Here is a 115,343-nt window from a genome sequence, read left to right on the forward strand (position 1 = left end):
CACCCCTCCGCCGTGTGCCGCGGGACGACTCCTCCGTGACACCCGTGGGGGTATGAGAGGCGTCGTCGCGCCGTGTGCCGCGCGCCGACTGCCCCGGGATGATCGGAAGGTCCCTGAGCCTGTCGAAGGGACCGGAGCACGCGGCGCGCCGGGGACGGTCAGACGTCGGCGCTGCGGTGCAACTTCACCGTGAGCGAGTCGACGAGTACGGCGATGCGGTCATCGGACGCCCACCGCCGCGCGATGCGCGCGAGAACGGCATCCAGCTCGTCCTGCTCCAGGCCGGACATGAGCTGCAGGTGTACCACCAGCTCCGGTCCGCGCAGACGCCCGGTGGGGTCGCCCGGCTCCACCGCGAGGTCGAGCACCGCCAGTTCGCCCGAGATGCTCTGCTGCAGACCCGTGAAGACCGTCGGCGACGTGTGAGCGGACTCCCACGCCTCACCCTGGGCGATCGCCCACACAGCGGGGCGGCGGATGACGAACTCCGTCTCGGATCCGGGATCGACGACGATCAGCTCGGTGTCCTCCGATGCCGCGGCCAGCGCCGTGCGTCGGCCGTCCGCGGGAACGGGGCGTGCCGTGGCATCCCAGGTCTGTAATGCCGTGACGGAGGTGAACACCGGAAGGACCTTGCGCCCGTCGGGGGCTGCAACGGTGACGATCGACAGCTCCTGGGTCTTGTCGACTTCGAGCCCGTGCGCGCCGATACTGTGATCGCCCTTCTCGGCGACGAGCGGGATCAGCAGGCGCGCCTCGCGGTAGGCGTCGACCACCGCTCGCGCGTCGCCCTCCGCTGCCCGGAACGCGAGAAGCGCCGCCAGGAGCGCCGGATCGGCCGACCCGTCGTCGCCCGAATGAGGATTGGGTGAGAAGCTGCGCCCCTCCCACGGGAGACCCGCGGAGTCGGCCCCGGCGCCGTGCGGGCCGTGGCCGTGCGGGCCGTCGTCGGGACCGTCAGTGTCCGGCGACATCCAGAGCCTCAGCGAGCGTGAACTGCCCCGCGTAGAGCGCCTTGCCGACGATCGCACCCTCGACACCCAGGGGCACGAGGTCGCGCAACGCCACGATGTCGTCCAGGCTCGACACACCGCCGGATGCCACGATCGGCTTCGGGGTGCGCTGTGTCATCTCGCGCAACAACTCGATGTTGGGGCCGCGGAGGGTGCCGTCCTTGGTGACGTCGGTGACGACGTAGCGGCTGCAGCCGGCGTCCTCGAGGCGCTCCAGCACGGTCCAGAGGTCGCCGCCGTCGCGCGTCCAGCCGCGAGCGGCCAGCGTGGTGCCGCGGACGTCGAGGCCGACGGCGATGGCCTCGCCGTAGCGGTTGATGACGTCGGCCGCCCACTCGGGGTTCTCCAGCGCAGCGGTACCGAGGTTGATACGGCTCGCGCCGCTCTCGAGCGCGGCCTCGAGCGTGCGGTCGTCGCGGATGCCGCCTGACAGCTCCACCTGCACGCCCTTGACCTGCTTGATGACCTTGCGCATCACGCCGGCGTTGCTGCCTCGGCCGAAGGCGGCGTCGAGGTCGACAAGGTGGATCCACTGCGCGCCCTGGCGGGCGAAGTCGGCAGCCGCGTCGACCGGGTCGCCGTAACTGGTCTCCGTGCCGGCCTCGCCCTGGGTCAAGCGGACGGCTTTGCCGTCGGCCACATCGACCGCCGGAAGCAGCACAAGTTCGGGCGTGGACGCGAAATCGTTCATGGCTCCTCGCACCCTTCGGCGCATCTCGCCGAGCCGGGGCACGAGGTCACACAGTAGTCGCGCGCAGCCCGTCGATCCAATTGGCGAGGAGGCGGATGCCGGCTTCCCCCGACTTCTCGGGGTGGAACTGGGTCGCGGCCAGCGGACCGTTCTCGACCGCCGCGATGAAGGGCGCACCGTACGTGCACCAGGTCACGGACGGCTGCGGGAACGGCGGGACGACGTCCAACTGCCACTCCTGGGCGGCGTAGGAGTGCACGAAGTAGAACCGCTCCCGCTCGATGCCCTCGAACAGGCGGGAACCTTCTCCCGGGGCGACGGTGTTCCAGCCCATGTGCGGCAGCACGGGTGCCCTGAGCTCGGCGACCGTGCCCGGCCACTCCCCCAGCCCAGACGTGTCGGTGCCGCGCTCGATCCCGCGCTCGAACATGACCTGCATGCCGACGCAGATGCCGAGGACCGGTCGCCCCCCGGCCAGGCGGCGGTCGATGATCTCGCCGCCGCGGCTGGCGTTCAACGAGTCCATGACCGCGCGGAACGCGCCGACGCCGGGCACGAGGAGTCCGTCGGCGTCGAGCAGCAGCGACCGGTCAGAGGTCAGACGCGCGTCGGCGCCGGCTTCGACGAGCGCCTTGACAGCGGAGTGGACGTTGCCCGAACCGTAGTCGAGGACCGCGACGACGGGCTTGGCCGTCACAGCGCGCCCTTGGTGCTCGGGATGCCGTCGACGAGGGGGTCGAGCGTCTTTGCCTGACGGAAGGCTCGGGCGAGTGCCTTGTACTCCGCCTCGGCGATGTGGTGCGGGTCGCGGCCACCGAGGACGCGCACGTGCACGGTCAACCCCGCGTGGATCGAGATCGCCTCGAACGAGTGGCGCACCAGCGAGCCCGTGAAGTGGCCGCCGATGAGGTGGTGCTCGAAGCCGGCGGGCTCCCCGGTGTGCACGAGATACGGCCGACCGCTGATGTCGACCACGGCCTGCGCCAGCGCCTCGTCGAGCGGCACGAGGGCATCGCCGTACCGCGCGATGCCGGACTTGTCGCCCAACGCCTGCCGGATGGCCTGGCCGAGCACGATCGAGGTGTCTTCGACGGTGTGGTGCGCATCGATGTGGGTGTCGCCGTTGGCGCGCACGCGCAGGTCGGTCAGCGAGTGCTTCGCGAAGGCGGTCAGCATGTGGTCGAAGAACGGCACCGTGGTCTGGATGTCGCTCGCACCGCGTCCGTCGAGATCGAGCTCGAGCTCGATGTGCGACTCACTCGTCTCGCGCGTGATCGAGGCGGTGCGGGGCGTGGCGGGGCGGGTCATGATCGGGATCCTATCGAGGCGAGGGCGTCGAGGAACGCGGTGGTCTCGTCGGCCGTTCCGGCCGAGACGCGAAGGTGGTGCGGGATCCCCACGTCGCGGATGAGCACGCCGCGGTCGTAGAGCGCCTTCCAGGTCGCGGCCGGGTCGTCGACTCCTCCGAACAGCACGAAGTTCGTCCACGACTCGTGCGCCGTGTACCCCAGTGCCGACACGGTCGCGGAGAGGCGATCGCGCTGGGCGACGATCTCGTCGACCATCCCCAGCATGGTCTCGGCGTGACCCAACGCGGCGGTCGCCGCCGCCTGGGTCAACGCGCTCAAGTGGTAGGGCAGGCGCACCAGGCGGAGGGCGTCGACGAAGGCCGGGTCGGCCGCGAGATAGCCCACGCGCGCGCCGGCGAAGGCGAAGGCCTTGCTCATCGTTCGAGAGACGACCAACCGCGGCCGGCCGGGAAGGAGCGCGACGGCGGACGGCTCGTCACGGGGGGCGAACTCCTCGTACGCCTCGTCGACGATGACGACGCCGTCGGTCGCGTCGTAGACCGCCTCGATGACCTCGCGCCGGAGCGGGGTGCCCGTGGGGTTGTTGGGCGCGCAGAGGAAGACCACGTCGGGACGCTGCTCGCGCACCTGCGCGGCGGCGGACTCCGCTGTCAAGGAGAAATCGTGTTCCCGGTGACCGGCGATCCATCGCGCCCCGGTCGCGCGCGTGAGGATCGGATACATCGAGTAGGTCGGCGCGAAGCCCATCGCGGTGCGACCAGGGCCGCCGAACGCCTGCAGGATGTGCTGCAGCACCTCGTTCGAGCCGTTCGCCGCCCAGATCTGCTCGGCACCGAGGCCGTGGCCCAGATAGTGCGCGAACGCCTCACGCAGTCCCGTGAACTCGCGGTCGGGATAGCGATTGACATCGTGCAGTGCCCGGGCGACGGCATCCAGGATGTCGTCGGCGACCTCCGACGGAACGGGATGCGTGTTCTCGTTCACGTTCAGCGCCACGGGAAGCGGCGCTTGCGGTGCTCCATACGGGGTCATCCCCCGCAGATCGTCGCGAAGAGGCAGGTCGTCGAGGCGTACGGTCACCTCACCCATCGTAGGCGGCGGGCGTCTTGGCGACTCACGCGGCATGGCCGACGCGAAGAGGACGTCAGTTCGCAGGAGCGTACTCGGAGGGGATCGCGATGCGCTGACCGGCCGCCACGGAGCCTCCGGGCAGAGCGTTGAGACGGGAGATCTCGGCGACGACATCACGCGGATCGGCCGTGGGCGCGAGCTCTTCGGCGATCGACCACAGGGTGTCGCCGCTCATCACGGTGACCTCGGAGAAGGAACCGACGGACGCCCCGGCGTCGTTCGAGGCCAGCGCGGAACCTCCACCGACGATCGCGACGCCGAGAGCGATGACGAGCGGCAATGACACCAGGAAGGCGGCGACGCGGCGACCCCGCGGCGTGATGCGCAGGCGGGTGGTGGGGGCGGAGATGGCGATGCTGGTCATGGTGTGCTCCTCAGTGGGGAGAGATTCGCACCCCTCCCTCGGCCGGGAGGGCGAGGCGCGAATCTGTCTTCCGAATGTATCTTCGATACTGCGAGAGTGTCAAGACCGCGTCTGTCGGAGACGAATCGAACGCGACACGCGTGAGCTTCCGTGTGTTTCGCCTCGTCCACCGGATACGGTTTCGACACGGAGACCTCATCACCAACCTCCGACATTCGAATTTCCGCCGCCCTTCCCGCGGCGCGAGGGGAGCACCAGATGACCGACGCGACGACCGCCGGCCGCGAACGACCGCAGACGCGTCGGCGCAAGAGCCTCAGCGACAAGCAGCTCGCCATCCTCGAGGTCATCCAGCGATCGATCGCGCGGCACGGTTATCCGCCGAGCATGCGCGAGATCGGCGACGCGGTCGGCTTGAAGTCGCTGTCGAGCGTCACCCATCAGCTGAATCAGCTCGAGCTCAGCGGCTACCTGCGCCGCGACCCGGGGAAGACCCGCGCCATGGAGGTGCTGATCGACCTCCCCGGCACCGCCGCCGAGAATCCGGCCGACGCCGCGCCCTCGGTGGGCGACGCCGCCCTCGTACCCCTGGTGGGCCGCATCGCCGCGGGCGTGCCCATCACCGCCGACCAGCAGGTGGAGGAGATCTTCCCCCTCCCCCGCCAGCTCGTGGGCAAGGGCGAGCTGTTCATGCTCAAGGTCTCGGGCGACTCGATGATCGATGCGGCGATCTGTGACGGGGACTGGGTGGTCGTGCGCTCGCAGGCGAACGCCGAGAACGGCGAGATCGTGGCCGCCATGCTCGACGGCGAAGCCACCGTGAAGACGTTCCGTCGCCGCGACGGCCACACATGGCTCCTCCCCCGCAATAGTGCGTTCGAGCCCATCCTCGGCGACGAGGCCGTCGTGCTCGGCCGCATCGTGGCGGTGCTGCGCGCGGTCTGACGCCTTCGCTCACGGACGGGGACACGGGAAGTCCCCCTGGCGCGGGAATGCGGTGTGCGGCTGTCCACAGCCCGGAACGGGAGGGACACGCGGCGCAGCTATCATGACCGGACGCGCAAGAGAAGGCGAGAGCCGTGTCCTCCACTCCTTCCCCCGGCGACTCCCCGTCGGCCACCGCCGAGAGCGTCGACCATCATGCCTGGCGTCCGCGTGCGCGTCGAAGCACCCTTGTTCTCGGTGCCGCGCTGGCAGTATCCGTCGCCGTAGCGGGAGCGGGGTTCTTCTGGTTCTCCTCGCAACTGTCGGAATCGCGCTCTCGCATCACCGATCAGCAGGAACAGATCCAGCAGCAGCAGCGGCAGATCGATGAGCAGAAGGGTCTGATCGAGCGCAAAGAGCAGTTCGGCGCCGCCATGGCCGATCTCTACGCGACGATCGATCCGCTGATCGGCCTTCCGTACGCCTCAGTCGTCCCCTGGACCGAGATCGACGCTTTCGCCGGCCGCGCCTGGCAGCATCGATGGACCGCCGGCGCGCTGAGTCGAGACGTCGTCGACGTCGAGGCGTTCACCGCCCTGTTGGCCAACCGAGCGGCGGCGGCGCGTGGTCAAGCCTCGACCAATGCCACGGGAACCCCGTGGGAGGCCACCCTCGACCGCCTCGGTGGAGGATGGGTCAGCATGGCCTTCGACGAGACCGATCGCCCGTGCGGTCTCGACGCCATGGCGTGCGTCTCGGAGGGCGCCCCCTTCATCGTCCACGTCAGCGGAGACACGCGAGACGACCCCCAATTGACGGACTGGATCCGCACCGGCGTCGCCTACCACGAGTACGCGCACGTCCTGCAGTTCACCAACCCCGAAGAGACGGCGTCCGCCCTCACGGCCTTCGCCGGAGACATGGAGACCATGGCGGACTGCTACGCCCTGACATTCCTGGACGGATGGTCGCTGGAGCACGAGGTGCCCATCGACGACCTCTCGTACTGGGAGGTCAGCGTCGGATACGGCTACACCTGCGATGACGCGCAACGCCAGGTCATCCGCGACTGGGTGGGCGGACTCGGCGTGCAGAGGCGGCCCGTCGGGGCGTGACGACGGCGCCCGCTTCGCGTGTCGGAGGGGGTCCGTAGGGTGGGAGCCATGGCAGACACCCTCCCCTACGGCTCCTGGCCCTCGCCGATCACCCCCGAGTCGGTGGCGCAGTCCACCCCGCGCGTCGACGGTGCACGGATGGTCGGCGACGAGGTGTGGTGGGGCGAGTCCGTCCCCGCCGAGGCCGGCCGGGTCGCGGTGAAGCGTCGCCGCGCCGACGGTGTGATCGAGACACTCCTCCCGGCTCCCTCCAACGCCCGCTCGGCGGTCCACGAGTACGGCGGCGGAGCCTGGACCGCATCCGACGAGGGCGATCTCTACTACGTCGAGAAGACCGACCAGCGGGTGTACGCCCTGCGTCCGGGCGGTGCGGTGCGAGCCCTGACCCCGGCCGATGACGCGGCGCGACACGGCGGTCTGCGTTTCGAGCACGGCACGCTCCTGGCGGTCCGCGAGACGCACGGCGCCGGGCGCGTCCCGGCGCGAGCGATCGTGCGCATCGCGACCGACGACTCCCACACCATCGAGGTGCTCGCCGAGGGCAGCGATTTCCTCGCGCAGCCCGCCCTCAGCCCCGACGGAGGGCGCCTCGCGTGGATCGCGTGGAACCATCCCGACATGCCCTGGGACGCCACGACCCTGCGCGTCGCCGACCTCGCTTCCGGAGAGGTGCGCGACCTCGCGGGCGGCGGCGATCGTGCGCCCCTGCAGCCCGTCTGGCTCGCCGACGACGAACTGCTGTACGCCGACGATCCCGATGGCCGCTGGAACCTCTTCCGCCATCCCCTCGACGGTCGCGCACAGCCGGTCGCACCGGCGGACGCCGACACGGGCGGAGGGCTGTGGGTCCTCGGCACCCGCTGGTTCGGCGCGGCGGGCGACGGCCGTATCGTCGCGGTGCGGACGGACGGTGCCGACGAGATCGTCGAGATCGCCCCGTCGGGCGTCCGTCCGCTCGATGTACCCGTGGTGGCCGGCGCCGCCGTCGACGACGCGCGCGGCGACCGGGTGCTGATCTCGGGCGCCGACGCCGCCGGCCGCTCCGGCCTGTGGCTGGTCGACCTCGACTCCGGCGTCGTCGACCTCGTGACGGGGGGTTCCGGCCCGTGGGGTGGCGAATGGATGCCGTCTGCGCGCGCGCTCGAGACCGAGGGGCCGCACGGCCCGGTGCACGCCTTCGCCTACGCGCCCACGCATCCCGACGTCACGGCCCCCGCGGGCGAGCGCCCTCCGTACGTCGTCCTCGTGCACGGGGGCCCGACCTCCCACGTCGGCCCCGCACCGTCAGCGAAAACGGCGTTCTTCACGAGTCGTGGCATCGGCGTGCTCGACGTCAACTACGGGGGCTCCACCGGATACGGGCGCGCCTACCGCGACCGCCTCGCCGGGCAGTGGGGCGTGGTCGACGTCGATGACGTCGCCGCGGCGGCATCGGCCCTCGCCGCGGCGGGACTCGCCGACCCCGAGCGCCTCGCCGTCGCGGGCGGCTCCGCGGGCGGATGGACCGTGCTCGCCGCCGTCACCCGCACCGATGTGTTCTCGGCGGGCATCTCCCGCTACGGAGTCGGCGACGCCCGCGCCCTGGCCGAAGACACCCACGACTTCGAAGCGCGATACCTCGACGGTCTCATCGGACCGCTGCCCGAAGCGGAACAGGTGTACATCGAGCGGTCTCCGCTCAGTCGTCCCGAGCGGTTCCGCGTGCCGCTGCTGATCCTGCAGGGCACCGAAGACCGGGTGGTGCCGCCGTCGCAGGCCGAGGCGATCCGCGACGCCCTGGCTGCGCACGGCGTCCCCCACGCCTACGTGCTGTACGAGGGAGAGGGCCACGGTTTCCGCCGTGCAGAGACGGTCGTCGACTCCCTGGAGCGCGAACTCGGCTTCCTCGGCGCCGTCTTCGGCTTCGAGACCCCCGGTGTGGCGGCGCTGGAACTCGACTGATCTGCGGCCATCCCGCGCAACGGGACTGATGGGGCGACCGCACCCGCCGCCGTCCCCTGCCCAAGGCAGCCGAGAGTTCTGGTCGTCCGCCGAACCGGACGCGAAGAACCCCGCCGAACAAACGTCGGCGGGGTTCTCGCTCGCGTGTCACGCCGCGAAAGGCTCCAACTCCGCCGCGAGACGGGCGCCCACGTGGGCGTGCAGGAACGTTCCGGTCTCTCGGTGCTCCTGCGCCAGGATCAGCCCGCTCTCGTGGATGGCCGACACCAGGTCGCCGCGGTCGTACGGAACGACCGCCTGCACCTCTACCGCCGGAAGGGGCAGGGCCTCTTCGATGGCGGCGCGCAGCTCGTCGATCCCCTCTCCGGTGCGGGAGGAGACGAACTTCGCCTTCGGCGCGAGACCGCGAAGAACGAGCCGGTCATCATCGGTGACCAGGTCGGCCTTGTTGAAGACCACGATCTCCTGACCGAAGTTCGCGTCGACGTCGCCCATCACATCGCGCACCGTCATCAGCTGCGCAGCCGGGTCGGGGTGCGAGGCGTCGACGACGTGCAGGATGACGTCGGCGTCGCCGACCTCCTCGAGGGTCGAGCGGAAAGCCTCGACCAGCTGGTGCGGAAGGTTGCGCACGAAGCCGACCGTATCGGTGAGGGTGTAGACGCGACCGTCACTCGTCTCAGAGCGACGGACCGTGGCATCCAGCGTGGCGAACAGGGCGTTCTCGACGAGCACGCCGGCGCTGGTGAGGCGGTTCAGCAGACTCGACTTGCCGGCGTTGGTGTAGCCGGCGATGGCGACCGAGGGGATCGTGTGGCGCTTGCGCTCGGCACGCTTGGCCTCGCGCGCGGGCGCGAAGTCGCGCAGCTGCTTGCGCAACAGCGCCATCTTCGTGCGGATGCGCCGACGGTCGAGCTCGATCTTCGTCTCACCCGGCCCGCGCGAGCCCATGCCCGCCCCGCCCGCGCCGACCTGTCCACCGGCCTGACGCGACATCGAGTCACCCCATCCGCGCAGACGCGGGAGGAGGTACTCGAGCTGCGCCAGCTCGACCTGCGCCTTGCCCTCGCGACTCTTGGCATGCTGGCTGAAGATGTCGAGGATGACCGTCGTGCGGTCGATCACCTTCACCTTCACGACATCTTCGAGCGCGCGCCGCTGGCTCGGTGCGAGTTCGGTGTCGGCGATCACGGTGTCCGCGCCGACCGCGGCGACGATGTCGCGCAGCTCGGCCGCCTTGCCGCGTCCGACATAGGTCGCGGGATCCGGATGGGGTCGACGCTGCAGCACGCCGTCGAGCACGACCGCGCCGGCCGTCTCGGCCAGGGCCGACAGCTCCCGCAGCGAGTTCTCGGCATCCGCCTGCTCGCCCTGGGGGTGCACGCCCACGAGCACGACGTTCTCGAGGCGCAGCTGGCGGTACTCGACCTCGGTGACGTCTTCGAGCTCGGTGGAGAGTCCGGCGACGCGGCGGAGCGCGGCGCGCTCCTCGCGGTCCCACTGGTCGCCGTCGGCATCGCCGCCGTAGGCGGTGGTGGCATCCTGGAGCGCCTGCGCTGCACCGAAGACCCGGACCCCGCGATGCGCTTCGGCGCGCGAGAGCACGCGGTCCACCGGGTCGACCGGCGACGCGTCGATGCTCGGGGGTGTGGTCTGTTCGGTCATGTGTTCCTTTCGGCCGCGGACCCTGCCGCGGCGGTGATCTCGGTGTTCTGGCACTTTATCCGTCCCGACGCCCGAGGGGCCGGTCGGATATCCTGGCGTGATGGGGAGCGAGCACTACTTCAGCGCGTCGCCGTCGAGTCCCGAGCAGCTCCGTCGCATCCGTGTGACACTCGCCGGTCGTGAGCTCGAGGTGGTCACGGCGGGCGGCGTCTTCAGTCCCGATCACGTGGATGCCGGAACCTCGGTGCTGCTCGCCAACACCCCTCCCCCTCCCGCCGGCGGGCACTTCCTCGACCTGGGGTGCGGGTGGGGTCCGATCTCGCTGTCGCTGGCGCTCGCCTCACCGCACGCGACCATCTGGGCGGTCGACGTCAACGAGCGTGCTCTCGATCTCGTGAGACGCAACGCGCAGACGTATGGCCTCACGAATGTCAACGCCGTGCGCCCCGAGGATGTTCCCGCCGAGATCTCGTTCCGCACCATCCGCTCGAACCCGCCGATCCGCGTGGGCAAGAGCGAGTTGCACGGCATGCTGCAGCAGTGGATCCCCCGCATGTCGGAGCGTTCGGACGGGTGGTTCGTCGTGCAACGCAACCTGGGTTCGGACTCCCTCCAGCGGTGGCTCGCCGCGACCTTCGTCGACGGCTACAGCGTGCAGCGGGCCGCGACCGGCCGCGGGTTCCGCGTGATCCGCGTCCGCCGCCACGGCTCGCCGCCGAGCGAGCCCATCGACATCATCGCCTGACGGTCACCGCGACGCAGGTCTGGAGCAGGGATGCCGAGGTCGCACGTTCGGTACGAGGTCACGCGCTCGGGCGGTCTCCGTCGCCGTGATCTCGAGCCGATTTCGCGACCTCGACCCGAAGCCGGGAGGGCGACACCTCAGGCGAGCGCGACCTCGCCGGTGAACACCAAGGACGCGGGGCCTGACAGGAACACCCGCCCGCCGGACACGCGCACGCCGAGGGTACCGCCCGGGGTGTCGACCACCCAGTGATCGGGGGCAGCCGGACCCGCCCAGTGCCGCACGGCGAGCGCGGCCGCGGCCACGCCGGTGCCGCAGCTCAGCGTCTCGCCGACGCCGCGCTCGAACACCCGGAGGCGGATCGCACCGACACCGTCGCGCACGAGCGGATCGGCCGGGACGACGAACTCCACGTTCGCGCCGTGCCGAGGAGCGGGGTCGAGCACCGGCTGATACGCGAGATCGAGACCGTCGAGTTCAGCGTCGGACGACAGGGCGACGACCACGTGCGGGTTGCCCACGTCGATGCCGACGCCCGGGCGTGCCACCGACAGCCCCTTCGCGCGGACGAGGGTCTCATCGGCATCCACCGCGAAGACCCCGAGGTCGACCTCGAAACCGCGGTCGCTGCGGGTGAGCGTCTTGACACCGGCGCGGGTGCCGATGCGCAAGCCCTCGTCGATCGACGCGAGGCCGGTGTCGGTGAGATACCGCGCGAAGACGCGGGTGCCGTTGCCGCACATCTCGGCCTCGGAGCCGTCGGCGTTGCGGTAGTCCATGAACCACTCGGCACCGGATGCCGCGGCATCCGCGCCCTNACGCGGAGCAGTCCGTCGGCACCGATTCCGAAGTGACGGTCGCACAGGGCCGCGATCTGCGCGTCGGAGAGGTCGAGCTCTCCGTCGGGATCGGCCACCACCACGAAGTCGTTGCCGGTGCCGTGGCCCTTGGTGAACGGGAGAGTCGCCATGCGTCCAGTCTAGGGAGCGGCTCGCCGTGGTCGCTCGGTCGACGCGAGCGGGAGCAGTACCGACGACGAGGCGTGTCCCGGAGCGGCTCCTCTCCGAGCGACCGCCCCGCCCTGTCCCGACGGACGGGGCGACGGCGGTCGGCTCGCGGGGAGCGCGAAAGGACGGACCCGGTCCGTCAGGCGCCGTCCCGTCCCCCGGCGGCGAGACGAGCCGCATCCACGCGGCGTGCGTCGACCCATGCGGCTCCGACGTAGCGCCGGAACCACGACACCTGGCGGCGCGCGTACCGCCGGGTGAGCGACTGCGTCTGGGCGATGGCCTCCTCACGCGTCAGCCCGCCGTGGAGGTGCGCGAGAGCCTGCGCGTAGCCGATCGCCCGCCCGGCGGTCACCCCCCGCTCGAGGCCGTCCGCGCGCAACGCCTGAACCTCGTCGACGAGCCCCCGCTCCCACATGCGCTCGACACGGGCGTCGAGCATCGGCACGAGCTCGTCCCGGTCGATCGCGGTGGCGACGATGCGCGTGCGCGGATGCCAGAACTCCGGCGCGTCCGGAAGCGCCCCGCCGTGCGTCTCACCGCCCTGCGCCAGGACCTCCAGGGCCCGCACTACACGGCGTCCGTTGCGCGGGTCGATGCGCCCGGCCGCGACCGGGTCGGCGTCGCGCAGTCGCGCGTACAGAGCGCCCGCCCCCTCGGTCTCCAGCTCCGCCTCCAACCGGGCGCGCAGGGCTTCGTCGCGCGGGGGGAAGCGGAAGTCCCACAGCACGCTCGAGACGTACAGTCCCGACCCCCCGACGAGGATGGCGTCCGCGCCGCGGGCATGGATGTCGCCGACGGCCGTGCGGGCGGCATCCTGATACCAGGCGACCGCGGCCTCATCGGTCACGGCGAGGGCGTCGAAGAGGTGATGAGGGATGCCGCGGCGCTCGGCGACCGCGATCTTGGCGGTGCCGATGTCCATGCCACGGTAGAGCTGCATCGCGTCGGCGTTGACGATCTCGGCGGGGCGCCCGCGGGCAGCCAGTGCGTCGGCGAGGTCGAGCGAGAGGCCGGTCTTGCCGGTCCCCGTCGCGCCGACGACCGCCCAGAGGACCGGCGCGGTCACACGCCGGCGCGGAGGGTGGGAAGACCGAGCGATACCGCGCGCGGCGCGCCGCTCTCGCCGACCGGCACGGGCACGCCGCACGACTCGGCCTGCGCGCGATCCCAGGCGTCTCCCGCGCGCGTGCGACGGATCCGCAGGGGCGCGCCGTCGGGTGAGTCGGCGAGCAAGTGGAAGGGCGCGGCATGCGTGACCGTCGCCGAGACCACGTCGCCGGGTCGCGGCACGGGGGTCCCCGCGGGCACCTCGACGTGCACGAGCCGGTTGTCTTCGGCACGGCCGGTGAGGCGGTGCGTCTCGGCGTCCTTCTTGCCCTCGCCCGCCGAGATGAGCACCTCGAGGGTGCGACCGAGCTGCGTGCGGTTCTCTTCGGCGGAGATCCGGTCCTGGAGGGCGGTGAGTCGCTCGTAGCGTTCCTGCACGACGGCCTTCGGTACCTGGTCGGCCATCGTGGCCGCCGGGGTGCCCTCGCGGATCGAATACTGGAAGGTGAAGGCGCTCGAGAAGCGGGAGGCCTCCACCACGCGCAGGGTCTCTTGGAAGTCCTCCTCGGTCTCGCCGGGGAAGCCGACGATGATGTCGGTCGTGATCGCCGCGTTCGGGATGCGCTCGCGCACACGGTCCAGGATGCCGAGGAACTTCTCACCGCGGTACGACCGGCGCATCGCCTTGAGGATGCGGTCGGAGCCGGACTGCAGCGGCATGTGGAGCTGCGGCATGACGGCCGGGGTCTCCGCCATCGCGGCGATGACGTCGTCGGTGAAGGCCGCGGGGTGGGGGCTCGTGAACCGGATGCGCTCGAGGCCCTCGATCTCCCCCGCGGCGCGCAGCAGCTTGCCGAAGGCGAGGCGGTCGCCGAACTCCACGCCGTAGGAGTTCACGTTCTGTCCGAGCAACGTGACCTCGATCGCGCCGTCGTCGACGAGCAGACGGATCTCGCTCAGGATGTCGCCCGGGCGACGATCCTTCTCTTTGCCGCGCAGGCTCGGCACGATGCAGAACGTGCAGGTGTTGTTGCACCCCACGGAGATCGACACCCAGCCGCTGTGGATCGAATCCCGCTTCGTGGGAAGGGTGGACGGGAAGATCTCCAGCGACTCGAGGATCTCGAGCTCGGCCTCGCCGTTGTGCCGGGCGCGCTCGAGCATGCCGGGAAGCGACCCCATGTTGTGCGTGCCGAAGACCACGTCGACCCACGGCGCCTTCTTCTGGACGGCCTCTTTGTCCATCTGGGCCAAGCAGCCGCCGACGGCGATCTGCATCCCCTCGTGCGCGTCTTTGCGCGACTTGAGGTGGCCGAGGGTGCCGTACAGCTTGCCCGCCGCGTTGTCGCGGACGGCGCACGTGTTGATGACGACGACGTCGGCCTCGACGCCCGCATCGGCCCGCACGTACCCGGCGCTCTCCAGCGAACCGGAGAGACGCTCGGAATCGTGGACGTTCATCTGGCATCCGAAGGTGCGGACTTCGTAGGTACGTGGACCCTGCGCGCCCTGCGCGGCGGAGGACGGTGCGATCAGCGTCGGGGAGGAAACGGGGGTGGTCATGATGCGTGCAAGTCTAAGCGGCCCACTCCGGGGCCGCACGGGTCGTCGGGCCCCCGCCCGGGCGTCCCCGTGGCGCGATCCGAGCAGAAGCCTGCGTGCACCGGACGTCCCCTGCGCGACCGCGGCGATAGCGTGGACAGACGGGTGCCAGGGGGAAGCATGGACAGCGACCGGAGGACGCTGCGCTCGGTGGAAGCGATCGGCGCGGATCGGGATGCAGGGGCGTGGGCGGCGCGCGTCCTGGACGGACATTCACTGGTCGTGGCGGGTCCGCGCGGGAGCGGCCGGAGCCACCTGTTGCGCGGGATCACCGCGGAGATCGAGCGCCTCGGCGGTCGGGCCGTCGTCCTCCATACCGCATCGGCTCTCTCGCAGCAGCCGTTCGGTGCTGTCCACGCCGCCGCCGAGCCCGCGCTCGCGATGCTGCGGACGCCCTCGGAAGACGGCGCGGGCATGGACGGCGTGCTCATCGTCGACGACATCGAACTCCTGGATGCCGAGTCGGCGCGGGCGATCGCCCGGTCCGTGGCATCCCGGAGACTCACCGCCGTCCTCGCTCAACGAACCCCCCGTCCGCGGGATGTCGGAACGGACGACGCCGCGGACGGCGCGCGTCGCGGCCTGCGGGATCTCTGGGTCGAGGGGTTGGCGCGACGCGTCGATCTCACCGAGCTGGCTGACGAGGACGCGTTCCGGCTCATCGACGTCTTCCCCGACGCGGGACTCCTCGACAGCCCCACACGCGCGGCGCTCGTGTGGCGCGCCGACCGCTCGAGGGCGCTCCTGCGACGCCTCGTCCTGCACGCCATCGCGGACGCACGGGCTGGTCGCGATCCGCTGGAGTCGTTCCGCACGATCGCCCCGCACAGCCGACTCGCCGTCGCACTCGAACGCCACATGTCCGAGATGCCCGTCGACGATCTCGAGAGCCTCGCCGTCATCAGTCGTCTCGCTCATCTCGAGACCGCCGTGGCGACCCGATTCTTCGACGTCGACAGCCTCCACGCGCTGACGGCGCGTGGCCTCGTGCACGCAGACCGCTCGCCGCAGCGCCGCCTCACCGCGAACGACCTCATCGCCCAGGAGGCGAGGCGTCGGCTGGGCGCTTCCCACGTCGAAGCCCTCGTCGACGCCGTGGGCCGACGGATGCTGGCCGAGTGCGACGAGTGGTGGAGCCCCGCCGTCGCCGTGACGGTCGCCCGACGCTGGCACCGTCTCGGGCCGGAGCGCTCGGGCGAGGCCGCCCACCCGCCGGCGGTCCGGGCACGCATCGCCCTGGACGCGGCGCGCGAGGCGAACGATCGCGGCGACGCGGCACACGCCGCCGCCTACGCGGCGCGGGGGCTGAGATCGGCGGACGTCCCCGCGCTCCGCGTCGAAGCGGAACTCGCCGCCCGCGCTCGCGTCACGGTCGACGGCGAGGCGGACGACGGCGGCAACGTCGACACGCGCCGCCGGATGGCGCGAGGCAGGGCCAAAGACGACGGGTACGAGCGGCGCGGAGAGACATCCCCCGACCGGACTCTCGCGGACTCCCGCGTCGACGATCTGCTCACCCATGCGTCACGCGAGGGCGCGCGGCTGGAGTGGACCGCAGCGGCCGAGGCCGCGGGACGCGCTGTCGCGGAGGTGTCCGCGTCACCGGCGGCACGCCTGCGCGCTCTCGTGGCAGCGGGCACCGCCGAGACCATCTCCGGCTGCTGGCGGCGGGCGCGTGTCTACTATCGCGCCGCGGAGCGCATGCTCGATGCGCGACACATCACCGATGGGCTCCTCGCCCGCGACCGGCTTGCGGCGCTCATATCGATGCTGGCGGGTCACCAGATCGCCGGAGCCGACGGCGCCGCCGTGCACGCCCGCCTCGAACGCGAACTGGCGCGAACCGCACGCGAGGGCGACGGGGCGGAACTGCCCCTGGCAGGGGCGGCGGCGGCGATCGCTTTCGCCGGAGCGGGGCGGGCCGCGGAGTCGCGCCGCGAGCTGGCATCGGCGATGTCGCGCACGCCATCGACCGTCCCCGATGTCGATACGACGTTGATCGAGCTGAGCGTCGCCGAGGAGCTCGCGTTGGCAGGCGGGTTCGACGACGCCCGCGCGATCCTCGCGCGTCTGGACGACCGCGGCATCCCTCTGCTGCGCCGCAGCAGCCTCTACGTGCAGACGACGATCCTCGCGGCCGAAGGACGCCACGATGCCGCCCGTGTCGCGGCCCGCGGCGCTGCCGAGCTGACGCGGGGACGCTCCGCGGCAGCCCTGCGCATTCGCGACCTGTTCCGATTGACCGCCCTGGGGGCCGCGAGCGAAGACGAGGTCGACGAGCTCGTGCAACTCGCCGCGACGACCGACCTGCCCCTGGCGGCCGAAGCGGTCCGGCGCGCGTCGGCACGATCGACGGCCGAGGAGGAACTCCCCGTCGACGAGCTCCGGCTGCACGCGCTGTGGTCGACGCGTGAGGTGAGCCGGCAGCATTCCGACGCGGTGATCGACTTCCCCCGCCCGCCGGAGCTCGGCATGGCGACGGGCGAACTGACGGCTCGCGAACACGAGATCGCGTTGATGGCCGACGAGGGGCTCACGAACCGCGAGATCGCGACACGGCTGTTCCTGTCGGTGCGAACGGTGGAGTCGCACATCTACCAGGCGCGGGCGAAGGTGGGTGCCGCGTCTCGCAGGGAGCTGGGACGGATGGTGGCCGCTCAGGCGGACCGGGCGCGGACGACGACGCGGTCGACGGCCGCGGCAGACGAGCGGGACCCGACGATGATCCATGGACCGCGCGTCGGTTCGCCCCCGAGCGGGAGGGCGACGGCCGCGGCAGACGGGCGGGACCCGACGACCTCCCGGTCGACGGCCGCGGCAGACGGGTAGGACCCGACGCCGGGCCATGAACCGTCCGTCGTGTCGCCCACGAATGGGCGGGCGACGGCGCTCCCCCGCCGACCGGAGGCGATGTCGCACCTCACTCGTCGGGAGTGAAGCGCACCCCGGAGGCGGGACGGGCGAACGACCGAGAACGGCCGATGCCCGCTTCCGCCAGGGCGGAGCGAGCCGCCGTCAGAGCGACCGACGAGGGATAACCCCGGCGACCCAGTTGTCCTGCCAGGCGGCGGAGCGCCGCCTCGTACTCCGCGCCCTCGACCGCGCGCACCTTCGATCGGGCGAACTCGAGTGCACGTTCGGCATCGTCATCGGGCAGCGCAGCGAGCGCCGCCTCCGCGACGTCTCGCGGGATGCCGCGTTTGCGCAGTGTCTCGGCCACCGCTCGGCGACCCTCGCCCCGCTTCTCGACCGCCGACATCGCCAGCTGCTCGGCGAACGTGGCATCGTCGAGGTACCCGAGATCGACGAAGCGGTCGACGATCTGGTCGGCGAGCACGTCATCGGCGCCTTCCGTGCCACGCACCACGGCGCGAGCTTCGGAGAGCGACAACGACCTCGACCGCAGCTTCCGCAGGAGCACTGCCTCGGCGTGCTGCCGTATCTCATCCGCCGATGCGACGTCGTCGGAGCCGCCGTCGTCGTGCGGCGCAGAGGGATCTGCGCCGCCGACGCGCGGGCTGGACACGTCGTCAACAGCGTCGAGGTCTCGAAGCGGCCGAAGGCGGGGGCGCCTCGCGGCAGGCCCACCCAAGGCATCGGCGGCGGCACCTCCCGGACCATCACCGGGGTCGCGCGCGAGCGACGGATGCGTGGAGGACGAGCGGCCACGGGAGCCGAACAGGGGAATGACCGGTGCGATGGCATCGACCCCGCCAGAACGCGGCAGGCCGTGAAGGACTCCCGCGCTCTGCCCGGACCCGCCCGACACCCCGTCGGACCCGTGGTCGTCACGCACCCCGTCGGACCCGTGGAGGTCACGCACTCCGGTCGACCCGTGGAGGTCACGCACCCCGTCGGACCCGTGGTCGTCGCCCGCCNGAGCGGGCGACGACCCGAACCGTTACCGTCGTCCGTCATCACGCCGGGCGACGTGCGGCCAGCTCGTCATCAGCGGGACCGGCCTCGACCGCCGCGACAGGAACCACGCCGATGCCCAGCTTGGTTTTGATCTTCGTCTCGATCTCGACCGCGATGTCGGGGTTCTTGATGAGGAAGTTGCGGGCGTTCTCTTTGCCCTGGCCGAGCTGCTCGCCGTCGTAGGTGTACCACGCACCGGACTTCTTGACGATGCCGTGCTCGACACCGAAGTCGATCAGGCTGCCCTCTCGGGAAATGCCGACTCCGTAGATGATGTCGAACTCGGCCTGCTTGAACGGCGGGGCCATCTTGTTCTTGACGACCTTGACGCGGGTGCGGTTACCCACTGCCTCGGTACCGTCTTTGAGGGTCTCGATACGGCGGATGTCGAGACGCACCGACGCGTAGAACTTGAGCGCTTTTCCGCCGGCGGTGGTCTCGGGCGAGCCGAAGAACACACCGATCTTCTCGCGAAGCTGGTTGATGAAGATCGCCGTCGTCTTGGTGTTGCTCAGGCCACCGGTGAGCTTGCGGAGGGCCTGCGACATGAGGCGGGCCTGCAGACCGACGTGCGAGTCGCCCATCTCGCCCTTGATCTCGGCCTCGGGGACGAGCGCCGCGACGGAGTCGATGACGACGAGGTCGATCGCGCCCGAGCGGATCAGCATGTCGGCGATCTCGAGGGCCTGCTCGCCGGTGTCGGGCTGCGACACGAGGAGGGCGTCGATGTCGACGCCGAGCTTCTTGGCGTACTCGGGGTCGAGCGCGTGCTCGGCATCGATGAACGCCGCGATGCCGCCGTTGCGCTGCGCATTGGCGATGGCGTGCAGCGTCAGAGTCGTCTTACCCGACGACTCCGGTCCGTAGATCTCGATGATGCGACCGCGCGGCAGCCCGCCGATCCCCAGCGCGGCGTCGAGGGCGATGGATCCCGTGGGGATGGTCTCGATCGGGGCGCGCTCGTCGCTGCCCAGTCGCATGACCGAGCCTTTTCCGAACTGACGGTCGATCTGGGCGAGGGCCGACTCGAGGGCCTTCTCGCGCTCTGCGGGTGAGGGCATGACATCTTCTTTCTGCTCGCGTTCCGGTCGCCTATAGGCTGTCGGGCCCCCCACCGACGGTGGGACAATCCGACAAGGCGTTCAGGTGTCGTTCGACGTTCTTCACGTTAGGGAGGGGCTCCGACATTGGTGTCGGAGCGTTGCCCGGATCGGGGAGGAACGCGTCGCTTCGCCTGCTGTGAAGGAGCCTACGCGCGTATCGAACGTAGTTTCGAGGACACGCCGGGAACTAATGTACGAATGTCCTCGATACGGCCGCTCTCCCGACTCCGACGGACGCCCGCCCGTGGCGAAGCCCGTGCGGCCGAGGCCCAGGTCGGGTGCGGGAGGCTCTGTCGAGCGCCTACGGGTCCGTCAGGAACGACGCGGTTCCAGCCGGCCGACACCGTAACGGCGCTCGTCGGGCACGTCGGTCTCTTCACACAGCGCCAGCCAGACCTCGCGCGGATCCACGCCCGCGGCCAAGGCATCGACGCTGGTTCGACCTCCGACCGCGGAGAGGACCAGATCGGTCAGCAGCGAACCTCCGCGCGCGCCGAACTCGTCGGCGATGGCGCGATCGAACTCGCTACGGCGCATCTTCGGAACGGATCAGCGCAGCGACAGCTCGGGCTCGACCGACGCCACGAGCTCGTCGGGGACCACGTCGGGGAAGGTCTGAAGACCCTCGAGCACCGACAGACGATCGCCGACCTGGCGCATGATGGTCGAGATGGGGACGTCGAGGGCCTCGGCCACGGAGGCGAGGATCTCGCTGGAAGCCTCTTTCTGACCACGCTCGACCTCGCTGAGGTAGCCGAGAGCCACACTCGCGCGGCTGGCGACCTGGCGGAGGGTGCGCCCCTTCTGCTGGCGGAGGTCACGCAGGACTTCGCCGATCTCTTGACGAACCAGGATCATTTGGGGGCCCTCCTCACTGCTGATTCCGTCGTCGCCCGGGTGGACGACTGTGAAACACCGTCTGTGGTCACCCTAATGCCGCGCGCTGTGCACCGGATGGGAATCGCTGGACGAAACCACGATGTGCGATCATTTGTTCCCGCGGTCCGCCGTGATGCGATGTCGGCGGCTGTTCGCCGCGATGCCGAGGCGTCACAGTGCGGCCAACGCACGTCGGATCGCGAGATGGGCGGTCTCGCGACGGATGCGTTCCCTGTCCCCCGCGATGACCAACGAGTCGACGCGGGTACCCAGCGGTGTCGATACGGCGATGTGCACAGTTCCGACGGGCTGACCGTCTTGCTCGTCGGGGCCCGCGACCCCGGTCGTGGCGATTCCGACGTCGGCGGCGACCCCGTCCCGGCCGAGCACGTCGCGCACGCCGCGCGCCATCTGTCGGGCGACACGGGGATGCACCGCACCGTGGGCGTCGAGGAGTGCCTGATCCACGCCCAGCACCCCGTGCTTCAGGTCGGTCGCGTAGGCGACGATTCCCCCGCGCACCGCGCGCGATGCGCCGGGGACGTCGACGAGAGACGAGATGACGAGGCCGCCGGTGAGGGACTCGGCAACGGCGATCGTCCACCCGAGCTCCCTCAGACGGTCGAGCAGCAGCCCGGCGCTTTCTCGGGGCGTTCGCACGACGGTTTCGTCGAAGTCCTCGGGGATCTCGTCGATCACCGGCGCCGGCGCTTCCGCGAGGCACGCACCTCGGTCACGAGGTAATCGATGCCCGACGCGATCGTCAGGACCACCGCGATCGTCATCGTCACCACGCTCGCCCACCACACGGCGCTCTGCCACGCTGCCGCATCCGACAGGCTGGCCAGCGGAAGGAGCGCGATGGACAGGGCGATGGATTGGAAGACCGTCTTGAGCTTGCCCATCCACGCGGCAGCCAGAACGTGATCGCTGACGACGATGAAGCGGTAGACGGTGATGCCGATCTCGCGCACGAGCACGACGATCGTGACCCACCAGGGGAGCTCGCCGAGAAGCGAGAGGCCGACGAAGGCGACCCCCGTGAGGACCTTGTCGGCGATGGGGTCGAGGAGCTTGCCGAGGTCGCTGACGATGTCGTACCGGCGCGCGATGTAGCCGTCGACGCCATCGGTGGCGATGGCCACGATGAACAGGACCGCCGCCGCCCACCGCAACCCGCCATCGGCGCCCGCGTCGGCCAGGAGCATCCAGAGGAAGATCGGGGCGCACAGGATGCGCGCGATCGTGATCGCGTTGGGCAGTTGCGGGTGCACGGCCATCAGTCGCGTCCCGTCAGCTGCCACGCGTCTTCCGAACCCTCGTCGTCGTCGTCGTCGCCGACCACCGGGAGACCGTCGAACTGCGCCTCGATGGGGTCGTCACCGTAGCGGTCGTCGGACGCCGGGGTCGCCGGCGCGGACGGGGTGTCGTCGCCGCGCAGGCGAGCCATCACCGCCGGTAGCTGTTCGTTGGTGACGAGCACGTCTCGTGCCTTCGACCCTTCCGACGGACCGACGATCTCGCGAGATTCGAGGAGGTCCATCAGACGTCCGGCCTTTGCGAAGCCGACGCGGAGTTTGCGCTGCAGCATCGAGGTCGACCCGAACTGGGTCGACACGACGAGCTCGGCGGCGGCGAGCAGCAGCTCGAGGTCGTCTCCGATGTCGGCGTCGATCTCCTTCTTCTCGGCCGCGGCCTGCACATCTGAGCGGTACTCCGGCCGCGCCTGCTGCGTGACGTGGGCGACGACCTTCTCGATCTCCTGCTCGCTCACCCACGCACCCTGCACGCGCAGCGCTTTGGAAGCGCCCATCGGAAGGAACAGCCCGTCACCCTGACCGATCAGACGGTCGGCGCCCGGCTGGTCGAGGATGACGCGGGAGTCGGTGACGCTGGTCACCGCGAACGCGAGACGAGAAGGGACGTTGGCCTTGATGAGGCCCGTCACGACGTCGACCGACGGGCGCTGCGTCGCCAGGACCAGGTGGATGCCACTGGCTCGGGCGAGCTGCGTGATGCGCACGATCGAGTCCTCGACGTCGCGGGGGGCGACCATCATGAGGTCGGCGAGCTCGTCGACGACCACGAGGAGGTAGGGGTAGGGCTTGAGGACGCGCTCACTGCCCACCGGCAGCTTCAGCTCACCGGCGACGACGGCCCGATTGAAGTCGTCGATGTGGCGGAAGCCGAACGACGCGAGGTCGTCGTAGCGCATGTCCATCTCTTTCACGACCCACTGCAGCGCCTCGGCCGCCTTCTTCGGGTTGGTGATGATGGGCGTGATGAGGTGCGGGACACCGGCGTACGAGGTCAACTCGACGCGCTTGGGGTCGATGAGCACCATGCGCACGTCGGACGGCTTCGCCCGCATGAGCAGGCTCGTGATCATCGAGTTCACGAAACTCGACTTGCCGGAGCCGGTGGAACCGGCGACCAGCAGGTGAGGCATCTTCGCGAGGTTGGCCACGACGAACCCGCCGCCGACGTCTTTGCCGACCCCGATGGTCATGGGGTGGGTCGAGGCGGTGGCGGCGTCCGATCGGAGAATGTCACCGAGCGTGACGATCTCGCGGTCGGCGTTGGGGATCTCGACACCGATGGCGCTCTTGCCCGGGATAGGGGCGAGGATGCGCACCTCGTTCGAGGCGACGGCGTAGGCGATGTTGTTGGTCAGCGCGGTGATGCGCTCGACCTTGACGCCGTGACCCACCTCGATCTCGTACTGCGTGACCGTCGGACCACGCGAGAACCCCGTGACGCGGGCGTCGACCTTGAACTGCTGCATCACGCTCTCGATGGCCGCGACGACCGCGTCGTTGGCGGCCGATCGCGCCTTCGGCGGCGTGCCGCTGGCCAGGGCGGTCACCGCCGGCAGGCGGTAGTTGGCCGCCGGCGGTGCACCGGCGTTGTCACCGCCGAGTCCGGATATGCCGGGCAGATCGTCGTCGTCGACGCTGTCGTCGACGGGCGAGTCGTCGTGGAGGCCGCGACCGGACGCCGCCGCCTGGAGCACGCGCGGGTCGAAGACCTCGGTGACCGCGTCGGGAGCCGGGGGCCGGGGCGGCGGCGTCACGGACGGTGTCGACACGCGTGATGTCGCGGGCTCGGGGGCGACGACGGCCGACTCGAAGCCCCCCTGCGGTGTCCCCGGCGACAGCAGCGTCGTGAGGTCGTCGGACCCGAGGGCGCCGTCGGTGTCTTCTTCGCGTCCCGAGCGGTTGCGCCGCCACCACGGCAGCGACTTCTCGGCGGGCGAGTCGTCGTCATCGTCGACGGGGAGCGCCTTGGTGGCCGGATCGGGACGCTCGGTGCGTTCGACGCCGAACATCCACGCGTAGAGCTCGCCCAGACGACGACCGATGCGGTTGGGCGGCGTCTTGGTGAGGATGAGCACGCTCAGCACCGCGAGCACGGACAGCGCGACGTAGGCGCCGACGTCGGTGAGCACCAGCGCGAGGGGCTCGCCGACGATCCAGCCGGCGATGCCGCCGGCCGTGCTCAGTGCGGGCAGGCCGCCTTCGTTGGGGACGGGACGCGCGCCCGCGACGTGCAGGAAGCCGGCGAGCGTCACGACGAACAAGCCGAAGCCGATCCCCACCCGCCCGTTGTCGTGGACGGACGCCGGGTGGCGGAAGAGCCACCCCGCGAGAAGGAGCAGCAGCACCGGCAGCACGAACGCGACGCGGCCCACGAGGGCGCCGAAGCTGTAGGCGCTGATGAGCGCAGCCGCATCCGTCCCGATAAAGAACCACTCCACGACGGCGCCGATCACGGCCAGCACGACGAGGAAGAAGGGGAACCCGTCACGACGCTGATCGCGCTCGAGGGTCTCGGGGCCGAACGCGCGGAACATGCCGCCCACGCCGTGGGCGACCGCCATCCAGGCGCGCACGGCTACAGCGGGCTTCTCGGGCTCATCGACATAGCGTTTGGGCGCGGGAGCAGGAGCCTTCGACCGCGTCGACCCCTTCGCGGGGGCGCGGCCGCCGGACGGGGACGAGGTACGAGCCATTCCTCCACGGTAGGCGGCACCTCCGACATTCGCCCGCACCGACGCGGGGTTCAGCGCAGCCGCTTGACCATGGCGTCGCGTCCGATCCCGCGGCGGACGACCGCGAAACCCTCCGACCGGTACAGCGAGACCGCGTAGTTGTCGCGCTCGACGCTCAGGCTGATGCGCGCGTAGCCTTCGCCGCGGGCATGGTCGGTGAGCCGCCGCAGCAGGGCGCGGCCGAGTCCGTGGGCCCTCCAGACCGGCCGAACGCCGATGATCAGTTCGGGGACGCCGGTGCCCACCCATCCGAAGCCGGGCTCGTCACGGGGCAGCATGCGGTACCACGCGGCACCCACCGGCTCGCCGCCGGGAGACTCGGCGACGAAACCGGCGTCGCCGGGACGGAGCCAGCCGGCGATGTACCTGCTGTACTCCGGACTGCTGATGATCTCGTGGCGCGGACGCGCGGCACCGGCACGCCAGTTGGCGGCCTCGACGGCCATGTCGGCCAAGAACACGCCGTCGGACCGGAGAGCCGCGCGAATCGGGAGAGCGGGCATGCCCGCATGATATCGACATGCGCCGCTCCGGACGGAACGGCGGGATCCGCGAGCCCGTCGCGCCCTCGGAGAGCCCTGGTCCGCGCGGCGCGACCACGGACACGTCTCGGCCGAGGAAACGACGAAGCGCCGCGGGCGAACCCGCGGCGCTCCGTGACGATCAGGCCTCGATGACCAAGGGGACGATCATCGGCCGACGACGCAACGACTGGTTGACCCAGCGACCGATGGTGCGGCGCACGACCTGCTGAAGCGCGTGATTGTCGCGGACACCCGACTTCGCCGCCTCCGCGAGGGCCGCGGCGATCTTCGGCTTGACGCTGTCGAAGACCTTGTCGTCCTCGGCGAACCCGCGCGCGTGGATCTCCGGCCCCGAGATGATCTTCCCGGTCGCCGAGTCGACGACGACGATCACCGAGATGAAGCCCTCCTCGCCGAGGATGCGGCGATCCTTGAGGTCGGCATCCGTGATCTCTCCCACCGACGAGCCGTCGACGTAGACGAACCCGATGTCGACCTGGCCGACGACCCGGGCGACGCCGTCGCGTAGGTCCACCACGGTGCCGTTCTCGCCGAGGATCGTGTTCTCTTCCGGGATCCCCGTCTCGCGCGCCAGCTTCGCGTTCGCCATGAGGTGGCGGTACTCGCCGTGCACGGGCAGGACGTTCTTGGGCTTGAGGATGTTGTAGCAGTACAGCAGCTCGCCCGCGGCGGCATGCCCCGACACGTGCACCTTGGCGTTGCCCTTGTGCACGACGGTCGCGCCGAGTTTGGTCAGCCCGTCGATCACGCGGTAGATCGCGTTCTCGTTCCCGGGGATCTGGCTGGATGCCAGGATGATCGTGTCGCCCTCGCCCGGTTCGATCGCGTGGTCGAGGTTGGCCATGCGGCTGAGAACCGCCATCGGCTCGCCCTGCGAACCGGTCGACATGTAGACGATCTTGTCGTCGGGAAGGTCGCGGGCCTTCTTGTAGTCGATCAGCACGCCGTCGGGGACGTTCAGATAGCCGAGGTCGGCGGCGATACCCATGTTGCGCACCATGCTGCGACCGAGCAGCGCCACGCGGCGCCCGTTCGCGTGGGCGGCGTCGAGCACCTGCTGTACGCGATGCACGTGGCTGGAGAAGCTCGCCACGACGACGCGACGCGGTGCACGCGCGATGACCTGGTCGAGCACGGGGCCGATCGCCTTCTCCGCGGGTGTGAAGCCCGGGACATCGGCGTTGGTGGAGTCCACCAGGAACAGATCGACGCCCTCTTCACCGAGCCGCGCGAAGGCGCGGAGATCGGTGATGCGGCCGTCGAGCGGCAGCTGATCCATCTTGAAGTCACCCGTGGCCAGCACCAGGCCCGCGGGCGTGCGGATGGCCACGGCGAGCGCGTCGGGGATGGAGTGGTTGACGGCGACGAACTCGAGGTCGAACGGACCGACCTGTTCGCGCTGGCCCTCTTTCACGGTCAACGTGTAGGGGCGGATCCGGTGCTCCTTCAGCTTCGCCTCGATGAGCGCGAGCGTGAGGCCCGAGCCGATGAGGGGGATGTCGCCCTTGAGCTTGAGAAGGTAGGGAACCGCGCCGATGTGGTCTTCGTGTCCGTGGGTGAGGACGACGCCGACGACGTCGTCGAGGCGGTGTTTGATGGGCTCGAAGTCGGGCAGGATCAGGTCGACCCCGGGCTGGTGCTCCTCGGGGAACAGCACGCCGCAGTCGACGACGAGGAGCTTGCCCTCGTACTCGAACACGGTCATGTTGCGACCGACCTCGCCGAGGCCGCCGAGCGGGATGACGCGCAGGGTGCCGGGAGCGAGGGCGGGGGGATCGTAGACGGTCGTGGGCATATTGCCTCCTCGGATGCCACTGCGTGGCATCCCTTCGTGTGGCGTCCCGTGCCGCGGATCGGCGGACGCCGATGTCGTTATCGCGTGGTGCCGTGCACCTTCGGCAGGGCACCGCCGGCGGCCGCATTGCGGTCGGGGCGGAAGTTGGAGAAGTCGGCACCGGCGACGTTCTTCACGAGGGCCAGCTCGTCTTCGATCACGGCGGCCTCCCACTCTTCGGGACCGACGAGGGGCAGACGCACGCGCGGGCTGCCGATGCGGCCGAGCCCGTGCAGGATGTACTTCGCCGCGACCGTGCCCGGTACGTGCGTCATGACGGCGCGCACGAGCGGCTCGAGGCCCTTGTGGGCGGCGGTGGCGGATGCCAGGTCGCCGGCGTTCACTGCGTCGACGATCGTGCGGTAGGGCGCCGCGGCGATGTTGGCCGTCACGCCGATGAGGCCCGACGCGCCGATCGAGAGGTGCGGGAGCACGTTGGCGTCGTCGCCCGAGAAGTACATCAGGTCGGTCTGGTTGAGCACGCGACTGACCTCGCTGAAGTCGCCCTTGGCGTCTTTGATCGCGAGGATGTTGGGGTGCTTGGCGAGGCGGAGGATCGTCTCGTACTTGATGGGCACGCCCGTGCGGCCGGGGATGTCGTAGAGGATCACCGGCAGGTCGGTCGCGTCGGCGACCAGGCGGAAGTGCGTCAGGATGCCGGCCTGTGTGGGCTTGTTGTAGTACGGCGTGACGATCATGATGCCGTCGGCGCCGGCCTTCTCGCTGGCCTTGTAGAGCTCGATCGCGTGGGCGGTCTCGTTCGACCCGCCGCCCGTGATGATCTTGGCGCGCCCGGCGGAGACGCTCTTGCCGACCTCGACCAGTCGCAGCTTCTCGGGGTCGGTCAGGGTCGAGGTCTCGCCCGTGGTCCCCGTGACGACGATGCCGTCGGCACCGGCGGTGATGACGTCGTCGATGTGCTTCTCGGTGGCGGGCCAATCGACTTCGCCGTCGGCGGTCATCGGGGTGATGAGCGCGACGAGCACCTGACCGAAGGGATTGCCGGAGTGCGTCATACGTCCAGGTTATCGGTTCGGCGGGCGCCTCCCCCGGTGGAGGGCGCCCGCCGGGGTGAACAATCCCCGACGACGGCGCGGCCTAGGGTGGCGGCATGGCCTGGAGCACCCGAGCGACGCGCACCGTGTACGAGAACCGCTGGATCCAGGTCCGCGAGGACGAGGTGACCGGGCCACACGGCGACGGCATCTACGGGGTCGTGCGAATGCAGCATCCCGCGGTGTTCGTGATCGCCCTCGACGACGCCGATCGCGTCTGTTTGATCGAGCTGGACCGCTACACCACCGGGCGCTCCATCGAGGTTCCGGCGGGGGGCTCGGACGGGGAGGATCCGCTGGCGGCGGCGCGGCGGGAGCTGCTCGAGGAGACCGGCGTCACGGCATCCGAATGGCAGCCCCTCGGGCGCATGAACGCCCTGAACGGCATCGCCGACGCCCCCGAGCACGTCTTCCTCGCGCGGGGTCTGACGACGGCGGATGCCACGACCTCGCAGCGCGAAGAGGGGATCGACGCCGCGCGCTGGGTGCCGTTCGCCGACGCGCTGCGGCTCATCGCCGACGGGGAGATCACCGACGGCGAGACGATCGCGGCGCTGGCCTTCGCGGGCATCCGCCTGGGACGGTTCCGCTGAGGACGCCCCGGCGGGCGGGTCCACGGGTGAAGGGCCCGGCGGGCGGCGCGCGGTGATCGGCCCGGCGGGCGGGTCAGCGTCCGCGCGAAGCCGCCCGCACCACGACGCCGTCCGGAAGCAGGCGCGAACCCGCTACGAGAGCTTTGTACCGCCACGATGGCACGCTCACCGCTCGCCCCCGGGCACAAGCTCGGAGCCCCTGCCGCACGACCGTCTCCGCGTCGAGCCACAGACCGGGGGTCACCCCCTCGTGACCCGGGGCGAGACCGAGACGCTCGTGGAAGTTCGTGTGGACGAAGCCGGGGCACACCGCGGTGACGGTGACTCCCCGGGGCCGGTAGACCACGTTCGCCCACCGGCTGAACGAGATGAGCCAGCCCTTCGCCGCACCGTAGGTACCGCGCGGGACGAAGCCCGCGACCGAGGCGACGTTGACGACGCGGCCGCTCCCCCGCTCCAGCATCGCCGGCAGCGCGGCGCGCGTGAGACGCATCGCCACCTCGACGTGCAGACGCAGGTGGCGCACCTCGTCATCGATCGCGTTCTGCTCGAACCTCAGATCGAGGCCGAATCCGGCGTTGTTCACGAGGACGTCGATGCCCCCGTCGCGCAGTCTCTTCTCCACGGCGGTGAGCGCCCCGTCGTCGAGAAGGTCGGCGACCAGGACCTCGGCGTGGCGGCCGTGCGCCTCACGCACGCCGGCGGCGACGGCGTCGAGGGCCGCGCGGTCGCGGGCGACGAGCACCAGATCGGCGCCGCGCGCGGCAAGCTGCCGGGCGAACTCGGCTCCCAGCCCAGAACTCGCTCCCGTGATCAGCGCCGTGCGGGGCATGTCACCCCTCGCGTCGGTACGTCTCGAACCGGTACCGGATGCCGCTGCGCGAGGTGTGCCAGCCGTCGTCGGGGTCGGCAGCGGCCCTCCGCCACCCCTCGGTCGACGGGGCGACGGTGTCGCCGTCGACCTCGAGGTCGAGCCGCGTGACCTCGAGCAGATCCGCCCGGGAGACGGCGTCGGCGTACAGCATCCCCCCGCCGATGACCCACGTGCGGTCGCCGGTCGCGAGCGCCACAGCCTCATCGAGCGAGCCTGCTCGCTCCGCACCCTCGGCAGACCAACCCGCCGTGCCGGTGACGACGATGTTGCGTCGGCCGGGAAGCGGACGGAACCGCGGGGGCAGCGATTCCCAGGTGCGTCGCCCCATCACCACGTCGTCGGTGCCGGTGATCTGACGGAAGTGCGCCATGTCCTCGGGGACGTGCCACGGCATCCCTCCCCCGGCGCCGATGACGCCGCCGCGCGCCTCGGCCCAGACCAGACCCAGGGATGTCATACCGCGACGGCCCCTCGGATGGCGGGATGGTGCTGGTACCCCTCGACGACGATGTCGTCGTAGGCGTAGTCGAGGATCGACGCCGGCGTGCGGGTGAAGCGCAGCACCGGGTACGGGTAGGGCTCGCGCGAGAGCTGCTCGGCGACTTGCTCGCGGTGGTTGTCGTAGATGTGGCAGTCGCCGCCGGTCCAGACGAATTCGCCGGGCTCGAGGCCCGTCTGCTGCGCGACCATGAGGGTGAGCAGCGCATACGAGGCGATGTTGAAGGGCACTCCGAGGAACATGTCGGCGCTGCGCTGGTAGAGCTGGCACGACAGCTTGCCGTCGGCGACGTAGAACTGGAACAGAGCGTGGCAGGGGGCGAGTGCCATATCGGGGATGTCGGCGGGGTTCCACGCCGACACGATCAGCCGACGCGAGTCGGGGTCGCGACGGATCTGTTCGACGACCTGGGCGATCTGGTCGATGGTGCCGCCGTCGGCCGTCGGCCAGGAGCGCCACTGCACCCCGTAAACCGGGCCCAGCTCGCCGTCGGCGTCGGCCCACTCGTCCCAGATCGAGACGCCGTTCTGCTGCAGCCACGAGACGTTGGACTCGCCGCGCAGGAACCACAGAAGTTCGTACACGATCGATTTGAGGTGCACGCGCTTCGTGGTGACGAGGGGGAAACCCTCGGCCAGATCGAAGCGGATCTGTCGCCCGAAGACGCTGGTGGTGCCGGTGCCCGTGCGATCGGACTTGTGCACGCCCGTCGCGAGCACGTCGCGGAGCAGGTCTTCGTACGGGGTGGGGATGTCGGCTGTCACGCGGTTCACGATACCCGCGTGAGAGCCGCGAAGAGGGCGCGCGCACGGCGCTCGGGCCGGTCTCCGGGTGAGGAGGAGGGATGCCGCTGCGCCTCCGCCGCGAGGGTTCCCGCAATCGGCGTCATGCAGCGACTCATCGGCCCCGAGCCCGTCCGCGGGCATTAGCGTTGCGTGTCGTGGATCTGACTCTCGCGCTCCTCTCGGTCGGCGTGCTCGTCGCCCTGACGGCCGTCGTCGGCCTCGTCCTGCGGCGCCGGCAGGGTCGCGCCCGTGCTGTCTCTTCGACCGAGGTCGTGGACGCCCGGAGCCTCGGCGCGGACGGACTCGGCGAACAGGCCACTCTGCTGCAGTTCAGCACCGAGATGTGCTCGCGCTGCCCGGGTGTGCGCCGCATGCTCTCCGAGGTCGCCGACGCGCGCGGCGGCGTGCGCCATCTCGACGTCGACCTCACCCATCGCCCGGACCTCGCGCAGCGCTTCCGCGTGCTGCAGACACCCACCACGCTCGTCCTCGACCGACGCGGATCGATCCGCACGCGGTTCGGCGGGACTCCCGGCCGCGCCGTCATCGAACTCGAGCTCGACCGAATGCTCACGGAGGACACCCATGCCTGACGTCTCGCGCATCGACGCCCGCGGCCCCCGCTTCGCGGCATCCGTCACCGCCGTCCTGCTGCTCATCGCGACGGTGCTGAGCCTGACCGGGGTGTCGACCCAGCGTGTCTCCGCCGGGTTCATCGCCGTCCAGCCGTCGTCGGGAGCGACTCTGGCCCCGGAGGCGTGGGCCGTGTCAGCCCTCCCCCTCGCCGCACGCGTCGTCGACCCCGGCTTCCTCCTGCTGCTCGTCGTCGCCCTGCTCTTCGTCTGGGGTGTCGCCGCGCCCCGAACCGCCCCGTGGGGCGTCCTGTACCGACGGGTGATCCAGCCGCGCCTGTCGCCCCCGACCGAGTTCGAAGACGCGCGTCCTCCGCGTTTCGCGCAGGGCGTCGGCCTCTTCGTGACCGTCGTCGGCCTGCTGCTGCACGTGGCCGGAGTTCCGTGGGCGCTGCCGATCGCGGCCGCGATGGCCTTCGTCGCCGCGTCCCTGAACGCCGTGTTCGGTCTGTGCCTCGGATGCCAGCTGTACCTCGTGCTCCAGCGTGCGGGCCTCGTCGGACGACGCGGTCCGGTCACCGCCTGAGCCTTCCCTCGACACGGACTGTCAAGGCCCGCCTCGCCCCGGTGGCCCTCATTAGGCTGGCCGCGTCGCGGTCATCGGGACCGCACGAGATCACGGAGGTTCCCATGGCCGTCACGAGCGAAGCAGCCACCGCCTGGAAGGGCAGCCTGTTCGAGGGATCGGGTGAGGTCACTTTCACCTCCTCGGGCATCGGCACGTTCGACGTGAACTGGAAGGCGCGCAGCGAGGGATCGAGCTCGGTCACCACGCCCGAAGAACTGCTCGCGGGCGCCCACTCGGCGTGCTTCAGCATGGCGTTGTCGAACGCCCTCGCCGACAACGGCACGCCGCCGGAGTCGGTCGACACGACCGCGTCGATCACCTTCAAGCCGGGCACCGGCATCACCGGCAGCCACCTCAACGTCAACGCGGTCGTGCCCGGCCTCGATGACGAGACGTTCCAGAAGATCGCCGCCGACGCCAAGGCCAACTGCCCGGTGTCGCAGGCACTCTCGGGCATCGACATCACCCTCGAGGCCACGCTTGCCTGAGACCCCTGCCCGACGCGTCGTCATCGCCGGCGCGTCGGGCCTCATCGGCTCCGCCCTCGTCGACTCCCTGCGCGGTGACGGGGTGCAGGTCACTTCGCTGGTGCGCCACGCCCCGCAGGGCCCGCACGAGGTGCAGTGGCTGCAGGATGCCGCTCCCCTGGACCCCGCCGTGCTCGCGGGCGCCGACGCGGTGGTCTGCCTCAACGGCGCTTCGATCGGACGCTTCCCCTGGACGCCGTCGTACAAGAGCACGCTGCTGTGGTCGCGCATCACCCCCACCCGCACCCTCGCGACCGCGATCCGGGCGCTCGGCGACGATGCTCCCGCTCTGATCAACGCGAGCGCGACGGGGTACTACGGCTCCCAGCCCGGCGCGGTCCTCACCGAGACCTCTTCGCGCGGCGAGGGTCTCCTCGTCGACATCTGCGTCGACTGGGAGGAGGCCGCGCGCTCGGCGGGCGATCGCGCCCGCGTCGCCCTGCTGCGCACGGCGCCCGTCGTGCACGAACGGGGTGTGCTCAAGCCCCTCCTGCTCCTGACGAAGCTCGGCGTCTCGGGTCCGATCGGACGCGGCACCCAGGTGTGGCCGTGGATCACCCTCGACGACGAGGTGCGGGCCATCCGACACGTCATCGACTCCGACCTCGCCGGCCCCGTGAACCTGACCGGTCCCACGCGGGCGACGGCCAACGACCTCGGCTTCGCGCTCGCGCGACGCATGAACCGCCCGTACGTTCTGCGGGCGCCGGTGTGGGGCGTCAAGCTCGCGCTCGGAAAGGATGCGACCGAGGCCCTCCTCACCTCGGATGCCGACGTGCGTCCGGTGGCGCTGGAGGACAGCGGCTTCACCTTCACGCATCGCACGGTCGAGGAGGCCGTGGCATCCGCCGTTCCCGCCCCCGGCGCGGACTAGGACGCATCCCCGTCCCTGGCGCGGGTCACCACGGCAGGGACTCGGGTCGGACATCCCGACGCGTGGCACCGGCCCGCCGGGCACGTGCTCCTGCAGGCCGGGCCCGTCGGGCGCGCAGTCGTACAGGGCGGGACCGCTCCGCTCGCGATGGTGCAGGCGGGGGCGAACGCGCATCCCGTGCGCACGCGCAGCCCGCGCGCGGGGCCGTTGCTCGGGGACTCAGGCCGCGCGACGCTCCGCGCTCTCCAGCCGGATCGCGGTGCGGACCGCCGCGCGAGCACGGCGACGGTCTCCTGCCGCGTCGTAGGCGAGTGCGAGACGATATCGGGCCCGCCAGTCATCGGGGTGGGCCTCGACGTCGGCGCGGTACCGCGGGAACAGGGCATCGCCGTCTTCCCGCTCGATGCGCCCGCTCGGTCGCACCGGCAGGTCTTCGTCGGGAAGGCCCCCCTCGGCATCCAATCGTTCGCCGAGCTGTTGGGCACGGACCCCGAACCACAGTTCGCGGCCGATCGCCCACAGGGCCAGCAGCGGCAGCACGATCAATGCGACGCCCATGGCGATGGCGACGGGCTCGCCGCTGGTGACCAGGATGAGGGCGCGTTGCCCCGCCAGCACGACGTACAGCAGAAGAAGCACCGTCATCAGCGCGACGGCCACGCGAACCCTCATGTGCTGGTGACGCCGGCGACCTGGCCCGACACGTCGCCGTCGGCGACGGGCGCCTCCGGCGCCGCGGGACGAGTTCGCACCCCGATGTCGATGAAGCTGTCGAGACCGATCACGACACCCCGCGCCTCGCGCGCGGCAGCCAGGGCGATCCGGATGCCGGGGGCGTAGGCCGTGGCCGGGTCGACGGTGTCGTGCACGATGGTCAGCGACTCCCCCGCCCCCGAGAGCACCGTCTCCTGCCGGGCGACGACGCCCGGCCGCCGCAGCGAGTGGATGGGGACCGATGCGACACGCTGACCGCGCGCACGCTGGTCGACGTGCGGGGACTCCACGGGTCCGACGTCGGCCCGCGCGGCGGCGATCAGCTCGGCCGTGCGCACTGCGGTGCCACTCGGCGAATCGACCTTCGTCTCGCGGTGCGCCTCGATGATCTCGATCGAGGGGAAGAAGGGGGCCGCGGCGGCGGCCAGCGCACTGCCGATCACCGACCCCAGCGAGAAGTTGGGGATGAACACCGCGCCGGTGCCACTGGCCTCGACGAGGGGTCGCACGAGAGCGATCCGTTCGTTCGACCATCCGGACGTGCCGATGAGGACGTTGATGCCGCGCTCGATCGCCGCGCGCACGACATCGATCGACACCGCCGGAGTCGACGCATCGACGACGAGGTCGGCACCGTCGAGATCGGCGAAGTCGGAGCGCGAGCCCAGCACCGCGGTGACCTCGTACCCCTCTTCAGCCTCGATGACCTGGCGGATCACCCCGCCGAGCTTGCCGGTTCCGCCCACGATTGCCACGCGTGTCGTCATGCGATCCAGCCTAGGCGGCAGTGCGCGCGGTGGCCGGGCTCTGTCCACAGACGCGCCGCGTCGTGGACGATGTGCCTCGCGATCGCCCCTGTCCGGGCACGGGCCGGCCCCGGGATCTCACACGGGAAGCGGGTCGACCAACCCTGTCCGCAGTTCGACCGGAAGGTGCGCGAGATCGTTGTGCGAGAGCAGGGTCCAGGGGCGGCCCTTCTTCTGCGCGATGACGGTGAGACCGCAGAACGCCTGGTTGATCGTCATCCACCGCCAGTCGGGCGCCTGCAGCACTTCGCGCACGAACCACGAGATGACGAAGTTGTGGGTGATGACGAGCTCGTGCACCTCGCCGGCCTTGCGAGCGAGGAATTCGGCGGTGGCGTCGGCCATCTGCGCGCGTCCCGCGTCGATCTCGGCCTCGGTGACCGATCCGAAGAACGGTTCGTACGCGGCGGGCGTCTCGGGGGTCATGCCCGTCGGCACGCAGTCGAACAGCAGCGCCGACGACACCGGCGACACCGCCGGCAGACGATCGGCCACGGCGCGCGCCGTCTGGGCCGCACGCTCGAGGGGCGAGTGCCACACGGCGTCGAGAGGGAGCCCCGAAAGCCGATCGGCGAGCAGAGCGGCCTGACGCTGACCCCGCGGAGACAGGGGGCCGTCGGTGAGCCCGTGCTCGGCATCCTGGTGCTCGCCATGGCGCACCAGGTAGATGTAGTGCGTCACGTCAGCCCACCCCGTTGTCGATCTGCCGTCCCCCGGCCGGTCCTTCCAGCCTACGTCACGCCCCCGCGGACGGGACCTCACTCGGCGGCGCGCGCGATATCCGACAGCTGAGCCCGGCTGAGACGCACGCCCACGGCGCGCATGCACTCCACGACGTGGCGCGGAGCGTAGGCGTTCACGATGGGCGCGGTGACGATCTTCTGGGCGAGCAGCCATGCCATGGCCACGGCGGCATCCGGGAGTCCCAGTTCCATGCCGACCGCGTCGAGCGCGCGGAGCACCCGTGACCCCCGACGGTTCAGGTTCGCCGCGACCTGGGTGCCGCGCACCGACTTCGGCGACTGGCCGCGCGTGCGGGTCTCTCCCGCCAGGAAGCCGTGCGCGAGCGGATGCGACGGGGTGACGGCCATGTTCTGCGCCGCGGCGATCAGTCGCACGTCGCCGTCGAACTGCGTCCGATGCAGAACGTTGTACGGCACGTCGAGCACCGTGATGCGCGGGTATCCCGCGGACGACAGGATGCGCGCCTCGACGAGCTGCGCCGCGCTGTAGCCGTGGGCGCCGATCGCGCGGACCTTGCCCGAGTCGACCAGCCACTCACTGGTCGCGAGGGTGTCTTCCAGAAGCCCACGACCACCGGAGGCGGCGTCGAGCGACAGCACGTCGATGCGGTCGGTCCCGAGACGGGTGAGCGAGGCTTCGACCGCGCGCACGAGGTTGACCGAGTCGAGGCCCGGATGATCGGGATGGCCGCCGACGCGCACGGTCAGAACCGTGTCGTCGCGCGTCCCTCGCGTGCGCAGCCACTCGCCGAGGATGAACTCGCTGCGCCCTGCCGCATAGCCGTCGGCCGTGTGCAGGGCGTTGCCGCCGAGCTCGGCGTAGGCGTCGAGGATCTCGTAGCTCTCGCGGGCGTCGACGTTCCAGCCGAACTCGCCGCCGCCGAGGAAGAGGGGGAAGACCGAGAACCCGGTCTCGCCGAGCGGTACCCGCACGTGCGATCCGAGGCCCGGCCCCTGGAGCGTGACGGGCGCGGACGGGTGAGGTGCGCGATCGCGACGCAGGCGCGGCGTGGCCGTCTCGTCGACGCCCGAGCCGCTCATGGGGTCCTCTCAGGTGCCGGGCGACGGTACGGCCGACGCCGTATCAGCACGCCCCCCGACGTACTTCGAGGGTATTCGCTCACCCAGGATGGGCTGACGTTTCACCCGGCTCGCCGATAAACATTGCGTAACGCTTACGCGCGGCGTCGTCACATCGTTCTCATCCGCCCCACGCGTCACACGACGGATGCCCGCCCCGCACGAGGCGGAACGGGCATCCGAAAGGGTGAGGATCAGCCTTCGGCGGGAGCCTCGGGGCCCTCGCTCGCGGCGGCCGAGCTCTGCGTGTCGGCGGGCTCGGGGGTGGTGGCCTCCTCGTCGACGACGGGCTCGAGCGACAGCTTGCCGCGGTCGTCGATCTTCGTGATGCGCACGAGGATCTTGCGACCGACCGACAGCACGTCCTCGACGTTCTCGACGCGCTTGCCGCCGGCGAGCTTGCGGACCTCGCTGACGTGCAGCAGGCCGTCCTTGCCGGGGAGCAGCGAGACGAACGCACCGAAGGTCGCGATCTTGACGACCGTGCCCAGGAACTGCTCGCCCACCTCGGGGTTGGTCGGGTTGGCGATCGCGTTCACCTGCGCGCGGGCGGCCTCGGCCGAGGGGCCGTCGGTCGCGCCGATGTACACGGTGCCGTCGTCCTCGATCGAGATCTGGGCGCCGGTCTCGTCCTGGATGGAGTTGATCGTCTTGCCCTTGGGGCCGATGAGCTCACCGATCTTGTCGACCGGGATCTGCACGCTGATGACGCGGGGCGCGGTGGGCGCCATCTCGTCGGGCGCGTCGATCGCGGCGTTCAGAACGTTGAGGATCGTCAGACGAGCCTCTTTCGCCTGGGTGAGCGCGGCAGCCAGCACCGACGACGGGATGCCGTCGAGCTTGGTGTCGAGCTGGATCGCGGTGATGAACTCGCTCGTCCCCGCGACCTTGAAGTCCATGTCGCCGAGGGCGTCTTCGGCGCCGAGGATGTCGGTCAGCGCGGCGTAGCGCGTCTGGCCGTCGACCTCGTCGGTGACCAGGCCCATGGCGATACCGGCGACGGGGGCGCGCAGCGGCACACCCGCGTTCAGCAGCGACAGGGTCGAGGCGCACACCGAGCCCATCGACGTCGAGCCGTTGGAGCCGAGGGCCTCGGACACCTGACGGATCGCGTAGGGGAACTCCTCGCGGCTGGGCAGCACCGGCACGAGCGCGCGCTCGGCGAGGAAGCCGTGGCCGATCTCGCGACGCTTCGGGCTGCCCACGCGACCGGTCTCACCGGTCGAGTACGGCGGGAAGTTGTAGTGGTGCAGGTAACGCTTGCTCGTGATGGGCGAGAGCGAGTCGATCTGCTGCTCCATCTTGAGCATGTTCAGCGTGGTGACGCCCAGGATCTGGGTCTCGCCGCGCTGGAAGATCGCCGAACCGTGGACGCGCGGGATGACCTGCACCTCGGCGTCGAGCGGGCGGATGTCGGCCAGGCCGCGGCCGTCCATGCGCACGCCCTCGGCGAGGATGCGGCCGCGGACGATCGTCTTGGTGACCGACTTGTAGGCGGCGTTGAACTCGAGCGTCGCGACGGCGGGCAGTTCGCCCGACTCGACGGCGGCGAGCAGCTGCTCCTTGACCGAGGACTTGACCTCGTCGTCGGCGTTCTGACGGTCCTGCTTGTCAGCGATCTGGTACACCGGCACGAGGCGGTCGTAGGCGCGACCGGCGACGAAGTCGTACGTCTGCTGGCTGTACGCCGGGAAGACGGGGAACGACTGGATCTCCTTGGCCGCGGTGCGCGCGACCTCGTTCTGCGCGTCGACGAGCTGACGCAGGAAGGGCTTGGCCGCTTCGAGACCCTCGGCGACGACCTGCTCGTTGGGCTTGGTCGCGCCGCCCTTGATCATGTTCCAGCTGCCCTCGGTGGCCTCGGCTTCCACCATCATGATGGCGACGTCGCCGTCGTCGAGCACGCGGCCCGCGACGATGAGGTCGAAGACGGCATCCTCGAGCTGCGTGACGGTCGGGAACGCGACCCACTGGTCGGCGTTCTCGCCGTGACCCGGGATGAGCGCCAGGCGCACACCCGCGATGGGGCCGGAGAACGGCAGACCCGAGATCTGGGTCGACAGCGACGCCGCGTTGATTGCGAGGGCGTCGTAGAACTCGCCGGGGGCGATCGAGAGCACGGTGACGACGATCTGAACCTCGTTGCGGAGTCCGTCGACGAACGACGGGCGCAGCGGGCGGTCGATGAGGCGGCACACCAGGATGGCCTCGGTCGAGGGGCGACCCTCGCGGCGGAAGAACGAGCCGGGGATCTTGCCCGCGGCGTACGAACGCTCCTCGACGTCGACGGTCAGCGGGAAGAAGTCGAAGCCTTCACGCGGGTGCTTGCCGGCACTGGTGGCCGACAGGAGCATCGTCTCTTCGTCGAGGTACGCGGCGACGGCGCCCTGCGCCTGCTGGGCGAGGCGGCCGGTCTCGAAGCGGATGGTGCGGGTGCCGAAACGGCCGTTGTCGAGAACGGCTTCAGCGGCGGTGATTTCTGGACCTTCCAAGAGGTCCCTCCTTCTTTGTTTAGGCTCGCCGCCCCGTGTGGGCGACGAGCTGACATGCGAAGGAGCAGGAACAGGCAGAAAGGGCGCGCCGACGTGTCGGCCCGGAAATCCCGGCGACTGGCCACCAGTAGACGACCACCCGGCAAGCGACGGGGAGTCCACCACAGGGGACCAGCGTCTGCCGGCCTGCTCCGTGAGCTCATATGCAATTGAGCGGATGCCAAGACGGCATTCGCATCCCACCCTACCAGCGACGGCGCCCCGGAGCTGGGCGGGGAGGGTCCGCGTGCTCTACCGTGACCTCATGGGTCCCATCCGTCGCAGAGGTCACACGCTTCTCGCGTGCGCCGCGGTGGCGGGTGCCCTTCTCAGCGCTCCGGCGAGCGCGACGGCCCTGTCGACGCGGACGACTCCCCCGCTCGCGGCCGTCGACGAAGCGGCCGTCGCCCAGGTGAAGCAGCAGCTGGATGCCGCAGAGGCCACGGCCGTGCAGGCCTCGCGGCGCGCCCTCGACGCCGCGACCGCCGCGGAGCGCACGCGGGCTCTCGCCGACTCCACGGCGGCGCGCGCCGACGCCCTCGCCGCCCGCAGCGCCGCGGCGGCGACCGACCTGTCGGAGAAGAGCGAGAGGGCGGGGGCGACCGCCGCGCGGCTGTACCGCACGGTCGGCGGCGGGCCGCTCGTCGCGCAGCTGTTGACCGACGCCGATCCCGATTCGCTGCTCACGCGTCTCGGCATCCTGGACCGTGTGGCGACGGCGACCGCGCGCACCGCCGGGCAGGCGCGCAGCGCCGCCGATGTCGCCGCGTCGCTCAGCGATCAAGCCGACCAGGCGCGTACAGAGGCGGCGCGACTCGCCGACGAGGCCCGCGCCACCGCCGACGCGGCACAGCTCCAGGCGGATGCCGAGTCGGACAGCGTCGCCGCGGCGCAGGCGCGCCTCGACGATCTCTACGCGCAGCTCGCCTCGCTCCGGGCGTCGACGGCCGCGGCCGAGAGAGTCGCGCGTGCGCGCGAGAAGGCGCAACAGGACGCCGCGGCACCCGGCGGAGCGACCGGCGGCGGCGCGGTCGCGACGGGCGGCGGCTCGTCGTCCTCCAGCGGGTCTTCGGGTCCGGGTGGCTCACCGGCATCGGGCGGGACCGGCGCCGGCGGGTCCGGCAGCGGCGAGGGCTCGAGTTCGAGCGGCGGTGCGGGCTCCGGCGGGGGCTCGTCGTCCGGCGGAAGCTCCGGCGGCGCAGGCTCGGGGGGCGGATCGGGCGCCGGGTCGACACCCCCACCCACGACGGCGATCATGACCCCCGACGAGGCTCGCGCGAACGCTCGCGGACAGATCGGCGGATACGGCTGGGGCGACGACCAGTTCTCGTGCCTGAACCAGCTCTGGAACCGCGAGTCGGGGTGGCGCGTGCAGGCCGAGAACCCCTGGAGCGGCGCCTACGGCATCCCGCAGGCCCTGCCGGGCGAGAAGATGGCATCCGCGGGACTCGACTGGCGCACCAACGGGGCCACGCAGATCTCGTGGGGCCTGTCGTACATCGACGCGCGGTATGGAAGCCCGTGCGGCGCGTGGGACCACTCCGAGCGGAACGGTTGGTACTGAAGGACCGCCGCAGGACCCTTCGACAGGCTCGGGGACCCTTCGACAGGCTCAGGGACCCTTCGACAGGCTCAGAGACCCTTCGGACAGGCTCAGGGACCCTTCGGACAGGCTCAGAGACCTCCCGCGAAGGTCGCTCGACCCGCACCCGTGTCAGGTGGTGCGGGCCCGCTCGCGATCCCCGCGGGTGGGTAGCTCCACGTACCCGGCGTGCTTGGCCCGGACGCCGTCGCCCGCGGTGCGACCGCGCACGCGGCGCCACACCCACGGCAGCGCGTCGCGGGTGAGCCACATGCCGCGAGGCGCCTCGTCGGTGTCGGCGTGCAACGCCTCGTCGAGATCGAGCAGCGCTCGGGCGTCGGGGACTCCCAACGCCTCCGCGGCGCGATAGGCGACGAGGCGGTGCCCCGACGATCGCAGGTGCACGAGGTCGTCCGCCCACAGGGGCGGCTCGCCCAGTTCCGCGACGGCCTCCAGATCGAGCAGGATCGCCCCCTGCTCCTGCGCGATACGGCGCAGCTCCACGTTGTAGGCCGCGAAGCGCCGCGCGAAGAGGCGGGCGGCGGGTCGGCGCGGAAGGAACGTCGTGACCAGCAGCACGTCGGCCCCGGTGCGCCGGATCGCCCGCACCGCGGAGTCGACCTCGGCCACGAGGGCGGGCATCACCAGGCCCGGGGTCAGCAGGTCGTTCGCTCCGATGAGGATCGACACCAGATCGGGCTGCAGCGACAGGGCATCGGGAACCTGCTCGTCGATGAGGTGGCGCACCCGGCGGCTGCGCACGGCGAGGTTCGCGTAGCGGAACGGGCCCGCCTCGCTCGTGTGCGCGAGCAGCTCGGCCAGGCGGTCCGCCCATCCGCGGAACTGCCCCGCCGGCATGCGCGAGGTGTCGCACAGGCCCTCGGTGAGCGAGTCGCCCAGGGCGACGTAGCGCGTCCAGCGCCCCCGGGTGCGGGATGCCGCGGGGGCGGCCGGTCGCGGACCCCCGCGCAGCAGCAGGCTGTCGTCGATGCGGCGGAGGGCGACGGCATCCTGATAGTGGCCGACGAGGTCGCGGGTCAGTGCGTCCCAGGTGCGCCCCTGCACGGCCTCGCGGGCGGCGCGGGCGAACGCACGACGCTTGGACTCGTCGCCCACGAGGTCGGCCACGCGGTCGCGCAGATCGCCGAGGTCGCCGGGTTTGTACAGCCACCCGTCGACGCTCGAGCGCACGAGGTCCAGCGGCCCGCCGACACCCGTCGCGACGACGGGGACGCCGCTGGCGAGTGCCTCTTGGATGGTCTGCCCGAACGTCTCGCTCTCGCCCGGGTGCACGAAGACGTCGAAACCCGCCATCGTCTGCGCGAGGATGTCCCCGGAGAGGTGGCCCGTGAAGACGGCATCCGGGATCGCCCTCTCGAGCGCGGGACGCGATGGCCCGTCGCCCACGACGACCAACCGGGTGCCGGGGAGATCCGCGAGGGCCCTTAGGTCGTCCACCTGCTTCTCGGGGGCGAGTCGTCCGACGTACCCGATGATGCGCTCGCCGCGCGGGGCGACCTCGGCCCGCCACGCGGCATCGCGGTGCTCGGGGGCGAAGCGCTCGGCATCGACCCCCCTGCCCCAGCGGCGGATGCGGTCGACGCCGAGGCCCTCGAGCTGGCGGGTCGAGGCCGACGAGGGCGCGAGGGTGAGGGTCGCTCGACGGTGGAGACGCGCGACGTGACCGGCGACGAGGGCGCTGGCGTGGGGCACCCCGTATTTCTGGGCGTAGGCGACGACGTCGGTCTGGTAGATCGCGACCGAGGGGATCTTCAGCGCGTCGGCGGCCGCGAGTCCCTGCCATCCGAGCACGAACGGGGATGCCAGGTGCACGACGTCCGGGTCGAAGTCGCGCAGCAGGGCGCCCAGGCGTGCCGCGCGGGCGAAGACCACGCGCACCTCGGGGTACGACGGCAGCGGCACGGAGCGCAGCAACTCCGTGCGGGCGCCGTGCAGATCCGCGGTGACGTCTCCGGATTTCGGGGCGATGACGAGGGTCTCATGCCCCGCCTCGGCGAGGTGGCGCAGCACATGGAGAACGGAACCGGTGACCCCGTTCATGTGCGGGAGGAAGGATTCGGCCAGCAGCGCGACTCTCACGACACCAGGGTGGGGCGCTGCGCGACGCTTCTCGCCCGACGTTCGCGATGTTCACCGGATGCTCCGCGGGGCGTCACCGCCCGGTCGGCCGGGCGTCTCGATCCGCGGCGGAGAGTGACCGGATGGACGGTGTCGACGCGTGGTTGCAGGCGATCGCCGCGAGCCCCTGGGCCCTGGTCGGCATGGCGGCGCTCGTCTTCGCCGACGCGTTCCTGGTCGTCGTCCCGGGCGAGGCGGCGGTGACCGCGTTCGGGGCGCTGGCGGTGTCGCACGAGACCTTCCCCCTGGCATCCGTGGTCCTGGTGGCGGCGGCGGCGGCCTTCGCGGGCGACGCCTGCTGCTACGTGGTCGGTCGCACGGTCGGTGTGGAGCGGTGGGCGTGGATGCGCGGACCCCGCGTGCGCGGCGCGCTGGAGTGGGCGCGGGCACGACTGGAGCGCAACGCCGCGGTCGTGCTGTTCACCGCGCGCTTCGTGCCCTTCGCCCGTCTCGCCGTCAATCTCGCGGCCGGGGCGGCGCGGGTGAATCCGGCGCGCTACCTCGGGGTGGCGGCGGCGGCCGCACTGGCATGGGCGGCGTACCAGGCCGTCATCGGGGCGATCGTGGCAGCCGTGGTGCCGGGTGGGCCCGTGGTGGCCGTGGGGGTCTCGATCGTGGTCGCGGTGGGGATCGGCGTGGGGATCGACCTCGTGCTCGCGCGGCGGGCGAGGCGTCGGGCGGCGGCCTCCGCGGACTGACGCGGGCCGTGCGCTGTCGGCGCCGGGGTGCGAGGTGCGGGCGACGTTCGGGCGCGAGATTCCGGATGCCGCGACCCGGCGAACTACACGAGGGCGAGCGTCCGCTCCGCGGCGTCGACGAGCGCCCGGCCGTACGAGGGACCGTGACCGGCGGCGTGCACGGCGAGCGGGTGCAACTGGTGCAGCGGCGTCCGCTCGCGCCACCCGGTACGCAGGGGCCGGACCAGGTCGTAGGCGGCGACGATGTGCTCCAGGAACGCACAGCCGAACAGCGACAGCATCGCCAGGTCGGTCTCGCGGTGACCACCGTGGGCAGCGGGATCGATGAGCACCACTCCCTCGGGCGACCACAGCACGTTCCCCGCCCAGAGATCGCCGTGCAGCCGCGCGGGCGGTTCATGATCGTCGAACGCACCGGCCCCGATGATCCCGCACGCGCGACGGACGACCTCGGCTCCGGATGCCGACAGGTTCCCCGCCGCCACCGCGACCGGCACGAACGGCTCGACGCGCTGGGCCGCGTAGAACGCACCCCACGTCGGAGTGGGGCGAGCGGGCTGCGCGCGGCGGCCGATGAAGATGTCGCCGTCGCGTCCGGGCGGCGGCGAGCCGAACGCGTCGGCTCCGGCGGCGTGGGTCGCGGCGAGCGCGGCGCCGAAGGCGGCTGCGGCATCCGCGGTCGGGCGCGCCGGGGCGATGCGCTCCAGGACGATGCGGTCGTCCGCGACATCGGCCACCCGCGCCACGCGCGCTCCCCCGGCCTCCGCCAGCCACGCGAGGCCGGCGGCTTCCACCGCGAAGAATCCGGCGGGCGCGTCCGACCTCGTCTTCACGTGCTGTTCCATCACGCCAGTCTGTCGCGATGTCGGAGGTCCGCGGCACGATGGAGGCATGAGCGACGGCTACGACTCCGACTTCCTCGGCATCCCCCTCCCCCTCCCCGCGCCCGCCCGCCCCGCCACGCGCCTCGATTACCCGCGGTTCTCCGTGCTGCTCGATGAGGAGCGCCGATTCGCGGCCGTCACCGGCGTCGTCATCGACGGGGCGACGCTGCGCGACCAGCCCCGCACGGGTGAGTGGCGCCTCGACCCGCGGGTGGACGACGACTCTCAGGCCGGGCCCGAGGTCTACAGTCGCAACGACCTCGACCGCGGGCACCTCGTGCGCCGTCGCGATCCCGGCTGGGGCTCGGCATCCGAGGCTGAGGATGCCACCGAGGCGACGTTCTTCTACACCAACGCCGCTCCCCAGGCGGCCGGCTTCAACCAGTCGAAAGAGCTGTGGCTCGGGCTCGAAGACCACGTCCTCGCCTACGCCGAGTCGACCGACCAGCGCATCGCGGTGTTCACCGCCCCGGTGCTCGACGAGGCCGACCCGCCGTACCGCGGCATCCGCGTGCCGCTGCGCTTCTGGAAGATCGCCGCCTGGCGCGAGGGCGACGCTCTCGCGGCAGCCGGGTTCGTGCTCGACCAGACCGAGCTCGTCGACACGCGCCAAGGGCTCACCGTGCCCCGCCTGGGGGCGTTCCGGACGTTCCAGGCCCCCGTCGCCGACATCGCCGCAGAGGCCGGCGTCGACGTCGGTCCACTCGCGGCGGCCGACACGTTCGTGCGCCGCGGGCTGCGTCCGGTCATCGCCCGCGAGCTCGAGAGCGTCGACGACATCGTGCTGTGAGAGCGCGGGGAGTGTGCACCCGTGACGGCGGTTCGTCCGCGCCCCTCGCTTGACCACGTGAGCGGGTCCACGCGTCCGGACGAACGACTCCTCCCCCTGGGGCGGCGTCGACGTCTGGGGCGGCGTCGACGTCTGGGGCGGCGTCGACGTCTGGGGCGGCGTCGACGTCTGGCACGGCCGACACCGCTGACAGCGGGGCGCCGGATTCGCCTCGCACCCCCAGACCGTCAGCGCACCCGCACCGCGTGCAGCAGGGTGTCGATCGCCGCTGCCGCATGGCCGCCGCGCAGCTCCGCGTCCGCGCTCGTGCGCACGATCTGCCCGCAGCGCGCGATGTGGAACCGATCGTCGAGGGCGCTGCGCAGCAGGTCCGTTGTGTACAGGATCGCGGGATCCGACGGCCCGTGTCCCCCGGCGGCGATGTTGTCGACGTCGTGGCCGATCACCACGAGCACACCGCCCGGAGCCACCCACTCCGCCATCCGCGCGACGGCTGCCGCGCCGTCCGGCACGTGCAGGTAGCACGAGACGACCAGATCGACGGACGCCGCGGGCTCCCACTCGTGCACATCGCCGCGGACCCAGGTCACGGCATCCCCGCCCGGGCGCGCCGCGGCCAGCGCGAGCGCCTCCGCGGAGAAGTCGACGCCGGTGCACGTCCACCCGTGGCCCGCGAGCCACACCGCGGTGCGTCCGTCGCCGGTCGCGACGTCGATCGCGGTCCCCGGCCGGAGCCCCTCCGTGATCTGCTGCACCGCGGCGGGAGGCTCCGCGGCCCACACTCCCCCGGGCGAGGCGCGGTATCGCTCGTCCCACTGCGCGGCATCCATTCGGCGTCCTCTCGTCGGCCCCACCCTAGGGCTGTCGCCTCGGCGGCGCAGGGACCGCTCCCCACGGGTCGCCCCCTCGACCTTGCGCACGACCTCGGCGGTCCGCACATCTCCCGTCCGAAACCCGCGGATGCCGCTGACGGCATGCGAATCCCTGAGCCTACGGCCGCGCCGCACGGGCCCTCGGCCGTGCGCGACGCTTCAGCGATCCGCACGTCCCTGAGCGATGACGACGGATGCCGCTGACAACCCGCGAATCGCGGCGTCTGCGGCCACACCCCCGTCATGAGCGCCCGCAGGTTCCCTCGGCGCGACGAAGCCCCCGCCGCCTCAGGGGCGACGGGGGCTGCACCCGGGGTCACTCCCCCGACAGACCGCCCAGCAGATGGCCGAACGACCGGCCCTCGCCGAGGTAGGACGAGGGGTCGAAGGGGTCGGCGTCGCGCACGGGCTCCCGCGCGGCGATGGCATCCGCCAACTCGCGGGCACCGCGGTCGACCCGCGAACCGAGCGGGGCCACCTCGTCGGCGTTGGATCCCCAGTCACTGGATGCTGCGAACACCCCGGTCGGCACGGGATTCGCGTGCAGGTACGTGAACAACGGGCGGATCGCGTAGTCGATCGCGAGCGAGTGGCGGGCGGTGCCGGCGTTCGCCCCGATCAGCACCGGGGTGCCGTTCAACGCCTGCGGGTCGAGCACGTCGATGAACGACTTGAACAGGCCCGAGTAGCTCGTGGAGAAGATCGGCGTGACGGCGATGATGCCGTCGGCCGAGACGACCGTGTTGATCATCTGCTCCAGAGCGGGAGGGGCGAAGCCGGTGAGCAGGTTGTCGGTGAGCTCGTGCGCGTAGTCGCGCAGTTCGAACACGTCGCTGGTCGCGTCGATCCCGCGTTCGCGGAGTTCGGCGAGGGCGGCGTGCGCGAGGCGGTCGCCGAGCATGCGCGTCGAGGACGGGGTCGACAGGCCCGCCGTGATCACCGCGATGCGGCGGCCGGCCATGTCAGGCACCCACCTTGGTCGCAGCCGAACCGAACGCACTGCCCGCGCGCGCAGCATCCTGGTACGGGCTTCCCGAGACCATGTTGTCCCCGCGGTTGGCTCCGGGAACCGCCTGGCGCGGAGCGGCGCCGGCGTAGATCTTCTCGACCTGGTTCGCGTGCGTGGGCGCGTCGGGTACCTCGGCCGGACGGTTCTTCTGCAGCTCCTTGCGCAACACCGGCACGACCTCCCCGCCCAGGATGTCGAGCTGCTCGAGCACGGTCTTGGTGGGAAGGCCCGCGTGGTCGATGAGGAACAGCTGGCGCTGGTAGTCGCCGAAGGTGTCGCGCATGGCGGCGTAGCGGTCGATGATCTGCTGCGGCGAGCCGACGGTCAGCGGGGTCATCTCGCTGAAGTCCTCGAGGCTCGGGCCGTGGCCGTACACGGGGGCGTTGTCGAAGTAGGGGCGGAACTCACGCACCGCGTCCTGCGAGTTGGCGCGCATGAACACCTGGCCGCCGAGGCCGACGATCGCCTGCTGGGGCGTGCCGTGACCGTAGTGGGCGTAGCGCTCGCGGTAGAGGGTGATGAGGCGCTGGTAGTGCTCCTTGGGCCAGAAGATGTTGTTCGCGAAGAAGCCGTTGCCGTAGTACGCGGCCTGTTCGGCGATCTCGGGCGTGCGGATCGAGCCGTGCCAGACGAACGGAGGAACCCCGTCGAGCGGACGCGGGGTCGAGGTGAAGCCCTGCAGCGGCGTGCGGAACTTCCCCTCCCAGTCCACGACGTCTTCCCGCCACAGCTTGTGCAGCAGGTCGTAGTTCTCGATGGTGAGCGGCAGGCCCTGGCGGATGTCCTTGCCGAACCAGGGGTAGACCGGGCCGGTGTTGCCGCGTCCGAGCATGAGGTCGGCGCGACCGCCCGACACGTGCTGGAGCATCGCGAAGTCCTCGGCGATCTTCACCGGGTCGTTCGTGGTGATGAGCGTCGTCGACGTCGTGAGGATGAGGCGCTCGGTCTGCGCGGCGATGTAGGCCAGCGTGGTCGTGGGCGACGACGACCAGAAGGGCGGGTTGTGGTGCTCCCCGAGGGCGAAGACGTCGAGGCCGACCTCTTCGGTGTGCTTCGCGATCGTGAGCGTGTCTTTGATGCGCTGGGCTTCGCTCGGGGTCTTCCCCGTGGTCGGGTCCTGGGTGATGTCGCTCACCGTCATGACACCGAACTGCATGCCGGGCCAGTTGTTCGTCTCGCTCATCGTGATGCGCCTCCGTTTGTATGCATCTGAATATACATGGTGGAACGCGGCGCGCCCAGGTTTATTCCGCCGGCCCTGCCCGGCCGCGGCCCTGGCCCGGCCGCGGCCCCGGCCCTGCCCGGCCGCGAGAAACGGCATCCGCGGGAAGAAATAACGCGACAGCGCGTGTCTCGCCGCGGATGCCGTTTGTCGCACCCGAAGAGCGAACCCCGCGCGGAGCACCTCGCGCGGAGCAGACCTACGCCCCGAGCAGCCCCGCGCCCACCGACGCGCCCGGCGCCGGCGCGGGGGGCACGGCCCAGAGCCCCGACCCGACGTGACGGAGGTACTCGCCCATGGCATCGGCCGACAACGAACGCTGCACCGTGATGAAGCGGTCGGGGCTCTTCTGGAACGACAGGAAGAACAGCCCGGCGTTCAGCCGCCCGAGGTCCGTCGTGCCGTCGACGAAGTTGTACCCGCGGCGCAGCAGACGCACACCGCCGTTGCTGTCGGGGTGCGCGAGTCGCACGTGACTGCGCGCGTCGATCGCGGGAGTGCCGGCGGGACCGGCGGCCGCGAAATCCGGCGCCGAGAACTCGTCGCCACCCGACAGCGGCGCACCGTTCGCCTTGTCCCGGCCGACGACGCGGTCCTGCTCGGCGAGACGCGTGCGATCCCACGTCTCGATGAGCATCGCGATGCGCCGGGCGACGAGGTACGACCCTCCCGCGAGCCACGCCGGACCCTCGGATGCCGAGACCCAGACGTTGTCATCGAGCGCAGCCGCGTCGTCGGCGAGGATGTTGGCCGTTCCGTCCTTGAACCCGAAGAGGTTCCGCGGCGTCGACTGGGCAGCCGTGGTCTTCGACGTGCGGCCGAAACCGAGTTGCGACCACCGGATCGTCGCGCGACCGAACGCGATGCGACTGAGGTTGCGGATCGCGTGCACCGCGACCTGCGGGTCGTCGGCGCAGGCCTGGATGCACAGGTCGCCGTCGGAGCGCAGCGGGTCGAGGTCGTCGTTCAGGAAAGCCGGCAGTCGCTCGAGGCCCGCGGGCTTGCGCCCCTCGAGCCCGAACCGCGCGTCGAACAGCGACGGGCCGAACCCGAACGTGATGGTGAGGTTGCTCGCCGGCAGCCCGAGCGCCTCGCCGGTGTCGTCCGGCGGCGCCTCGGGCGACCCGCCGACGGCGCCCGTCGCGCTCACGTCCAGTCCCTGCATCATGCGCGTCGCCGCGTACGTCCAATCCGCGAGCAGCTCGGCGAGATCGTCGCGCGTGGTGCGCGCCATCATGTCGTACGCCGCGAAATGCAGATGCTCCTGCACCGGGGTGGTGATCCCCACCTGGTGGATGCCGGATGCCGGTGCCACGGCATCCATGGTGCGCCGCGCCTGCTCCTGGCCGTATGCGGCGCCGCCGACGAGTCCTGCGCCCGCGCCGACGACGAGGCTCGTCGCACTCGCCCCGAGCGCGAGGCCGATGAGACCGCGACGCGACACACCCGCTTCGGGATCCGGACCCGCGGCTGCCGCCGGNGGCGGCAGCGGTGGTCTGTTCTTCGTCGGTCACGCTCACTCCAGGATGGTGACGGTCAGCTGCGACAGCGGCTCGGCGAGCGCGTTGATCAGATCGGTGAGTTCCCGCTTGTCGGCCTCGGTGAGCTGCGCGTAAGGCGCGAATCCGGCGTCGGCCGAACCGTGCGCGGCGAGCGCCGCCTCGAGGTCGGCATACCCGGCGTCGATGCGCGACACGAGTTCGGCGCCCTTGTCACCCTGGGATTCCGCGAAATCGCGCACGAGGGAGAACGCCATCTTGGAACCCTCGACGTTGGCGGCGAAGTCGTACAGGTCGGTGCCCGACCACCAGTCCTCTTCGCCGCTGATCTTGCCGGTGGCCACCTCGTCGAGCAGCGCGATCGCGCCGTTCGAGATGCCCGCGACACCCTGAGCGTCCAGCGCCTCGGTGAACGCGTCGGAGTGCACGTAGTCGTAGAGCTCCTGCGTGTCGGCGATGAGCTTGTCGCCGTAGGTCGCGCGCTCCGCGGAGGACGAGGGAGCCCAGTCCTTCCAGGCGGACGTCTCACCATCGGCGTTCAGCGCGTCCTGCGCGGGGACCCACAGGTCTTTCTCGACGCGGTGGAAACCGGTCCAGTCCAGACCCTCCGCGACGGCGTCGACCTCGCGGTAGTCGATGCGGGGGTCGAGGTCGCCCAGCGCCTCGGCGATCGGCTCGATGCGCTCGTAGAAGGCGCGAACGCGCGGGAACTGCTCGCGCGCGGCCGCATCGTCCCCGCTCTCGTAGGCGGCGGCGAAGGTCTGCACCGCGGGGATCAGCTGACCGACCTGGTCTTTCACGAAGGCCGCGTAGAGGTCGACGGCCTTCTGCTTCTGCTCGGCATCCGGCCCCTCGACCGCGACGGCGTCGCCCGAGACCGAGAAGCTCGCCCGTCCCACTCCGTCACCGACCATGCCGGGCTTGCACAGCGTGTAGTACTCGCCGGGCTGCGCGACGACGGTGAGGCTGCGCGACGCGCCCGGAGCGATGTTCTCGACCTCGCCCACGATCCGCAAGCCGTCGGATGCGAGCAGGTAGAACTCCGTGGTCTGGTCGCTCTTGTTGCTCACGTCGAACGCGAGGGTGCCGCTCGGTGCCGATGCGGCCGAGACAGCGCACCCGTCGGCGGTCGAGGTGACGGTGAGAGCCCCGGAGGCGGCGGCGTCTGTCTTCGCGACGCAGCCCGAGAGGACGAGGGCGGCGACGCCGGCCACGGCCGTGGCCGCGAGGAGGCGAGTCGGGGTCATGATGCTCCGTTCGGATGGCGGGCGGATGCCGCGGCGTCGGGCGCGCGCGGGAACCAGGGGTCTACGAGGCGGCGGACGCGCCCGAGGAGTGCGGGGTCGCCGGGGCGGTGCGAGTCGGGTTCGAGGCGCTGCCGGACCGGCCCGCGGCCGCGAGCGCGCCGGGGCTCGAAGCCTCCACGGCGCCCGAGGGGCGTGCGGCCGCGGAGGCGGCGGGCGACGCCGAGAGGACGGGCGAGGCCGCGCCCGACGACAGCGGTGAGGAGCCCCCGGACGCGGATGCCGCGGCATCCCCGGGCGTCGCCGCAGGGCGTGGACGGCGATTCGCGCGCACCCCGCGGACGAACAGCGGCACCACGATGGCGATGTAGAGCACCCATGCGATCACCTGCAGCCACGTCATCGCGGGCATGAACCCGACGGTGGCTTGGAGCAGGACCGCGAGGGGCCCGGAGGGTGCGATCTGTGCGGACACGTCGAACGCCCAGCCGAAGGGGAACCCGGCCCACCCGGTGGCGACGACGCCGGTGACGGGATCGATCGGGGCCGTGGCGCCGAACGGGCCGGGTAGGGCGCCCGCTTCTTGAAGATCGTGGATCGCGTAAGCCAAGACCCCCGCGGCCACGACGACGAGGAACCCCCCGCTCCACGTGAAGAATCGGCCGAGGTTGAGGCGCAGCATGCCGCGGGCGATGAGCCAGCCGAGCACGACGGCGACGCCGAGTCCGACGACGGCACCGAGAAGGGCCTCCGACCGGTCCTCGAAGGACTGGACCATCGCCCAGAGGAACAGCGTGGTTTCGACGCCCTCGCGCGCGACCGAGACGAAGCCGATCGCGACCAGCGCCCACACACCGCCCCGGAGCGCCCTGTCGACGCCGCCCTCGAGGCCGGCCTTGAGCGAGCGGCCCGCCTTCTGCATCCAGAAGACCATCCAGGTCACCATCGCCACGGCGAGGAGCGACAGTCCGCCGCCGAGGAGCTCCTGCGCCTCGAAGGTGAGCGCGTAGGCCCCGAACGTGAAGACCGCCCCGACCCCGAGTGCGAGGGCGATCGCGAGTCCGACGCCCGTCCAGAGCTTCGGCAGCGCGTCGCGACGCCCGACACGGGTGAGATACGCGACGAGGATGCCGACGACGAGCGCGGCCTCGAGGCCTTCGCGGAGGCCGATGAGGAAGGTGGCGAAGAAACTGGCGAGCACGGGCGGTGATCCGACTTTCGGGTTCAGGGGAGCCGCGACGCTGCGGATCGGGTAAGGACAGCCTCACCTGACTATGACAGATTACGCATGTTCGCCGCTTCGCGCACCTTCGTTCCGCATCGGCGCGGCGCCGATGTGCGAGCGGGGTAACCAAGGGCAACATTCGCCCCCGCACCCGGGCGATCGACCTAGCCTCGTCGCATGTCCGACCTGAACCTCCCCGTGCTCGACCTCTCGCTCCTCGTCCAGGGACCGAATGCTGCGGCCCGCTTCCGCGAAGAGCTGCGCGCCGCGACCCACGACGTCGGGTTCTTCTACCTGACCGGCACCGGCGTCAGCCCCGAGCTGGAGGCGCGCCTGCTGCAGGCCGCGAAGGACTTCTTCGCCCTCCCCGAGGCCGAGAAGCTCTCGATCGAGAACGTCACCAGCCCGCACTTCCGCGGCTACACCCGTGTCGGCGGCGAGCGCACGCAGGGCCGGGTCGACTGGCGCGAGCAGATCGACATCGGTCCCGAGCGCGACGCGATCGACGACCCCGACGCCCCGGGCTACAACCGCTTGATCGGGCCGAATCTCTGGCCGACTGCCCAGCCCGAGCTGAAAGACGTCGTGACCGACTGGCACGACCACCTCACCGGCGTCGCCCGCAAGCTGCTCCGCGCGTGGGCGTTGGCCCTCGGCGCCGAGGAGCAGTACTTCGACCGTCACTTCGGCGATCCCCAGACCCTCATCAAGATCGTCCGCTACCCCGGCAAGGACGACCCGACGCCCCAACAGGGCGTCGGCGCGCACAAGGACTCCGGTGTCCTCACGCTGCTGTGGGTCGAGCCCGGCAAGGGCGGCCTGCAGGTGGAGCGCGACGGCGAGTGGGTCGACGCTCCCCCGGTGTCCGGCGCCTTCGTGGTGAACATCGGCGAGCTGCTCGAATACGCCACCCAGGGCTACCTGCGCGCGACGAACCACCGCGTGATCTCGCCGCGCTTCCCCGACGAGCGCATCTCGGTGCCGTTCTTCTTCAACCCCGCGCTCGATGCGCGGCTACCCATCATCGAGCTGCCCGCAGAGCTTGCCGCCGAAGCCCGCGGCGTCGAGGACGACCCGACCAACCCCATCCACGCCACCTACGGCGAGAACGCCCTGAAGTCGCGCCTGCGCGCCCACCCCGACGTCGCCGAGCGCTGGCATCCCGACCTGGTCGCCGCCCGCGCGGCATTCTGATCCCGCCCGCGCGGCATTCTGATCCCGCCCGCGCGGCATTCTGATCCCGCCCGCGCGGCATCCTGGTCCCGCCCGCGCGGCATCCTGGTCCCGCCCGCGCGGCATCCTGGTCCCGCCCGCGCGGCGTCGAGGCTTCGTCGAGAAACGCGATCGGCACGAAGGAACGATGCGACGCGGCGTTTTTGGCCGCCGATCGCGTTTATCGCGCGGTGCCGGTGCACCTCCGGCAGTGAGCGGCGCGCCCGCCCCGTCACACGGCGCGGGTGCACCTCCTACAGTGAGCGGTGCGCGCCCGCCGCGTCACACGGCGCAGGTGCGCCTTCGGCTGCGTGCCACGCGCCGGTTGTCACACGGTGTCGGTGCACCCCGGCAGCGTGCGGCGCGCGCCCGCCGCGTCGCGGCATCCGGGAACGACGAAGGCCGCCCGCACACCGTGGGGCGGCATCCGGGAACGACGAAGGCCGCCCCACACCGTGGGACGGCATCCGGGAACGACGAAGGCCGCCCCACACCGTGGGACGGCCTTCGAGAAAGCGATATACGCGGGGTCGCGCTTAGCGACGAAGACCCAGGCGCTCGATCAGCGAGCGGTAACGCGCGATGTCGATGTCCTGGAGGTAGCCGAGCAGACGGCGGCGCTGACCCACCATCAAGAACAGACCACGACGCGAGTGGTGGTCGTGCTTGTGCTCCTTGAGGTGCTCGGTGAGGTCCTTGATGCGCTGCGTCAGCATCGCGACCTGCACCTCGGGGGATCCGGTGTCACCGGGGTGCGTCGCGTACTCTTCGATGATCGCCTTCTTGGCGTCAGACTCGAGTGGCATAGATGGGATCCCCTTTCTCTCATTGCGCGGCGCCCGACGCCTGATGCGTGGGCTCTCTTTATCCGCGGCCGATCAAACGGCAACCGCATGAGTCTACCGCATGCGAATGCGACCGCCGAATCGGTGTGCACTCCGCGCGCGGCCGCGACGAGGAACGGCCGCCGTGGTCGTCGAAGGGTGCCCGATGCCGCCACTCTTCGCCCGCTGCGATCCGCCCCCTTTCCGAGCCGCGAACGGATGACGCTGCCCGCCGCCGCGCGGCGCCCGCCGCAGGAGGGCTGGCGTAGCCTCGATTCGTGCAGCTCACCGTCCGCGTCAAACCGGGCAGTCGGCGCGGTCCCCTCGTCGAGGACACCGCTGACGGCCTCGTCGTCCACGTGCGCGAGCGTGCCGTCGACGGTGCGGCCAACATCGGAGTCGTCAGAGCTCTCGCCGCGCACTTCCGCGTAGCGCCACGTGACGTCCAGATCCTGCGCGGGCACGCCGCCCGCGTGAAGCGCGTGGACGTCGACGCGTGAGCGCGCGGCAGAGCGCGCTCATCGACCTGCGCCCCCTGACCACCTCCCCCGCGTTCGCGCGTCTGTGGGTGGGTTCGACGTTGGCGGGCCTCGGCGGCCAGCTCACCGTGGTCGCGGTGATGCTGCACGTGTTCGAGCTGACCCAGAGCACACTCGCGGTGTCGATGATCGCGGTGGCGGGACTGCTGCCGATGGTCGCGGCAGGGCTGTACGGCGGCATGCTGGCCGATGCGTTCGACCGGCGCACCGTGGCCTTGCTCGCGGCCGTGGTCACCTTCGGCTCGACGGCGCTGCTCGCCGTACTGGCGTGGACAGGCCTCGAGACGGTGGGGTGGCTCTTCGTCCTCAGCGTGGTGAACTCGGCGGCGAACTCGATCGTCATGGCCACGAAGTCGGCCATCACCCCACGGCTCATTCCGCGCGACCTGCTGCCGGCCGCGGCCGCACTGCAAGGCGTCACCGTCGGAATCATGGTCATGGCGGGTCCCGCCCTCGCCGGGGTGCTCGTCGCGTTCGCCGGCTACGCCTGGACCTACTCCCTCGACGTGCTGCTCATGACCTCCCTGTTCCTCGGCCTGTGGTCGCTGCCGAAGCTGCGTCCGGAAGGCGAAGTGGTCCGTCCCGGCCTCGAGTCGCTGCGCGACGGAATACGGTTCCTGCGCCGCGCACCCAACATCCGCCTGCAGTACGTACTCGACATCGTCGCGATGACCTTCGGCCAGCCGGTCGCTCTTTTCCCCGCGATCGGAGCGGTCCTCCTCGGCGGCGGCGCGATCACCACCGGCGTGCTCACGGCTGCGGTCGCTGCGGGAGCCTTCCTGTCGAGTCTGTTCTCGGGCCCCGTCGGGCGCGTCCGTCGCCAGGGTCTCGGCATCGAGCGGGCCATTCAGGTCTACGGCCTGTCGATCGGCGCGTTCGGGGTCGTCCTCCTCGCGGCGACACTGGGGTGGTTGCGTCCCGACATCGTCGACGAGTCGCATGCCGCCGTCGGGCTCATCGTCCTGGCTGCGGTCGCGCTGGCCGTCTCCGGCGCCGCCGACAACGTCAGCGCCATCTATCGCTCGACGATGATGCAGGCCGCGGTTCCGGATGCCATGCGCGGACGCCTCCAGGGCATCTTCATCGTCGTGGTGGCCGGTGGACCCCGCGTCGGCGCCCTCTACGCGGGGACGCTCGCGACCGTCGCCGCGCTGTGGGTGCCGCCCCTGTTCGGTGGCATCCTGATCCTCGCGCTGGTGGGCACGCTCGTGCGCTTCTCCCCCCGCTTCCGCCGGTACGACGCGCTGGATCCCCAGCCCTGACACCCGCGCCCGCGGTCCTGCCCCTCCCTCGGCACCCGCGCCGCGGCCCGCAAACGCCGCCGCTGCCGCGACCGCCGCCGTCACCCGTGCCGTCGCTCCGGCCGGCCCTGCCGTCGTCATCGCCGCCGCGGGCGCCGGCCCAGCCGGTACCGCCCCCGCTGCCGCTGCCGCAAGAGATCGAGAAACGCTCCCCGCGGCGAGAAATGCCCCGACCGAGCGTTTCTCGCACCAGAACACGTTTCTCGACGCCCGTCCCACCCGCGCGAACCCCACCCGGCTCGGCCCCCGCACCGCGCGACCGCGCCGCCCGCCCCGCCCCACCCCACCAAGAAACGCTCCCCGCGGCGAGAAACGCCCCGGTCAAGCGTTCCCTCCACCGGAACGCGTTTCTCGACACACCCGCCCCACCCCCGCCCCGCGAACCCCACCCGGCACGGCCGCCGCACCGCACGACCGCGCCCCCGCAAGAACCCCCCGGAGAAACGCCTCCTCCGGCGAGAAACGCCGCGACGAGACGTTTCGCCCACGAGAACGCGTTTCTCGACGGGCCCGACACACCCCGTCCCATCCCGCCCCGCCGCGACCCGACCGGAGGTGCGACTGCCGACCCTCGGCGGATTCCGGACGTCGCGTCTCCTGGGCGGCTCCGATGTCGGGAGTCGAGCCTATGGTCGGGGATGTGGCATCCGGTCCCTCTCCCTCCCCCGTCTCGATCGCCGTCCAGTTCGTCCTCGCCGGCATCGTCTGGGGCTCGAGCTTCCTCTTCATCGCGGTCGCCCTCACCGGCATGACACCCGCGCAGGTCGCCGGCGGCCGCTTGTTCTTCGGGGCACTGGCCCTCGGCGTCATCGTCGCCGTCCGACGCGAGCGCCTCCCCCGTGACCGACGCGTCTGGGGACACCTGTGCGTGCTGGCCGTGACGTTCTGCGCGGTGCCGTTCCTGCTGTTCGCCTGGGCGGAGCAGCATGTGTCCTCGGGCTTGGCGAGCATCTTCAATGCGACGACCCCGATCATGACGGCGATCATGGCGTGGGCGGCGTTCCGCGTCGAAAGCCTCAAGCCCGGCCAGCTCGTCGGCATCGCCATCGGCATCGCGGGCGTCGTCGTGATCATCGCACCCGGCGCCGTGACCGACGTCGGCAACAGCACCGTCGCGCAGCTCGCGCTCCTCGGCGCCACCGCCTGCTACGGGTTCAGCCTCGCGTACGTGCGGCGGTTCCTCAGCGACACCGGGCTCTCGGGTATCGCCCTGGCCTTCGGGTACATCGGTCCCGCGGCGGCACTGATGGTGTTGCTGTCGCCGCTGATCCTCGCGGAGCCCCTGCACCTCACGCCCGCCGTGGTCGGCAGCATCGTGACGCTCGGCATGCTCGGTACGGGCCTGGCATACATCTGGAACCAGAACGTGCTGCGCGCGTGGGGCCCGACCCGGGCGTCCACCGTCACCTACATCACGCCGGTCGTCGGGGTGGCGCTCGGCGTCCTCGTGCTCGGCGAGCGCATCTCGTGGAACGAGCCGGTCGGCGCGGCCGTGGTGTTCGTCGGCATCCTGTTGGTGCAGCAACGACTCCGGATGCCGCGGCGCGCATCCGCGTGAGAGAGCAGTCTCGAACTGCCGCGCGCCCCGCTTCCGTGCAGCATGTGCGCGGGTGGCGCCCCGCCCTTCACGCGAGACGTACCGCGATGCCGTTTCGACACACGGGCGCACCCTCAGATGCCGCCACCGCGCGCAGCGGACAGACCGAGGGCCCCGGATGCCATGCATCCGGGGCCCTCGTCGACGATCACGCCCGCAGGGACTGCTGCGGAACGGTCACGCCTGGAGCGCGAGCTGGAGGTCGAGCTCGATGGTGACGTCCTTGCCGACGAGAACGCCACCGGTCTCGAGGGCGGCGTTCCAGGTTAGGCCGTAGTCTTCGCGGTTGACGACCGTCTTCGCGGTCGCGCCTGCCTTGTAGTTGCCCCACGGATCGGTGCCGAATCCGCCGAAGTCGAGCGAGAAGGTCGCGGGCTTGGTGATGCCGCGGATCGTCAGGTCACCGTCGACGAGGAAGTCGCCGTCTTCGAGGCGGATGCCCGTGGAGCGGAAGTCCATGGTCGGGTAGGTCTCGATGTCGAAGAACTCGGCGCTGCGGAGGTGCTGGTCGCGACCCTCGTCTTTGGTGTCGACCGAGGTGACGTCGACGGAGGCCTCGACGGTGGCGTCGTACGGGTTCTCGGGGGCGACGATCGTGGCGCTCTTCACGCCGAAGGTGCCGCGCACCTTCGAGATCATCATGTGGCGCACCGAGAAGGTGACCTCGCTGTGGGCGGGGTCGAGGACCCAGGTGCCGGTCTTGTAGCCGGGGATGTCGAGGGCAGTGGTGTCGGTCATGTCACTCCTTGAGGTCTGTGGGAGCCGTTTCGGCGTCCTGACGAGGCCAACTCCCATTCACACGAATGTATTCCACGATCGAGGGAAAAGACGAACCCGAGGAAGCCGCAGCCCCCTCGGGTTCGTGAACGTCGGGTGAAGAACTCCCGGTCAGCCGACCTTCAGAAGGTCGATGATGAAGATGAGGGTCTTGCCGCCCAGGAAGTGGCCGCCGGCGGGACCGTAGGCCAGGTGCGGCGGGATGACGAGCTCGCGGCGTCCGCCGACCTTCATACCCGGGATGCCGTCCTGCCAGCCCTGGATCAGGCCCCGGAGGGGGAACTGGATGCTCTCGCCGCGGCCCCACGACGAGTCGAACTCTTCGCCCGACTCGTACTCGACACCGGCGTAGTGCACGGTGACGGTGTCGCCGGGCTTGGCCTCGTCGCCGTCGCCGACGATGATGTCGCGGATGACGAGGTCGGAGGGGGCGGGGCCGCTGGGAGCGTCGAACTCCGGCTTGGTGCGATCAGTCATGTCTCCATCCAAGCACGCCGGCGCCGCTCGCGATGCCCCTGGACGAGAGCCCGGGAAAGACTCAGCGCCCGGTGCCGCGGCGATGCCTGCGTGTCTACCGGGCGCTGAGTTGGCCTACGACGATGGTGCTCCCGCTCCGGCCGGCTGTCAAGACCCCACGCATCCGACGAGACGCCGCGACGCGCGACGAACCCCCCGCACAGCCGGATCACCGCCCGCCGAGACCCTATGACGACAACAGAGTCGACCGGGCCGCCATCGTGCGCTCGAGCAGGTAGCGTTCGGTCGCCGGCGCGTGCGGGTCGCGGCCCGACAGGGATCGCTGTCGCGCGGCGGCGAGCGCCGTGGCGTCCATGATGAACGTCTTCATCACCGCTGAGCGGTCGCCGGGGAGGGTGCGCGCCCACGCGACCGCGGAGCGGCGCCCGGGACCGGTGGCGAGCATCTCGACCTCTTGCGGGGTGAACCATCCGGCCGCCGAGTACTCCCCGAGACGGGCACGGGTCAGGCGAGTCTCTTCTCGGCGGAGCGCCAGGATGCCGAGGATGAACAGCACGAACAGCGGCACCTGCAGAGCCGCGTAAAGCTCGAAGAAGTCGAAGAAGGTCGCGGAGCCGTTCCACAGCGCGTGCAGCACGATCGCGCCGATCACCCCGGGGATGCCGTAGGCCAGCGCCGCGCGCGTGCTCAGACCGCGGCGGGCGGCGAGGCCGAACGCGAAGCCCGTGAGGCTGGTGAACATGACGTGCGCGAACGGAGAGAGCACCGCCCGGAGGAAGAACGTGCTCGCCACCTGCCCGGGCCCGCCCTCGAGGTAGCTGATGGCGAAATACTGCACGTTCTCGGTGAGGGCGAAGCCCGCCCCGATCAGCGCCCCGTAGACGATGCCGTCGACGGGTCCGTCGAACACGCGGCGCGCGAACACGAAGATCAGGAGCACCCCCAGGCCTTTCGCGACCTCCTCGACGATGGGCGCCTGCACGACCGCACCGATCGCCGGCGGGAGTCCCCCCGTCACCAGACTGATCAGCAGGTCGACTCCCAAGGCGATCACCACCGACGCGACCGCTCCCCACGCGACGGCGAAGACGAGCAGTCTTCGCGGCTCGGGCTCCCACCGGTCGATGTACCGCACCGCGACCCACACGATGACGAACGGGATCGCCGCCAGGATCAGGCCGATGAAGGATGCGGCCGTGCCGAGGAATCCGGTGAAGTACCGCACGAGCAGCGCCAACAGGGGCACGAGCAGAACCGCGATGACCCAGAGCGCCACGCCTCCGCGACGTGACCGCGGGGGCGCCGCGGAGAGGGGCGCCTCGGGCGCGGTCGAGATGCGGGTGGGTTCGCCCGATCCCGGTCGGGAGAACGGCGAGGGGGAGCTCATGCGCACAGCCTAGGGGCGACCTCCGGCATGGCATCCGGGGCTTGCGAGCTCCCCGGCCGCGCGCCCGTCCGGGTAGCGTGGACCTATGCGCTTCGCCCACGCCCAGTCCCAGGAAGGGGCCGAAGCCCCCCGTCTCGTCTCGGTCCATGATGAGGAGATCGTCTTCGTCGACGAGCTCTTCGACGGCGCCCCCGCGACTCTCGAACACCTCATCGCCGGTGGTGACGCCCTGCTCGACCGCGTGCGCGTGGCCGCGGCCTCGGCACCGCGGCATCCGCTCTCCGGCATCCGGTACGCCTCCGCCGTGCTCGCTCCGCCCTCGATCCTCGCCGTGGGGCTGAACTACGCCGCCCACTCCGGCGAGCTCGGGCTCAAGACGGACGCGGGGCCGACGGTGTTCGTGCTGTGGCCGAACTCGCTGACCGCGCACGAGGCGACCACCTCGTGGCCCCGCGCGCTCAGCGAGGCCGTCGACTACGAGGCCGAGCTCGGTGTCATCATCGGTCGGCCCGGTCGCGACATCGCCGAGGCCGACGCGCTGAAGCACGTGTGGGGGTACACGGTGGTCAATGACATCACCGCCCGCAACATCCAGTTCTCCGAGGCGCAGTGGTCGCGTTGCAAGTCCTTCGACGGTTTCACCCCGACGGGTCCGTTCGTGGTCACGGCCGACGAGATCCCCGACCCGCAGGACCTGCACATCTGGACCGTCGTCGACGGACACACCGTGCAGGATGCCAGCACCGGCCAGATGGTGCGGTCGGTGGCGACGCTCATCCACAAGCTGTCGGAGTCGGTGACCCTCTTGCCCGGAACCCTCATCTCGACGGGAAGCCCCGGCGGCGCCGGGTACTCGCGCGATCCGCAGATCTTCCTCCGCGACCGCTCGACCGTGACCGTCGGCATCGACGGCATCGGCGAGCTGACCACCCACTGCCGGATCCTCGACTGAGACGGCACCGCCGCCGCGAGGGCTCCCGCCCAGACGAGTCGGTCACGACGTGCGGACGGAGCGCTCTCGATGTTGCGACGGGGCGTTAACCACCACGGAGGGCCGGGACGCGACNTCCCGGCCCTCCACCGCTCAGCGGATCACTCCTCCACGACGCTGTCGGCGGAGCGGACGATGGGAATGGCCGCCGTCACCGCCTGCAGACCCGACAGTCGGGCGGGTGAGAGCTGCTTCGTGACCTCGTCGCGGGTCATCAAGCCCGCCTCCACGACGAGATCGGCGACGTTGCGGTGGGTCAGCAGGGCGGTCTTGGCGAGGGCGGCGGACGCGGCGTAGCCGATGAACGGCGTCAACGCCGTCACGACGCCGACGGAGGAGCCGACCATCGCCCCCAGGCGCTCGCGGTTCGCCGTGATGCCATCGACGCAATTCACGCGCAGGGTCCACATCGCCTGCCGCATCCACGTGATCGACTGGTAGATCGAGTGGGCGATGACCGGCTCGAAGGCGTTGAGCTGCAGCTGGCCGCCCTCGACGGCCATGGTGACCGTCATGTCGGCTCCGACGACCGAGAAGGCGACCTGATTCACGACCTCGGGGATCACGGGGTTGACCTTGCCCGGCATGATGCTCGAGCCCGCCTGCCGCGGCGGCAGGTTGATCTCGCCGAGTCCCGCCTGCGGACCGCTCGAGAGCAGACGCAGGTCGTTGCAGATCTTCGACAGCTTCACGGCGTTGCGCTTGAGCGACGACGAGAACGACATGAAGGCACCGGTGTCGCTCGTCGACTCCACCAGGTCGGTCGCGGTCTCGAGGTCGAGTCCGGTGATCTCCCGCAGGTGCCGCAGCACCGCTCCCCCGTAGCCGGCGTGGGCGGTGATGCCGGTGCCGATGGCGGTGGCGCCCATGTTGATCTCGTACATCAAGTAGGCGTTCTCGGTGAGACGGCTGTAGTCCTCGCCGAGCGTGGTGGCGAAGCCGTGGAACTCCTGCCCGAGCGTCATCGGCACGGCATCCTGGAGCTGGGTGCGTCCGACCTTGAGCACGTCGTGGAACTCCTCGGCTTTGGCCAGGAAGGACGTCCGCAGCAGCGCGAGCTCTTCGAGCAGGCTCTGCAGCACCAGCGCGAGCCCGATCTTGATCGCCGTCGGGTAGACGTCGTTGGTCGATTGGCTGCGGTTGGTGTCGTCGATCGGCGAGAGGAAGGCGTAGTCGCCCTTCTCGCGGCCCGCCATCTCGAGAGCGATGTTGGTGATGACCTCGTTGGCGTTCATGTTCGTCGAGGTGCCGGCACCCCCCTGGATGACGCCCACGGTGAACTCGTCATGGAACTCCCCGTCGATGACCCGCTGGGCGGCGCGGTCGATGAGGTCGGCCTTCGCCCCGTCGAGCACGCCGATCTCGCGATTGGCCCGGGCCGATGCCTGTTTGACCATCGCGAGGCCGCGCACGAGGTCGGGGTACACCGAGATGGGGCGCTTGGCGATCGGGAAGTTCTCCAGCGCCCGGGCGGTGTGGATGCCCCAGTAGGCGTCGGCGGGGATCTCGAGGGATCCCAGGGAGTCGGTCTCGGTACGGGTGCGCGTCATTGCGTCCAAAGCCATGGGTACGTCCTTGTGGGTGTCACGGCGAGCAGGGATGCCACGAGCCTAACGACCCCCTCGGGCGGCGTCGGTGGCCGCGACGGCCTGCCGTCGTATCCACACCGTCCGGTGCGTCTATTGCCGCGCCCTCGCCAGGGCGGGAGGTGGCGTCCGGGCACCTCGCTCGGCGTCGCACGATCGTGGGAGTCGACCGTCACCGCTTGCGGGAGAACGCCTCGAGCCGTTCCGCGGGGGTCAGCAACGCCATGCGAGCCGTCCACTCGGGGGTGAAGAACCCCGCCGCCTCCTCGTCGACGACGGGGACGACGGCGTGCGTGACGGTGTCGTCCCAGACGTGCACCAGGTGGAACGAGCGCCCGGCATCCATGCCGTTGACCTCGTCGGCGGGGCGGGCGAGATCCATCGTGTAACACGAGGCCGCGGCGACGCTCACGGGGACCCCGGCGAACGTGCCCGAGGTGGAGTAGTGCAGGTGCCCGGCGAGGATGGCCCGCACGTCGCTGCCCGCGATGGCCTCGGCCAGGCCCGCCTGATCGCGCAGCTCGAGGATGTCGAAGAACGGGATGTGCGTGGGAAGGGGCGGATGGTGGAGCGCGAGGATCGTGCCGAGCGGGGCTGGCTCGGCGAGCTCGCCGCGGAGCCAGTCGAGCTGCGCGGCGTCGAGGTCGCCGTGGTGCCAGCCCGGCACCGTCGAATCGAGGGCGATGACCCGCAGCCCTCCGAGGTCCCACACCCCGGTCACGGGCTCCTCGCTCGCCTCCGCGTCGAGCAGTTCGGCGCGCAGCGCCGGCCGCTCGTCGTGATTGCCGGCGACCCAGACGACCGGCGCCCCGAGGCGCGCCGCCCACGGTTCGACCTCGGCACGGAGCGCCCGGTACGCCTCGGGCTCACCGAGGTCGGTCAGATCGCCCGTGAACACCACGGCATCCGGCCGCACGCCGGTCGCCTCAGCGGCCTCGAGCGTGCGCCGCAGGTGTCGTGCGGTGTCGTACCGCTCACCGAGCAGGCGATCACCGCCCAGGAGGTGGGTGTCGCTGAGGTGGAGGATCACGCGCGCAGCGGGCGCGTGCTGACCGAACTGCACGGATGCCATGACCTCAGCCTAGGAGGGGGCTCCGACATCGCGTCCGGCGTCAATGGTTGAACAGGATGAGCAGCAGAGCCCCGAGCACCGCCGACGCGCACACCGCGAAACAGGCGTAGGCGCCGACGAGCGAGAGGCGTTTCTGCCCGTCGCTCAGCGGATTCTTCCGCGCCGCCTTCGCCACCGCCTTCTCGCCGCGGCGACGCTGCTTCTCGGTGAGCACGGTGATGGCATCCGTGAACTCCGCCGGGGTGACCAGCGGCGGCCGCCCGCCGCGCACGAGCAGGCGCAGGCCCAGCGCGTACGAGGTGACGACGATCGATGCGCCCACGATCGCCGCGACGAAGACCTGCAGGAACGCTCCCCAGTCGATGACCATCAGGCGCCCTTCCCGGCCTTGTCGCGGTCGAGCCGACGCTGATGGCGCGTCGGTCCGGGCTTCCGCGGCACTTTCACCGCGGCTCCCGAGTCGGCGACCTCGCTCATCGCGTTCGCCGAGGTGACCGAATCGCGGCGCGAGCGCAGGAACAGCCCCAGGATGATGATGACGGCGATCACCGCGTCGACGGCGACGCCCCAGCCGCCCAGCCACACCACGATCAGCGCGGCGGCGGCGCCCACCGCACCGGCGGCGGGCAGAGTGAGCACCCAGCCGATCATGATGCGTCCGACGGTGTTCCACCGCACGGTGGATCCGCGACGGCCCAGGCCCGAGCCGATGACCGATCCCGATGCCACCTGGGTCGTCGACAGCGCGAAACCGAGGGCGCTGGATGCCAGGATCGTCGCCGCCGTCGAGGTCTCGGCCGAGAATCCCTGTGCGGGCTTGACGTCGGTCAGTCCCTTGCCGAGGGTGCGGATGATGCGCCAGCCGCCCATGTAGGTGCCGAGCGCGATGGTGATGGCGCACGCGAAGACGACCCAGAGCTGCGGGTCGGGATTCGCGCTGGACTGCCATCCGACGGTGATGAGGGCGAGGGTGATGACGCCCATCGTCTTCTGCGCGTCGTTGGTCCCGTGCGCCAGTGCCACGAGCGACGAGGTGAAGATCTGCCCCCAGCGGAAGCCGTCTCGACCGTCGGCCTTCCCGTCGTAGCGACGGGTGACCCCGTACGCGATCTTGGTCACGGTGAAGGCGATGATCCCCGCCGTGAGCGGGGCGATGAGCGCCGGGAGGATGACCTTGCTCAGCACGACCCCCGTGTCGATGGCGCTCGCGCCGACGCCCACCAGCGTCGCCCCGATCAGACCGCCGAACAGGGCGTGCGACGAGCTCGACGGGAGCCCGAGCAGCCACGTGAGCATGTTCCACGTGATCGCGCCGATGAGACCCGCAAAGATGATCGGCGGGAAGATGTCGGGACTCAGCTGGTCTTCGCGGATCATGCCGCCCGAGATCGTCTTGGCAACCTCCGTCGACAGGAACGCGCCGACCAGGTTGAGGCTCGCGGCCAAGAGGACGGCCACCTTCGGCTTCAACGCACCGGTCGCGATGGGCGTGGCCATCGCGTTCGCGGTGTCGTGGAAGCCGTTGGTGAAATCGAAGAACAGTGCCAGCACGATGACCAGCACGATGATGAGGGCTGCGCTCTCCACCGTTCGCTTTCCGTGAGAAGGAAGAGGGGATGCCGACGGGATCGGCGCGACGAACGAAGAGTTCACCTGGAGTTCGACACTCGTTCACCGAGGTCGCGACGTCATCCTTTCACCGGCGGGGGCCGTGGTCAAACGCGCGCGGAGTGCGCCGCCCGGCCCGATGTCGGGACGGCGCAGTAGCGTGGAACGGTGACCGACCTCCCGCACCAGCCGACCCCACCCGTCACCGAACGCCGCTCCGCGGCGCGCACCCATCACGGCGACACCTTCGACGACCCGTACGAGTGGCTCCGCGTGAAAGACGACGCCGAGGTCATCGCCCACCTCGAGGCGGAGAACGCCTACACGTCGGCGCGAACCGCCCACCTCGCGCCGCTACGTGACACCATCTTCGGCGAGATCAAGGGCCGCACCCTCGAGACCGACCTGTCGGTACCGGCCCGCCGGGGCGACTGGTGGTACTACGGCCGCACGGTCGCGGGCGCGCAGTACGGCATACAGTGCCGCGCTCCGCTGGACTCCCCCGACGACTGGACCCCGCCCACCCTGTCCCCCGATCGTCCCGTACCCGGCGAGCAGGTGCTCTTCGACGGCAACGTCGAAGCCGAGGGCAACGAGTTCTTCTCGCTCGGCAGCTTCGAGATCTCGAACGACGGCACGCGCATGCTCTACGGCATCGACGTCGCGGGCGACGAGCGTTACACCGTGCGCGTACGCGACCTCGTCTCGGGCGAGACGCTCCCCGACGAGATCCCCGGCACGTTCTCGGGCGCATCGTTCTCGCCCGACGGCCGCTTCATCGTCTACACGACCGTCGATGACGCCTGGCGCCCCGACACCGTATGGCTGCACGAGATCGGCACCCCCGTGGATGCCGACGTCACGCTCTTCCATGAGAGCGACGACCGCTACTGGGTGGGCGCCGACTTCACGCGCAGCGACCGCTTCCTGGTCATCGAGATGGGCTCCTCGATCACGTCGGAGGAATGGCTCCTCGACGCCGACGACCTCCGCGGCGAGCCGCGCGTCGTCTGGCCGCGGCGCGACGGCGTCGAGTACTCGTCGTCGCACGCGGTCGTCGACGGCGAGGACGTGCTCTACATCCTGCACAACGACGACGCCCTCGATTTCGAGCTCGTGCGCGTCTCGGCATCCGATCCTCAGGGGGAACGTCGGACCGTCATCCCCCACCGGAGCGGTCACCGGCTGCTGGGTGTCGACACGTTCCGCGACTGGGGCGTTGTCGGCTACCGTCGCGACGGCCTCGCCCGCCTCGGCATGCTGTCGTACGCCGATGACACGGTCGACGAGATCTCGTTCGATGAGCCGCTGTACAGCGTGGGCACCGGCGGAAATCCCGAGTGGGCTCCCCCCGTGCTGCGACTGGGCTACGGATCGTTCGTCACGCCGGGCACCGTGTACGACTACGTCATCGACACCGGCGAGCTGGTGCTGCGCAAGCGCCAGCCCGTGCTCGGCGGCTTCGATCCCGCCGACTACGGTCAGGCGCGCGTCTGGGCACCCGCCGACGACGGCACCCAGGTGCCGGTGTCGCTGGTGTGGAAGCGTTCGTTCGGCGAGCCCGGCGCAACCCCCCGAGCCGTGCACCTGTACGGGTACGGCTCGTACGAGCACTCCATCGAGCCCGGCTTCTCGGTCGCTCGGCTGTCGATGCTCGACCGCGGTGTCGTCTTCGCCGTCGCCCACGTGCGCGGCGGCGGCGAGATGGGACGACAGTGGTACGAAGACGGAAAGCTTCTGGCCAAGCGCAACACCTTCACCGACTTCGTCGCAGCGGCCCGCCACTTGGTCTCCGAGGGCTACACGACACCCGATCGCATCGTCGCCGAGGGCGGGAGCGCCGGCGGGCTGCTGATGGGCGCCGTCGCCAACCTCGCCCCGGAGCTGTTCGCCGGTGTCCTGGCCGACGTGCCCTTCGTCGACGCGCTGACCACGATCCTCGATCCCTCGCTCCCCCTCACCGTCATCGAGTGGGACGAATGGGGCGACCCGCTGCACGACGCCGACGTGTACGCCTACATGAAGTCGTACTCGCCTTACGAGAACGTGCGCGAAGGCGTCGAATACCCGCGCATGCTGGCCGTGACCTCGCTCAACGACACGCGCGTGCTGTACGTCGAGCCCGCGAAGTGGGTCGCGCGCCTCCGCGAGGTCGGCGCCGACGCGATGCTGAAGTGCGAGATGGTCGCCGGTCACGGCGGCGTCAGCGGCCGCTACAACGCCTGGCGGGAGCGCGCGTTCGAGCTGGCGTGGCTGCTCGACGTGCTGGGGCTGGCGGAGTAGGTCGAGCCGCCGCTGCACCCCGTCGGCCCGGACGCCCTGTCGCCTCGCGCGGCGGGGCGTTCCGCGTTGGGGCGCGGCGGCGAGTTCGGCCTTGAGGCTCGGCGGCGAGATCGGCCTTGAGGCTCGGCGGCGAGTTCGACGTTGGGCGCGGCGGCGAGTTCGGTGTGTCGCGCGGCGGGGCGTTCGGCGATGTCGCGCGGCGGCGAGTTCGACGTTGTCGCGCGGCGGGGAGCGCGGCGTTGGGGCGCGGCGGGGCACGCGGCGTTGTTGCGTCGGGGCGCGCGGCGACCGCGTCCCGATATGTGCACGTCCCGTCCCGCTTTCGGTTGTTTGCAGCCCCTCCAGCCGACCGTTTTCGGGACGCGCATCACCTTCAGTGAGCCGACAGCCCCGGCCGCCAGCCCGCTCGAACGAGAGCGTCCCGGGCCAGCGAGACGGCTCGCGCGCCGTCGCCGCGGAGGTGATGGTTGAGGATGCGCACGTGATCCCAGCCCGCCGCCCGGATCTCGGCCCATCGATCGGCGTCGCGAGCGAACTGCCGCCCGTCTTCCGCGTGAACTCGTCCGTCGTACTCGACGGCGACCTTCCACCGCGGGTAGGCCAGGTCGATCTCGGCAACGAAGTCCCCCCGCTCGTCGAAGATGTCGGCGTTGACGTCGGGAGCGGGAAGACCATTGCGGGCGAGCAACAGTCGCAGGCGCGTCTCTCGAGGCGAACGAACGCCGGGATGGGCGAGGTCCGCAGCAGCACGGAGGATGCCGCCTCGGACATCGCCCATCTCGCGAATCTCAGAACGGAGGTCCTCCACCGACGCGGTCGGCTCCTTTCCGCCGATGAGCGAATCGGCAGCCGCCACCAGGTCGTCCAGCGGCCACAGCCGACCGCACTGGCGCCACGCTCGGACAGGATCCTCGACGGGCAAGCCATGCATCCCCGCGCCTACGGCCGGGGCCCGGGTCTGCAATCGGTGCCCGACGACGCCCGAGGTTCGAGGCTCGCGCGCGGGGCGATGAGCGGACACATGAATCCTGGGCACGTACGGCCACTCCGGCGTGCTGAACCCTCGAAGTGCGAGTGCTGTCTCATGACTGAAGAACTGCCACGGCCTCAACCGCGGGGCGTAGACGAGGCACTGCTCCACCAGGGTCGTCGGGCGCGCGCCATCCCGTGACCGGATGCCGTGGAACGGCGATTCCAGATCGGAGGCGCGCAATCGAGCACGCGTCACCCCGAGCTCCGCCGCCTCGGCAACGGAGAAGGAGCGGGGAATCGATGCGGGAAGGGGAGCAGGGCTCGGCATGCCTCAGCATCCCGTCCCGTCCTCCCCCTTTCGGCGCTATCCCCAGGCGTCGGAGCGAGCGCACCGGCCACAGCTCCGCCCATGTCCCCATTTCGGCTGCCTGCGACACCGCCAGCCGACCCCATCTGGGACACACCTCGACCGAATCGGGACATGGTCGGATTCCCGCGCACCGCAGACGCCCCCGCCCCGCGCAGCGCAGACGCCCCGCCCCGCGCGACGACGACGCCCCTCCCTCGCGCAACAACGACGCCCCCGCCCCGCGCGAGCGGGACAGGGGCGTCGAAGCGGGAGACTCAGCCGAACAGCGCGGCGGCCTCTTCGTAGCGGTACAGCGGAACGCTGTTGAGCTCGCCGAGCGCGTCGCCGAAGGGGACGCGCACGATGTCGGTGCCGCGCATCGCGACCATCTGGCCCCACGCGCCCTCGTGCAGAGCGTCGGCGGCGTGCAGTCCGAGACGCGTGGCGAGCACGCGGTCGAAGCCCGACGGTGAACCGCCGCGCTGGATGTGCCCGAGCACGGTGGAACGGGTCTCGATACCGGTCAGACGTTCGATCTCGGGCGCGAGCAGCTCCCCGATGCCTCCGAGACGCGGACGGTTGAACGCATCGAGGCCCTTGTCGCTGAAGGCTTCGTCCATACCGGTGAGCTTGAACCCCTCGGAGACGACGACGAGGGGCGCGCGGCCGCGGTCGTGAGCACGGGTGACCTGCTCGACGATCTCGTCGATCGACATCGGCACCTCGGGGATGCAGATGACGTGCGCACCCGCGGCGATACCCGCGTGCAGCGCGATCCAGCCGACGTGCCGACCCATGACCTCGGCCACCATGCAGCGCTGGTGCGAGTCACCGGTGGTGCGCAGGCGGTCCATGGCATCCGTGGCGATGTTGACGGCGGTGTCGAAGCCGAACGAGTAGTCGGTGGCACGCAGGTCGTTGTCGATCGTCTTGGGGACGCCGAGCACGTTGATGCCGTCCTTCGACAGGCGGTCGGCCGCGGCGAGGGTGCCCTCGCCACCGATGGCCAGGATGCCGTCGATCCGGTGCCCGTAGAGCGTCTTGGAGATGTTCTCGGCCCCGCCGCGCGCGCCCTCGTACGGGTTGGTGCGACTCGTGCCGAGGATGGTGCCGCCCACCTTGGACAGGCCCTTCACCTCGTGGCGCGTCAGGGGGAAGAAGTCGCCGTCGACGACACCACGCCATCCGTCGCGGATGCCGACGAATTCGATGTCGTAATTGGTCGTGCCCTTGAGCACGACGCCACGGATGACCGCGTTCAGCCCGGGGCAGTCGCCGCCGCTGGTCAGGATGCCGATCTTCATGGGCAGAGTCCTCAAGTGCTGTGATTCGGGTGGAGGTGACGGCGCCGTTGCCGTCTTCGACCCTATCGCCGTGGGCGGGAGCGTTGCCACACGGCGACGGAAGGGCGGATGCCGTCCTCCCGCCGCCGGGGTTCGACGCAGACCCCGCGGGCAGGGCTCGACGCCCGCGCGCCCACGACGAACGCCCCGGCGCCGAAGCGGCCGGGGCGTTCGTGGAGGCGCGGATCAGGCCTTGCCGAGCGCCTGACGCAGCAGGTGCATGAGCGCGGAGAGCTGCACGGAGTCGCTCGAACCGGGCTCGACCGCCTGGCCGTCGAGGGCGCGCTGGGCGAGGCCCTCCTTCGAGTCGATGAGCTCGGCGATCTTCGTGTCGATCGTGTGCGCGGCGATGATGCGCCATGCCGTCACCGGCTCGCCCTGACCGATGCGGTGCACGCGGTCGATGGCCTGCGTCTGCTCGGCAGCGGTCCACGACAGTTCGGCGAGCACCACGTTGGAGGCCGCCTGCATGTTCAGTCCGACGCCGGCGGCGGTCAGCGAACACACCGCGATCCCCACACCGGGGTCGCTGTTGAACGCGTCGATCGCGGCCTGGCGGGCGGTCGAGGTCTGCTCGCCGCGCACCGACACCGACTTCAGGCCCGAGGCTTTGAAATGCGCCTCGGCGGCATCCATCACGTCGATGTGCTTGGCGAAGAACACCACCTTGCCCACCGAGCGCTGCAGCTGCACGGCGTAGTCGGCGGCGAGGTGCGCCTTGGCCTGACCGATGCGACGCACCATCGTGAAGACGTTCTCACTGCCCGAACCCGCGGCCTTGCTCTCTTCGAGCTCGCCGTGGGCGACGAGGCGCACGATGTCCTCGTCGATCGCGCCGGCGGCCAGACCCCGGTCGCCACGGGCCTCGATGATGCGGCGGTACTTCGCCGCGAGACGGGCACCGAGCTCACGCTCGGCCTGGCGGATCGAGCGGCCGAATTCGTCGTCGAGCTCCACGGGCAGATCGGCCACGAGCTTGTCGGGCAGGTCGGCGGCGACGTCCTTCTTCTTGCGTCGCACGATGCCCATCGAGATGACGGCCTCGCGCGCCTCGGGGTAGAACGCCTTGTCGGCGGGCGTCAGGCCCGTGGCATCCAGTTTCTCCATCAGCTCGGGACCGGGCTTTTCACCGTTCGTCCAGCCGAGGAAGCGCCAGATCGCGTCGAAGTCCTCGACGTCGTTGATCAGCGGGGTACCGGTGAGCGCCAGCATGAGCGGGTCGCGGGTCTGCTGGCGGACACGGGATGCCAGGGCCAGCACGTTCTGAGAGCGCTGCGACGTGAGGTTCTTGATGAAGTGCGCCTCATCGACCACGACGCCCTTCAGCCCGATCGACGACAGCCATGACAGGTGCCGGTCGAGGATCTCGTAGTTGACGATGAAGACGTCGGCGAAGGCGTCGATGTCGGCGCCACCGCCCGAGATGACGGTCGCGCGCCGCTGCGGCGTCCAGCGCTGAACCTCGCGGGCCCAGTTCATTTTGACGACGTTGGGCACGACGACCAGCAGCGGGTAGGCGTCGGCGACACTGGCGGCGAGCACCGACTCGGCGGTCTTGCCGAGGCCGGGCTCGTCGGCGAGGAGGAACTCCCGGTGCCCGAGGCGCACGGCCTCGAGGAAGCGCGACTGGTGCGGCATGACCTCGAGTCCGCGCGGCGACAGCCGGTCGAACTCGGGGACGGGCGGCAGCTCCATGCTCGCGGCCGACCCGCCGGCGCCGGTCTCGAACGCCTTGTAGAGGGGGCCCATGAGCTCCCATCCGTCGAGGCGGCGGCGCGGGGCGTCACCGCTGGTGCGCGGGGTGAGGTCGGGCGCGAGGAACGGGTTGGCCATCTGACGAGCCTCGATGGATGCCGGGATGACCTGCTTCTCGGCAAGGGCCGCCGGCACCACGGGGGCGATCTTGGGCGCGTTGTCGGTGATGATGAGCTCGTCGGGCGGCAGTTCGGAGCCGGCCTCGAGCAGCCAGTCGCGACGCATGCGGCGGGCGACGGGAGAGGTCGCCTGGTCGACCTCGAGCAACTGGATCAGCGAGGTGTCGCGCGCGGCCGTCTTGGCGAGGATCGTCGCGACCCCGTCGAGACGCTTGAGCAGTTCGGCACGGGCGGCGTCGGTGATCTCGGTGTCGGCCTTGACCCGGGCGCGTTCCTCGCGCACGAGGAAGGCGATTACCTGGAACTTGACGCGATTGGTGGGCCCGAGCTTGCCACGCTGCGCCTTCGCCTCGACCTCGCGCACCTTGCGGGCGAGGATCGGGATGACGGGGGCTTCCTCGTCACGTCGGGATGATGTGGTCTTCCTGCGCCGCTGGGTCGAGCTACGGGCGGCGGTTGCCGTGGTCGGCATGCTCCTCCTGAGCGTGTCGTCCGGAATCTCGTCCCGGAACGTTCCCGGCCTGGGCCGGTGGATCAGTGACCTCGGGATGTCGTCGCTCGAACCGCCGCCGGAGAAGCGGTGTCGGCGACCCGCATCGCATCTACGCCGGAACGGCTCGCGAGACAGCGGAAGTCGAAGTCCCGTCCATTCTAGCGGTCCCGTGCCGTCTGCTCGCGTACGGCGCCGGATCTGTGCGGAAATGGCCCCGACGCCGCACGAGACCCGGCCCGCCGTCAGTCCGCGCGTCGCAGGCGCAGGCTGTTCAGCACCACGAACACACTCGAGAACGCCATCGCGGCGCCGGCGATCATGGGGTTGAGCAATCCCAGCGCCGCCAACGGGAGCGCTGCGATGTTGTACGCGAACGCCCAGAAGAGGTTGCCGCGGATCACCCGCATCGTCCGCCGGCTGAGACGCACGGCGGTGACGATCCCGCGCGGGTCGTCGCGCATGAGAGCCACGTCGCTCGCGTGCAGCGCGGCATCCGTTCCGCCTCCCATCGCGATCCCGAGGTCAGCGGATGCCAGAGCGGCGGCGTCGTTGACCCCGTCGCCGACCATCGCCACGGTGCGTCCCTCCGCTCGCAGCGCCGAGATCTCGGCGACCTTGTCCTCGGGCAGCACCCCGGCGTGCACCCGCCGGATGCCCAGCTCGGCGGCGACGGCGCGGGCGACGTGTTCGTTGTCGCCGGTCAGCAGCACAGGTTCCAGTCCCATCGCGCGCAGCTCCGCGACGGCGGCGGCGCTCTCGGGGCGCACCGTGTCGGCGATCTCGATCACCGCTCGCGCGCGCATCCCGTCGTGGTCGGCCCACCCGGCCACCACGACGGTGCCGCGCTGCTCGCCGTCGGCGACGGCCGCGGCCAGGGCCGCCGACAGCGGTGCACCCAGGCTCGCGGCGAGCGCCGGGCGACCGGCGAAGACGCGCACGCCGTCGACGCTGCCCGCGATCCCCCGGCCCGGGAGCGCGTCGAGGTCGGAGGCCACCGGCCCCTCCCCCGCCGCCGCCACGATGGCGTGGGCGACGGGGTGCTCCGACCCGCGCTCGACGGCGGCGACGCGGGCGAGCGCCGCTGCCGCGTCCACTCCCTCGTCCACCGTGACGGAGGTGACGCTCATGCGTCCCGCGGTCAGCGTGCCGGTCTTGTCGAGCACGATCGTGTCGATGCGCTCCGCGGATTCCAGGGCTTCGGGACCGGTGACGAGGATGCCGAGCTGCGCGCCGCGGCCTGTTCCGACGAGGATCGCGATGGGGGTTGCGAGCCCCAGCGCGCACGGGCAGGCGATGATCAGCACCGCCACTGCCGCGGTGAAGCCGGCGGCGATCGGCTGCCCCGCGATGATCCAGGCAACCAGCGTCAGGACCGCCAGGACGATGACAACGGGGACGAACACGCCCGAGATGCGGTCGGCGAGGCGCTGCACGCGGCTCTTGCCGAGCTGCGCGTCCTCCACGAGACGCGCGATGCGGGCCAGCCGCGTCTGCTCCCCGACGCCGGTGGCGCGGACGACGAGACGTCCGCCTGAAGCGATCGTCCCCCCCGTCACGGTGGATCCCGGCTCCACCTCGACCGGCATCGATTCGCCCGTCAGCATGCTCTCGTCGACCGAGGCGCGACCGTCGATCACGATGCCGTCGGTGGCGACGGTCGCACCCGGTCGCACGACGAAATCGTCGCCCACGGCGAGGGAGGCGATGTCGACACGACGACCGTCGGCGAGCTCGGCCTCGCGTGCGCCGAGTTCCAGCAGCGAGCGCAGCGCCGCACCCGCGCGGCGGGTGGAGCGCTGTTCGATGACGCGACCGAGCAGCAGGAACACGGTCACGGCGGCAGCGACCTCGAAGTAGACGACGGAGGTGGCGTCGTGGACGGGCCCGAACAGCATGACCTCGTGCCGGATACCGATGCGGCCCGCGCTGCCGAAGACCAGTGCCCAGACGCTCCACAGGTATGCCGAGAACGTCCCGAGCGTGATGAGGGTGTCCATCGTGGCGGCGCCGTGCCGCGCGTTGCGCAGGGTGGCGCGGTGGAAGGGCCACCCGCCCCACAGCACGATCGGTGTGGCGAGCACGAGAGAGACCCACTGCCACCCAGGGAACTGCCAGGCGGGGACCATTCCGAGTGCCACGACCGGGACGGCGAGAGCGAGCGAGACCAGCAGTCGGACGCGCAACGGCGTCGCCCCGGGGGCGTCGGCCGTGTCGTGCACGTGTCCCTCGTGGTGCGCGTCGGCGGGCCCGTCGGAGACGGGGTGCGCGTCCGCGGACCGGTCTGCCGTGGTGTCCGCGTCGACGTGCGGGGCGGCGTCGGGGTGGGGCGAGNCCGCGGTGCTCGCCGCCGTGGCGGACGCGACGGGCGGCGGGGATGCGAGGGTGTCCGCCGCAGAGACCCGGGCCGCCCTCGCACGGACCGTGGCGTCGTAGCCGGCCGCGCGCACCGCATCGATCAGCGCGGTGGTGTCGAGCCCCGCCGGGTAGCGCACGCGGGCGGTCTCGGTCGCGAGGTTCACGGCGGCTTCGACCCCCGCCACCCGGCCCAGTCGCTTCTCGACGCGGGCGACGCAGCTCGCGCAGGTCATGCCCTCGATGTCGAGCACCGCCTCGGCCGTGGGTGCGGTGGCATCCGTGTTCTCGCTCATGGCTCCTCCTCCGGTCACCCCGTCCAGAACAGGATACCCCCTGGGGGTATTCCGAAGGCGTTCCGCGCCGGCGGGAACGCCCCGTCCCGCGAAACCGCCAGCCCTATCCCGCCGCGGCCGCGCGACCTACCCTGAGGCAATGGCCGAGACGATGACCCGCGAACAGCGCACCGTCCTGACCATCGCCGTGCTCGCCTCGTTCGTGTCGTTCCTCGACGGCACCGTCGTCAACGTCGCCCTCCCCGCCATCGCCGGTGAACTGGGCGGCGGGCTGTCGACCCAGCAGTGGGTCGTCGACGCCTACCTGGTGACCCTCGGCGCCTTCATCCTCGTCGCGGGATCCCTGAGCGACGTGTTCGGACGCGTGGTCGTGCTGCGCGTCGGCCTCATCGGGTTCGGCATCACCTCCGTCGCCATCGCCGCGGCGCCCACGGCGGAGTTCCTCATCGTGGCGCGCGCCCTGCAGGGCGTCGCGGGCGCTCTGCTCGTGCCCAGCTCGCTCGCCCTCATCACCTCCACCTTCCGCGGACCCGCGCAGGCCCGCGCGATCGGCATCTGGACCGGGGCCACGACCATCGCCATCATCGCCGGCCCCCTGATCGGGGGCGTGTTCGTCGACACGTTGTCGTGGCGCCTGGCGTTCCTGGTCAACGTGGTGCCGATCGCGGCGACCATGTGGCTCCTCGTGCGCCTCGGACACCGCGATCACCGTCGCCCCGGTGCGCGCGTCGACATCCTCGGAGCGGTGCTGTGCGCGGCAGGGCTCGGCGGCGTCGTCTTCGCGCTCATCGAGCAACCGAACCTCGGGTGGGCCTCCCCCGTGATCTGGATACCGGGACTCATCGGCGCCGCGGCATTCATCGGCTTCCTCGTGCGCCAACGCCTCGCCCGCGACCCGATGATGCCGCTCGACCTGTTCCGCGCGCGCAACTTCTGGGCGGGCAACCTCACCACCGTGTTCGTCTACGCCGCACTGTCGTTGAACGGCTTCGTCGTGAGCGTCTACCTGCAGCAGGGCGCGGGCCTGTCCGCGACCCTCGCCGGACTCGCGTCGCTGCCGAGCACCCTCCTCATGATCCTGCTGAGCTCGCGCATGGGCGCCCTCGCCGGGCGGTACGGTCCGCGGCTCTTCATGACGCTCGGGCCGGTCCTGATGGCGATCGGGTCGCTTCTGCTGCTGAACGTCCGCGACGATTTCGACTACTGGACGCAGGTGCTCCCCGGCATCGTCCTGTTCGGACTCGGCTTGACGGCGACCGTCTCGCCCCTGACGGCCGCCGTGCTCGGTGCGATCGAGACCGAGCGGTCGGGGATCGCGTCGGCCGTGAACAACGCCGTCTCCCGCGTCGCCGGCCTCCTCGCCATCGCGGCGGTCTCGGCAGTGGTCGGCGGTTCGCTCGACCTCGACGGGTTCCACCGCGCCGCCATCGTCACCGCCGCCCTGATGCTGCTCGGGGCGGCGGCGTCGTTCCTCGGCATCCGGAACCACCTGTCGCGGATCGACTGACCGACGCGGTACGGGATGCCACGCCCGCGGCGCGCGAGCGGATATCGCAGGAGCGAGGCCGAGACCAGCCGTTCGATCGGGAGTCAGCGCAGAAGCGCGCGCGTGCGCTCCACGTCGTCGGCCATCTGCACCAGCAGGGCGTCGATCCCGTCGAAGGCCGTCATGCCACGTACCCGCTCGACGAAGCGCACCTCGACGTGGTGTCCGTAGAGGTCGAGTCCCGTCTCGTCCAGTACGTACGCCTCGACCTGCCGAGAGTGCACATCGTCGAACGTGGGGTTGGTGCCGACGCTGATCGCGGCGGGGTAGCTGATGCGGCGCGCGCCGTCGACATCGATGAGCCAACCGGCGTAGACGCCGTCGGCGGGCACGAAGCCCTCGAGATCCGGGGAGAGGTTCGCGGTCGGATACCCGAGCTCCCGTCCGCGTTTCAGCCCGTGCACGACCTCGCCCCACACCGACGGAGCGCGCCCCAGCAGGCGTGCGGCGGTGGTGACGTCCCCCGCCGACAGCGCCTCGCGGATCCACGTCGACGACACGCGCCGGTCGGCGTGCACCGCACGCACGTCGTCGACCACGTCGACGCGGAAACCGTGCTCCGCGCCCATCCGCTCGAGCAGCGCGGGGTCGCCCGCGCCGCCCGCGCCGAAGCGGAAGTCGCGCCCGACGAGCACGGTGCGCGCCTGGAGAGCCTCGACCAGGATGCCGCGGACGAACTCCTCCGCCTCGATGGACGCCAGAGCGTCGTCGAAGGTGAGCAGCAGGGTGGCATCCACCCCGGCGCGCTCGAGGAGGTCGAGTTTCTGGTGCGGTCCGATCACGTCGGGCGGGCAGCGTTCGGGCATCAGCACGCTCAGCGGGTTGCGGTCGAACGTCACCGCCACGACCCGCGCCCCGTCGGATGCGTCGACGCGGGCCCGGTCGATCACGGCACGGTGGCCGGTGTGGACGCCGTCGAACTTGCCGATCGCCACCACCGACGGGCCGAAACCCGCCGGCACCTCGGTGGGATCGCGGAACACGATCATGTCGTCGCCCGGCGGTGGCGCACCAACCACCACAGGCCGAGGAAGGGCAGGACCAACGGGATGAACAGGTAGCCGTACCCGTACACCGACCAGACCGTCGGGTGCTGGAACAGCGCGGGGTCGACGAGGCTCAGCGTGCCCACGACGAGCACGCCGACGAGTTCGAAGCCGATGGCGGTCCACGCGACGCGGTACCACGCGGGCCGTGCCGAGAAGATGAGCGCGAGGGTGGCGAGGATGTAGACGACGGCGGCGAGCGCCGAGAGCGAATACGCCACCGGGGCGTCGTCGAACTCTCGGGCGATCTGCACGAAGGAGCGGCCCGTGGCGGCGAGCGCCATGATGCCGTAGACGACGACGAGGACACGGCCGATGCCGGTCATCCCCCGGGTGCGGGTGGGAGTGGTGGATGCCATGACCCCTCGATTCTAGTTCTCCGGCGCCCGGGCCGAGCGGTGCGCCCGCGTCACGGCATCCGTGAACGCCTCAGGCGATCTGCACCGTCCAGATCACGTGCATGCGCCACACCATCACGGCGACGGCGAGGGCGGCGACGCCCATGACGACGGTGCTCCACCGGCTGCGTTCGATCAGCGCCCACGCGGCTCCCGCGACCGGTACCAGCGCCGCCGAGACGAGATAGGTCCAGAACTCCAGCAGGCTGCCCGACGGCGGGTTGCCCGCGAAGGGGGAGATGATCGCCACCACGATCTGCACGATGAGCAGCAGTTCGATGAGCGCGAGGGATCCGACCGTGACGTCTCCCGGCCGGCGACCGACGAGACCCGCGACGATCGCGACGGTTCCGGCGAGCACGGCGATGCCCACCTGCGCGAGCGTGAACCACAGGATCATCGGGCGACCTCCTCGGGCATGTTCATGACGCTTTTGAGCTGGGTCCCGCGCTTCTCGACGATGCCGACCAGCCGGCCCTCGGGGTCGATCGCGGCGGACACGGCTCCGGTGAGGCGACCTCCGCCGTCGATGCGCTTGCCGTGGCGGAGGTCTCGCGCTTCGTCCGCCCCGACGGCGAGGGCTCCGACGACAACCGCAGCGGCCGTGGCCGGTTCGATGAGGGCGTCTTCGGCGATGTCGTCGATGGATGCCGCGGCGACCACGTCGAACGACCCGATGCGCGTGCGACGCAGCATCGTCAGGTGACCCCCGACGCCGAGCGCGCGCCCCAGGTCGCGGGCGAGAGCGCGGATGTAGGTGCCGCTCGAGCAGTCGACGACGACGTCGAGCGCGATGACGCCGTCGCCGCGGCGCATCGCACGGACGTCGAAGCGCGACACCGTCACGCGTCGCGCCTTCAGCTCGACCTCTTCGCCGGCGCGGGCGAGGTCGTACGCACGGCGCCCTGCGACTTTGATCGCAGAGACCGTGCTGGGCACCTGCTCGATCTCGCCGGTGAGCGCGGCGACCTCCGCGACGATCGCTTCGTCGGCGACCGCGGCCAGGGCCGTGGCATCCGCCCGCTCCGTCTCGACCCCGTCGGCGTCGTCGCTGTCGGTGGCGATGCCGAGCACGATCGTCGCCTCGTACGTCTTGTCGGCTCCCACGATGTAGGTCAGCAGCCGTGTCGCGCCCTCGACGCCGAGCACCAGCAGACCCGTCGCCATGGGGTCGAGCGTGCCGGCGTGCCCGATCTTGCGGGTGCCGAGGGCCCGGCGCGCGCGAGAGACGACGTCATGGCTGGTGATGCCCCCCGGCTTGTCGACCAGGAGGATGCCCGCTGCGACCATCAGCAGAAGTCCCCGAACACCTGCACGGGGTGGGCCGGGTCGGAGTTCTCGACGATGACCGAGGCGGCGGCTTTCGGCCGCGTCGTGCGCAGGTAGTGCTTCTCGGCATCCGGGAGCTCCGGACGCGGGGTGCCGATCGGCGGGTTGCTCTCGAGCCAGACGGAGAAGTTCCACAGGCCCCGCACCTCGGGCGTGTGCAGGAAACGTCCCGAGACGACGAGCACCGCGTCGGCGGGGGCGATGTCGCCCGGACCGAAAGCCTCGCCCGCGCGGAAGGGCGCGATCAACCGCTCGCGGGCGTGCGGCGCACCGTCGGCCACGGCGACCCGGAACACCGCCGTCTCCTCGTGTTCGACGGCCGCCGCGAAGGCATCCGCGAAGGCACCGGCCGCTTCGACCTCCAGCGCGTCGACGGCGACCACGACGCGCCCCGCGCGGTTGTTCTGCCGCATCAGGCCGAGCAGACTCCGCTGCAGATCGTGGACGGTGTTCTCGGACGCTGACATGCTCCCAGCCTACTTTCGCCGCCGCGGTCCCGCCCCGCGGCATCCCCCGCCCCCTCTCGTCGAGAAACGCGATCCGTGGGCAGAAACGCCCCAACAAAGCGTGTGCTCCCGCCGATCGCGTTTCTCGCGCAAGACCCGCTGCCCCGGCCGCGCCCCTCGCCACATCGAGAAACGCGATCCGCGGACAGAAACGCCCCGTCGAAGCGTGTGCTCCCGCCGATCGCGTTTCTCGCGCCGGACCCGCCGCCCCCGGCCGCGCCGAAGCCACGCCCCTGCTGCCGCGCCGCACGCTGTCCGCGCTCGCACCCGCGCCCGCGCCCCCACCCGCCACCGCGCCCGCCACCGGCCGTGCCCCGCCCCTCCCGCGCCTCGCCACGTGTCACGCCCCCACCCCTCGCCGAGAAACGCCTTCCGCGGGCGTAAACGCCCCGACGAGGCGTGTATCCCCGCCGACCGCGTTTCTCGGTGCCGCCGCCGCGAGCGCGGACGCACCCGCGCACTCGTAGGCTGGATGGATGCCAGGACTCGCCGCCCCGCTCATCGCCTGGTACGGCCAGGCGGCGCGCGACCTCCCCTGGCGACGCGAAGGCTTCGGCGCGTGGGGCACTCTCGTGAGCGAGTTCATGCTGCAGCAGACCCCCGTCGCCCGTGTGATCCCTCACCTCGAGGCCTGGCTGTCCCGCTGGCCCACCCCGGCCGACCTCGCCGCCTCTCCCCCGGGCGACGCGGTGACCCAGTGGGCAAACCTCGGCTACCCCCGTCGTGCGCTCTGGCTGCACCGGGCCGCGGTCGAGATCCGAGACCGGCATGACGGCGTCGTCCCGCGCGATGTCGACGCGCTCCTCGCCCTCACCGGCATCGGCGACTACACCGCGCGTGCGGTGGCGGTCTTCGCGTACGGGGATCGGCATCCCGTCGTCGACACGAACACGCGCCGCGTGCTGGCCCGCGCCGTGGAGGGACGCGCGCAGCCGGGCCCGCCCCACCGCCGCGACCTCGAGGCGATGCGGGCGGAACTCCCCGACGACGTCGCCGAGGCGGCCGTCGTCAATGCGGCCGCGATGGAGCTCGGTGCGATCGTCTGCACGGCGCGGGCGCCGCGGTGCGACACGTGCCCCCTCGCCGCGCTATGCGCCTGGCGGGCGGCCGGGTATCCGGCATCCGAGGACCGCCGCCGGAAGCAGGCGACCTACGAGGGCAGCGATCGGCAGACGCGCGGCGCCGTGCTCAAGACCCTCCGCGACGCCGCACCGGCCTCCGTGCCGCTGTTCGCCGTCCTCCCGGCCTGGCCGGATGCCGCGCAGCGCGACCGCGCGATCGACTCGCTCATCGCCGACGGCCTGGCCGAAGCGATCGAGGATCACCTGCGCCTGCCGGGGCACCCGGCATCCTGAGCCCCCTTCGGCCCCCTCGCGCGCCGATGTCACCTCGGTCACGGCGTCGCTCCCGCGCTGCACGAGCGACCACCCGCGTACACGACGCAGGAGAAGTCGCACCACCACGCCGCCGCATCCGCCCTCGACCCGACACCTCCTGCGATCTGTCCGCCCCGCGGAGCAGAACGGGCCGATGCCCGGCTGCGGGGCCCGACGGGCCGCCGCTCACAACGTCGAACGGCCGGATGCCACGCCCTCGGGGCGGCATCCGGCCGTGTGAATCGCGGGCTCAAGGCCGGGCGGACTCGTCCTCATCGTCGTCGAGCTCGTCTTCGTCGAGGTCGTCGTCGTCTTCGGTATCGCGCGGCTTGACGTACGGATCGGCGTCGCCGGCGTAGGCGGCCGATGCCGCGAGTCCCGCGACCGACTCGTCGCGCTCACGCGCTTCGCGCAGCAACGCGGAGATGTGGTCGGCGTTCTCGGGGATCGCGTCGAGGATGAACTCGAGCGACGGGGTGAGGCGCGTGTTGAGGTTCTTTCCCACCTCGCTGCGCAGCATCCCGGTCGCCGACTTCAACGCGGCCGCGGTGTCGTTGCGGTGCGCCTCGTCGCCCATGACGGTGTAGAACACCGATGCGTGCTGGAGGTCACCCGTGACGCGCACGTCGGTGATCGTCACGAATCCGAGCCGCGGGTCTCGCAGCCCCTTCTCGAGCCGCTCAGCGAGCACCACGCGAATGCGGTCGGCCACGCGGGCCTGTCGTTCCCCTGCCACAACCTTCTCCTTTGTCTTCATACCGCCGCGAGTCGAGCGCCCCGCGGCTCTTTCCGCCGGGTGGGGTCACGCCGTTCGCCGCTGCACCCAGCGTAGGCCGGAGGGGGTGTGCATTCCTCCGAGCATCGGGGTAGGGGNCACACCCCCGCAGGCCGAAGCGGGAGCCGCGCCGAACAGCGCGACCCCCGCCCAGCGAATCAGCCTCGCGGCTTCTCGATCATCTCGGTGGTCTCGATCTCGTCACCGATCTGGATGTCGTTGAACTTGCCGAGACCGATACCGGCCTCGAAGTCCGTACGCACCTCGGTGACGTCGTCCTTGAAGCGGCGCAGCGACTCGATGGCCAGGCCATCGGCCAGCACGACGCCGTCGCGGATGACGCGAGCCTTGGCGTTTCGCGTGATCGTTCCCGACCGCACGATGACACCGGCGATGTTGCCGAACTTCGAGGAGCGGAACACCTCGCGGATCTCGGCGACACCCGACTGGACCTCTTCGAACTCCGGCTTGAGCAGACCCTTGAGCGACTGCTCGACGTCGTCGATCGCGTTGTAGATGACCGAGTAGAACCGCACGTCGACACCCTCGCGGGCGGCGCGCTCACGGGCCTTCGTGTCGGGACGGACGTTGAAGCCGATCACGATCGCGTTGTCGATCGTGGCCAGGTTGATGTCCGACTCGGTGATCGCACCCACACCGCGGTGGATGATGCGCAGCTGCACGCTGTCGTCGACCTCGATCTTGAGCAGCGACTCCTCCAGCGCCTCGACGGCACCGGAGACGTCACCCTTGATGATGAGGTTGAGCGACTCGACCTTGCCCTCTTCGAGAGCGCGGGTGAAGTCCTCGAGCGAGATGCGCTTGCGGGCCTTGGCCAGCTGGGCGTTGCGCTGCGCGGCTTCACGCTTCTCGGCGATCTGACGGGCGGTGCGGTCCTCCTCGGCGACGATGAAGACGTCACCGGCACGGGGCACGGAGTTCAGACCCTGCACCGACACGGGACGCGAGGGGTAGGCCTCGTCGACGGCGTCGCCGTTCTCGTCCATCATCGCGCGGACGCGGCCGTACGCGGTGCCCGCGACGATCGCGTCGCCGACGCGCAGCGTTCCCGACTGGATGAGCACCGTGGCGACCGAACCGCGACCCTTGTCGAGCTTCGCTTCGATCGCGACGCCACGAGCCGCCTTGTTCGGGTTGGCGGTGAGGTCGAGGCCGGCGTCGGCGGTGAGCAGCACCGCATCCAGGAGGGCCTGGATGTTGAGGTTCTCTCGGGCCGACACGTCGACGAACATGACGTCTCCGCCGTACTCCTCGGCGACCAGACCGTACTCGGTGAGCTGCTGGCGCACCTTCGCGGGGTTGGCGTCGGGCTTGTCGACCTTGTTGACCGCGACCACGATCGGCACGTTCGCCGCCTGGGCGTGGTTCAGCGCCTCGACCGTCTGGGGCATGATGCCGTCGTCGGCCGCGACCACGAGGATCGCGATGTCGGTCACCTGCGCACCACGGGCACGCATGGCGGTGAACGCCTCGTGACCCGGGGTGTCGATGAAGGTGATCGCACGCTCGATGCCCTCGTGCTCGGTCCAGATCTGGTACGCACCGATGTGCTGGGTGATGCCACCGGCTTCGCCCGCAACCACGTTGGTCTGACGGATGGCGTCGAGCAGTCGCGTCTTACCGTGGTCGACGTGGCCCATGACGGTGACCACGGGAGGACGGATCTCGAGATCGTCCTCGCTCTCGGCCTCGAGCTCGGCATCGAGGTCGAGACCGAAGCCCTCGAGGAGCTCCTTGTCTTCGTCCTCGGGCGAGACCATCTGGATCTTGTAGCCGAGCTCGGCGCCGAGCACCTCGAAGGTGGCCTCGTCGAGCGACTCGGTCGCGGTCGCCATCTCACCCAGGTTGAACAGGATGGTCACCAGCGTGCCGGGCTGCACGTTGTAGCCGCGCAGGGCCTCGAGCTTGTCGGCGAAGTCCGAGATCGACGCGCCGCGACGCAGGCGGATGATCTCGCCGTTGCCCTTCGAGACGTTGACGCCGCCGACGACCGGCGCCGACCGCATCTCGAATTCCTGCCGCTTCGCCCGACGCGACTTGCGCTGCTTGGACTTGCCGCCGCCCTTACCGAAGGCACCCGCGGTTCCGCCGCCGGGGCCACGGCCGCGACCGCCACCGCCACCGGGGCGACCGGCGAAGCCGCCACCACCGGGAGCACCGGGAGCGCCACCGGGACGCTGGAAGCCGCCGCCGGCACCGCCGGGACGACCGGGGCCGCCGGGACGCTGCTGGAAGGGAGCACCCGGACGACCGGCACCGCCGGGCCGACCCGCACCACCGGGACGCGGGGCGCCCGGACGCGGGGCACCGGGACGCGGAGCCTGCGGGCGGGGGATGTTGCCGGGAGTCGGCCGCTGGCCCATGCCCTGCGCCGAAGCGAAGGGGTTGTTGCCGGGACGGGGGCCGGAGGGCCGCTGGCCCATGCCCTGCGCCGAGGCGAACGGGTTGTTGCCGGGACGAGCGCCGCCGGGACGCGGGGGCGAGCTGGGGCCGGGCTTGGGGGCCGTCGAACCCGGGCTCGGCGGCGACGACGGGGTGGTCGGCGCAGCCGCGGCATCCGCGGCGGGGGCGGCCGCGGGTGCAGCCGGAGCGGGGGCGGCCTCGGCGGGAGCCGACGTGGCCGGAGCGGCGACGGGCGCAGCCGGAGCCGCGGGCTCGGGAGCCGCGGCGGGCTTGGCGGGTCCGGGGCGCGGGCCCGAAGGACGGACACCGGGGGTCGCCGCGGGACGCGCGGGTCCGGGGCGAGCGCCGGACGCGGGGCGCGCCGCGGGCGCGGCGGGCTTGGCATCCGATGACCCCGAGGAGCTCTCGGCCGCGAGGGCGGCGCGGAGCTTACGAGCCACGGGGGGCTCGATGGTGGATGAGGGGCTCTTGACGAACTCGCCGAGCTCCTTCAGCTTCGCAAGCGCGACCTTGCTGTCGACGCCGAGCTCGGAAGCGATCTCGTGCACGCGTGGTTTTGCCACAATTCTCCTGTCTGAGGGCCTACCCCGGACAGGGCAGACCGCTAGTTGCGGACGGGTCTCATTTCGAGCCGTTCACTTCGTGTCCATAGCCGTTCAGCCTTTTCGCTGGAGGTGTGATTCGAAGGTCTGCGTGTCAAGCGGGCCTGACACACGCAATGCTCGTACGAAGGCGCGACGCGTGAGAGCTTTCCTCACGCACGCGTCCGTCTCGTGCACCCACGCTCCCCGTCCCGGAAGGACCGCTCCCTCGTCAGCGACGAGGATGGATCCCTGGGCGACCACACGCAGAAGCGAGGATCGGGGGGCGCGTGCGCGGCATCCGACGCACGTTCGTACTGGTTCCATCGTACACCTCGCCGCCGCCTCAGCGACGGACGCTCAGTTGTCTTCGAGGATGCTGTCGGGCTGGATGTCGATCTTGGCGCCGGTCAGTTTCGCGGCGAGGCGGGCGTTCTGCCCCTCCTTGCCGATGGCGAGCGACAGCTGGTAGTCGGGCACCAAAGCGCGCACGGCCTTGGTCGACGCGTCGAGGACGAAGGACGAGGTCACCTTCGCCGGCGAGAGGGCGTTCGCCACGAAGCGGGGCAGTTCGGCGTCGTAGTCGATGATGTCGATCTTCTCGCCGGCGAGCTCTTCGGTGACCGCGCGGACGCGGCGGCCCAGCTCGCCGATGCAGGCGCCCTTGGCGTTGACCGTCGGGTCGTTCGCCTTGACGGCGATCTTGGAGCGGTGGCCGGCCTCGCGGGCGAGCGACACGATCTCGACGAGACCCGCGGCGATCTCGGGGACCTCGAGCGCGAAGAGCTTGCGCACCAGTCCCGGGTGGGTGCGCGAGACGGTGATCTGCGGACCCTTGTTGCCCTTGGAGACGCTGGTGACGTAGACGCGCAGACGCGAGCCGTGCGCGTACGTCTCGCCGGGCACCTGCTCCTCGGGAGGGAGGATCGCTTCGACCGTGCCGAGGTCGACGTGCACCATGCGCGGGTTCGGTCCCTGCTGCACGACGCCGGCGACGATGTCGCCCTCTTTGCCGCGGAACTCCCCCAGCACGGCGTCGTCGGCGATGTCGCGCAGACGCTGGCTGATGACCTGCTTCGCGGCGAACGCGGCGATGCGGCCGAAGTCGTCGGGGGCCTGCTCCTCTTCGCCGATGACGGCGCCCTCTTCGTCGGTGACGGGGGTGAAGATGCCCACGTGACCGGTCTTGCGATCGAGGGATGCACGCGCGCCCTCGGGGATCTCGCCGCTGGGCGAGATGTGCTTCGCGTAGGCGGTCAGGATCGCCTGCTCGATGATGCGCGCGAGTTCATCGAAGGGGATCTCCTTCTCGCGTTCGATCGTCTTGAGAAGTGCGAGATCGATGTCCACAAGGCCCTCCGTTATTCAGCTCTCGTCGACGCGACCGGCGCCGACAACCCTCCTACGATACCCGGGATGCCACGCCCCTCGCGACCTGCGGAGCGATTCCCGGGGCCGTCGCGCAGCGGATCCCCGGCTTGTCCGTCGCGCTCGGCGACACGATGCAGGAGGAACGCGGGAGGAACGGCGCATCGCGCGAGCACCGGCGGTCCCGGACGCCGAATCTCCTGCGTCGTGTCCTTTCGGCTCCGCTGACGTCAGAGCCGCCCGAGCGGATTCGCCGCGAGCTTGGCCACCACTCCCCCGTCGACCAGGCGCCGCGCGGCGGTGTCGGGCTTGCGCGTGGCCTGGTCCCGCACGCACGCGCCGAACTCCTCGGCGAGGGCTCCGCGCGGGTGGGCGGCGAGCACCTCCCGCCGGAAGTCCTCGGGCAGCGCGTCCGGGCGGGCCCCCGAGATGTCGAGACCCGTCGCGATCTCGAGCAGGTGGCCCTCGGCATCCCTCTCCACGTCGACGTGCGGCCAGTTGTGCCGCACGATCACCTCGAGAACCCGGGCGCGACGCTCCGCGGGCCACCCTGCTCCGGCGGTGAGGGCCACGCCGACGTGTCCACCCGCGTGCTCGTAGGAGATCGTGTGGTTGTCGAACTCCGTGACCGTGCCGATGTCGTGCAGCACGGCGGCGACGTAGAGCAGCTCGTGGTCGATGCCGGTGATGCCGTCGACGCGGGCGAACGCCTCCGCCCACAGCCACGACCGCAGCCCGTGCGCCGTGATCGCGGCGGATTGGTACTGCCGGGCGAGCGCGAGGGCACCGCGGGCGGCGAGGGTGTCGGGTGCGGGGAAGTCGCTGATGCGCACGGAGCCTCCGAAATCGAGTGGACTCCCACTCTCGCCCAGGTCGGCCCCTCGACGCCGTCGCCGGTCGGCCAGCCTTCGCAGCCTTCCCGCCAGCGCGCGTGCACAACTCAGGAGAAACGGCGCCGCGCGCCGCGACGCCCGCGCGATTCCGCGGTGTGCGTGCCGCGCGGCATCCGAAACTCCGGAGTTGTGCACGCACCGCGCCCGTCACCGACCCGCGTTCCGGCGGCACGACGACGGATGCCGCGACCATGTGCGAGCGCCCGAGCCGCGGCATCCGGAATCCGCGTCAGCTGATCGGTGTGGCGTGCCAGATGCGGTCGAGGTAGTCGCGCATGGCCCGGTCGGACGAGAAGTAGCCGCTCCGCGCGACGTTGAGGATCGCCGAGCGCACCCAGGCGTCCTGGTCGGCGTACGCGGCGTCGACGCGATCCTGCGCGTCGAGGTACGAGCGGAAGTCGGCGAGCGCCATGAAGCGGTCGTCGTACAGCAGGTTCGACACGAGAGGCTCGAAGACCGTGCGGTCGCCGTCGGAGAACGCACCGGATGCGATGAGGTCGATCGCGCGACGCAGTTCGTCGTCCTCCTGGTAGAAGTCGGCGGGACGGTACCCCTCGGCCCACAGAGCCTCGACCTCTGGCTCGCTCATTCCGAACAGGAAGAAGTTGTCGTCACCGACGAGTTTGCGGATCTCGACGTTCGCGCCGTCGTCCGTGCCGATCGTGAGGGCGCCGTTCAGCGCCAGTTTCATGTTGCCGGTGCCGGACGCCTCCTTCCCGGCGAGCGAGATCTGCTCCGACAGATCGGCGGCCGGAATGATGCGCTCGGCGAGCGTGACGTTGTAGTTGGCCGGGTAGAGCACCTTGAGCTTGCCCTGGGTGCGCTCGTCGGCGCTCACGACCTCGCCGACGGCGTTGATCAGGTGGATGATGCGCTTGGCCATCCCGTACCCGGGCGCGGCCTTGGCCCCGAAGAGGAACGTGCGCGGCTGCACGTCGTCGACGTCGAGGCGACCCGAGACGATGCCCTCGTACGTGCTGACGATGTGCAGGACCTTCAGCGTCTGCCGCTTGTACTCGTGAAGGCGCTTGATCATCACGTCGAGCATGTGGCCGTCGTCGAGCGGGGCCTCCCCCCGCGACTCCAGCACGCGGCTGAGGCGACGCTTGTTCGAGGCCTTCACCGCCGCGAAACGCTCGCGGAAGTCGTCGTCGTCGGCGAGGGCCTCCAGGCCACGAAGCCGCTCGAGGTCGACGGTCCAGCCGGCCCCGAGGGCTTCGGTGATGAGATCCGACAGCTCGGGATTGGCCAGACGCAGGAACCGGCGGGGAGTGACGCCGTTGGTGACGTTCGTGAACTTGTCGGGCCACATCTCGGCGAAGTCCTTGAGCACGTTGTCGCGCAGCAGCTGCGAGTGCAGCTCGGCAACACCGTTGACCTTGGACCCGGCGACCGTGGCGAGGTAGGCCATACGCACGGAGCGGGAAGGGTGTTCTCCGATGATCGACATGTTGCGGATGAGCATCTCGTCGTCGCCGAAGCGCTCGCGCACCTCGAGGAGGAACTCGTCGTTGATGCGGTAGATGATCTCGAGATGCCGCGGCAGCAGACGCCCCAGAAGGTCGACCGACCAGACCTCGAGCGCCTCCGGCAGCAGCGTGTGGCAGGTGTACGCGAAGCACTTCTGCGTGATGGCCCACGCGGCATCCCACTCGAGCTTCTTCTCGTCGACGAGGACGCGCATGAGCTCGGGGACGCCGATGACCGGGTGCGTGTCGTTGAGCTGGAAGATGACGCGCTCGGGGAGCTTCTCGATATCGAAGTCGTCGGGCAGCACGTTGCCGATGAAGTCGGCGATGGAGGCGGCGACGAAGAAGTACTGCTGCTGCAGACGGAGCTCTTTGCCCTGGGGGGTGGAGTCCTCGGGGTAGAGCACCTTGGAGATGTTCTCGGCGAAGGTCTGCGCGCGCACCGACTCGACGTAGTCGCCGGAGTTGAACGTGTGCAGGTCGAAGGCGTTCGTGGCCACCGCGCGCCACAGCCGCAGGGTGTTCACCCGGCCGTTGTGGTAGCCGGGGACCATCATGTTGTACGGCACCGCGAGCACGTTCCACTCGGGGACCCAGCGGGTGCGCTCGACGCCGTCGTCGTCGTACGTCTCGGTGCGACCCGCGAACGAGATCGTCTGGGCGGCCTCGGGGTGGGCGAAGTCCCACGGCGAACCCATGCGCAGCCAGGCGTCGGGCTGCTCAATCTGCTGACCCTCGGCGAAGGCCTGGCGGAAGATGCCGTACTCGTAGCGGATGCCGTAGCCGATCGTCGGCACGCTCATCGTCGCGAGGGAGTCGATGAAGCAGGCGGCCAGTCGTCCGAGTCCACCATTGCCGAGCCCCGGCTCGATCTCGACCTGGCGCAGGTCGTCGATGTCGATACCGCACTGCGCCAGCGCCTCGGTGGCGATGTCGGTCAGGCGAGAGGCGAGGAGGTTGTTATCGAGCTGGCGGCCCAGCAGGTACTCCGCCGAGAGGTAGCAGACGGTCTTGGCCTGTTGCGCCTTCTGCTGCGCGCGGTCGTCGAACCACCGCGCCATCAGGTAGTCGCGCACCGTGAACGCCAGAGCCAGGTACTGGTCGTTGACGTCGGAGTTCGAAAGGGTCACGCCCTGGTCGAAGTTCAGGTTCTGAAGGAACTGTTTCGCGAAGCCGTCGACGGATGCCGCGGGGGCGACGACGGGCGCGAGGGCCAGGGGGTGAGTCGGACGCAGCTCAGGGGTGTTGTCGGGCACCTTCCGACCGTAATGAGTCGCGCGCCGCAGTGCCAAGACGGCAACGGCAACGACACACGATCTTCACCCCCGTGCCGCATTCCTGCCAGGAACCCCACAAGATCGCCTCCGGGGCGCGCGGCGGGTGGCGCCGTCCGGGAGGAGGCAATACGGTGCCGGGATGCCGTCCTCCGCCCGTTCCGCCGCGCGCGACGCCGAGGCGAACCCCGCTTTCCGCGTCGCCGCCCGCGCGGGCTACGTCGCCAACGGCATCCTGCATGTGCTGATCGGCGGGCTGGTGCTCGCCGTCGGCTTCGGCGCGACGGAGGACACCGATCAGACGGGCGCCTTCCGCGCGGTCGCCGCCCTCCCGCTCGGGGCCGTCGCCCTCGGGGCGCTGGCGGTGGGCATGGTGGCCCTCGGCTGCTGGCACCTGCTGCAGGCCGTCGCCCCGCGCCGTCTGTCGGGGTGGAGGCGGCTCGCGCGGATCGCCGCCGAAGCGCCCCAGGGCATCGTCTTCGTCGTGATCGGGGTCATCTCGGCATCCGTCGCCTTCGGCGCCCGCCCCCACGCCGAACAGGCCGCCGAGGACGCGAGCGAAGTCGTGCTCACCCTCCCCCTCGGCGGCTTCGTCCTGGGCGCCGTGGGGGTGGCCGTGACGGGCGTGGGGATCGGTTTCGGGTGGATGGGCCTGCGGCACTCTTTCCGCAACAAGGTGCGACTGCCCGACGGTGTGGGGGGCCACGTGCTCAGCGCGCTGGGCGTGGTGGGCTTCTTCGCGAAGGGCGTGGCGCTCGTCATCGTGGGGGTGCTGCTGGTCATCGCCGCCGTGCGCATCGAGCCCGACACCGCGGGCGGCCTCGACGGGGCGGTGTCCGCCTTGATCGAGCTGCCCGCGGGCCCGTTCCTCGCCCTGCTCGTGGGGCTGGGGTTCCTCGCGTACGGCGTGTTCACGGTCTTCCGCGCGCGCTATGCGCGGTTGGACGCCTAGCGACAGAGCGACCGGCCGGCGTCTCTTCCACGGGATACGGGTAGGGTCCCCGCATGCGCGGGCACCGCCGGCTTCGCCGGGCGCGGACTCAGTCGAGGTCGGGGTCGCGCCCCGTGCGCTCGCCCGTGTCGAGCCCGGCGATGGCGTCGTGATCGTCGGCGTCGAGGGTGAAGTCGAACACGTCGCCGTTCTCGCGGAGGCGCTCGAGCGACACCGACTTCGGGAACACGACGAGACCGCGGTCGAGGTGCCACCGCACGACGACCTGGGCCGGGGTCTTGCCGTATCGCTCGGCGATCCGCGCGAGCACGGGCTCCTGCAGCAGTCCGCCGCGCGCCAGCGGCGCCCACGACTCGGTGACGATGCCGTTCGCGGCATCCCAGTCGACGAGGGGGTTCTGGGGGAAGCGCGGGTGCAGCTCGACCTGGTTCACGGCGGGGAGGACGCCGGTCTCGTCGCGCAGGCGTTCGAGCAGCGGGATGGAGAAGTTGCTCACGCCGATCGAGGTCGCCCGGCCCTCCTGCTGCAGGCGCAGGAGCGCCCGCCACGTGTCGACGTAGCGGTCGGCGCTGGGGATGGGCCAGTGGATGAGGTAGAGGTCGACCCGGTCGAGGCCGAGCTTCGCGGCGCTGGCGTCGAACGCGCGGAGCGTCTCATCGAAGCCCTGATCGTCGTTCCACACTTTGGTGGTGACGAACACCTCGTCGCGGTCGAGACCCGAGGCCCGCAGTCCCGCACCCACCTCTTCCTCGTTGCCGTAGAGGGCGGCGGTGTCGACGTGACGGTAGCCCGCGGCGAGCGCCCCCTCGACGAGGTCCGCGGTGATCTCGGCGGGAACCTTGTAGGTGCCGATGCCGAGCTGCGGGATGGTGGATCCGTCGGACAGCGAGAGGCGGGGAGCGGCGATCATGGCATCCACGCTACCGACGTGCGGGGGCCACTCCCCCACCCTTGACGGCGGAACGGCACTGTCCCGGTCGGGGAACGGTGCCGTTCGACACGGGATCTCAGCGCGTCAGAGCAGCCACGGCGTCGTCGACGGAGAGCGTCTCGCGCTCCCCGGTGCGGCGGTCCCACAGCTCGACCTGACCGTTGGCCGCGCCGCGGCCCACGATGAGGATGCGCGGGATGCCGACGAGCTCGGCGTCGCCGAACTTCACGCCGGGCGACACCTTGGGGCGGTCGTCGTACAGCACATCGAGACCGGCGGCCTCGAGCTGCTCGGACACGGACGACGCGAGCTCGAACGCGACCGCATCACGGCCGGTGGCCACGACGTGCACATCGAACGGAGCGACCGAGGCGGGCCAGATGAGGCCCTTGGCGTCGTTGTTGAGCTCGGCGATGATCGCGAGGATGCGGGTGACGCCGATGCCGTACGAGCCCATCGTGACGGTGGCGAGCTTGCCGTTCTCGTCGAGCACCTTCAGCCCGAGCGCCTCGGCGTATTTGCGACCGAGCTGGAAGACGTGCCCGATCTCCATGCCGCGCGCCAGCTCCACCGGGCCGGAGCCGTCGGGAGCCGGATCGCCGGGACGCACGGTGGCGACCTCGACGAAGCCGTCGCCGACGAAGTCGCGGCCCGCGACGAGCGAGTGCACGTGCTTCTGATCGATGTTCGCGCCGGTGATCCAGGCGGTGCCGTCGACGACGCGGGGGTCGAGCACGTAGCGGATCTTGGTCGCGGACTCCTCGCCCAGCACGGGGCCGGTCGGCGACCACGGGCCGATGTAGCCCTTGACCAGCAGCGGGTTCTTGGCGAAGTCCGCGTCGGTGGCGGCCTCGACCTCGGCGGGGGCGAAGGCGACCTCGACGCGCTTGTCGTCCACGTCGCGGTCGCCGGGCAGGCCCACGACGACGAGCTCTCGCGTGCCGTCGAGGTGGGTGAGCGCCAGCACGACGTTTTTGAGCGTGTGGGCCGCGGTCCACGCGGTCGCCTCGGCGGTGGCGGGGCCGGCGATGCCGGGGGCCGGTGCGTCGAGGTGCGCGTTGGAGTGGTCGACGAGCGTCGCGATCGTCGGGGTGTCGGGCGAGTCGAAGATCACCGCGTCCGGCTGCCCCTCGATCGGGAGAGCCTCGGGGGCGACGGTCGTGAACGCCTCGACGTTGGCGGCGTACCCGCCGGCCGAGCGCACGAACGTATCCTCGCCGATGGGCGTGGGGTGCAGGAACTCCTCCGACTTCGATCCGCCCATCGCGCCCGCGTCGGCGGCGACGATGACGTACTCGAGGCCGAGGCGGGTGAAGATGCGCTCGTAGGCGTCGCGCTGCGCCTGGTACGAGGCGTCGAGGCCGGCATCCGTCGCGTCGAACGAGTAGGCGTCCTTCATCGTGAACTCGCGACCGCGCAGGAGGCCCGCGCGGGGGCGCGCCTCGTCGCGGTACTTGTCCTGGATCTGGTACAGCGTCAGCGGCAGGTCTTTGTACGACGAGTAGAGGTCCTTCACCAGCAGGGTGAACATCTCCTCGTGCGTGGGGGCGAGGAGGTAGTCGGCGCCCTTGCGGTCCTGCAGGCGGAACAGCGCGTCGCCGTACTCCTCCCAGCGACCCGTCTGCTCGTAGGGGTCGCGCGGCAGCAGAGCCGGGAAGTGCACCTCGAAGGCACCGGCGTTCGCCATCTCCTCGCGCACGACCGTCTCGATCTTGGCCTTGACCTTCAGGCCGAGCGGCAACCACGCGAAGATGCCCGGGGCGTTGCGGCGGATGTAGCCGGCGCGCACGAGCAGGCGGTGGCTCGTGACCTCGGCATCGGAGGGGTCTTCGCGGAGCGTGCGGAGGAAGAAGTTCGACAGACGGGTGACCACGAGAGTCGAGTCTAGGCCGCGCGGAAGAGCATCGAGGATGCCACGGACTCAGCCCAGCGCGGCGATGACGGCCGCCGCGACCTCGCGCGCCCGCTCCTCGCTCACGTTGGTCACGTCGACGTCGACCACCCCTCCGGACGCGTCCGCGCGAACGCTCCCCCCGTTGCCGTCGGCACGGGCGAGCCACCACGCGGCCTGCGCCCCCGTCACCGTGACCGGCGTGCCGCCGAAGCGCTCGACCTCACGCGCGTCCGACACCTCGCCCGCCCCGATGCTGACGCGGAGGAAGGGAGGCGCCGTCTCGTCGTACGACGTGGGCGCGAAAGAACACCAGGCCGCCACACCTCGGGCCTCGAGGACGTTCCACACCTGCCCCTGGGGCACGTTATCGGTCCCGAGGGGCCCGAGATCGTCGCGGCCGAGCGTCGTTCCCACCGCGCCACCGATCTGCTCCCGGCAGTCCCCGAGCCTCCAGGCATCGGCTGGGAGGGGCCGCTCGCCCACCGCCGAAGCGGCGGGCTTCGATCCGACCTCCTCCACCGCGCGCACGGCGACCGCGGAATCACCGGCATCGCCGACGACCCACGTGTCGCCGAACCGTTGCGAGTAGTCGCACGGTCCGCCTCCCTCGCACACGGGAACGGCGTTCACGCGAGCCCGGACCTGCTCCGGGACGACCGACCAGGGAAGGACGGTGATGTTCAGCGCCCGCCAGTCCTCCGGGGCCTCGGCGCGCCACTGGCACGAGATCCCGCCGAGAACGTCGCTGTCCCACACCGGCAGGCCGGGGGACAGCCGGACGTCCGCACCCACGAGGGCCGATGCTTCTGCGTCGTCGAGCACCGCGGAGCAGTCGCCGCCGAAAGCGACGGCCGGGGCCGTCGGAGTCGAGGGGGGCGAGGACGTCGGGGTCGTGGGGGGCGCGAGAGTCGGCGTGGGTTCGGCGGAGACGGTCGCACTCGGCGCCGGTGTCGTCGCCACGGGCGGCGCGCTCAGCGTCGACGTCGCCGCCACTCCCCCGGCGATCGCCACGACCAGAGCCGCGGCGACGGAGCCGGCGATCCACGCACCTCGATGCGCGCCGGCGGGCTTGATGTCGTGGGCGCCGCCCACGATTCGGGCGCGCAGGGCGGCGCGCTCGGCGGGCGTCAGTTCGTCGTTCATGCCCGTGCCCCTTCCAGCGCGAGCTCATCGCGCAACTTCGCCTTGGCGCGGGCCAGCCGCGACTTCACCGTTCCGGCCGGGATGCCGAGGGCCTGAGCGATCTCCCGCTCCGGGTACCCCTCCAGCACCGACAGCACCACCACCGCCTGCTCTCGCTCGGGCAGACGTTTCAGAGCCGACAGCACCCCGCTGTCATCGTGCACGTGCACCGCCCGCGGCTCGGCCACCGGCGCCCGATCCAGGAGCGCCCGGTACCGCCGGCTCGAGCGCTCGAGGTTCCGCGCGCTGTGCGCCACCGTCGTCAGCAGCCACGGCAGCGGCGACCCGTCGACCAGCCGTACCGTCGCGCGCTTGCGCCACAGCTCGAAGAAGGCGACCGCCACGGCATCCTTCGCATCCTCCCGGTGGGTCAGCAGCCGCGAGGCGTGCCGGAACAACCGTGCCTCGTGCCGATCGAACAGCGCGGCGAGAGCGAGCTCGTCGCCTTGGCGTACCCGGCCCCACAGCCCGGCGTCGTCGTGATCCACACTCTGTAGTGTCCGCGATCGCCCGATCGGTTCCCCCCGCCCGTGTCGATCGGGTCACGGGTCGGTAACGGCTCCTCGTGGGCGGGCACCACCGTCCTCCCCCGCGCCGCGGCCCGGATCCCGACATAGCCTGGATGCGTGACCACCGTCCTCCTCACCGGCTTCGAGCCGTTCGCGGGCGATGCGACCAACCCCTCGGGAGACGCCGTGCGACTCGTCGCTGCGCGGTGGTCGGGCAGCGAACGACTGGTCGTGGAGGTGCTGCCGGTGGTGTTCGCCTCGGCTGCGGAACGCCTCCGACTGCTCATGGACGAACACCGCCCCGACATCGTCATCGCCACGGGCCTGGCCGGCGGGCGTGCACAGGTCACCCCCGAGCGGGTGGCGATCAACCTCGCCGACGCCCGTATCCCCGACAACGCCGGTGATCAACCGGTCGATCGACCGGTGGTGGCGGGCGGGCCGACCGCCCATTTCGCCAGCCTTCCGGTCAAGGCGATCGCCGCCGCCCTGACCGACGACGGCATTCCCGCCGCGGTGTCGCACTCGGCCGGAACCTTCGTGTGCAACCACGTCATGTTCACGGCCCTGGATGCCGCCGCACCCGGCGTGCGTGCCGGATTCGTCCACGTCCCGTACGCGCGCGAGGACGCCCCCGCCGGCGCACCGGCTCTGCCGTTGGACGACATCGCACGCGCCCTCGAGATCGCCGTGCGCACGGCGCTCGACGTGCGGACCGACGCCTCGACACCCGGCGGCGCGCTGCACTGAACGCCCGCCGCCGCCGTACGCGGTGACAGCCTCGGGATCAGGCCGCGCGCCGCCCCGCGTGCAGCACGGTGCGCACCACGAGACCCGCCACGAGGGCCCAGAAGGCGGCGCTCACCCCGAACACCGCCATCCCTGATGCCGCGACGAGGAACGTCACCACCGCGGGCACCCGCTCGCCGGGGTCGTCGATGGCCTGCTGCACGGCGGAGCCGAACGCGCCGAACAGCGCGACACCCGCGACGGCCGGGATCACACCCGCCGGCGCCACCAGCACGATCGAGGCGAACGCGGCCGACAGCGCGCCCAGCACGAGGTACGTGCCCCCCGCGGACACGCCCGCCACCCACCGCCGCTTCGGGTCGGGATGGGAGTCCGGTCCCGCCGCGATCGCGGCGCTGATCGCCCCGAGGTTCATCGCGTGCCCGCCGAAACCGGCGGCGGCAGCCGACCCCAGACCGGTCACGAGCATCGCCGGGCGCCACGGGATCGTGTAGCCGAGGCTGCGCATCACGGCGACGCCGGGGACGTTCTGCGACGCCATCGTCACGATGAACAGCGGCAGGGCGATGCCGATGACGGAGCCGATCGTGAGGGTCGGCGCGGTGACCTCCAGTCGGGGCAGGAGGGTTGCGGCATCCATCTGCACTCCCGTGCGCGCGAGTTCGACCGCCACGACGACGATCGCCGCGACGAAGGCGAGCGGAACGGCCCAGCGCGGCAGAAGACGGGATGCCACGAGCCACACGATCAGCACCGGGGCGACGCCCCACGGGTCCTCCACCACGCCGACGAACGGCGCGACGCACAGCGGGAGGAGGACGCCCGCGAGCATCGCCTGCGCGATGGAGGGCGGAATGCGGGCGATCAGCGCACCGAGGGGCGGGAAGAGGGCGGTGCACAGGATGAGCGCCGCCGACACGAGGAATCCCCCCACGACGGCCGGCCACCCGCCGTCGACCGCGCCGGTCGCCGCGAGCAGGGCGACGCCGGGCGTCGACCACGCGACCGTGATCGGGATGCGGTAGCGCCCGGCGAGCACGACGCAGCCGACACCGACGACGAGCGTGATGGCGAGCAGACCGCTCGCCGCCTGCTCCGGCGTGGCGCCGACGGCTCGGAGGCCCGTGAGGACGACCGCGAACGTGCTGGTGAAACCGACGAGGGCGGTGACCGCCCCGGCGATGAGCGGACGGGCGAGGGAGGCGGCGGGAGTCTCGGTCATGAGGATCCCGACGCTAGCGGAACCCCGCTCCGCGCCGACGACGCCGTTGCGCGCGGAGGCCGGGTGAACGCCGGCTCAGGCCGTGACGACCTGGGCGGTGCCGGGGGTGGCGTCAGGACCCATCTCGTCGGCGAGGCGGTTGGCCTCTTCGATGAGCGTCTGCACGATCTCGGCCTCGGGCACGGTCTTCACGACCTGCCCCTTGACGAAGATCTGGCCCTTACCGTTGCCGGATGCCACGCCCAGGTCGGCGTCGCGCGCTTCTCCGGGACCGTTCACGACGCAGCCCATCACGGCCACGCGCAGCGGCACGGTGAGGTCTTTCAGTCCCTCGGTGACGTCGTCGGCGAGGGTGTAGACGTCGACCTGCGCGCGGCCGCACGAGGGGCACGAGACGATCTCGAGCTTGCGTTCGCGGAGGTTCAGCGACTGCAGGATCTGGTGGCCGACCTTGACCTCCTCGGCGGGAGGCGCCGACAGCGAGACGCGGATGGTGTCTCCGATGCCCTCCGAGAGCAGGATGCCGAACGCCGTGGCGCTCTTGATGGTGCCCTGGAACGCGGGTCCGGCTTCGGTCACGCCGAGGTGCAGAGGCCAGTCGCCTCGCTCGGCGAGCAGGCGGTACGCCTTGACCATGACGATGGGGTCGTTGTGCTTGACCGAGATCTTGAAGTCGTGGAAGTCGTGCTCTTCGAACAGCGATGCCTCCCACACGGCGCTTTCCACGAGAGCCTCGGGCGTGGCCTTGCCGTACTTCTCCAGCAGACGCCGGTCGAGTGACCCGGCGTTCACGCCGATGCGCAGCGACACCCCGGCCGCCTTGGCGGCCTTCGCGATCGCGCCGACCTGGTCGTCGAATTTGCGGATGTTGCCCGGGTTCACGCGGACCGCGCCGCAGCCGGCGTCGATCGCCTGGAAGACGTACTTCGGCTGGAAGTGGATGTCGGCGATGACCGGGATCTGGCTCTTCTTCGCGATGATGTGCAGCACATCGGCGTCATCCTGCGACGGCACGGCCACGCGCACGATCTCGCATCCGGATGCCGTGAGCTCGGCGATCTGCTGCAGCGTCGCGTTGATGTTGGTGGTCGGCGTCGTGCACATCGACTGCACGCTCACCGGCGCGTTGCCGCCGACGAGCACCTTGCCGACCTTGATCTGACGAGTCTTCCGACGAGGCGCGAGGACCTCCGGCACGCGGGGCATCCCGATGTTCACTGCAGGCACGCCGTTCAGCCTACGCCTCAGGCCCCGGGCGGGGGCTGAAGACGCCCTGTGGTAGGTTCGGCGCCATGCGCGCGTACACACCCTGGTGGCCCACCGTCTAGGCGGTGCGCACGCATGCAACAGACCGCCCTCCCCCTGGGGAACCCGGGCGGTCTTCGTGTTTTCGGCGGCCGCTTTGGACCCTCCCTCACTGACGGAAAGACTTTCGATGACCGGGCCCGACCCCTCCTCCCTGCTGCGCGACCTCGCCGCCGGCACCGCCCCTTTCGCCGTGATCGCCCGCGACCACGCGACCGTCGAGGTTCTCACCGGTGACGTCGTCGACGTCGACCTGCTCGCCGACATCCCCCTGACGGATGCCGCGGGCGCCGCGCGTGAAGTCCTCGCGCTCGTGCCGTACCGCCAGGTGCGCGAGCGCGGCTTCGTCTGCCACGACGACTCCGCGCCGCTGCGTTGCCTCGTCATCGACGAGCGGGTCTCCGTCCCGCGCAGCGAGGCCATGGCATCCCTCCCCTCCTCCCCCGTGCCGTTGACCGGAGCCGGTTTCGACATCGCCGACGACGAGTACGCCGAGATCGTCCGCCGCGTCATCGCCGAGGAGATCGGTCGCGGCGAGGGCGCCAACTTCGTCATCCGCCGCGATTTCGTCGCCGGTGTCGACGTCGATCCGCGCATCGCCGCGCTGACGTGGTTCCGCGCGTTGCTCGAGCACGAGAAGGGCGCCTACTGGACCTTCGCCGTCGTGACCGACGGGCACATCGCGGTCGGCGCGAGCCCCGAGGCGCACGTCAGCGCCAAGGACGGCATCGTCACGATGAACCCCATCTCCGGCACGTTCCGCCACCCCGCCGGCGGGGCGACGGCCGACACGCTGGCGGAGTTCCTGCGCTCGACCAAAGAGACCGAGGAGCTCTTCATGGTCGTCGACGAGGAGCTGAAGATGATGAGCGCCGTCTGCAGCGACGGCGGGCGCATCACCGGGCCCCACCTCAAAGAGATGTCGCGCCTCACCCACACCGAGTACATGCTGCGCGGCCGCAGCGACCTCGACCCGCGCGACATCCTGCGCGAGACGATGTTCGCCCCCACCGTCACCGGCTCCCCCATGCAGAACGCGTGCACGGTCATCGCCCGCCACGAGAGCACGCCGCGCGGCTTTTACTCCGGCGTCGCGGCCCTGTTCACCCCGAACGGGACGACGAAGGGCCCCACGCACGACCTCGACGCGCCCATCCTCATCCGCACCGCGTATCTCGTCGACGGCCGCCTCCGCGTACCGGTCGGCGCGACGCTCGTGCGCCACTCCGACCCCTACGGCGAAGTCGGCGAGACCCACGGGAAGGCCGCGGGAGTGCTCGGCGCGATCGGGGCGATCCCCCGCGACAGCGCGCCGGCCGCGACCGTCCCCGCCGCGCCCGCCGACGCCGACCCCGACGCCCCCGTCGCGCCGCGCCGACCGCTCGGCGAGGATCCCGCGATCGCCGAGCTGCTGGCATCCCGCAACGACCGCCTCGCGCCGTTCTGGATGAACCCGCAAGACCCCGACGGATCCGGCCCCTTCGCCGGCCGCACGGCTCTCGTCGTGGATGCCGAGGACCGTTTCACCACGATGCTCGCCCACCAGCTGCGACACCTCGGCCTGGACACCCGGATCGCGCACTGGTCGGAGGTGACGGATGCCGAGATCGACGGCGCCGACCTCGTCGTCTCGGGCCCCGGTCCCGGCGACCCGCGCGACGACACGGCGCGCATGGAGGCGATGCGCCACGTCGTCGGACGCCGCACCGCGCGTCGCGATCCCCTCCTCGCCGTGTGCTTGAGCCACCAGATCCTCGCCGATTCGCTCGGTATCGAACTCATGCCGCTCGATCGGCCCCACCAGGGCCTGCAGAAGAGCGTCGACGTGTTCGGCGAGGATGCCTCGATCGGTTTCTACAACACCTTCACCGCGCGGGTTCACCCCGGCGACCGCCGCGGCATCACCTCCGGGCGAGGCGACGTGGTGACCCACCTCGACATCGACGTTGCCGCCGACCCCGTCACGGGCGACGTCTACGCCCTGCGCGGGCCGGGCTTCGCGAGCGTCCAGGGTCACCTCGAGTCGATCCTGTCGCGCGACGGCATGCGCACCCTGGAACGCCTGATCGCCCACGTGCTCTGACGCCCCACCCCAGGAGGGCTGAGCCCGTCGAAGCGACCGGACCCGGCAGGGCTCCCGGACCCGTCGACACGCTCAGAGGCCCCACCCCGGCTAGAGCAGCTGCACCGGGTTGAACACGTCGGCGAGGAACAGCACGCCGCCCATGCCGATGAGCAGCACGACGACGACGAAGGTCACGGGCACGAGCTTGGTGGCATCCACCGGTCGCGCGACCCTTCCGCGAAGACGCGCGATCCAGCGCTTGAGGCCGTCCCAGAGGGCCACCACGACGTGCCCGCCGTCCAGCGGCAGCAGGGGAATGAGGTTGAAGACGAAGAGCGCGATGTTCAAAGCCGCCAGCAGACCGATGATCGACTGCACGCGCGCCAGGATCGGCGCGTCGACAGCGGCGTACTCGCCCGCGAGACGCCCGGCGCCCACGACACTGAGGGGTCCGTTGGGATCGCGCGGCTGACCGGTGACGAGATCGGCGGCGGTGTCGTAGATGCGCACCGGCAACTGCGTCATGATCTGCGCCACGGCGCCCACCTGCTGGATGGTCGCCTCGGGACCGACCCAGATCGGCTGGGGCACGAGGGCCTGCTGAGCGCGGAGCCCCGCGAACCCGACGCTCTCGTACTCGATCGCTCCGGTGGCATCCCGTACCGGTTGCCCCTGCGCGTCGGTGACGGCGCGGTCGGTGCGCTCGGGAGTGACGGTGACCGTCTGCGTGGCGCCGTCGCGCTCGATCACGACGGGCAGCGCCTGACCGGGGGCGTCCTGGATGATGGCGGCCGCCTCGGCGAACGTCGACACCGCGCGGCCGTCGACCGACACGACGACGTCACCCGGTTGGATGCCGGCGGCCGCGGCGGGCGCGACCGGGTCGGCCGAGGTGCACTCGGTGCGGTCCTCGCTCGCGGGGATGACGCACTGCGACACCGATGCGACGGTCGTGGTGGTGGTCGCGATGCCGATGCCGCTGACGGCGATCGCCGAGAGCACGAAGGCGAGCAGCAGGTTCATGATCGGGCCGCCGAGCATGACGACCACGCGCTTCCACACCGGCAGCTTGTAGAAGACGCGGTCGTCGGCTGCGACCAGGGTCTCGGCGTTGGCGTCGCGGGCGTCCTGCACCATCGTGGCGAAGAACCGAGAGCGCCTCCGGGACGGCTCCTCCCCCTCGGGCGCCGGCGGATACATGCCCGCCATCGAGATGAAGCCGCCGAGCGGCAGCAGCTTGAAGCCGTACTCCGTCTCGCGGATCCGCTTGGACCACAGGGTGGGCCCGAAGCCGATCATGTACTGGCCGACGCGCACGCCGAAGAGTTTGGCGGGCAGCAGATGCCCGACCTCGTGCAGGGCGATCGAGACGGCCAGGCCGATCACGAGCACGAGCACGCCGATGAGGAAGGCGATCGCGGTCACCCGGCGACCCTACCGCCGCCCGCCTTCGAACGGCCCGTGCGGCGCCGATGCGACACCTGTGCGCCGCCGATGCGGTGTCTGTGCGGCGCCGGGTGAGACAATGGATGGGATGCCGACCGACGCGCCCTCGAACCTCCCGCCCGTGCTCCGGCCGGAGCGACCGCCCCACCGCGACCTCGCGGAACTGGCCCGACGCTTCGGCGTCCGCAGTGTCGGTGACGTCGAAGGGAAGACCCTGACCGGCATCACCCTCGCCACCGCGGACCTCCGCGCGGGCGAGGCCTTCGTCGCCGTGCGCGGCGTCAACCGGCACGGGGCCGATTTCGCCGCGACGGCCGCCGAACGCGGTGCGGTCGCCATCATCACCGACGCCGACGGCGCCGAGATCGCGGACCCCACCGGTCTTCCGATCGTCGTCGTCGAGGACCCCCGAGCACTTCTGGGCGACCTGTCGGCGTGGGTGTACGGCACCGGTCCCGACGATGACCTGCCGCAGCTGCTCGCCACGACCGGCACCAACGGCAAGACGAGCGTGTCGCACCTGCTCGAGGGCATCCTCGGCCAACTCGGCGTCGTGACGGGTCTGTCCTCGACGGCCGAGCGACACATCGCCGGCGACGTCATCGTGTCGCGTCTGACCACGCCCGAGGCATCCGAGTTCCATGCCCTTCTCGCGCTCATGCGCGAGCGGGGCGTCGAGGCCGTCGCCGTCGAGGTGAGCGCCCAGGCCCTCACCCGCCACCGCGTCGACGGGCTCGTCTTCGACGTCGCCGGCTTCACCAACCTCACCCACGACCACCTCGACGACTACGCCGACATGAGCGAGTATTTCGAGGCGAAGCTGCCGCTGTTCCGCGCTGACCGTGCGCGTCGGGGTGTGGTCTGCCTCGACTCCTCCGCGGGCGCGGAGATCGCCGCGCGAGCCGAGATCCCGGTCGTCACGATCGTCACCCCGGCGATCGCCGAAGCACCGACCGTCGACGCCGACTGGACGGTCGACATCGTCGACGAGCGTCAGGACGGCACCGAGTTCACGCTCCGCTCACGCGACGGTCGCAGCATCACCACCGTGGTGCCCGTCATCGGTCGGCACATGGCCGCCAATGCCGGCCTCGCGATCGTCATGCTGCTCGAGACCGGGTACACCTGGGAGCGCCTCGTGCAGACGCTCGACGGCGGTCGCATCGACGCCTCTCTCCCCGGTCGCACGCAGCTGGTGTCGGGTGCCGAGGGCCCGGCGGTCTACGTCGACTTCGGCCACTCCCCCGACGCGTTCGAGAAGACGCTGGCTGCGGTCCGCCGGGTGACGCCCGGAAAGGTGGTGATGGTCTTCGGCGCCGACGGCGATCGCGACGCCACCAAGCGACTCGACATGGGTCGCACCGCTGTCCTCGGCAGCGACATCCTCGTCGTCACCGACCACCACCCGCGGCACGAGAATCCGGATGCCATCCGTTCGGTGCTCGTCGAGGGGGCGCGCCGGGCACGCCCCGACGCCGAGATCCTCGAGTTCACCCCACCGGAGCGCGCGATCCTCGAGGCCGTGAAGCTCGTCGGCCCGGGCGATGCGATCCTGTGGGCGGGTCCCGGCCACCAGGACTACCGCGACATCCGCGGGGTGCGCACACCGTACTCGGCGCGTGAGCTCTCCCGTCGCGCCCTGCGCGCGGCCGGCTGGCCCGTGCCCGATCCGCAGTGGCCGGTGCCCTACCCACTCGACAGCACCCCGTCGTCCGACCCCGAGCGCCTCGTCGACTTCCCCGCCTGAGCCTCCGGCCGGAGCACCCCCGCCTACGGAACGACACACCTCCCGCGAAACCGCGCCGGGCCCCACCTTCGAAGCGCTCAGCAACGCCATCTACGGGTGTGGGGCAGCGCGCCCACCCGTCGCCGCAGCCGCAGCGCGCCCACCCGGCGCCGCAGCCGCAGCGCGCCCACCCGGCGCCGCAGCCGCAGCGCGCCCACCCGGCGCCGCAGCCGCATCGACCATGCCGCGCCGGTACAAGCCTGCTCGCGACACGGCGCAGGACATCCCGGTGCAGCGGCGCCACCTACCGGGCCCAGCCCACGGTCGGTGGGTGTTTCTCCTGCGTTGTGTTCAATGGGGCGCGCCTCACTGCGATGCCGGACGGCCGACTCGGCACAGCGCGATGCGCGGACAACGTAACTGGACACAATGCAGGAGAACGGACTCCTTGCAGGGCCCAGAACCTGGCCGACCGGGCCCCGCTCGGCGGAACTCCTGCGTTGTGTCCGGTCCCCGGAGGGCGTGAGCCGATCGGGGAACGCGCGGGAGTCGCGTCGGGAGGACCCGCCGGGCATCCGCTCGCCGGGTCAGCGCGCGGCGATGATCTCGTCGGCCGCGCGGCGCGCCCACGCCTCGGCGTCGGCGAGCGACTCGCGGGTGAGCACGGTCGGCGGCTCGTGACGGTCGACGACGCGTTCGATGAGCTCGACGATGTCGAGGAAACCCAGTCGCCCCTCGTGGAACGCGTCGACGGCCTGTTCGTTCGCGGCGTTGAACACCGCGGGGAACGTCGCTCCCGCGCGTCCCACGCGCTTCGCGAGGGCGACCGAGCCGAAGGCCTCCTCGTCGAGCGGCTCGAACGTCCACTGCGACGCGCGCGTCCAGTCGAGCGGGGCACCCACGCCCCCGATGCGGTGCGGCCAGTCGAGGCCCAGAGAGATCGGCAGGCGCATGTCGGGCGGCGAGGCCTGCGCGATCGTCGACCCGTCGACGAATTCGACCATCGAGTGCACGATCGACTGCGGGTGCACCGTGACGTCGATGCGGTCGTAGGCGACGTCGAACAGCAGGTGCGCCTCGATCACCTCGAGGCCCTTGTTCACCAGCGTCGCCGAGTTGGTCGTGACGACGCGGCCCATGTCCCACGTCGGGTGGGCGAGCGCCTGAGCGGGGGTGACGCCGACGAGCTGCTGTCGCGAACGACCGCGGAAGGGGCCGCCCGACGCCGTCAGCACCAGCCGGCGCACCTCCTGCTGCTCGCCCGAGCGCAGCGCCTGCGCGATGGCGGAGTGCTCCGAGTCGACGGGCACGATCTGGCCGGGAGCGGCGAGTGCCGTGACGAGGTCGCCGCCGACGATGAGCGATTCCTTGTTGGCCAGGGCGAGCGTGCGGCCCTCTTCGAGGGCGGCGATCGTGGGCCCGAGCCCCACGGAACCGGTGATGCCGTTGAGCACCACGTCCGCCTCGACGTCGCGCACCAGCTGCTCCGCCTCGACGGCGCCGAGTGCGACGTGCTCGACGTCGAACGCCTCGGCTTGGGCTTCGACGCCGGCGCGGTCGCGTCCGGCGGCCAACCCGACCACGTCGAACCGGTCGGGGTTGGCGCGGATGACGTCGAGCGCCTGCGTCCCGATCGAACCGGTGGAACCGAGGATGAGGACGCGGCGCATGCCGTCAGCCTACTGAGCGGCTTCGGGGGCGTGCTGCACGCCGAGGATGTCGACGACGAAGACGAGTGCGGAGTTCGCAGGGATCGATCCCGACGCCTGGTCTCCGTATCCGTCGACGGCGGGGATCACCGCGACGACCTGCGAGCCGACCGTCTGCCCCTCGAGGGCCTTCTTGAACCCGGGAACGACGCCGGTCGTCGCGAACTGCGCCGGTTCGCCCCGGTCCCAGCTGGAGTCGAACACGGTGCCGCCGTCGTAGAGGACGCCGGTGTACTGCACGATGACCGTGTCGCCGGGGTTGATCACATCGCCGGTGCCCTTGCGCAGGTTCTCGACGCGCGTCTCGGCGGGGGCGGGCGTGCCGGGGACCGTGATCGTGGGCGCACCGTTGTCGGCGAAGGTCACGGTCGGCATGCCGTCGACGGGGGCGACCTCGGCGCCCTCGGCGCGCGTGGGCAGCTCTTCGATGGCGTCTGCGATGAGGACGAAAGCGGGCGAGCCTTCACCGAGGGCTCCCGCCGGGAAGGACGAGACGGTGCGCGAACCGATCGTCGCGCACTGGAGCGAGGCACCGAAGATCTGCTGCGACGAGATGAGCGTGTCCATGCCGTCGGGCGCCGAGTCGATCGACTGCAGCTGGACTTCGCCGCTCGCAGCGTCCACCAGGGTGAAGTTGGCCTTGAGCACGTCGCCCGCCTGCACCTGCTCGCCGGACCCCTCGATCAGGGTGGTGCGCTGCAGCTCTGCGGGGGCGTACGCGTCGGGGAGGGTGACCTCGACCTTCGACTCGAAGTCGCCCGCGACCGTGAGGCCCTCGGGCGCGGGGGCGTCGGCGAGGGGGGCCTGGCACTGCCCGGCGTCGCCCGTGGCATCCGGGGTCTGCGCCTGGTCGGGTGAACCGGCGCACCCCGCCAGCAGCAACGCCGCGACGGCGGCGACGGACAGGGAAGCGATCGGGCGGAAGCGCACAGGAGACCTCTCGAAGGGAGTGGGGACGCCCCCATCTTTGCGCATTCCGCTTTGCCGCGGCTGGGAGTCCCCATGCGCGCGCCGGTATGCAGCGGCGAGTAATCTCATCGGGTGAGTTCCGACCTGCCCGCCGAACCCCCCGCAGCACGGCCGCAGCAGATGGGCGTCACGTACCTCCTCGGGCGCTCCCTCATCGCGCCGCTGGCCCGCGCCGTCTACCGACCCCGTGTGGAGGGCCGTGAGAACGTCCCGCGCACCGGTCCCGTCATCTTCGCCAGCAACCATCTGTCGTTCATCGATTCCATCGCGATCCCGGTGGCCGCCCCCCGGCCGGTGCACTTCATGGCGAAGGCCGCGTACTTCGAGAAGTGGGCGTCACGGCAGTTCTTCACCGCGATCGGCGCGATCGGCGTCGAACGGGGAGCGGGCCAGAAAGCGCTCGAGGCCCTCGACCAGCAGCGCGCCCTTCTCGAAGACGGCCGCGCGGTGGCGCTGTACCCCGAGGGCACGCGCTCACTCGACGGTCGACTGTACAAGGGCCGCACCGGAGTCGCCTTCCTCGCGCTGCAGACCGGTGCGCCCGTCGTGCCCGTGGGCCTCATCGGGACGGATGCGGTCATGCCCGTCGGTGCGAAGTTCCCGAGCACGAAGCCGCGCATCACGGTGCGCTTCGGCGCCCCGCTCGATCTGTCGCCTCACGGTCCCGCATCGTCGGGACGCGCCCGCCGCGGGGCGACGGACGAGATCATGGCCGCGATCCACGCCCTCAGCGAGCAGGAACTCGCGGGCGCCTACAACGAGGCCCCCGCGCAGAATCCGATCGAGCGCATCAAGCAGGTCCTCCCGCACGAACGCCTCTGACTTCGCGCCGCGCACCCTTGACGCGGCGGCGACCGACGAGCATCGTCGGGTGTGCGACGGCTCGCGCCGTCCACGCCACGACGAGGAGGCACCGTGAAGAAGTTCGTGAACGACCCGGGCGATGTACTGGCCGAGGCCCTGCGGGGAATCGACGCCGCCTACCCCGAGCTGAAGGTGGATGCCGAGAACCGCGTCATCTCGCGCGCGGAGCCGACCCGCCAGGGGAAGGTCGCACTAGTGTCGGGTGGAGGTTCCGGCCACGAGCCGCTGCACGGCGGGTTCGTGGGACGAGGCATGCTCGACGCGGCCGCCGCCGGTGAGGTGTTCACGTCTCCGACCCCCGACCAGGTGCTCGCGGCGACGCAGGCAGTGGACTCCGGGGCCGGAGTGCTGCACATCGTGAAGAACTACACCGGCGACGTGCTGAACTTCGAGATGGCGGCCGAGCTCGCCGCGGCCGAGGGCGTGCAGGTCGAGTCGGTCGTCGTCGCCGACGACGTCGCCGTCACGGACTCCACCTGGACCGCCGGCCGTCGCGGCACCGGCACCACCGTCATCCTCGAGAAGATCGTCGGCGCCCTCGCGGAGGAGGGAGCCGACCTCTCCGCCGTCGCCGAGCTCGCGCGACGCGTCTCGTCCGCGGGCCGGTCGATGGGCGTGGCCCTGACCAGCTGCACCGTTCCCGCCGCGGGCCGCCCCACCTTCGAGCTCCCGGACGACGAGATGGAGGTCGGCGTCGGCATCCACGGCGAGCCCGGTCGCTCGCGCGTGAAGCTGGCATCCGCCCACGAGATCGCCGGGCTGATGGTCGACCCGATCGTGCATGATTTCGGCGACCCCGTGGGTCCGGCGATCGTGCTGCTGTCGGGCCTGGGCGGCACCCCGCTCATCGAGCAGTACCTGCTGTACGCAGAGATCGCTCCGCTGCTCGCCGCGGCAGGCGTCGAGGTGCAGCGGGTGCTGATCGGCGACTACATCACCAGCCTCGACATGGCCGGGGCATCGCTCACGGTCGTGAAGGCCGACGACGAGATGATCCGCCTGTGGGACGCCCCCGTCGTGACGCCGGGCCTGCGGTGGGGCGCATGAGCGGCACCGTCTCGACCGACGACCTGGTGGCGTGGATCCGTGCGTTCCGCGACGCCGTTCAGCAGCACAAGGACGAACTCACGCGGCTCGACTCCGAGATCGGCGACGCCGACCACGGCTCCAATATGGCGCGCGGCCTCGACGCGGTGGTGGCCAAACTCGGCGAGACGCCGGCGAGCGCCCCCGAACTCTTCAAGACCGTCGGCATGATCTTGGTCTCCTCTGTCGGCGGCGCCAGCGGCCCCCTGTACGGGACGCTGTTCCTGCGCATGGGCCCCGCCCTGTCGTCCGACGATGCGGATGCCGCCGCGCTCGGGGCCGCCCTCCGCGCGGGAGTCGAGGGCGTCGTCGCCCGCGGCAAGGCAGAGCTCGGAGACAAGACGATGATCGACGCCCTCCTCCCGGCCCTGGATGCCTGGGACGCCGCGGCCGGCGGCGGCGCCACCCCGGCCGAGGCCGCCCGTGCGGCCGCGGAGGCAGCCGCGCGCGGTCGCGACGCGACCGAACCACTGGTCGCCCGCAAGGGGCGCGCGAGCTACCTGGGCGAGCGCAGCGCCGGGCATCTCGATCCGGGGGCGACCTCGGCGACCCTGCTCCTCGAGGCGCTGCGCGACACGCTGGCGGGCGCCGAGTGATCGGGATCGTCGCCGTCTCGCACAGCCGCACCCTGGCCGAGGCGGCGGTCGAGCTCGCTCTCCAGATGGGCGGCGCCGAGCCGCCGGTGGTGCGGGTGGCCGCGGGCGGCCCCGACGGCGATCTCGGGACGGATGCCGTGGCCATCGCCGCCGCCGTCGACGAGGCCGACACGGGCGACGGCGTGCTCGTGCTCATGGACCTGGGCTCGGCAATCCTCAGCGCCGAGACGGCGCTCGAGTTCGTCGGCGCTCCCGACCGGGTGCGGTTGAGTTCGGCGCCGTTCGTGGAGGGGCTCGTCGCCGCGGTGGTCACGGCCACGAGCGGGGCGGATCTCACGGCGGTGGCGGCTGAGGTGTCCGACGCGGGCGACGCGAAGCGACGTCAGCTCGGCGAGGCCGCCGATGCGCCGGAAGGCGGGCGCGTTCCGGACGACGGCGGCCCGGTATCCGCGGACGGGTCGCAGGAGGCGGAGTCGTTCGAGGCGGTCGTCACGAATCCGTCGGGCCTGCACGCACGGCCCGCCGCGACCTTCGTCAAAGCCGCGTCGCGGTACGACGCCGATGTCCGCATCGTCGACCTCGACGCGGGCGGCGATGAGGTGTCGGCGCGCAGTCTGCTCGCACTCATGGCCCTGGGGGTGCGACAGGGGTCGCGCGTGCGTGTGAGCGCGACGGGACCGCAGGCCAGACCCGCGCTCGCCGAACTCCGCGCGCTCATCGACGACGGCTTCGGCGAGCTCTGAATCCGGACCTCGCGACCCCGGTGTGCTCAGCGGGTGACGCTGAGCAGACGGCGCGCCAGCGCCTCCTCGACGACGAGCTCGGTGATCAGTCCCGCGGCGAGGGCCCCCCGCAGACCGTCGAGCTTCGACAGGCTCGAGACGACGCAGAACCGCCGGGGAATGCGGCGGACGGTGTCGAGGTCGGGCCCGCTGGAGCGGGCGTTCAGCTCCGGGATGTCGCTGGACCCGTCCGCACGGTAGAACACCGTCGCGCAGTCGCCGACGACCCCCTCCCGCTCGATCACCGCACGGTCGCGTTCGTCGAAGTAGTCGCCGCTGTAGACGTGCGACGGGACGTCGGCGTGGGGTGAGCCGAGGCCGAAGACGAACAGCCCCACCCGCTGCTGGATCTCCAGCACCGACCGCACCGAGCGCTCCCGCCACATGGCGTGCTTGGTGCGCGGGTCGTCGAACAGCGCCGGCACCGGGAATTGGTGCACCGACGACGACCACGCCGCGCCGAACTTCGACAGGATCTCCCCGGCGTACGGGATGCCGGAGGTGCGGACGTTCGCGGCTCCGTTCATCTGCACGATGTGGGTGTCGTGCACGTCTTTGAGCGGCACGTGCCGAGCCACCGCCGACAGGGTCGACCCCCACGCCACCCCGACGGTCATGGATGACTCGACGCGCTCGGCGAGGATGCGCGCCGCGGTCAGCGCCGTCCGCTCGAGGCGCTCCGCCTCGGAGGTCCGTGCGGGCGTCGGCACGACGTGCGCGGTGATGCCGAACCGGTCGGCGATGCGTTGGGCCATCTGCCCGCGGGCGTCGTCGGGAGGACTGATCGAGATCGTGACGAGTCCCACGTCACGGGCGTGCTGCAGAAGACGCGACACCGACGAGCGCGAGACGCGCATCTCGTGGGCGATGGCATCCATCGTGAGGTCCTGCATGTAATACAGCTGCGCCGCGCGCAGTGCATCGCGGGAGCGCTCCTCGGCCTGCGTCGTCACGGTCTCATCGCCTTCACAGGACCCATTCTGCACGTTTGTTCAAGGGGCTTGCAACAACGTGCAGACAGGCGCATCCTCATCGTGTACCCCAACGAAAGGTCGCAGTCGACATGTCGTCCCCCGCAACTCCGCTCCGCGCCGATGTGCAGGCGCTCCGTGACGCCGAAGACCTCGACGTCCTGATCATCGGCGGGGGCATCAACGGCCTCGCCACTCTCCGCGACCTCGCCCTGCAGGGCGTGCGGGTCGCCCTCGTCGAACGGGGCGACTTCGTCTCGGGAGCGTCCTCGGCGTCGAGCCACATGGTGCACGGCGGCATCCGCTACCTCGAGAACGGCGAGTTCCGCCTCGTGAAGGAGGCGGTGACCGAGCGCAACGATCTGCTCAAGACCGCTCCTCACTACGTCAAGCCGCTCGAGACCACGATCCCGATCTACAAGACCTTCTCCGGCATCCTCTCCGCTCCCTTCCGTCTGCTCGTCACGCACGGCCGCGGTAAGCCGAACGAGCGCGGCGCCCTGCTGATCAAGGTCGGCCTCATCATGTACGACACCTTCTCCCGCGACGGTGGCAGCGTCCCCCGTCACAAGTTCCTGGGCAAGAAGAAGTCGCTGGCCGAGCTCCCGCAGCTCAATTCCGACCTCGCCTACACCGCGACCTACTTCGACGCCTCCATGCACGACCCGGAGCGCATCGCCCTCGACGTGCTGCGCGACGGCATCGAAGCCGGTGCGGGTCGCACGCAGGCCGTGAACTACATCTCGGCCGTGGGAGCCGACGCCGACGGCGTCCGCGTCCGCGACGAGGTCTCGGGCGAGGAGTTCAGCGTCAGGGCGAAGGTCGTGCTGAACACGGCCGGCCCCTGGACCGACCTGGCCAACGCGGCCATGGGACTCGAGACGACCTTCATGGGCGGCACCAAGGGCTCGCACATCGTCCTCGACAACCCCGAGCTGCTCGCAGCCACCGGGGGACGCGAGATCTTCTTCGAACACTCCGACGGCCGCATCGTCCTCATCTACCCGCTCAAGGGGCGCGTGCTCGTCGGCACCACCGACATCGACGCCGATCCGTCCAAGCCGGTCGTGTGCACCGACGACGAGATCGCCTACTTCTTCGACCTCATCGGACATGTGTTCCCGAACATCGGAGTGGACCGCTCCCAGATCGTCTACACGTTCTCGGGCATCCGTCCGCTCCCCCGCCATGACGACACCGCCCCCGGCTTCGTGTCGAGGGATTACCGCATCGTCGAGGACGAGATCGCCGGCGTTCCCGCCATGAGTCTCGTCGGTGGCAAGTGGACCACCTTCCGCGCCCTCGCCGAGCACCTGAGCATGAAGACGCTGCAGAAACTGCGTCGGCCGCATCGCGTCAGCACGCAGGGGCTGCCCATCGGCGGCGGCGCCGGATTCCCGGCCACCCCCGAGCAGCGTCGTCGCTGGGTCTCCGCGCGCACGAATGCGCACGACGCCGACCTCGTCGAAGCGATGCTCGAGCGCTACGGTACCCGTGCGGACGCCATCCTCGCCGCCCTGCCGTCGGAGCCGACCCCGGTCCCCGACGCCCCCGGCTACTACCGGGAAGAGCTCACCTGGATCGCCGAGAACGAGCAGGTCGTGCACCTCATCGACGTGCTGCTGCGCCGGACGCACCTGGCGTTCGTCGGCGGCATGACCGATCGCACGCTCCGCGAGGTCGCCGAGACGATCGCGGCACCGCTCGGGTGGGACGCCGACCGCATCGACGAGGAAGTCACCCGCACCACGGAGATCCTGCGGTCCGCGCACCGCGTGGACCTCGCGCAGGCCGGGGTCGCTCGAATCTGAGAGAACGTGCGGGCGCGCCGTCTGTTGCGCGCCCGCACGCCGGTCGTAGGTTCAGAGCACTGAGCCGCACAACATCACCCGCGCCGAAGTTGTCCGGGTGACCGAAGAAAGGTCGATGACGACATGCAAGAAGTGAACCTGGGGCTGTACTTCCTCTCGGAGGTGGTCGGCACCGCGATGCTCATCCTGCTGGGCTGCGGCGTGGTCGCGAACGTGGCACTGGCCAAGACCAAGGGCAACGCCGGCGGATTCCTGATGGTCAACTGGGGATGGGGTCTGGCGGTCTTCGCCGGTGTCATCGTCTCCGCGTATTCCGGGGCACAGCTGAACCCCGCCGTCTCGATCGGCCTGCTGGTGGCCGGCAAGATCGTCTTCGTCCAGTTCCTCGTGGCCGTCGCCGCGCAGATGGTGGGTGCCATCCTCGGCGCCGTGCTCGCCTGGGCGTCCTACAAGCAGCACTTCGACGACGAGCCCGACCCCGCCGCCAAGCTCGGCGTCTTCTCCACCGGCCCCGCCATCCGCTCCTACGGCTTCAACTTCCTCACCGAGGTCATCGCCACCTTCGTCCTGGTGTTCGTGATCTTCGGCTTCAGCGACTACGGCGTGGCCGACATCGGCGTCCCGGGCGGCATCGGCGGTCTGGCTGCCGTCCCCGTGGCCCTGCTCGTCGTCGGCATCGGCGCCTCGTTGGGTGGCCCGACCGGCTACGCGATCAACCCCGCCCGTGACCTCGGACCCCGCATCGCCCACGCGATCCTGCCCATCAAGGGCAAGGGCGGCAGTGACTGGGGCTACGCCTGGGTCCCCGTGGCCGGCCCCCTCGTCGGTGGTCTGCTCGCCGGACTGCTGGCTCCGGTGCTCCTCGGCCTCAGCTCGTAATCCCCGGGGCGCCGCCGGCCCCCGACCCGCTTTTCCACCTCTTCCCCCGAAACAAGACAAAGGAGTCACTTCATGGCTGACTACGTCCTCGCCATCGACCAGGGCACGACCTCGACGCGCGCGATGATCTTCGACAAGTCCGGGAGCGTCGTCTCCGTCGGACAGAAGGAGCACGAGCAGATCTTCCCCCGCGCCGGCTGGGTCGAGCACGACCCGCTCGAGATCTGGCGCAACACCCAGGAGGTGATCGGCCTGGCCCTCAGCCGCGCCGACATCACCCGACACGACATCGCCGCGGTGGGCATCACCAACCAGCGCGAGACCGCCGTGGTCTGGGACAAGAACACCGGTAAGCCCGTCTACAACGCCATCGTCTGGCAGGACACGCGCACGCAGTCGATCGTCGACCGCCTCGCCGACGGCGACCCCGAGCGCTACAAGAGCATCGTGGGTCTGCCGCTGGCGACCTACTTCTCGGGCACCAAGATCGTCTGGATTCTCGAGAACGTCGACGGCGCCCGCGACAAAGCCGAATCCGGCGACCTCATCTTCGGCACCACCGACACCTGGGTGCTGTGGAACCTCACCGGCGGGACCGACGGCGGGGTCCACGCGACCGACGTCACCAACGCCAGCCGCACGCTGTTCATGGACCTCGAAACGCTCTCCTGGCGCGACGACATCCTCTCGGACTTCGGCGTACCGCGCTCGATGATGCCCGAGATCCGCTCCTCCTCCGAGGTGTACGGCGCGGTGGAGTCGTCGTCGCTGCTCCGCGAGACGCCGATCGCCGGCATCCTCGGCGACCAGCAGGCCGCGACCTTCGGGCAGGCCGCATACGACCCGGGCGAGAGCAAGAACACCTACGGAACCGGCAACTTCCTCATCTTCCAGACGGGTGAAGAGATCGTCCGGTCGAAGAACGGTCTGCTGACCACCCTCGGGTACAAGCTGGGCGATCAGCCCGCGCACTACGCGCTCGAGGGATCGATCGCCGTCACCGGCTCGCTCATCCAGTGGCTGCGCGACCAGCTGGGCATCAT

The 115,343-nt window shown here is 70.9% G+C and carries 99 protein-coding genes and 2 pseudogenes (1 of these 101 running past the window's edge); 32 read left to right on the top strand and 69 right to left on the bottom strand.

Going from position 1 to position 115,343, the window contains the following annotated elements; genetic code table 11:
• Positions 1 to 158 precede the first annotated feature (158 nt).
• From ACTJJP_RS03675 to ACTJJP_RS03700, 6 genes are read right to left on the bottom strand one after another with little or no spacing between them, the layout of a single operon-like run.
• Positions 159 to 974, bottom strand: coding sequence for an SseB family protein (locus ACTJJP_RS03675; protein WP_440773680.1), 816 nt, complete (start codon positions 972 to 974; stop codon positions 159 to 161).
• Positions 958 to 1,704: a bifunctional 1-(5-phosphoribosyl)-5-((5-phosphoribosylamino)methylideneamino)imidazole-4-carboxamide isomerase/phosphoribosylanthranilate isomerase PriA gene (gene priA, locus ACTJJP_RS03680; RefSeq protein WP_440773681.1), complete on the bottom strand. Its 747-nt coding sequence runs from the start codon at positions 1,702 to 1,704 to the stop codon at positions 958 to 960. The genes ACTJJP_RS03675 and priA overlap by 17 nt, the downstream gene beginning before the upstream one ends.
• 46 nt (positions 1,705 to 1,750) lie before the next feature.
• On the bottom strand, positions 1,751 to 2,401 hold the full coding sequence (gene hisH / locus ACTJJP_RS03685) for an imidazole glycerol phosphate synthase subunit HisH (RefSeq protein ID WP_440773682.1): 651 nt from the start codon (positions 2,399 to 2,401) through the stop codon (positions 1,751 to 1,753).
• Positions 2,398 to 3,012: an imidazoleglycerol-phosphate dehydratase HisB gene (gene hisB / locus ACTJJP_RS03690; protein ID WP_440773683.1), complete on the bottom strand. Its 615-nt coding sequence runs from the start codon at positions 3,010 to 3,012 to the stop codon at positions 2,398 to 2,400. Before hisB ends, hisH begins: the two co-directional genes overlap by 4 nt.
• Positions 3,009 to 4,103, bottom strand: a complete 1,095-nt coding sequence (locus tag ACTJJP_RS03695) for a histidinol-phosphate transaminase (protein ID WP_440773684.1) — start codon at positions 4,101 to 4,103, stop codon at positions 3,009 to 3,011. The genes hisB and ACTJJP_RS03695 overlap by 4 nt, the downstream gene beginning before the upstream one ends.
• Positions 4,104 to 4,158: 55 nt before the next feature.
• Entirely contained in the window at positions 4,159 to 4,509 is a 351-nt protein-coding gene (locus ACTJJP_RS03700; RefSeq protein ID WP_440773685.1) for a LysM peptidoglycan-binding domain-containing protein, read from the bottom strand.
• Positions 4,510 to 4,767: 258 nt separating this feature from the next.
• Between ACTJJP_RS03700 and lexA the strand changes: the two genes are divergently transcribed.
• The 3 genes from lexA to ACTJJP_RS03715 all read left to right on the top strand — a co-directional run bounded on the left by lexA (position 4,768) and on the right by ACTJJP_RS03715 (position 8,489).
• Positions 4,768 to 5,454 carry a transcriptional repressor LexA gene (lexA, locus tag ACTJJP_RS03705; RefSeq protein WP_440773686.1) on the top strand — a complete coding sequence of 229 codons (687 nt, stop codon included), beginning with the start codon at positions 4,768 to 4,770 and terminating at the stop codon, positions 5,452 to 5,454.
• A gap of 134 nt (positions 5,455 to 5,588) precedes the next feature.
• Complete coding sequence (locus tag ACTJJP_RS03710) at positions 5,589 to 6,548, top strand: hypothetical protein (RefSeq protein ID WP_440773687.1); 960 nt, start codon at positions 5,589 to 5,591, stop codon at positions 6,546 to 6,548.
• A gap of 48 nt (positions 6,549 to 6,596) precedes the next feature.
• The gene (locus tag ACTJJP_RS03715) at positions 6,597 to 8,489 is read left to right on the top strand and encodes a S9 family peptidase (protein WP_440773688.1); all 1,893 of its coding nucleotides are present in this window, start codon (positions 6,597 to 6,599) and stop codon (positions 8,487 to 8,489) included.
• A 147-nt stretch (positions 8,490 to 8,636) separates the two neighbouring features.
• On the opposite strand, the gene hflX is transcribed toward ACTJJP_RS03715, so the two are convergent.
• Entirely contained in the window at positions 8,637 to 10,154 is a 1,518-nt protein-coding gene (hflX, locus tag ACTJJP_RS03720; protein ID WP_440773689.1) for a GTPase HflX, read from the bottom strand.
• A gap of 100 nt (positions 10,155 to 10,254) precedes the next feature.
• Here hflX and ACTJJP_RS03725 point away from each other — a divergent pair, with 100 nt between their 5' ends.
• Positions 10,255 to 10,899 carry a class I SAM-dependent methyltransferase gene (locus ACTJJP_RS03725; protein ID WP_440773690.1) on the top strand — a complete coding sequence of 215 codons (645 nt, stop codon included), beginning with the start codon at positions 10,255 to 10,257 and terminating at the stop codon, positions 10,897 to 10,899.
• Positions 10,900 to 11,036: 137 nt separating this feature from the next.
• Here ACTJJP_RS03725 and dapF read toward each other — a convergent pair.
• From dapF to miaB, 3 genes and pseudogenes are all read right to left on the bottom strand, one after another.
• Positions 11,037 to 11,869: pseudogene (dapF, locus tag ACTJJP_RS03730) on the bottom strand (diaminopimelate epimerase).
• A gap of 176 nt (positions 11,870 to 12,045) precedes the next feature.
• Complete coding sequence (gene miaA / locus ACTJJP_RS03735) at positions 12,046 to 12,975, bottom strand: tRNA (adenosine(37)-N6)-dimethylallyltransferase MiaA (protein ID WP_440773691.1); 930 nt, start codon at positions 12,973 to 12,975, stop codon at positions 12,046 to 12,048.
• Positions 12,972 to 14,519, bottom strand: a complete 1,548-nt coding sequence (miaB, locus tag ACTJJP_RS03740) for a tRNA (N6-isopentenyl adenosine(37)-C2)-methylthiotransferase MiaB (RefSeq protein WP_440773692.1) — start codon at positions 14,517 to 14,519, stop codon at positions 12,972 to 12,974. Before miaB ends, miaA begins: the two co-directional genes overlap by 4 nt.
• 159 nt (positions 14,520 to 14,678) lie before the next feature.
• Here miaB and ACTJJP_RS03745 point away from each other — a divergent pair, with 159 nt between their 5' ends.
• A complete protein-coding gene (locus ACTJJP_RS03745) occupies positions 14,679 to 17,387 on the top strand; it encodes a LuxR C-terminal-related transcriptional regulator (RefSeq protein WP_440773693.1) in 2,709 nt (902 codons plus the stop codon).
• Positions 17,388 to 17,478: 91 nt separating this feature from the next.
• Here ACTJJP_RS03745 and ACTJJP_RS03750 read toward each other — a convergent pair whose 3' ends face one another.
• The 10 genes from ACTJJP_RS03750 to dapA form a co-directional block, all read right to left on the bottom strand.
• Complete coding sequence (locus ACTJJP_RS03750; protein ID WP_440773694.1) at positions 17,479 to 17,925, bottom strand: regulatory protein RecX; 447 nt, start codon at positions 17,923 to 17,925, stop codon at positions 17,479 to 17,481.
• A 550-nt stretch (positions 17,926 to 18,475) separates the two neighbouring features.
• Entirely contained in the window at positions 18,476 to 19,537 is a 1,062-nt protein-coding gene (gene recA / locus ACTJJP_RS03755) for a recombinase RecA (protein ID WP_440773695.1), read from the bottom strand.
• Positions 19,538 to 19,891: 354 nt separating this feature from the next.
• Positions 19,892 to 20,116, bottom strand: coding sequence for a DUF3046 domain-containing protein (locus tag ACTJJP_RS03760; protein WP_440773696.1), 225 nt, complete (start codon positions 20,114 to 20,116; stop codon positions 19,892 to 19,894).
• A gap of 12 nt (positions 20,117 to 20,128) precedes the next feature.
• Positions 20,129 to 20,437, bottom strand: a complete 309-nt coding sequence (locus ACTJJP_RS03765; RefSeq protein ID WP_055957830.1) for a helix-turn-helix domain-containing protein — start codon at positions 20,435 to 20,437, stop codon at positions 20,129 to 20,131.
• A 192-nt stretch (positions 20,438 to 20,629) separates the two neighbouring features.
• Positions 20,630 to 21,118: a CinA family protein gene (locus ACTJJP_RS03770; protein ID WP_440774151.1), complete on the bottom strand. Its 489-nt coding sequence runs from the start codon at positions 21,116 to 21,118 to the stop codon at positions 20,630 to 20,632.
• A 35-nt stretch (positions 21,119 to 21,153) separates the two neighbouring features.
• On the bottom strand, positions 21,154 to 21,738 hold the full coding sequence (gene pgsA / locus ACTJJP_RS03775; protein ID WP_440774152.1) for a CDP-diacylglycerol--glycerol-3-phosphate 3-phosphatidyltransferase: 585 nt from the start codon (positions 21,736 to 21,738) through the stop codon (positions 21,154 to 21,156).
• Positions 21,738 to 24,470, bottom strand: coding sequence for a DNA translocase FtsK 4TM domain-containing protein (locus ACTJJP_RS03780; RefSeq protein WP_440773697.1), 2,733 nt, complete (start codon positions 24,468 to 24,470; stop codon positions 21,738 to 21,740). Before ACTJJP_RS03780 ends, pgsA begins: the two co-directional genes overlap by 1 nt.
• Positions 24,471 to 24,520: 50 nt before the next feature.
• Positions 24,521 to 25,012, bottom strand: a complete 492-nt coding sequence (locus ACTJJP_RS03785; RefSeq protein ID WP_440773698.1) for an N-acetyltransferase family protein — start codon at positions 25,010 to 25,012, stop codon at positions 24,521 to 24,523.
• A 160-nt stretch (positions 25,013 to 25,172) separates the two neighbouring features.
• On the bottom strand, positions 25,173 to 26,849 hold the full coding sequence (locus tag ACTJJP_RS03790; protein ID WP_440773699.1) for a ribonuclease J: 1,677 nt from the start codon (positions 26,847 to 26,849) through the stop codon (positions 25,173 to 25,175).
• Between the two features lie 77 nt (positions 26,850 to 26,926).
• On the bottom strand, positions 26,927 to 27,904 hold the full coding sequence (dapA, locus tag ACTJJP_RS03795) for a 4-hydroxy-tetrahydrodipicolinate synthase (RefSeq protein ID WP_058232286.1): 978 nt from the start codon (positions 27,902 to 27,904) through the stop codon (positions 26,927 to 26,929).
• Between the two features lie 95 nt (positions 27,905 to 27,999).
• Between dapA and ACTJJP_RS03800 the strand changes: the two genes are divergently transcribed.
• Positions 28,000 to 28,536 (top strand): NUDIX domain-containing protein, encoded by a 537-nt coding sequence (locus ACTJJP_RS03800; protein ID WP_440773700.1) that lies wholly within the window; start codon positions 28,000 to 28,002, stop codon positions 28,534 to 28,536.
• 73 nt (positions 28,537 to 28,609) lie between these two features.
• Here ACTJJP_RS03800 and ACTJJP_RS03805 read toward each other — a convergent pair whose 3' ends face one another.
• Genes ACTJJP_RS03805 through ACTJJP_RS03815 form a run of 3 tightly spaced genes read right to left on the bottom strand, consistent with a single transcriptional unit; the run spans position 28,610 to position 30,673 of the window.
• Positions 28,610 to 29,368: an SDR family NAD(P)-dependent oxidoreductase gene (locus ACTJJP_RS03805; RefSeq protein WP_440773701.1), complete on the bottom strand. Its 759-nt coding sequence runs from the start codon at positions 29,366 to 29,368 to the stop codon at positions 28,610 to 28,612.
• Position 29,369: 1 nt separating this feature from the next.
• A complete protein-coding gene (locus ACTJJP_RS03810) occupies positions 29,370 to 29,867 on the bottom strand; it encodes a dihydrofolate reductase (RefSeq protein WP_440773702.1) in 498 nt (165 codons plus the stop codon).
• On the bottom strand, positions 29,864 to 30,673 hold the full coding sequence (locus ACTJJP_RS03815; protein WP_440773703.1) for a thymidylate synthase: 810 nt from the start codon (positions 30,671 to 30,673) through the stop codon (positions 29,864 to 29,866). Before ACTJJP_RS03815 ends, ACTJJP_RS03810 begins: the two co-directional genes overlap by 4 nt.
• A gap of 176 nt (positions 30,674 to 30,849) precedes the next feature.
• Between ACTJJP_RS03815 and ACTJJP_RS03820 the strand changes: the two genes are divergently transcribed.
• The 4 genes from ACTJJP_RS03820 (at position 30,850) to ACTJJP_RS03835 (ending at position 33,295) form a co-directional block, all read left to right on the top strand.
• Positions 30,850 to 31,287, top strand: coding sequence for a TlpA family protein disulfide reductase (locus ACTJJP_RS03820; RefSeq protein WP_440773704.1), 438 nt, complete (start codon positions 30,850 to 30,852; stop codon positions 31,285 to 31,287).
• Positions 31,280 to 31,852, top strand: a complete 573-nt coding sequence (locus ACTJJP_RS03825) for a DUF4395 domain-containing protein (RefSeq protein WP_440773705.1) — start codon at positions 31,280 to 31,282, stop codon at positions 31,850 to 31,852. Before ACTJJP_RS03820 ends, ACTJJP_RS03825 begins: the two co-directional genes overlap by 8 nt.
• A 104-nt stretch (positions 31,853 to 31,956) precedes the next feature.
• The gene (locus ACTJJP_RS03830) at positions 31,957 to 32,382 is read left to right on the top strand and encodes an OsmC family peroxiredoxin (RefSeq protein ID WP_440773706.1); all 426 of its coding nucleotides are present in this window, start codon (positions 31,957 to 31,959) and stop codon (positions 32,380 to 32,382) included.
• Positions 32,375 to 33,295, top strand: coding sequence for a TIGR01777 family oxidoreductase (locus ACTJJP_RS03835; RefSeq protein WP_440773707.1), 921 nt, complete (start codon positions 32,375 to 32,377; stop codon positions 33,293 to 33,295). Before ACTJJP_RS03830 ends, ACTJJP_RS03835 begins: the two co-directional genes overlap by 8 nt.
• A 219-nt stretch (positions 33,296 to 33,514) precedes the next feature.
• On the opposite strand, the gene ACTJJP_RS03840 is transcribed toward ACTJJP_RS03835, so the two are convergent.
• The 5 genes from ACTJJP_RS03840 to ACTJJP_RS03860 all read right to left on the bottom strand — a co-directional run bounded on the left by ACTJJP_RS03840 (position 33,515) and on the right by ACTJJP_RS03860 (position 39,130).
• Positions 33,515 to 33,967 (bottom strand): hypothetical protein, encoded by a 453-nt coding sequence (locus ACTJJP_RS03840; protein WP_440773708.1) that lies wholly within the window; start codon positions 33,965 to 33,967, stop codon positions 33,515 to 33,517.
• Positions 33,964 to 34,776, bottom strand: coding sequence for a 4-hydroxy-tetrahydrodipicolinate reductase (gene dapB / locus ACTJJP_RS03845; protein WP_440773709.1), 813 nt, complete (start codon positions 34,774 to 34,776; stop codon positions 33,964 to 33,966). Before dapB ends, ACTJJP_RS03840 begins: the two co-directional genes overlap by 4 nt.
• A gap of 117 nt (positions 34,777 to 34,893) precedes the next feature.
• Positions 34,894 to 35,496: a histidine phosphatase family protein gene (locus tag ACTJJP_RS03850; protein ID WP_440773710.1), complete on the bottom strand. Its 603-nt coding sequence runs from the start codon at positions 35,494 to 35,496 to the stop codon at positions 34,894 to 34,896.
• Between the two features lie 77 nt (positions 35,497 to 35,573).
• A complete protein-coding gene (locus ACTJJP_RS03855) occupies positions 35,574 to 36,599 on the bottom strand; it encodes an aldo/keto reductase (protein WP_440773711.1) in 1,026 nt (341 codons plus the stop codon).
• A 233-nt stretch (positions 36,600 to 36,832) separates the two neighbouring features.
• Entirely contained in the window at positions 36,833 to 39,130 is a 2,298-nt protein-coding gene (locus ACTJJP_RS03860) for a polyribonucleotide nucleotidyltransferase (RefSeq protein ID WP_440773712.1), read from the bottom strand.
• Positions 39,131 to 39,434: 304 nt separating this feature from the next.
• On the opposite strand from ACTJJP_RS03860, the gene ACTJJP_RS03865 reads away from it, so the two are divergent.
• On the top strand, positions 39,435 to 40,733 hold the full coding sequence (locus tag ACTJJP_RS03865) for a hypothetical protein (protein WP_440773713.1): 1,299 nt from the start codon (positions 39,435 to 39,437) through the stop codon (positions 40,731 to 40,733).
• 150 nt (positions 40,734 to 40,883) lie between these two features.
• On the opposite strand, the gene ACTJJP_RS03870 is transcribed toward ACTJJP_RS03865, so the two are convergent.
• Positions 40,884 to 42,851, bottom strand: a complete 1,968-nt coding sequence (locus tag ACTJJP_RS03870; RefSeq protein WP_440773714.1) for a GDSL-type esterase/lipase family protein — start codon at positions 42,849 to 42,851, stop codon at positions 40,884 to 40,886.
• A 122-nt stretch (positions 42,852 to 42,973) separates the two neighbouring features.
• Here ACTJJP_RS03870 and ACTJJP_RS03875 point away from each other — a divergent pair, with 122 nt between their 5' ends.
• Positions 42,974 to 43,588: a DedA family protein gene (locus ACTJJP_RS03875; RefSeq protein WP_440773715.1), complete on the top strand. Its 615-nt coding sequence runs from the start codon at positions 42,974 to 42,976 to the stop codon at positions 43,586 to 43,588.
• An 83-nt stretch (positions 43,589 to 43,671) separates the two neighbouring features.
• Here the strand turns inward: ACTJJP_RS03875 and ACTJJP_RS03880 are convergent, their stop codons facing one another.
• Positions 43,672 to 44,433: a fructosamine kinase family protein gene (locus ACTJJP_RS03880; RefSeq protein WP_440773716.1), complete on the bottom strand. Its 762-nt coding sequence runs from the start codon at positions 44,431 to 44,433 to the stop codon at positions 43,672 to 43,674.
• A 46-nt stretch (positions 44,434 to 44,479) separates the two neighbouring features.
• Here ACTJJP_RS03880 and ACTJJP_RS03885 point away from each other — a divergent pair, with 46 nt between their 5' ends.
• Entirely contained in the window at positions 44,480 to 45,262 is a 783-nt protein-coding gene (locus ACTJJP_RS03885; protein ID WP_440773717.1) for a DNA/RNA non-specific endonuclease, read from the top strand.
• A gap of 227 nt (positions 45,263 to 45,489) precedes the next feature.
• On the opposite strand, the gene ACTJJP_RS03890 is transcribed toward ACTJJP_RS03885, so the two are convergent.
• The 6 genes and pseudogenes from ACTJJP_RS03890 to efeU form a co-directional block, all read right to left on the bottom strand.
• Positions 45,490 to 46,092: a class I SAM-dependent methyltransferase gene (locus tag ACTJJP_RS03890; RefSeq protein ID WP_440773718.1), complete on the bottom strand. Its 603-nt coding sequence runs from the start codon at positions 46,090 to 46,092 to the stop codon at positions 45,490 to 45,492.
• 358 nt (positions 46,093 to 46,450) lie between these two features.
• The gene (locus ACTJJP_RS03895; protein WP_440773719.1) at positions 46,451 to 47,095 is read right to left on the bottom strand and encodes an FMN reductase; all 645 of its coding nucleotides are present in this window, start codon (positions 47,093 to 47,095) and stop codon (positions 46,451 to 46,453) included.
• Between the two features lies 1 nt (position 47,096).
• On the bottom strand, positions 47,097 to 48,326 hold the full coding sequence (locus tag ACTJJP_RS03900) for an LLM class flavin-dependent oxidoreductase (RefSeq protein ID WP_440773720.1): 1,230 nt from the start codon (positions 48,324 to 48,326) through the stop codon (positions 47,097 to 47,099).
• A 238-nt stretch (positions 48,327 to 48,564) separates the two neighbouring features.
• The gene (efeB, locus tag ACTJJP_RS03905) at positions 48,565 to 49,809 is read right to left on the bottom strand and encodes an iron uptake transporter deferrochelatase/peroxidase subunit (protein WP_440773721.1); all 1,245 of its coding nucleotides are present in this window, start codon (positions 49,807 to 49,809) and stop codon (positions 48,565 to 48,567) included.
• A gap of 72 nt (positions 49,810 to 49,881) precedes the next feature.
• Positions 49,882 to 51,111, bottom strand: coding sequence for an iron uptake system protein EfeO (gene efeO / locus ACTJJP_RS03910; RefSeq protein WP_440773722.1), 1,230 nt, complete (start codon positions 51,109 to 51,111; stop codon positions 49,882 to 49,884).
• 268 nt (positions 51,112 to 51,379) lie between these two features.
• A pseudogene (efeU, locus tag ACTJJP_RS03915) lies at positions 51,380 to 52,309 on the bottom strand (iron uptake transporter permease EfeU); the annotation flags it as partial.
• A gap of 201 nt (positions 52,310 to 52,510) precedes the next feature.
• Here efeU and ACTJJP_RS03920 point away from each other — a divergent pair.
• Complete coding sequence (locus ACTJJP_RS03920) at positions 52,511 to 53,527, top strand: isopenicillin N synthase family dioxygenase (protein WP_440773723.1); 1,017 nt, start codon at positions 52,511 to 52,513, stop codon at positions 53,525 to 53,527.
• A gap of 554 nt (positions 53,528 to 54,081) precedes the next feature.
• On the opposite strand, the gene rpsO is transcribed toward ACTJJP_RS03920, so the two are convergent.
• A complete protein-coding gene (rpsO, locus tag ACTJJP_RS03925; RefSeq protein ID WP_019180606.1) occupies positions 54,082 to 54,351 on the bottom strand; it encodes a 30S ribosomal protein S15 in 270 nt (89 codons plus the stop codon).
• Between the two features lie 296 nt (positions 54,352 to 54,647).
• Between rpsO and ACTJJP_RS03930 the strand changes: the two genes are divergently transcribed.
• From ACTJJP_RS03930 to ACTJJP_RS03940, 3 genes are all read left to right on the top strand, one after another.
• Positions 54,648 to 54,869, top strand: a complete 222-nt coding sequence (locus ACTJJP_RS03930) for a DUF167 domain-containing protein (RefSeq protein ID WP_440773724.1) — start codon at positions 54,648 to 54,650, stop codon at positions 54,867 to 54,869.
• Positions 54,866 to 56,170 carry an MFS transporter gene (locus ACTJJP_RS03935; protein WP_440773725.1) on the top strand — a complete coding sequence of 435 codons (1,305 nt, stop codon included), beginning with the start codon at positions 54,866 to 54,868 and terminating at the stop codon, positions 56,168 to 56,170. Before ACTJJP_RS03930 ends, ACTJJP_RS03935 begins: the two co-directional genes overlap by 4 nt.
• A gap of 679 nt (positions 56,171 to 56,849) precedes the next feature.
• On the top strand, positions 56,850 to 57,767 hold the full coding sequence (locus tag ACTJJP_RS03940; RefSeq protein ID WP_440773726.1) for a DMT family transporter: 918 nt from the start codon (positions 56,850 to 56,852) through the stop codon (positions 57,765 to 57,767).
• A 216-nt stretch (positions 57,768 to 57,983) separates the two neighbouring features.
• On the opposite strand, the gene ACTJJP_RS03945 is transcribed toward ACTJJP_RS03940, so the two are convergent.
• From ACTJJP_RS03945 to ACTJJP_RS03955, 3 genes are all read right to left on the bottom strand, one after another.
• Positions 57,984 to 58,544, bottom strand: a complete 561-nt coding sequence (locus tag ACTJJP_RS03945) for a YceI family protein (RefSeq protein ID WP_440773727.1) — start codon at positions 58,542 to 58,544, stop codon at positions 57,984 to 57,986.
• Between the two features lie 150 nt (positions 58,545 to 58,694).
• Entirely contained in the window at positions 58,695 to 59,060 is a 366-nt protein-coding gene (locus ACTJJP_RS03950; protein ID WP_013583439.1) for an FKBP-type peptidyl-prolyl cis-trans isomerase, read from the bottom strand.
• 226 nt (positions 59,061 to 59,286) lie between these two features.
• The gene (locus ACTJJP_RS03955) at positions 59,287 to 60,447 is read right to left on the bottom strand and encodes a PrsW family intramembrane metalloprotease (RefSeq protein ID WP_440773728.1); all 1,161 of its coding nucleotides are present in this window, start codon (positions 60,445 to 60,447) and stop codon (positions 59,287 to 59,289) included.
• Between the two features lie 85 nt (positions 60,448 to 60,532).
• Between ACTJJP_RS03955 and ACTJJP_RS03960 the strand changes: the two genes are divergently transcribed.
• Positions 60,533 to 61,399: a fumarylacetoacetate hydrolase family protein gene (locus tag ACTJJP_RS03960; protein ID WP_440773729.1), complete on the top strand. Its 867-nt coding sequence runs from the start codon at positions 60,533 to 60,535 to the stop codon at positions 61,397 to 61,399.
• Positions 61,400 to 61,539: 140 nt separating this feature from the next.
• On the opposite strand, the gene ACTJJP_RS03965 is transcribed toward ACTJJP_RS03960, so the two are convergent.
• From ACTJJP_RS03965 to ACTJJP_RS03980, 4 genes are all read right to left on the bottom strand, one after another.
• Positions 61,540 to 63,003, bottom strand: a complete 1,464-nt coding sequence (locus tag ACTJJP_RS03965) for an aspartate ammonia-lyase (protein WP_440773730.1) — start codon at positions 63,001 to 63,003, stop codon at positions 61,540 to 61,542.
• 193 nt (positions 63,004 to 63,196) lie between these two features.
• Positions 63,197 to 64,096 (bottom strand): phosphodiesterase, encoded by a 900-nt coding sequence (locus ACTJJP_RS03970; RefSeq protein WP_440773731.1) that lies wholly within the window; start codon positions 64,094 to 64,096, stop codon positions 63,197 to 63,199.
• A gap of 40 nt (positions 64,097 to 64,136) precedes the next feature.
• The gene (locus tag ACTJJP_RS03975; protein ID WP_440773732.1) at positions 64,137 to 64,466 is read right to left on the bottom strand and encodes a peptidase; all 330 of its coding nucleotides are present in this window, start codon (positions 64,464 to 64,466) and stop codon (positions 64,137 to 64,139) included.
• Positions 64,466 to 65,683, bottom strand: a complete 1,218-nt coding sequence (locus ACTJJP_RS03980; RefSeq protein ID WP_440773733.1) for an anion permease — start codon at positions 65,681 to 65,683, stop codon at positions 64,466 to 64,468. Before ACTJJP_RS03980 ends, ACTJJP_RS03975 begins: the two co-directional genes overlap by 1 nt.
• Positions 65,684 to 65,872: 189 nt before the next feature.
• Between ACTJJP_RS03980 and ACTJJP_RS03985 the strand changes: the two genes are divergently transcribed.
• Positions 65,873 to 67,987: a S9 family peptidase gene (locus tag ACTJJP_RS03985; RefSeq protein ID WP_440773734.1), complete on the top strand. Its 2,115-nt coding sequence runs from the start codon at positions 65,873 to 65,875 to the stop codon at positions 67,985 to 67,987.
• 373 nt (positions 67,988 to 68,360) lie between these two features.
• Here the strand turns inward: ACTJJP_RS03985 and ACTJJP_RS03990 are convergent, their stop codons facing one another.
• From ACTJJP_RS03990 to ACTJJP_RS04005, 4 genes are all read right to left on the bottom strand, one after another.
• The gene (locus ACTJJP_RS03990) at positions 68,361 to 68,765 is read right to left on the bottom strand and encodes a DUF559 domain-containing protein (RefSeq protein ID WP_440773735.1); all 405 of its coding nucleotides are present in this window, start codon (positions 68,763 to 68,765) and stop codon (positions 68,361 to 68,363) included.
• Between the two features lie 818 nt (positions 68,766 to 69,583).
• Entirely contained in the window at positions 69,584 to 70,612 is a 1,029-nt protein-coding gene (locus ACTJJP_RS03995; protein WP_055957966.1) for a 6-phosphofructokinase, read from the bottom strand.
• A gap of 225 nt (positions 70,613 to 70,837) precedes the next feature.
• Entirely contained in the window at positions 70,838 to 72,997 is a 2,160-nt protein-coding gene (locus tag ACTJJP_RS04000) for a DEAD/DEAH box helicase (protein WP_440773736.1), read from the bottom strand.
• A 263-nt stretch (positions 72,998 to 73,260) separates the two neighbouring features.
• Positions 73,261 to 75,666: a heavy metal translocating P-type ATPase gene (locus tag ACTJJP_RS04005; RefSeq protein ID WP_440773737.1), complete on the bottom strand. Its 2,406-nt coding sequence runs from the start codon at positions 75,664 to 75,666 to the stop codon at positions 73,261 to 73,263.
• A gap of 139 nt (positions 75,667 to 75,805) precedes the next feature.
• On the opposite strand from ACTJJP_RS04005, the gene ACTJJP_RS04010 reads away from it, so the two are divergent.
• Positions 75,806 to 77,173: an MFS transporter gene (locus ACTJJP_RS04010; RefSeq protein ID WP_440773738.1), complete on the top strand. Its 1,368-nt coding sequence runs from the start codon at positions 75,806 to 75,808 to the stop codon at positions 77,171 to 77,173.
• 83 nt (positions 77,174 to 77,256) lie between these two features.
• Here the strand turns inward: ACTJJP_RS04010 and ACTJJP_RS04015 are convergent, their stop codons facing one another.
• From ACTJJP_RS04015 to ACTJJP_RS04035, 5 genes are all read right to left on the bottom strand, one after another.
• A complete protein-coding gene (locus ACTJJP_RS04015) occupies positions 77,257 to 78,201 on the bottom strand; it encodes a bifunctional riboflavin kinase/FAD synthetase (RefSeq protein ID WP_440773739.1) in 945 nt (314 codons plus the stop codon).
• Positions 78,198 to 78,617 carry a hypothetical protein gene (locus tag ACTJJP_RS04020; RefSeq protein WP_440773740.1) on the bottom strand — a complete coding sequence of 140 codons (420 nt, stop codon included), beginning with the start codon at positions 78,615 to 78,617 and terminating at the stop codon, positions 78,198 to 78,200. The genes ACTJJP_RS04015 and ACTJJP_RS04020 overlap by 4 nt, the downstream gene beginning before the upstream one ends.
• A gap of 70 nt (positions 78,618 to 78,687) precedes the next feature.
• Positions 78,688 to 79,056: a hypothetical protein gene (locus ACTJJP_RS04025; protein WP_440773741.1), complete on the bottom strand. Its 369-nt coding sequence runs from the start codon at positions 79,054 to 79,056 to the stop codon at positions 78,688 to 78,690.
• Positions 79,053 to 79,946 carry a tRNA pseudouridine(55) synthase TruB gene (truB, locus tag ACTJJP_RS04030; protein WP_440773742.1) on the bottom strand — a complete coding sequence of 298 codons (894 nt, stop codon included), beginning with the start codon at positions 79,944 to 79,946 and terminating at the stop codon, positions 79,053 to 79,055. Before truB ends, ACTJJP_RS04025 begins: the two co-directional genes overlap by 4 nt.
• Positions 79,946 to 80,452, bottom strand: coding sequence for a hypothetical protein (locus ACTJJP_RS04035; protein WP_440773743.1), 507 nt, complete (start codon positions 80,450 to 80,452; stop codon positions 79,946 to 79,948). Before ACTJJP_RS04035 ends, truB begins: the two co-directional genes overlap by 1 nt.
• Positions 80,453 to 80,967: 515 nt before the next feature.
• Here ACTJJP_RS04035 and ACTJJP_RS04040 point away from each other — a divergent pair.
• Positions 80,968 to 81,846 (top strand): A/G-specific adenine glycosylase, encoded by an 879-nt coding sequence (locus tag ACTJJP_RS04040; protein WP_440773744.1) that lies wholly within the window; start codon positions 80,968 to 80,970, stop codon positions 81,844 to 81,846.
• Positions 81,847 to 82,117: 271 nt separating this feature from the next.
• Here the strand turns inward: ACTJJP_RS04040 and rbfA are convergent, their stop codons facing one another.
• The 6 genes from rbfA to ACTJJP_RS04070 form a co-directional block, all read right to left on the bottom strand.
• The gene (gene rbfA / locus ACTJJP_RS04045; RefSeq protein ID WP_440773745.1) at positions 82,118 to 82,603 is read right to left on the bottom strand and encodes a 30S ribosome-binding factor RbfA; all 486 of its coding nucleotides are present in this window, start codon (positions 82,601 to 82,603) and stop codon (positions 82,118 to 82,120) included.
• Between the two features lie 197 nt (positions 82,604 to 82,800).
• Entirely contained in the window at positions 82,801 to 85,629 is a 2,829-nt protein-coding gene (infB, locus tag ACTJJP_RS04050) for a translation initiation factor IF-2 (protein ID WP_440773746.1), read from the bottom strand.
• Between the two features lie 93 nt (positions 85,630 to 85,722).
• Positions 85,723 to 85,974: a YlxR family protein gene (locus ACTJJP_RS04055; protein WP_440773747.1), complete on the bottom strand. Its 252-nt coding sequence runs from the start codon at positions 85,972 to 85,974 to the stop codon at positions 85,723 to 85,725.
• Positions 85,975 to 86,007: 33 nt separating this feature from the next.
• Entirely contained in the window at positions 86,008 to 86,997 is a 990-nt protein-coding gene (gene nusA / locus ACTJJP_RS04060; RefSeq protein WP_440773748.1) for a transcription termination factor NusA, read from the bottom strand.
• A 248-nt stretch (positions 86,998 to 87,245) separates the two neighbouring features.
• Complete coding sequence (locus ACTJJP_RS04065; protein WP_440773749.1) at positions 87,246 to 87,848, bottom strand: HD domain-containing protein; 603 nt, start codon at positions 87,846 to 87,848, stop codon at positions 87,246 to 87,248.
• Between the two features lie 289 nt (positions 87,849 to 88,137).
• Positions 88,138 to 90,633, bottom strand: a complete 2,496-nt coding sequence (locus ACTJJP_RS04070; RefSeq protein WP_440773750.1) for a glycogen/starch/alpha-glucan phosphorylase — start codon at positions 90,631 to 90,633, stop codon at positions 88,138 to 88,140.
• Between the two features lie 160 nt (positions 90,634 to 90,793).
• Between ACTJJP_RS04070 and ACTJJP_RS04075 the strand changes: the two genes are divergently transcribed.
• Positions 90,794 to 91,603, top strand: coding sequence for a DUF1206 domain-containing protein (locus ACTJJP_RS04075; protein ID WP_440773751.1), 810 nt, complete (start codon positions 90,794 to 90,796; stop codon positions 91,601 to 91,603).
• 88 nt (positions 91,604 to 91,691) lie between these two features.
• Here the strand turns inward: ACTJJP_RS04075 and ACTJJP_RS04080 are convergent, their stop codons facing one another.
• The 4 genes from ACTJJP_RS04080 to ACTJJP_RS04095 form a co-directional block, all read right to left on the bottom strand.
• Positions 91,692 to 92,513 (bottom strand): aldo/keto reductase, encoded by an 822-nt coding sequence (locus ACTJJP_RS04080; RefSeq protein WP_440773752.1) that lies wholly within the window; start codon positions 92,511 to 92,513, stop codon positions 91,692 to 91,694.
• Positions 92,514 to 92,610: 97 nt separating this feature from the next.
• Entirely contained in the window at positions 92,611 to 94,407 is a 1,797-nt protein-coding gene (locus ACTJJP_RS04085) for a proline--tRNA ligase (protein ID WP_440773753.1), read from the bottom strand.
• A gap of 48 nt (positions 94,408 to 94,455) precedes the next feature.
• Positions 94,456 to 95,571 (bottom strand): hypothetical protein, encoded by a 1,116-nt coding sequence (locus tag ACTJJP_RS04090; protein WP_440773754.1) that lies wholly within the window; start codon positions 95,569 to 95,571, stop codon positions 94,456 to 94,458.
• Positions 95,568 to 96,098, bottom strand: coding sequence for an RNA polymerase sigma factor (locus ACTJJP_RS04095; RefSeq protein WP_440773755.1), 531 nt, complete (start codon positions 96,096 to 96,098; stop codon positions 95,568 to 95,570). The genes ACTJJP_RS04090 and ACTJJP_RS04095 overlap by 4 nt, the downstream gene beginning before the upstream one ends.
• Positions 96,099 to 96,236: 138 nt before the next feature.
• On the opposite strand from ACTJJP_RS04095, the gene pcp reads away from it, so the two are divergent.
• Positions 96,237 to 96,869, top strand: coding sequence for a pyroglutamyl-peptidase I (pcp, locus tag ACTJJP_RS04100; protein WP_440773756.1), 633 nt, complete (start codon positions 96,237 to 96,239; stop codon positions 96,867 to 96,869).
• Positions 96,870 to 96,906: 37 nt separating this feature from the next.
• On the opposite strand, the gene ACTJJP_RS04105 is transcribed toward pcp, so the two are convergent.
• Positions 96,907 to 98,091 carry a benzoate/H(+) symporter BenE family transporter gene (locus ACTJJP_RS04105; RefSeq protein ID WP_440773757.1) on the bottom strand — a complete coding sequence of 395 codons (1,185 nt, stop codon included), beginning with the start codon at positions 98,089 to 98,091 and terminating at the stop codon, positions 96,907 to 96,909.
• Positions 98,092 to 98,166: 75 nt separating this feature from the next.
• Positions 98,167 to 99,318, bottom strand: coding sequence for a flavodoxin-dependent (E)-4-hydroxy-3-methylbut-2-enyl-diphosphate synthase (ispG, locus tag ACTJJP_RS04110; protein WP_440773758.1), 1,152 nt, complete (start codon positions 99,316 to 99,318; stop codon positions 98,167 to 98,169).
• Between the two features lie 208 nt (positions 99,319 to 99,526).
• Between ispG and ACTJJP_RS04115 the strand changes: the two genes are divergently transcribed.
• The gene (locus ACTJJP_RS04115) at positions 99,527 to 101,479 is read left to right on the top strand and encodes an anthranilate synthase family protein (protein WP_440773759.1); all 1,953 of its coding nucleotides are present in this window, start codon (positions 99,527 to 99,529) and stop codon (positions 101,477 to 101,479) included.
• Positions 101,480 to 101,569: 90 nt separating this feature from the next.
• On the opposite strand, the gene ACTJJP_RS04120 is transcribed toward ACTJJP_RS04115, so the two are convergent.
• The gene (locus tag ACTJJP_RS04120; protein ID WP_440773760.1) at positions 101,570 to 102,886 is read right to left on the bottom strand and encodes a M50 family metallopeptidase; all 1,317 of its coding nucleotides are present in this window, start codon (positions 102,884 to 102,886) and stop codon (positions 101,570 to 101,572) included.
• Between the two features lie 109 nt (positions 102,887 to 102,995).
• Here ACTJJP_RS04120 and ACTJJP_RS04125 point away from each other — a divergent pair, with 109 nt between their 5' ends.
• Complete coding sequence (locus ACTJJP_RS04125) at positions 102,996 to 104,654, top strand: Mur ligase family protein (RefSeq protein WP_440773761.1); 1,659 nt, start codon at positions 102,996 to 102,998, stop codon at positions 104,652 to 104,654.
• A gap of 566 nt (positions 104,655 to 105,220) precedes the next feature.
• Here ACTJJP_RS04125 and dxr read toward each other — a convergent pair.
• Together dxr and ACTJJP_RS04135 are read right to left on the bottom strand one after the other, a co-directional pair.
• Positions 105,221 to 106,303 (bottom strand): 1-deoxy-D-xylulose-5-phosphate reductoisomerase, encoded by a 1,083-nt coding sequence (gene dxr / locus ACTJJP_RS04130; RefSeq protein WP_440773762.1) that lies wholly within the window; start codon positions 106,301 to 106,303, stop codon positions 105,221 to 105,223.
• A gap of 9 nt (positions 106,304 to 106,312) precedes the next feature.
• Positions 106,313 to 107,272, bottom strand: a complete 960-nt coding sequence (locus ACTJJP_RS04135) for an FKBP-type peptidyl-prolyl cis-trans isomerase (RefSeq protein ID WP_440773763.1) — start codon at positions 107,270 to 107,272, stop codon at positions 106,313 to 106,315.
• A gap of 111 nt (positions 107,273 to 107,383) precedes the next feature.
• Here ACTJJP_RS04135 and ACTJJP_RS04140 point away from each other — a divergent pair, with 111 nt between their 5' ends.
• The 4 genes from ACTJJP_RS04140 (at position 107,384) to dhaM (ending at position 110,600) form a co-directional block, all read left to right on the top strand.
• Positions 107,384 to 108,133, top strand: coding sequence for a lysophospholipid acyltransferase family protein (locus ACTJJP_RS04140; protein WP_440773764.1), 750 nt, complete (start codon positions 107,384 to 107,386; stop codon positions 108,131 to 108,133).
• Between the two features lie 93 nt (positions 108,134 to 108,226).
• Complete coding sequence (gene dhaK, locus ACTJJP_RS04145) at positions 108,227 to 109,222, top strand: dihydroxyacetone kinase subunit DhaK (RefSeq protein ID WP_440773765.1); 996 nt, start codon at positions 108,227 to 108,229, stop codon at positions 109,220 to 109,222.
• The gene (gene dhaL, locus ACTJJP_RS04150; RefSeq protein WP_440773766.1) at positions 109,219 to 109,857 is read left to right on the top strand and encodes a dihydroxyacetone kinase subunit DhaL; all 639 of its coding nucleotides are present in this window, start codon (positions 109,219 to 109,221) and stop codon (positions 109,855 to 109,857) included. The genes dhaK and dhaL overlap by 4 nt, the downstream gene beginning before the upstream one ends.
• Complete coding sequence (gene dhaM / locus ACTJJP_RS04155) at positions 109,854 to 110,600, top strand: dihydroxyacetone kinase phosphoryl donor subunit DhaM (protein WP_440773767.1); 747 nt, start codon at positions 109,854 to 109,856, stop codon at positions 110,598 to 110,600. Before dhaL ends, dhaM begins: the two co-directional genes overlap by 4 nt.
• Positions 110,601 to 110,626: 26 nt before the next feature.
• On the opposite strand, the gene ACTJJP_RS04160 is transcribed toward dhaM, so the two are convergent.
• Positions 110,627 to 111,592 (bottom strand): sugar-binding domain-containing protein, encoded by a 966-nt coding sequence (locus ACTJJP_RS04160; protein ID WP_183418123.1) that lies wholly within the window; start codon positions 111,590 to 111,592, stop codon positions 110,627 to 110,629.
• 110 nt (positions 111,593 to 111,702) lie between these two features.
• Between ACTJJP_RS04160 and ACTJJP_RS04165 the strand changes: the two genes are divergently transcribed.
• From ACTJJP_RS04165 to glpK, 3 genes are all read left to right on the top strand, one after another.
• Positions 111,703 to 113,421: an FAD-dependent oxidoreductase gene (locus ACTJJP_RS04165; protein ID WP_440773768.1), complete on the top strand. Its 1,719-nt coding sequence runs from the start codon at positions 111,703 to 111,705 to the stop codon at positions 113,419 to 113,421.
• A 123-nt stretch (positions 113,422 to 113,544) separates the two neighbouring features.
• Entirely contained in the window at positions 113,545 to 114,300 is a 756-nt protein-coding gene (locus ACTJJP_RS04170) for an MIP/aquaporin family protein (protein ID WP_440773769.1), read from the top strand.
• A gap of 72 nt (positions 114,301 to 114,372) precedes the next feature.
• On the top strand, positions 114,373 to 115,343 hold the 5' portion of the coding sequence (glpK, locus tag ACTJJP_RS04175; protein ID WP_440773770.1) for a glycerol kinase GlpK. 541 nt of this gene lie beyond the right edge of the window; only the first 971 of its 1,512 coding nucleotides appear in the window; its start codon is at positions 114,373 to 114,375; its stop codon lies off the right edge, out of view.

Source organism: Microbacterium sp. 22296 (assembly GCF_052045385.1).
Taxonomy (GTDB): Bacteria; Actinomycetota; Actinomycetes; order Actinomycetales; family Microbacteriaceae; genus Microbacterium.

Coding starts and splice junctions, on each gene's coding strand:
- ACTJJP_RS03675 (WP_440773680.1), bottom strand. CDS start 974: ATGTCGCCGGACACTGACGGTCCCGACGACGGCCCGCACGGCCACGGC.
- priA (WP_440773681.1), bottom strand. CDS start 1,704: ATGAACGATTTCGCGTCCACGCCCGAACTTGTGCTGCTTCCGGCGGTC.
- hisB (WP_440773683.1), bottom strand. CDS start 3,012: ATGACCCGCCCCGCCACGCCCCGCACCGCCTCGATCACGCGCGAGACG.
- ACTJJP_RS03695 (WP_440773684.1), bottom strand. CDS start 4,103: ATGGGTGAGGTGACCGTACGCCTCGACGACCTGCCTCTTCGCGACGAT.
- ACTJJP_RS03700 (WP_440773685.1), bottom strand. CDS start 4,509: ATGACCAGCATCGCCATCTCCGCCCCCACCACCCGCCTGCGCATCACG.
- lexA (WP_440773686.1), top strand. CDS start 4,768: ATGACCGACGCGACGACCGCCGGCCGCGAACGACCGCAGACGCGTCGG.
- ACTJJP_RS03715 (WP_440773688.1), top strand. CDS start 6,597: ATGGCAGACACCCTCCCCTACGGCTCCTGGCCCTCGCCGATCACCCCC.
- hflX (WP_440773689.1), bottom strand. CDS start 10,154: ATGACCGAACAGACCACACCCCCGAGCATCGACGCGTCGCCGGTCGAC.
- ACTJJP_RS03725 (WP_440773690.1), top strand. CDS start 10,255: ATGGGGAGCGAGCACTACTTCAGCGCGTCGCCGTCGAGTCCCGAGCAG.
- miaB (WP_440773692.1), bottom strand. CDS start 14,519: ATGACCACCCCCGTTTCCTCCCCGACGCTGATCGCACCGTCCTCCGCC.
- ACTJJP_RS03745 (WP_440773693.1), top strand. CDS start 14,679: ATGGACAGCGACCGGAGGACGCTGCGCTCGGTGGAAGCGATCGGCGCG.
- recA (WP_440773695.1), bottom strand. CDS start 19,537: ATGCCCTCACCCGCAGAGCGCGAGAAGGCCCTCGAGTCGGCCCTCGCC.
- ACTJJP_RS03760 (WP_440773696.1), bottom strand. CDS start 20,116: ATGCGCCGTAGCGAGTTCGATCGCGCCATCGCCGACGAGTTCGGCGCG.
- ACTJJP_RS03765 (WP_055957830.1), bottom strand. CDS start 20,437: ATGATCCTGGTTCGTCAAGAGATCGGCGAAGTCCTGCGTGACCTCCGC.
- pgsA (WP_440774152.1), bottom strand. CDS start 21,738: ATGGCCGTGCACCCGCAACTGCCCAACGCGATCACGATCGCGCGCATC.
- ACTJJP_RS03780 (WP_440773697.1), bottom strand. CDS start 24,470: ATGGCTCGTACCTCGTCCCCGTCCGGCGGCCGCGCCCCCGCGAAGGGG.
- ACTJJP_RS03785 (WP_440773698.1), bottom strand. CDS start 25,012: ATGCCCGCTCTCCCGATTCGCGCGGCTCTCCGGTCCGACGGCGTGTTC.
- ACTJJP_RS03790 (WP_440773699.1), bottom strand. CDS start 26,849: ATGCCCACGACCGTCTACGATCCCCCCGCCCTCGCTCCCGGCACCCTG.
- dapA (WP_058232286.1), bottom strand. CDS start 27,904: ATGACGCACTCCGGCAATCCCTTCGGTCAGGTGCTCGTCGCGCTCATC.
- ACTJJP_RS03800 (WP_440773700.1), top strand. CDS start 28,000: ATGGCCTGGAGCACCCGAGCGACGCGCACCGTGTACGAGAACCGCTGG.
- ACTJJP_RS03805 (WP_440773701.1), bottom strand. CDS start 29,368: ATGCCCCGCACGGCGCTGATCACGGGAGCGAGTTCTGGGCTGGGAGCC.
- ACTJJP_RS03810 (WP_440773702.1), bottom strand. CDS start 29,867: ATGACATCCCTGGGTCTGGTCTGGGCCGAGGCGCGCGGCGGCGTCATC.
- ACTJJP_RS03825 (WP_440773705.1), top strand. CDS start 31,280: ATGCCTGACGTCTCGCGCATCGACGCCCGCGGCCCCCGCTTCGCGGCA.
- ACTJJP_RS03830 (WP_440773706.1), top strand. CDS start 31,957: ATGGCCGTCACGAGCGAAGCAGCCACCGCCTGGAAGGGCAGCCTGTTC.
- ACTJJP_RS03840 (WP_440773708.1), bottom strand. CDS start 33,967: ATGAGGGTTCGCGTGGCCGTCGCGCTGATGACGGTGCTTCTTCTGCTG.
- dapB (WP_440773709.1), bottom strand. CDS start 34,776: ATGACGACACGCGTGGCAATCGTGGGCGGAACCGGCAAGCTCGGCGGG.
- ACTJJP_RS03855 (WP_440773711.1), bottom strand. CDS start 36,599: ATGAGCGGCTCGGGCGTCGACGAGACGGCCACGCCGCGCCTGCGTCGC.
- ACTJJP_RS03865 (WP_440773713.1), top strand. CDS start 39,435: ATGGGTCCCATCCGTCGCAGAGGTCACACGCTTCTCGCGTGCGCCGCG.
- ACTJJP_RS03875 (WP_440773715.1), top strand. CDS start 42,974: ATGGACGGTGTCGACGCGTGGTTGCAGGCGATCGCCGCGAGCCCCTGG.
- ACTJJP_RS03880 (WP_440773716.1), bottom strand. CDS start 44,433: ATGGAACAGCACGTGAAGACGAGGTCGGACGCGCCCGCCGGATTCTTC.
- ACTJJP_RS03885 (WP_440773717.1), top strand. CDS start 44,480: ATGAGCGACGGCTACGACTCCGACTTCCTCGGCATCCCCCTCCCCCTC.
- ACTJJP_RS03890 (WP_440773718.1), bottom strand. CDS start 46,092: ATGGATGCCGCGCAGTGGGACGAGCGATACCGCGCCTCGCCCGGGGGA.
- ACTJJP_RS03895 (WP_440773719.1), bottom strand. CDS start 47,095: ATGGCCGGCCGCCGCATCGCGGTGATCACGGCGGGCCTGTCGACCCCG.
- ACTJJP_RS03900 (WP_440773720.1), bottom strand. CDS start 48,326: ATGAGCGAGACGAACAACTGGCCCGGCATGCAGTTCGGTGTCATGACG.
- efeO (WP_440773722.1), bottom strand. CDS start 51,111: ATGACCCCGACTCGCCTCCTCGCGGCCACGGCCGTGGCCGGCGTCGCC.
- ACTJJP_RS03920 (WP_440773723.1), top strand. CDS start 52,511: ATGTCCGACCTGAACCTCCCCGTGCTCGACCTCTCGCTCCTCGTCCAG.
- rpsO (WP_019180606.1), bottom strand. CDS start 54,351: ATGCCACTCGAGTCTGACGCCAAGAAGGCGATCATCGAAGAGTACGCG.
- ACTJJP_RS03945 (WP_440773727.1), bottom strand. CDS start 58,544: ATGACCGACACCACTGCCCTCGACATCCCCGGCTACAAGACCGGCACC.
- ACTJJP_RS03950 (WP_013583439.1), bottom strand. CDS start 59,060: ATGACTGATCGCACCAAGCCGGAGTTCGACGCTCCCAGCGGCCCCGCC.
- ACTJJP_RS03955 (WP_440773728.1), bottom strand. CDS start 60,447: ATGAGCTCCCCCTCGCCGTTCTCCCGACCGGGATCGGGCGAACCCACC.
- ACTJJP_RS03960 (WP_440773729.1), top strand. CDS start 60,533: ATGCGCTTCGCCCACGCCCAGTCCCAGGAAGGGGCCGAAGCCCCCCGT.
- ACTJJP_RS03965 (WP_440773730.1), bottom strand. CDS start 63,003: ATGGCTTTGGACGCAATGACGCGCACCCGTACCGAGACCGACTCCCTG.
- ACTJJP_RS03970 (WP_440773731.1), bottom strand. CDS start 64,096: ATGGCATCCGTGCAGTTCGGTCAGCACGCGCCCGCTGCGCGCGTGATC.
- ACTJJP_RS03975 (WP_440773732.1), bottom strand. CDS start 64,466: ATGGTCATCGACTGGGGAGCGTTCCTGCAGGTCTTCGTCGCGGCGATC.
- ACTJJP_RS03990 (WP_440773735.1), bottom strand. CDS start 68,765: ATGGGCGATGTCCGAGGCGGCATCCTCCGTGCTGCTGCGGACCTCGCC.
- ACTJJP_RS03995 (WP_055957966.1), bottom strand. CDS start 70,612: ATGAAGATCGGCATCCTGACCAGCGGCGGCGACTGCCCCGGGCTGAAC.
- ACTJJP_RS04000 (WP_440773736.1), bottom strand. CDS start 72,997: ATGCCGACCACGGCAACCGCCGCCCGTAGCTCGACCCAGCGGCGCAGG.
- ACTJJP_RS04010 (WP_440773738.1), top strand. CDS start 75,806: ATGGCCGAGACGATGACCCGCGAACAGCGCACCGTCCTGACCATCGCC.
- ACTJJP_RS04015 (WP_440773739.1), bottom strand. CDS start 78,201: ATGATCGTGTTCCGCGATCCCACCGAGGTGCCGGCGGGTTTCGGCCCG.
- ACTJJP_RS04020 (WP_440773740.1), bottom strand. CDS start 78,617: ATGGCATCCACCACTCCCACCCGCACCCGGGGGATGACCGGCATCGGC.
- ACTJJP_RS04025 (WP_440773741.1), bottom strand. CDS start 79,056: ATGATCCTGTGGTTCACGCTCGCGCAGGTGGGCATCGCCGTGCTCGCC.
- truB (WP_440773742.1), bottom strand. CDS start 79,946: ATGGTCGCAGCGGGCATCCTCCTGGTCGACAAGCCGGGGGGCATCACC.
- ACTJJP_RS04035 (WP_440773743.1), bottom strand. CDS start 80,452: ATGTCAGCGTCCGAGAACACCGTCCACGATCTGCAGCGGAGTCTGCTC.
- ACTJJP_RS04040 (WP_440773744.1), top strand. CDS start 80,968: ATGCCAGGACTCGCCGCCCCGCTCATCGCCTGGTACGGCCAGGCGGCG.
- ACTJJP_RS04055 (WP_440773747.1), bottom strand. CDS start 85,974: ATGGAACCAGTACGAACGTGCGTCGGATGCCGCGCACGCGCCCCCCGA.
- ACTJJP_RS04075 (WP_440773751.1), top strand. CDS start 90,794: ATGCCGTCCTCCGCCCGTTCCGCCGCGCGCGACGCCGAGGCGAACCCC.
- ACTJJP_RS04080 (WP_440773752.1), bottom strand. CDS start 92,513: ATGATCGCCGCTCCCCGCCTCTCGCTGTCCGACGGATCCACCATCCCG.
- ACTJJP_RS04090 (WP_440773754.1), bottom strand. CDS start 95,571: ATGAACGACGAACTGACGCCCGCCGAGCGCGCCGCCCTGCGCGCCCGA.
- ACTJJP_RS04105 (WP_440773757.1), bottom strand. CDS start 98,091: ATGACCGAGACTCCCGCCGCCTCCCTCGCCCGTCCGCTCATCGCCGGG.
- ACTJJP_RS04115 (WP_440773759.1), top strand. CDS start 99,527: ATGACCGGGCCCGACCCCTCCTCCCTGCTGCGCGACCTCGCCGCCGGC.
- ACTJJP_RS04125 (WP_440773761.1), top strand. CDS start 102,996: ATGCCGACCGACGCGCCCTCGAACCTCCCGCCCGTGCTCCGGCCGGAG.
- dxr (WP_440773762.1), bottom strand. CDS start 106,303: ATGCGCCGCGTCCTCATCCTCGGTTCCACCGGTTCGATCGGGACGCAG.
- dhaL (WP_440773766.1), top strand. CDS start 109,219: ATGAGCGGCACCGTCTCGACCGACGACCTGGTGGCGTGGATCCGTGCG.
- ACTJJP_RS04165 (WP_440773768.1), top strand. CDS start 111,703: ATGTCGTCCCCCGCAACTCCGCTCCGCGCCGATGTGCAGGCGCTCCGT.
- ACTJJP_RS04170 (WP_440773769.1), top strand. CDS start 113,545: ATGCAAGAAGTGAACCTGGGGCTGTACTTCCTCTCGGAGGTGGTCGGC.